This is a genomic window from Spirosoma harenae (assembly GCF_054776975.1).
On the sequence record NZ_BAAHBD010000011.1, the window covers coordinates 173,014 to 258,167 of the forward strand.

An 85,154-nucleotide genomic window follows, 5' to 3' on the forward strand; every position below is an offset into this window, starting at 1 on the left:
CAAACCAGCTTTTTCAAGTAGTTCGACGCTATAGCCCCGACGTTGACCTTCTCGCAGCAATACATCCCATTGATCGAGCGTGTATCCCAATTCAAAAGCGTCAATCGTTGGATTTGTGAAACCACGTTCACGGAAATAGCTGAGACCGATACTTTTCCCTTCGTCAGAAGTTAAGAGCGTTTCCTGAAAGAATGTTTTGGCGAAATTGAGTACGATCAGTAAGCTCTCGCGTTCGTTCTGACGTAATAAATCTTCAGGTGTTTGTTCCTGTTCCTGAATTTCAATACCATATTTTTTAGCCAGATAGCGCAGTGCTTCGCCATATCCGATATTCTCAATATCCATCACAAACCGAACGGAATCCCCGGCTTTACCACATCCGAAACATTTATAAATCTGTCGAACAGGATTTACATTAAATGATGGGGTTTTCTCATTATGAAATGGGCAGCAGGCAATGTAATTAGTACCTCGCTTTTTGAGCGAAACGAAGTCATTAATTACCTCCAGAATATCGGCAGACTGACGAATTCGTTCAACGGTTTCTTCGGGAATACGCATTGTATCGTTTTGGCTTTATTCGATGATCAAATTTACGTCGAAAGTCGACCTGTTCTCTCTAATTACGGGATCAAATACAAGGTAAAGGCATCTCTTTCTGGCAACGTTTTTGCTAAACTCCTCATCGACCGCTGGATATCTGGCAATTGCCACCCCACTCAATATGAATACACGTTTGCCTACTGATTGTCATAAGCATTCCGATCCAGGATCAGTATTAATACGCAACCACAGAGGTTTACTGCTTGCACTAATTTTGGTTGCTCTCTTTCAAGCCTGCCGAATCCAGCCTACCGATGATGTTACGCCAACACCTTCCGCAGGTGGAAAATCAGCCAATCAATATGCAAGTGATGTAGCAACTCAATGGGCAGCTTTACACTTAAAGTTAACGAAAACTACTCCTGGTTTTACTCCTCCCGTGGCTTCGCGAGCGTATGGATACGCTGGTTTGGCTATGTATGAAGCTGTTGTGCCTGGTATTGGCAATCGTAAATCATTAGCAGGTCAATTGCAAGGACTGACAACGTTGCCTCTGGCAGAATCGGCTAAAATTTACAACTGGGCGGTAAGTGCTAATGCGGCAGAAGCTTCTATCCTGAGAAGTTTGTTTCCCACAACCAGTGCAGCGAATAAAACACTTATTGATTCATTAGAAACGGCTTTATTGACAACATTTCAAGACACCGACGAAACAGTTAATCAGCGTTCCATTGAATTCGGAAAGAAAATCGCTGATGCGCTGTTCGAATGGTCGAAAACAGATGGCGGAGATGCTGGCTACACACGTAATTTTCCAGCAAGTTATGTAGTTCCTGTAGGCGCTGGACTATGGCAACCTACCGAAAACGGGCAAAAAATCCCAATGCAGCCTTATTGGGGAAAAGTCAGAACGTTTGTGAAAGCAAACGAAACATTACCCATGCCAAAGCCGCTTACTCACTCAACCGATGTCAAATCGGCTGTGTTTAATCAGTATCTAGACGTTTATAATAAGTCGAAAAGCTTAACCCAAACCGAAAAAGAAATTGCGGTTTGGTGGGCTGATAATCCAGTCGAAACGTTTACGCCACCCGGTCACTCCTATAGTTTAGCGCGAATTGCCGTAAATACATCCAAAGCCAATTTGGCCAAAGCTGCCGAAACTTTTGCTCGCACGGGCATTGCTGTTGCTGATGCTTTTACTCTCTGCTGGCGCTGTAAATACACATATAATAATCTTCGTCCTTTCACGTATGTGCGGCTCGCGATTGATCCGGCCTGGTTACCTTTCTGGCCGGCCCCACCTTTTCCAGGTTATCCATCCGGACATGCCACCCAATCCTCGTCAGCGGCTGAAGTCCTGACGGCTGTTTACGGTGAAAGTTTTGCGTTTACTGACGATTCACATGTAGGTCGGGCAAAAGATGCAGCTCGAAATATTGATTTTAAAGCCCGGTCGTTTACGTCGTTTCATCAAGCTGCTCAGGAATCTGCAGACTCCCGTTTCTATGGAAATATTCATACTCGGCAGGACAACGAAACCGGACTTGCTGAAGGCAAGAAAATAGGTGCTAACGTTAATGCACTCGCTTGGGAAAAATAATCAGACCTACTATAAATACAATAGGGAGCGTAACATCGTTACGCTCCCTATTGTATTTATGTAACTAGTAGCTTAATAAGCTCTTACTAGTTTACCTTCCATAAAATTGACGAAAGCTTTATTCACTACATTATTACCACCTGGTGTCGGATAATCGCCCGTAAAATACCAGTCGCCAGTATGATTGGGGCAGGCTTTATGTAAGTTTTCAACGGTTTGGTAAACGACCGCTACTTCAGCCTTCAAATCGTCTGGCGTGACAATATCAGATACTTTTTTCGAGATCTCGTCGTGCGTAAATGGCTCAAACAGGGCCTTTACATAATTCTGCTGGGTTGCATTACCGGATTCGATAGCTGCTACGCATTGGGCATATACTTCATCAAGCAGATATTCCTGCGCACGATCACGAAGCAACTCCATAACAGCCCGGAAAGCCACAAATTCTTTAAACTTCGACATATCAATGCCATAACAGTCCGGGAAACGAATTTGTGGAGCCGACGAAACAATAACTATTTTTTTAGGGCCAAGCCGGTCCAGCATCCGCAGAATACTCTTCTCAAGTGTGGTTCCCCGAACGATGGAATCATCAACAACCACGACGTTATCTTTCCCCTTCTTAATGACTTCAAACGTTGTATCGTACACATGCGACACCATGTCATCACGCTGAGAATCGTCGGTTATAAACGTTCGCAGTTTTACATCTTTAGCCACTAATTTCTCAATCCGTGGCCGGAAAGAGAGTACCCGATCCAGTTCTTCTTCGAAAAGAATTCCCTCCATAATTGCTTTTTTACGCTGTTTATAGAGGTATTCTTCCAAGCCTTCTACCATGCCAAAGAAAGCCGTTTCGGCCGTATTGGGAATGTACGAGAAGACCGTGTTTTCAAGATCGTAATCTACTTCTTTCAGGATTTGCGGAATAAGCAGTTTGCCTAAAGCCTTACGTTCATTATAAATGTCAGGATCAGTCGCTCGCGAGAAGTAAATTCGTTCGAAACTGCATGATTTCTTCTCGATTGGCTGAACAAACTGCTGCTCCATGTACTCGCCATACTTATCAATGATGAGCGCATGACCAGGCTGTACTTCCCGGATCTCACTATATTCAGCATTAAAAGCAGCTTTAATAGCAGGTTTCTCCGATGCGACAACAACAATTTCATCATCCGCATAGTAGTAAGCGGGACGGATACCAGCCGGATCGCGAGCCACGAAGGCAGCCCCATAGCCAGTCATACCGACCATTGCATAGCCGCCATCAAAATCACGGCAGGACCGGTGAAGAACGCGCTGAAGGTCCAGATTGTCTTCGATAATGTCCGAAAGATCCGGGTTTTCGTAGATTCCCTTAAATCGCTCGAATACGCGCTGATTTTCTTCATCCAGAAAGTGGCCGATTTTTTCCATTACGGTAACGGTATCGACCTTGTCTTTTGGGTGCTGCCCCAATGAGACAAGCTTGCCGAACAGTTCATCTACATTGGTCATGTTGAAGTTCCCCGCTACGACCAGATTCCGACTCCGCCAGTTACTTTGCCGAAGCATAGGATGGCAATTCTCGATTTCGTTAGATCCATGCGTACCGTAGCGCAGGTGCCCCATCCAGACTTCGCCCGTAAACGCAACATTTTCCTGGAGCCATTGAGCATCTTTGGACTTGTGTTTATTGCCTTTCAGCGCCTTCCGGAATTTCTTGTTAACTTTTTCGAAAATGTCCGTTACGGGTCGCTGATCAACAGAACGGTATCTACTGATGTATCGATGACCGGGGGGAACGTCCAGCTTAATGTTGGCGATTCCAGCTCCATCCTGGCCGCGATTGACCTGCTTTTCCATCAGCAGATAAAGCTTGTTGGCTGCGTACAGAGGAGTCCCGTACTTATCGATGTAATACTGATAAGGTTTGCGGAGCCTAATCAGGGCAATTCCGCATTCGTGTTTGATGGCGTCGCTCATGAAAGAGTTTGTCGAAGCACGTTGGTTGCTGTCAGTAATGAAGTATCAAAGGGGTAACGGCCCTACGCTGACAATGGTTCGATAGGGGTATAAACAAAGGTAGAGAAAAGCAGAGTTACTTGCTGTTCAATTCTTGATCTTTTGTGGCCCATTTAAACAGCAAAAGGTAAATAATTACTGATGAAACTGTCCCAACAATTGATCCGACGTAAACATCTTCCACAAAATGCTGAAATAAATAAACGCGGGAATAGCCTGCAAGAGCAGCTAGAACAAAGGGAACCCATCCCCATTTCTTGCCCTTATAAAGGAAGGCCAGCAAACCAAACATAGCGAAGGCGGTTGTAGTATGCCCCGACGGAAAACTATTATAACTGTGAATATCAAGCCCTTCTATAATATGGTATTGAAATGTAGAGTGCTCAAAAAATTTCAACGGGCGGGGCGAATCTGTAAAAACCACTTTCTTTAAAAACTCGGATGTGAGCGACGACAGCGCAAAACTGGCAAACCCCATCAAACCAATTCGCCAGTTGTAAATCAGGAGGATAAAGCATACAACAACGTAAAAAGCGCCGTCGCCCATGTACGTTATATACGGAAAGAGTTGGTCGCCCAGCCAACTATTCCGCGTATTCACCCATTGCATAAGTTGCTCCTGCGTGAAGATCAATTGCAGGGCACCCATAACCACTAGCGCCAAGGCATAAAGAACAAAAAAGAATCGATTTTTACGAAGTAATTCAGCTAGCATTCTACATAATTCATTGTTATCCAGATCGAGACAACAACTCTTTTAGTGGGCGGAAGCGGCTTTTTCAACCGTGATCCCAACACTCAAAATGTTTAGCAGTGGGTCTTGACGCATATACTGCCGGATTTGCATCGTGTATTTTCCGGGTTTCGGAAATTTATAATTTCGCTTCATCAGGAATTTATGATCGAATAAATCGCCTAAACCATCGCCATTGGGTTTACCCGTTTTAGGGTCCATCAAAATCAGCTCGTCTAGCCGCGATTCAATTTCTTTCCCGGTCGCATCACGCAGATACCGAGTCAGGTAGAGATTATAATATCCGTACGACAGGCTATTGCGGAGATTATAATAGATATTATACGGAATAGAGGTATCCGTGATCTCGAACGTAAACGAAGGTGCATTTTTGATATACCATTTTCCGTCGTCGATATCAGTATATTCTTTATAAACTGCATTTGTGTCGCAGCCAATCGCCAGCAACATTATAAACAGCCCTAATCCCAGTTGTTTCATGTTCAATAAATAGTTTACAAAGCTACAACGGTCAGACTGGCTTTTCAAATTGCAAAAAACTATGCACCTAGTTTGTAAACGATAAAAATAGTTTTAGCTTTGTTCTATGGAAAAGCTAACTGCCAAAGAAGAAGAGGTCATGCAGGTGCTCTGGAAAATGGAGCAAGGGTATGTAAAAGATATGGTTCCTCTGTTTACGGACCCTCCACTACACTATAATACTGTTTCGACAATCGTTCGCAACCTGGAAGAAAAGGGTTACGTTGGCCATAAGGCTTATGGAAACACGCATGAATACTATCCTATTATCACCAAAGAAGCTTACCAGAATCGGTTCGTATTAAAGAAAGTAGTGGATGAATATTTCGACAATTCGTACAAAAATCTGGTTAGCTACTTTGCTCAGAATGAGAAGATTTCAGCAGATGAGTTACGCGAAATTCTAGCGATGATTGAAAAAAAGTAATTACCAATCGTCAGGGATATCTATAAAGTACAATAGCTATGCATGACGATCTCCAACAATTCATAACGCTGTAAAACATGGAAACTCTGCGCTACGTTGTGTTAGTCAATGGTTTATTGGCCGTTGTGAGTCTTGCTTATTATGTTTTGCTCCGACATGAAACGTTTTTTAGCGCTAATAGACTAGCCCTCTGGCTGGGTTTTGCGGGTGCTATGGTACTTCCCCTGCTTGAATTACCCGATTGGCGCCCCCAACACGTACGTTCGGTTATGCACCGAACGGCGCAGATTATCGTACCGAAAGTACTTTCCAAACCATCGGCTATAGAAGCTGAGATAACGATTACCTTTCCAAATCAAAAAACCTATAAGGCCCTTCAAAACAGACCGAAACAATTTGTCTGGTCATGGCAAAAAGGCCTGATTGTCCTATATATAGTCGGTGTTATACTTTTGCTAAGTCGATTCGGTGTTCAATTGGCATCCCTTCGGAAACTGATTGGTCGGTCAAGGCAGGAATCCTACGATGATTTCATGTTGGTTGTTAATGAACAGGTTACATCGCCGTTTTCATTTTTTGATTGGGTCGTTTTAAACCCTAATCAGCATACAACTAATGAGTTAGACCAAATTCTAAGACATGAGCGCGTTCATGTTCGGGAGCGCCATAGCCTTGATATGATCGGTGCAGAATTGGTTTGTATCATTTTCTGGTTCAACCCAGCTGCTTATTTATTCCGTCATCTACTTCAGCAAACGCTCGAGTTCAGTGCCGACCGAAGCGTATTGGCCGAAGGCATAGATGCCAAAGCGTACCAGTACAACCTCTTGAAAGTCAGTATAGCATCAGGGAACCGAGCCTGACAAATCATTTCAACAAATCGAAACTTACAAGGTAATTCCTGAGCCCATTTAGCCTGCCATGTATACTTTCACAAACCAATTCAACGGCCCTAGCTTACGCCAACGCATAGGTATGATGAATAGCCATCGTTCTGGTATATCCGCCTGGTGGCGCTATGCAGTTTGGGTGATGATTATGGGCGCTATGGGATTGGCCTGTAAGCATGAAAGCCAAACTAACATTGACCTGATTAATAATTCGTTATCTCCAAAAATAAAAACTACTACTAATAGATTGCCCGCTACTAGTCCAACGAGAGCGTTGGTTGCCGATCTTGAAGAGCAGAAATCCTGGTACCGTCATATGGCTATATACGGTCGCCAATCGGACATAAAGCTCGTTGAAAGTAAACCCGTTGTAGTACAAATAAAAGGCAACCAATTTAACCTGCATGAAGATTATCAATATGATTCTGAAGTCTATATTGATGGTCAAGTAGTTGCGACTGAGAAACTATCAACCTTATCTCCGGAGTTTGTTAGTGAATTATTTGTAATGCACCAACCTGAGTATCTGGATAATAAAGAAGCTAAAACTTATAAAATCTTTATCCAAACTAGCCCAAAACCTATCCCTTTTGACGCAAAACGTAAGCAGTTTTTTACGTTACTTCAGGCAGCGGCTATCTCGAAATATCCACTTGGTGAGACGTTTTCATTCAACATGAATCAGTTGCTCGAAGCAACTTTTTTTCACAATAAAAACGCACTCGTTGAGCGTACGAAAAACGAGCACCTGCAAGTGTACGACGAATTCGCTAAAACTGTTGATGTATTTATCAATCATATACCTTCTACCATCGCCGATGTAAAGACAATTCACGTTCGCGAAGTAGCCCGACTTTATATAAGAGAACGGCCTTATAACCAATGGTTTCGGGCTGACAACCCTGAATCAAGGTTTGAATTACATATCCAAACAGCACCTACGCGTGCTAAACGGGATAGCAGTTACTATGTATTTAGCCCATTTTATAGTGGAGATTTCTGAAAGCTAAAAATCTATAAAACAAAAAAATCCCAGCATCAGCCGCTGGGATTTTTGTCAGGAAGTTTTACCATTTGGAGAAGGCTTAGGAGAATTTCCTTCTGTTCCTCTCGGTTTCTTCTTTTTCTTCTTGCCTGGCTTGGAGTTATACTTCGCGTCGAGCTTCTGAAGATCACTGTTGAGAGCGGCTACAGGTACCGTTTCTTTTTCGCCGATAGGCGTCAACACATCAAACGATTCGGGGACGACTCCATTTTTATTGAGCTCTACGATTTCAAGTACTCGACTGATCGGCAAGGCATGCCAAGTGCTTTCGGCACTATAGCCAAACCACATCAGCTTCCGGAAAATGTCTGTTTTCTGCAAAAAGGCTCTACCTTTTTGCGTTTCCAGTGGTTTTTCAATCGTTGGAATATCACGTAGGGCATCCATGTAAGTGTCCAACTCGTAGTTCAGACAACATTTCAATCGCCCACACTGACCCGATAATTTCGCTGGATTTAAGGACAGATTTTGGTATCGAGCAGCCGAAGTAGCAATGTTCTTGAAATCAGTCAGCCAGGTCGAACAACAAAGTTCGCGACCGCAGGAACCAATGCCGCCTAATCGCCCGGCTTCCTGCCGAAGGCTAATCTGACGCATCTCAATCCGAGCCTTAAATTCACTCGCCAGCATCTTGATTAATTCCCGAAAATCAACCCGCTCCTCCGACGAATAATAAAACGTCGCTTTTGTATTATCAGACTGAAACTCAACGTCTGACAATTTCATATTGAGCTTCAATTCGCGGATAATTTCGCGGGAACGATATAGCGATGGAAGGTCGCGCAGAACAGCCTGCTCATGCCGTTCCATATCTTTTGGAGTAGCAATTCGGTGAATGACTTTAGTATCGTCATTGATTTTGACGGCCCGCTTTTTCACCTGCAATCGCACCAGTTCTCCCTGAAGCGAAACGGCTCCAATGTGGTATCCCGATTGCATTTCAGCCACAACATAATCGCCAGTCGTTAAGTCAAGTTGGTGAACATTGCGATAATATTCTTTACGACCACCTTTAAACTTTACTTCTACAACATCATATCGGCTCTTGCCCGGCATGGCGATATCACTCAGCCAATCGAACGAATTTAATTTATTGCAACCTCCGGTGCTACACCCTCCGCTTCCGCATCCTGCTGTGGCCGTTTTTTGCCCGTCGGATGCGCCACGTTGGGTTCCACACCCACCCGTTGCACAGGACTTACAACTCATATATAGTAAAGTGATGAACGATGAGTAATGAACGATGAGTGTTTTCGGTAGCTGACCGTTTATCACTCATCGTTCATCACTCATCACTTATAGTTAATCAGCGTACCGAATCAGGTCGACCCCGATATCTTTTCGGTATTGCTTCCCATCAAATTGCACCATCCGGGCCGCTTCCTGCGACTTTCGGACGGCATTTTCGAGCGAGTTTGCCTGTGCTGTTATAGCCAGAACTCGCCCGCCATTGGTCACTACCTGACCGTTTTTGTCCAGCGTTCCGGCATGGAAAGCTGTTACATCTTCTAAACGTTCCAGTTCAGAAATGATTTTACCTGTCTCATAGTCACCCGGATAACCACCTGATACCAGCATGGTTGTTACAGCTGTTTGTGGCGAAACTTGCACAGAAATTTTGTCTAGTTCGCCATCAGCCGTAGCGACCATTAATTCAACAAAATCGCTTTGGATACGTGGCAAAACGACTTCGGTTTCCGGATCACCCATACGCGCATTGTATTCAATCACGTAAGGTTCGCCGTTCACTTTCATCAGCCCTACAAAAATAAAGCCCTGATAGCGTATATTCTCCTTTTGCAGACCCAACAATGTTGGCTTAACCACTTTATCTTCAACCTTTTGCAGGAAGTTCCGGTTTGCAAAAACGACGGGAGATACGGCTCCCATTCCACCCGTATTAGGCCCGGTATCTCCATCGCCAATGCGTTTGTAATCTTTCGCTTCAGGCAGAATTTTGTAGTTTTCACCATCAGTCAGAACAAATACCGATAGTTCAATCCCTCGCAAAAACTGCTCCACAACGACCTTGCTGCCAGCCTCGCCAAACTTCTGTCCGTCGAGCATATCCCGAAGGGCCGTTTGGGCATCCAATAAGGTTTCTGCTATGATTACGCCCTTACCGGCAGCCAAGCCGTCTGCCTTTAAAACAACAGGCAACGAATGGCTTTCTAAATAAACCAACCCTTCCTGTAAGGTCGACGCTGTAAATGATTTAGAAGCCGCCGTAGGAATACTGTGGCGTACCATAAACTGCTTGGAGAAATCCTTACTCCCCTCTAACTGCGCCCCTTCGGCATTGGGTCCAACAATCCGAAGATCTTTTAAATCAGGTTGCTGACGAAGAAAATCAACAATTCCTTTTACTAATGGTTCTTCTGGCCCAACAATCAGCAGATCAATTTTTTCATCACGAACCGCTTTCGCAACCGCTGGGAAATCATTGTATTTAACCGGCAGATTCGTGGCGACCTGCGCTGTTCCGGCATTACCTGGTGCTACAAATAATTTATCACACAAGGGGCTTTGCGCTAATTTCCAGGCGAAGGCATGTTCACGCCCACCCGACCCCAGTATAAGTATATTCATAAAGAGTGATAGGTGATGATAGTGATGAGCGATGAACGATGAATGATGAGTTTATTGACCCCAGCAATTACTGAGCGCGTCAGCAAACTCATCATTCATCGTTCATCGCTCATCACTATTATCACTTAGTTAGCTACTTCCGACAGGAATTTGATGCGCATTAGGCGCAGGTCTTGTTCTGTGAAATCGTCTCCCCCAAATTCACGCATAGCTATGGCGATGTTATCGCTTTCGGCATTCATGAAGTAGTGGTAAATTTCATCCTGTCGGTCTTCATCCATTACCTGATTAATGTAATAATCCAGATTAAGTCGTGTTCCTGAATAACAGATATGCTCGATTTCCTCCATCAAATCTTCCATCGATAATGATTTGGATTCGGCAATCTCATCCAAATCAATTTTCCGGTCAATCTGCTGGATAATAAATATTTTGACTTTTGATTTATTAACCGTTGATTTTACAACGACATCCTGAGCCGTTTCAATCTCATTTTCTTCGACATATTTGGCAATTAGCTCAATAAATGGTCGGCCAAATTTCTGTACTTTGCCCATCCCGACTCCATTGATCTGCGCCATTTCTTCGCGCGTAGTGGGGTAGGTAGTCGCCATTTCTTCCATCGAAGTTTCCTGGAAGATTACATAGGGTGGCAAATTCTTTTCTTTGGCAATTTTCTTCCGAAGTGCTTTCAGCAAGCCGAGCAGCTCTTCGTCGTACGATACGCCACCTGCCGATGGAGTCGAATCTTTATCGTCGTCATCTTTTGAATCAGTCTCTGATTCTTCGTAATTATGATCTTTCGCCAGCGTAATTGGATACGGATCTTCGATATAGTTCAGCCCTTTTTGCGTCAGTTTCAGCACACCATAATTATCGACATCCTTTTCCAGATAGCCATAAATAGTGATCTGCTTAATCAGTGAGCACCAATAATTACAGTCTTCACTAAAATCACGTCCTTTTCCGTAAACGTTTAGTTTATCATGTTCGTAGCTGGTAACATACTGATTATGAGTAGCGGTCAGTACATCGGCTAGGTGAGCTACGTCGAAACGTTGATCGGTCTGTAAGACGGTTTGCAATGCTAACACAACTTCATGCTGCGTCTTAAACTTCTCGGTTGCTTTTAGGCAGTTGTCGCAGAAGCCGCAGTCTTTATCCAGAAATTCGCCAAAATAGCCTAACAACTGACGCCGACGGCATACACCCAGATTGGCGTACGAAACCATTTCTGTCAGCAGATGCTTGGCGTTATCGCGTTCGGTAACCGGTTTGTCTTTGTTGAATTTCTCCAGCTTAACAATATCGTCGTAGCTGTAGAACATCAGGCAGTTACCTTCCAATCCATCGCGCCCGGCCCGACCCGTTTCCTGATAATATCCTTCGAGCGATTTTGGCGCATCGTAGTGAATCACAAACCGAACGTCGGGTTTGTCGATACCCATTCCGAACGCAATCGTTGCGCAAACCACGTCGACATCCTCATTGAGGAAAGCATCCTGGTTGTGCATGCGAGTCTGCGGGTCCAGACCAGCGTGATAAGGAAGTGCTTTTACATCATTAACGCTTAGCAATTCGGCAATTTCTTCGACCGTTTTGCGGCTTAAACAATAGACAATGCCTGACTTGCCTTTATTCTGCTTGATGTATTTAATCAGTTGCTTTTTGGAGTCAACCTTAGGCTTTATTTCGTAGTATAAATTCTTCCGATTGAATGACGTTTTAAACAGATTGGCGTCCTCCATCTGGAGGTTTTTCTGAATATCCTGCTGCACTTTCGGCGTAGCCGTAGCGGTAAGCGCGATAACTGGTAGATTACCGATGTTATCAACAATTCCCCGGATTTTCCGATACTCCGGACGGAAATCGTGCCCCCATTCCGAAATACAGTGTGCTTCATCAATTGCCACGAAAGAAATGTTGGCTTTCTTCAAAAAGTCCAAATTCTCTTCCTTTGTCAGGGACTCAGGCGCAATATAAAGTAGCTTAAGAGAACCGTTCAAGGTATCCTTTTTAACCTTATTCATCTCTGCTTTCGACAGCGTCGAATTCAGAAATTGTGCGTTAATTCCAAAGGCATTTAATTGATCAACCTGATTTTTCATCAGGGCAATAAGGGGCGAAATGACAACGGCAGTCCCGTCGCTAACAATGGCAGGCAGTTGGTAGCACAATGATTTACCAGCTCCGGTGGGCATAATCACAAACGTATTTCGCCCGGCCAGGATATTATAAATAATGGCTTCTTGTTCACCTCGGAATTGACTGTACCCAAATATTTCTTTTAGTCGTTCTTTTAGCGTAGCATGAACCGACTCATCAACTTGCATCATTCTACAAATCGTACAAAAGTTACTTTACTCTGTTTGCTTGCCGTATCTTTGTTTTATAAAGTTAGCGAATATACGCAGCAAACGATTCCTGATTACTACAACTACCATTGAAAGTAATAAAAAATCCTAAGAATATCGCCCAGCAAGTACTGCTGGCAGAAGCGGAAGCCATTCGTAACGTAGTTGATTTGCTTGACGATCAGTTTGATTCTATCGTCGAGACGTTGCTTCAATCTACAGGTCGATTGGTGGTAACGGGCGTGGGGAAAAGTGCACTAATCGGTCAAAAAATCGTCGCGACGATGAATTCGACTGGCACACCATCTTTATTTATGCACGCAGCCGACGCTATTCACGGCGACCTGGGTATGATTCAGGATAATGATGTTATCTTGATTATTTCCAAAAGTGGCAATACTGCTGAAATTAAGGTATTAGTTCCACTCCTGAAGCGGACAGGCGTTCAACTTATTGCCATGGTAAGCGCGCGCGATTCTTATTTAGCCCGACATGCTAATTACGTACTTCATGCTTATGCCGAGCAGGAAGCGGATTCGCTGAACTTAGCACCTACAACTAGTACAACAGTCGCTTTGGCGTTGGGTGATGCATTAGCCGTCAGCTTATTAGAGCTTCGCGGATTTACCCGACAGGATTTTGCACGATACCATCCCGGCGGTTCGCTGGGTAAAAAATTGTATCTAAAAGTCGCTGATATTTTTCCACACAATAAGTGCCCACAAGTATTACTCAATACACCTGTCAGAGACGTAATCTTCACAATTTCAGCCAATTTATTAGGTGCTACAGCCGTAGTTAGTGAAGACGGTTTGTTGACAGGGATTGTTACCGATGGCGATATCCGGCGAATGGCATACGACCACGAATCTTTTTGGCAACTCTGTGCACAGGACGTTATGACAGCAAATCCTGTTTGTGTTTCCCCAGATGAATATGCTGTTGCCGCCCTACAGGTGATGCAGGAGCGTGATATTACGCAGCTTATTGTCGCTGAAGAAGGTCATATTCAAGGCTTTATTCACTTACACGACTTACTAAAAGAGGGATTGGTCTGATAAATTCTCTCAGTGTTTCTGTTAAACAATTTTGTGGAAAGATTAAACAAAGTCCACACCCCACATTCCACACAATGGGGGAAATTTTCCACAGTCCACAAAAAAATCCTCGAAATGGCATACCATCACTCAATAAATTTACATTAGTACAAACTTCTGAATTTCAATAATTTACAACGAAAGCAAACGATATACATCAAGTTTCGAAAAGAATGGTTGTCTTTTTGTTTATCATTGAGCAGATGTGATTCAACAGAAAAACTTAAACAGCCATGACCGCTCTCGAATTTACTAATCATATTGGCAAAGTATCTAAGTCTCTACGCCCATTCGCGCTCCGTCTAACGAAAGATGTTGAAGATGCGAACGACCTTTTACAGGATACTCTTTTGAAAGCGTTTACCAATCGTGATAAGTATACGGATGGGACGAACCTGAAAGCCTGGTTGTACACCATCATGAAAAACACATTCATTACAAACTATCAGCGAATGGTTCGGAAGAATACGTTTATCGACACAACTGATAATTTACACTATATAAATTCAATCGAAAGCAGCACGGATAATTTAGCTTATTCGTCTTTCGCTCAGGATGATATCAATCGGGCCGTAAACGACCTCGACGATACTTACAAAACCCCATTCATGATGCATTTCCGCGGTTTTAAATACCACGAAATTGCAGCGAAACTAAACATCCCCATAGGCACAGTGAAAAACCGAATTCACATTGCCCGGAAAGAATTGAAGGACCAGTTAAAAGTTTATGCATATTTTAATTCATAAACGCGAGACTTTCTGACGGAACCTTCGTCTAAGACATATTGATTGAGTAGTTTTTGGTTAAAAAAGAGGAAGGTTCGAAAAAGTTGGGTGGCATCTGCCCAACTTTTTTTGTTTTATATACCCTGATTATCAGCGCATAGCATTAGCAATCTTATGTATTTGAACCAGAACTTCTCTACTGGTCAAATCGGAACGTATAGGGATAAATCCAGTATAGATTAGAATCAAACGGATTTCAGTTCACTATCTTTCCCAAAATTTTCGGGTAAGCCAACAACAAATTGCTTCAACTGGCTATTATCCGTACACTCAATCAATTTATTGCCTAATGCCTCAGCGCGTTCTTGTGATTGGAGCCGGGTTCGCCGGGCTTTCTGCCGCTACTAGTCTTGCCGATAAAGGATACGACGTTACCATCCTTGAAAAAAATTCGATGCCGGGAGGCCGAGCGCGAGTTTTTCAGGCCAAAGGTTTTACATTCGATATGGGGCCAAGCTGGTATTGGATGCCCGACGTTTTTGACGCGTATTTTGCCCGCTTCGGCAAAAAAACATCTGATTATTACCAACTTGTCCGATTAGATCCCTCCTATTCGGTTGTCTTTGGTCCGAATGAATCCGTCGATTTGCCTGCTGGCATCGAGCCACTTGAACATCTTTTCGAGAAAATAGACCCTGGCAGCGGCTCTAAATTGAAAAACTTTTTAAAGCAGGCATCTTATAAGTACGACGTTGGCATGAACAAATTTGTCTGGAAGCCAAGCCGGTCGATTACTGAATTTCTGAGTCTTAAATTGCTGTATGACGTTACGCGACTAGATGTTTTTCAGTCGTTTTCTACGCACGCTCGTAAGTTTTTCAAGCATCCTCGTTTGCTCGAAATCATTGAGTTTCCGGTATTGTTTTTGGGGGCTACTCCCGAAAATACACCTGCCATGTATAGTCTGATGAATTATGCTGAAATGGCGTTAGGGACCTGGTATCCAATGGGTGGTATGCACGAAATTGTGAAAGCAATGGTGAGCTTGGCCGAGGAAAAGGGCGTAAAAATTTTGATGAATCAGCCAGTCAAAAAAATTGAGGTAATCAATAAAAAAGCTCAGCGAGTCATTACAGAAGATGGCATTTTTGAGGCCGATGTAGTTATTGCAGGAGCCGATTATAATCATGTCGAAACGCAGTTGGTCGAGAGCAATTATCGCAATTATGACGATAGTTACTGGCAAAAGCGGGTTATGGCACCTTCGTCTCTGCTATTTTATTTGGGTGTAAATAAGCGAGTACCTCGTTTACAGCATCATAATCTATTCTTCGATGAAGATTTTACACTTCATGCCCAGGAAATTTATGAAACGCCCCGCTGGCCGACGAAACCTCTTTTTTACGCGTCGGCACCTTCCAAAACTGATCCTAGCGTAGCTCCCGAAGGTTGCGAGAATCTGTTTCTCTTAATTCCCGTAGCGCCCGATTTAGCTGATAATGAGACCACTAGACAACACTATTTCGATCTGATTATGGATCGGCTCGAAGCTTATGTTGGCGGAGATATCCGCAGTCATATTGTCTTCAAACGTAGTTATGCGCACAGCGATTTCAAAAGTGACTACAACGCTTTCCGTGGAAATGCGTATGGTTTGGCAAATACGCTTCGACAAACTGCAATTTTAAAACCATCCATCAAGAACAAACGGGTGAACAACTTGTTCTACACCGGTCAACTGACTGTGCCAGGCCCCGGAGTGCCCCCATCGCTAATCTCAGGATTAGTTGTGGCTGATGAGGTTGCCAAAGAATTTGTTTAGTTTTAGCGGAAAGCGTTAGCTAAGAAATACTGATTACGCAACAAAAGCTTAAATCTAGTTCTCTTTATACTCAGTTTCTGGTGCTTGTAGTTACCTATTAACCCTTCCTATTTTACGTTTATGATGGCATTGTTCAATAAAACGGCCCTGGAATGCAGTAAATTAATTACTGAGCGCTACAGTACGTCGTTTACATTAGGCATTAAAACCCTCGACCGTAAGTTTCACTCCCCCATCTACGCCATCTACGGATTTGTTCGCTATGCCGACGAAATTGTGGATACCTTTCACGATTACGACAAAAAGACCTTACTCGAACGTTTTAAACACGATACCTATCAGGCCATTGAAGAAGGCATCAGCCTAAACCCTGTTTTACAATCTTTTCAGCTGGTTGTCAGCCAATACCACATCGAAAACGAGCTGATTGATGCGTTCCTGAAAAGCATGGAGATGGATCTGTATTATCAGGATTATACGTCCGACAAATATCAGGAATACATTTATGGATCGGCAGAAGTCGTTGGGCTAATGTGCCTACGGGTATTTTGTGAGGGTAATCCGAAGGAATTTGATCGATTAGCCGAGCCTGCCCGGAAATTAGGGGCCGCTTTTCAAAAAGTAAATTTTCTGCGCGATATGAAAAGTGATTATGTTGAGCGCGGACGAACGTACTTTCCGGGCATCGATTTTAGTCACTTTGATCTGAATACAAAAAACAGCATCGAAACCGATATTCAACACGATTTCGACGCTGCTTATGAAGGTATCATCAATTTGCCTCGAGGAGCCAGAATGGGCGTTTACCTAGCCTATATTTATTACCAAACGCTGTTCAACAAAATCAAAAAGACCTCAGCTTCCTGTATTCAGAACGAGCGAATTCGAGTACCTAACTCGCAAAAATTTGCTTTGTTAGCGCAAACGTATGTGAAGTACCGGCTGAATGCGCTATGATTTGGATAGATAGGCTAATCCTTTTTTGTCATCCCTCCAATACTACATTAAGCTAACTTTTCAACAGTTCCCAAAACGCCACCCAGTACCGACAAATAAGCCTGAACTGCTTTGGCCAGTTTGGGTTTACGTTTTTGCATATTCATATCGACTTCGTTCATAAAGTTCTTCCAGTTCGACTCATTCAGCGCGTCAAGTGCAATCGAAATGGTTGGTGTTAAAGAACGAGCTGTGTGCCACCAGCCACAGGGAATAAATAAAGTTTCGCCAGGACCAACGACGAACGTAACAGGCGTTGTCTTGGCGAAGAGGGGGAATTTCTCTAAATCCGGCTTTTTAATATCCTTTACCTGCGATACCCAAATGTTTTCGGGATCTGGATAAACATAAGGCGTTTGGTCCGGCGGAATGACCGTAAACTCCTTATAGCCATACAGTTGTGTGATATACGCATGAAGACACATATAGTCGTAATGCACATACGGAAACTGTCCGCCGGGGCTACCAAAAAAGATCTCCAGCGTATTTGCTCCCGACAATAGTCGATTAGGCAACAATTTGCTCTTGATCCGATCAGGCAGGGCATATTTAAGGCGTGGCAAAACGTCGGGCAGTAATTCTGGATAATCCCGCTCAATTTGGAGAGTACACGGATAAGGTGCTGGATTATCTTCAGTGGCCGTCATCATCCAATCGAGAAAATAGCCGAAATTGTATTTTTTACCTGCTATTTCTACTTCCCGATCACTATAATGTTTCTTAAAAAACTCGGGCGTAAACTTATCCTTAGCCGACCAGGCAGCGCAGGCATCTCCAATTACGACCGGGTAATTACCAAATAGGTGCTTTTTCGAAAACTCTTCGTAACTCAGTCGGTATTTTTTCTCGACAACGATGGTTCCTTCTTTAACAAGTTCAACTGTTTGGGTATCCATTTTGTGGGTATATTTTTTTCAAAAGTGCCTGTTACGGTTTAGACTAAAAGTTTACTCTGCGGCCATATTTTATTCTAACTATTTATTGTTCGGTACTTTTTTGAAACACACTAAAGCCATTTACAAGCATAACCCCCTGTTTTATTTCTGCCTATCTTTGTCAAAATAATTCTTCTTACTAATGGTAGCCGAAGCGACCCTTTCGCCAGATGTCTTATCCCGCTACGAAGCCGTTGTCGGGCTGGAAGTACACTGCCAGTTGCTTACGCAAAGCAAAATTTTTGCGGCCGATGCCAATGCGTTTGGTGCCGAGCCGAATACAAATATTAGTGTGATTACGCTTGGTCACCCAGGCACGTTGCCCAAATTGAATCGAAAAGCCGTTGAATACGCTGTTCGGATGGGGATTGCCTGTGGCAGCGAGATTACACGCCGGAACATATTTGCCCGAAAAAATTACTTTTATCCCGATCTTCCGAAAGGCTATCAGCTATCGCAGGATAAGGGCCCTGTTTGCGTCGGTGGGGGCATTTCGGTGAAAGTAAAAGATCCGGTAACGGGGCAACCTTACCAAACAACCATTCAAATACATCATATTCATCTTGAAGAAGATGCTGGCAAAAGTATTCACGATGGCGACGAATGGGCCACTCAATTAGACTACAATCGCGCTGGAACACCACTCATTGAAATGGTCACAGACCCTTGTATCCATACGGCCGATGAAGCAGGGCAATATTTGACCGAAGTTCGTCGGCTGGTCCGGTATTTGGGTATTTGCGATGGCAACATGGAAGAAGGTTCGCTGCGTTGCGATGTAAACGTTTCCATTCGACTTAAAGGCGCGACAAATCTCGGCACGAAGGTTGAAGTGAAAAACCTGAACTCCATTCGAAATGTCATGCGGGCAGTCGATAGCGAATTTAAACGTCAGGTCGAACTTACCGAATCAGGTGGGCGCATTGTGCAGGAAACGCGCACATTCGATGCGAACACCGGCCTCAGTTATGCCATGCGGGAGAAAGAAACGATGAACGACTATCGCTATTTCCCCGATCCTGACCTAACGCCCGTCGTGATTTCTGATGAATGGTTGGCTGATATTCAGGCACAGATGCCGATGTTGCCAACTGCATTGTTCCAGAAATTCACAACGACTTATGGATTACCAGATTACGATGCCGCGTTGTTGACCGATGCGAAAGAATTAGCCGACTATTTTGAAACAGTTTGCCAGCATACAACGAATTATAAAGCTGCTTCGAACTGGATTATGGGTCCTGTGAAAGGCCAACTCAACGAGAAAACATTACGTGATCGGCAGTTTCCGGTTTCGGCTGAACAACTGGCTGCGTTGATTACACTAGTTGATAAGGGCACTATTAGCCAAACAGCTGCTCAGCAAGTATTTTCGCTGATGATCGATCAACCCGATGCGTTACCTGGTGATTTAGCACAAGCTAACGGTTTGCTGCAGAACCGCAATACCGATGCATTACAAACGTTGGTAGAAGAAGTACTGGGTGCCTGGCCCGATAAAGTTGAGCAATATCAAAAAGGCAAAAAGAATTTACTGGGCATGTTTGTCGGCGAAGTGATGAAAAAATCGAAAGGTTCGGCTGATCCCAAATTAGTGAATGAGTTATTAGCGAAGACTTTACAGAAAAAATGAGAAACGTAGTATTCAGCCTCGCAGGATTCATGGCCCTTAGCCTGATGGCCAATGCTCAAACCACCAAACCCTTTACTGTTAAGGGAAAAATCAACAAAGCAGCGCCAGGCAGTTATGTATTTCTGGAAACAAATTCACAACCCACCCGCAAAATCGACTCCACGAAAGTAGAAGCGGGGAACACCTTCACGCTCAATGGCAAAGTAGCCGATGGTGGTGAAGTGCTGATTCTCAATGTGGGAGGTGGCCAGAAAATGGCCCTCCTACTTGAAGGTGGTGAAACGCTCAATGTTATGGCCGATGGTTATGCCATGGATCAGAAGACAGGGCAAATTGGCAAAGCATCCATAACGGGTTCCAAAAACATGGAATATTACGATAAGCTAAATACGCTTCGTAAGGATATGGAAGCTAAGGTAACGATGTGGAATAAACAGGTAGCGGCTGCCACCGAAAAGAAAGATAACAAGAAAATCGCGCAGATTGAGCAGGAATATCAGGCTGCTGAGCAGGATGTTGTCAATAAGGTAAAGGCTATGCTCCCTGAAATGGGAACTTCACTGGTGTCGTTGTTTGCGCTAAATTTCATTAACATCGAGACGGATTTTGCCACTTACGACGCACTAGCGCAAAAATTTGAGAAAGAGAACCCCAATAGCCCTCATGCTAAATCGCTGATTGGCCGGGTAGCTCGGATCAAAGGCGTATCGATTGGCGCACAAGCTCCCGAAATTGCTCTGACCGATACCACAGGTACTCCTGTTCCACTTTCTTCTCTGCGAGGTAAATATGTACTGATCGATTTCTGGGCGTCGTGGTGTGGACCTTGCCGGGCCGAAAACCCAAACGTTGTCAGAATGTATAACAAGTTCAAAGACAAGGGATTTGCTATTTACAGCGTTTCGCTCGATCAGGCAAAAGCGAACTGGACGAAAGCCATTCGTAACGACAACCTAACCTGGACACACGTTTCGGATCTCAAATTCTGGCAATCGGCAGCTGCCCAGCAATATGGCGTTCAGGCAATCCCAGCTACGTTTTTACTAGATAAAGAGGGAAAAATTATTGCCAAAAACTTACGGGGCGAAGCACTGGAGCAAAAATTAGAAGAAGTACTGAAAGCTGGTCAATAAGCGACTGGTAAGTAGTAAATTTGCAGGGCCAGATTTAAAATCTGGCCTTTTTATTTGGCGACATGCCATTGCGACGCTTCATCAGCGCTAATTCTCTTATTGATTGATTCACCAATTAACGCATCAAAACGATGAAAATCGCTATTGTCGGCTGTGGTAACATGGGCATGGCTTTTGCCAAATCATTTTTACAATACGATCTGGTAAAAAAAGAAAACCTTCTCTTAATTGAAAAAAGCGCCGATCGGTCCGAAGCTTTAAAAGCCGAAAAAGCCGGTATTGTTGTCGATACGATCGGTCCCCATGTTGGCGAAACCGATTTAATCATTTTGTCGGTAAAACCTCAGGATTTTAATAGTGTATACGAAGCTCTACGAGGAGTTATTCAACCCCGGCAAGTGATTTTGTCTATCATGGCAGGCATTCCCATTTCGCAAATTCAAGAGAAGTTGGGGCATTTTTTAGTCGTCAGAGCCATGCCTAATACGCCCGCTATGCTGGGTATGGGCATCACAGGATTTACGGCGGCAAAAGAGGTTGATCTGGCAAATCTGCGCCGAGTCGAAAATCTGATCAATGCTACCGGGCGCTCTATTTTCCTGGAGGATGAATCGATGCTCGATGCCGTAACGGCTCTTAGTGGCAGTGGTCCGGCTTATTTCTATTATGTTGTAAAGGCAATGATTGAGGCCGGCAAACAAATGGGCTTCGACGATGCCGTTTCGGCTTTATTGGTAAAGCAAACCATGCTCGGCGCTTATCACCTGATTAATACCGCAGACAAATCGTTAGACGATCTCATTAAAGCAGTAGCTTCCAAAGGTGGTACAACTGAAGCCGCTTTACGCACATTTGAAAGCGGTGCTTTATCAGATACGCTCGTTGCGGGAATTAAAGCCGCTCAGGTGCGAGCAACAGAATTGTCGAAAGGGTGAAATCAGATAAGTTCATACTGTGTATTTAGGATTCTATACTGGTTCCTGAATACACAGCATCTGTTCTTTTAGTAAAAGATAGGTTAGGCTCTTTGTTAGAATCGAAGTAAATCGTTATTATATCTTTCCGATTGGTATATAGCCAAATCCATAAACCATAGATTAACATTTGTATTCTACAGATCAAGGGTATGGCTACATTTAACACTATTTGGAGAGCATTATTTCTCCTTTGTTTTATTCTACCACAAGCCAGCGAATTAGAAGCTCAATGCAAACAAAGTTATTCATGGACAACTTGGCGAGAATTTTTAGGTAATCAAGCCAAAGGAACTATAACTGTTGGGCAAAAAACAGTCAATGTTACAATGTCTGCTAATTATGCGTTCTCCTCGACAAATACCATATACAACTTTAGCGCATTCAGTAAATTCAGCGGTTTCTCTGCAGTTCCTAATTCAACTGTACCACAAACAGAATGGCTAGATTCAAATGGAGGGATAACAACTATGTGCTTCTCTGAACCTGTAACAAACCCTGTTCTTTTGATCTCCTCATTAGGTCAAGTAGATAAGATAGTTGGTAAAAATGTGAGTGTTACACTTAGTTTTTCCCAGCCCTATAATGTCGTATATGATGGTGGTGGAATGGATTTTATAGATTCCTATTCGTTAAGTGGCGTAGAAGGTTACACAATTATTTTATTTCCAGGAACTTTTACTTGCCTGACTATCAACTCTAAAACTCCTGAGTATTATACTAATATTACTTGGGGTCTACAAGATCCTTCATATCCTGTTATCATAGCAGATAGTCTGGCAGAGTGTGGTAGTGTGACCTTAACTGTAAGTGGAGGAGATTCGTACAAATGGAGCGGAGGAGAGAATCCAAATAGTTCTAAAAATAGAATCAAAATAAGTGGGCCTTATAGTGTTACAGCCACAGATCGAAATGGTTGCACTGCTATTGCCGTAAAAAATATAACTGAAATTCCTGAACAGCCTAGCATTAAATCAGATGAGAAATTATGCCTCAACTCAGCCTCAATTTCACTTGAGCCAGGAGCTACAGGCAAAGGATTGGTATATCAATGGGAACCTACAGGTGATATTGCTCCAATAATAGAAGTACAGCAGTCGGGTGTATACAAGGTAAAAGTTACCAACCAATTTAATTGCTCAGTAGAAAGAACGATAGTAGTAACTGGTCCCTGCTCTTCTACAGTTTTTGCACCAGATGTTTTCACACCTAATGACGATCAGTTGAATGATACCTTCAAACTAATAGTTACTGAAGGAATTCAAATTAAACTCTTGATTTACAATCGTTGGGGAGAAGTTATTTACTCTGAGGAAAACGCAAACCCACAATGGGATGGTAAGTATAAGGATGAAAAATGCCTAAATGGTATTTATCCTTATAAACTAACCTACACATCGCTCGTCAACAAAGAAACTCTTGAGCATCAAGGAGTCATAATGCTTTTAAGATAACATTTACGGCATACCATACACGCTGGGCCTGGCTTAAATGATCTATATACCTGTATAGCTAAACGGCGTAATTGCCCGAAGTTCAGTTTTAACTGCATCCGATACATTCAGCTCATCAATAAATTGTTGGATCGTCTCAGCCGTAATTTTTTGATTCGTACGTGTCAGCGCTTTTAGTGCTTCATAGGGTTCTGGATAGCCCTCACGACGGAGAATGGTTTGAATGCCTTCTGCTACAACGGCCCAATTGTCCTCGAGATCAGCCTGGATGGCGGCTGGATTCAATTCGAGTTTATTTAATCCTTTCAGTAGCGATTTTAGAGCAATTACTGAATGAGCAAACGGAACGCCGATACTTCGCAAAACTGTTGAATCGGTTAGGTCACGCTGTAATCGAGAGATAGGCAATTTCGCTGACAGATGTTCAAATAGCGCATTGGCAATCCCCAAATTACCTTCCGAATTCTCGAAATCGATAGGATTTACTTTATGCGGCATAGCCGACGAACCCACTTCGCCTGCCTTTAGCTTCTGCTTGAAATAATTCATGGATACGTACGTCCAGATATCTCGATCTAAATCAATTAGAATGGTATTCAGACGTTTATAGGCATCAAGTGTAGCTGCCAGCATGTCGTAATGCTCAATTTGAGTCGTAAACTGGCTACGTACCATGCCGAGACTCTCAACAAATTTATCGCCGAACTTTTTCCAATCCTCGTTAGGATAGGCAACGGCGTGGGCATTAAAATTACCTGTCGCTCCGCCAAATTTGGCAGCTGTTGGAATGTCAGATAACAGAAGTAATTGTTTCTCAATTCGTTCAACGAATACTAATAACTCCTTCCCCAAACGAGTTGGGGATGCCGGTTGGCCGTGCGTCCGCGCCAACATGGGAACACCTTTCCATTGCTCAGCCAACTCCTGCAAGCGCATAAAAACTTGCTCGTACAGTGGCTTTATTTCGGTATTACAGGCATCGCTCAGCGAAAGCGGAATAGCTGTGTTGTTAATATCCTGTGAGGTCAGACCAAAATGCACAAATTCCAGAAACGGCTCAACAGGTGATCCTTTTAGCTTTTCTTTAATAAAATACTCAACTGCTTTTACGTCGTGATTGGTCGTTTTTTCGATTTCCTTGATTCGCAACGCATCAGTTTCCGAAAAATTCTCATACAAGGCTCGAAGCGCCGGAAACTGTGACGGTTCAACACCAGATAATTGAGGAATTGGCCATTCGCAGAGCGCAATAAAATACTCGATCTCGATCCGGACCCGGTAGTGAATCAGGCCTAATTCTGAAAAATAAGGAGCCAGAGCCTCAACCTGTGTCCGGTACCGCCCGTCGACTGGCGAAATGGCCGTTAATGCTGATAAGTTCATTGTAGGGTATGCGATATATGATGAACCTGTTTAAACTTTCGAAAAAACGTTGCGAATGCGTGTCCTTGTCCTTCTGAGGTAGAAGTAATCTTGAGATATCATCACTCACAAGCAAGGATACGTTGAGATTTTTCCTGCGTCGGAAGGACAAAAACTACTCTCGAATAAAAGTTTAACCAGGTTCGATGTATGAAGTATAATAGTCAATCTTTCTATATCATACATCAAAATGGGTTCAGGTATAGGCCAAGTCCTATCCAGGATGTTTGCTGATCTTCATACTGGCTGTACGGACGGAAACCTGAATAGCCTTCTAGCAAAAAAGTCAGATTATTCTGCGTTCGACCTAACTCAATACCAACTCCTCCGTGAATACCTGGTCGGAAATCGGTTTGCTGCCAGAACTTAATATCGACACCACCCACTAATCGCGCTGCTCTAGTCGATGGTTTTTTATAGAAAGCCCCCAATTGAGCGCTGATCGGCTTTCGCTCTTCCGTTTTCCGTAAAACAATACCAGCTCCGCCGTACAAACGCCAATTTTCTACATTTCGACTATACGTAAAATCCAGCAGCTCGTAATTGACCGAATTAGGTGAAGGTGCTGTTATTTGGTTTCTGAAAATATAGTCGTCACCCAAGTGCGAGGATAGGTGATAGACCCGAATCCGGTAATTATTTTCTCCACGACGAATGTTATAAATAATACTGATTTTGTAATCGTTATTCATGATTCGTCTGCGCGCTTTATTAGCCACAGGGTCATGAAACGCTTCAAATTGCGTAAACGATGCTAAATCCAGTACCCATTCTTCAGCTCGGTCTGACGCGCTTGAATGGCGGTAAAAAGGCTTCGCAAAACCAAACGCAAACGGTACAATACTACCGGCATACTGCTTTCCTTCTGTCCAATAAGCCGGCAAAACACTACCATATGTCTGCGCTTCCAGAGGATCAAGCAATATAGGCTCGAACAAATGTCCTTTGGGTAGAAATTCCCGTTTCGCCCGAATAACGCTTGGCTCAGTACTTCCCGAAACCATAGCGGCTGAATCGACTGGTGGGGCAGCAGGCTTAGCCTTTTTTTCCCGCTTAGGCCGTTGCACTTTCTCAGCTTTCGTTTCAACGGGCGCGGGAGGTGACGAAACAGGTGCTACTGTTTGTGAAGCATCCGTAGCTGGTGGCGTTGGTTCAGGAGCTTTGGTTTTGGGCGGTTGCTCCGATGTTGGCTCTATCATCTGGCGAACAGGCGCTTCCTGAACTTTCTCCTTCTTACGTTTTTCCTTTTTCTCCTTTTTAGGTTCAACAACTACAGGAGCCGATTCGGCTGGCTGACTGACAGTTGGCGTCGGCGTTGGAGCAGCAGGTGCCGGTGTTGATGGGGTAGGCTGTTCTTTGGCTGCTTTTTTAGCTTGCTTTAATCGTTCTTTTTCAGCCTGTTTCGCTTCATACTCTCGCTGTTTTTGCGCCCACTCGGCCCGAATTTGTCGCTCTCGCTGAATTTCGCGCTCTATTTTTTCTTTCTGTTTTTGCTCAGCTGGGGTTAATACCCGAGCAGGTGGAGTTGTTGGTGTTTGCTGAGCTGAAGCCCACATTATTGTGAAACAGCTCAACAAAAGAATCAACAGCGTTTTTTTCATTGAAGAAAGGTGGATTAATGCAGTAGATACCACAAATTACGGACGTGCAATTACTGTTTAAGCTCAGTATAATGTTTATAGAAATAGGGAATCGTTTCAATTCCTTTGTAAAAATTGAACAAACCGTAACTTTCGTTAGGCGAATGCAACGCATCAGCATCTAGCCCAAATCCCATCAGAATCGACTTAATACCGAGTTCTTTTTCGAATAAAGCCGTAATAGGGATACTACCGCCCCCGCGCGTTGGAATGGGTTTCTTACCCCAGGCATCCTCAAAAGCCTTGCTAGCGGCTTCAAACTCGATAGAATCAACAGGTGTTACATACGGCATGCCGCCGTGATGCGGTGTTACGGTAACTGTTACACCGGCTGGCGCTATGGATTTAAAATGATTAGTGAACAGCTCCGTAATCTCATCCGGCGTCTGATTTGGCACTAACCGCATGCTGATTTTAGCCGATGCTTTAGAAGGCAACACCGTTTTAGCGCCTTCACCCGTATAGCCTCCCCAGATACCATTCACATCCAGTGTCGGACGAATCGAAGTGCGTTCGTTGGTCGAATAGCCAGTTTCACCCATTACCTCGTTGATGCCCAAATCACGTTTGTATTCTTCCAGGTCAAATGGCGCTTTGGCCAATTCAGCGCGTTCGCTATCGCTCAATTCCACTACTTTATCGTAAAAACCGGGGATGTTCACTTTCCCATCTTCATCGTGTAAAGAGGCAATCATTTGGGCCAACACGTTAATCGGGTTCGCGACTCCGCCCCCGTAAACACCTGAATGCAGATCGCGGTTAGCGCCCGTTACCTGAACTTCTACATACGAAAGTCCACGCAAACCCATTTCCAGCGAAGGCGTTTCGTTTGAAATGATGCTCGTATCCGAAATCAAAATGACATCGGCTTTGAGCATATCACGGTTTTCTACAACGAATGTTCCGAGATGATCCGAGCCAACTTCTTCTTCGCCTTCGATCATCACTTTCACGTTACAGGGAAGACCATCCGTTGCCACCATCGCTTCGATGGCTTTGATATGCATGTAGAATTGACCTTTATCGTCACAGGCTCCACGTGCGTAAATCCGTTCGTTGCGAATGGTTGGTTCAAAGGGAGGAGTGTGCCACAGTTCGTAAGGATCAGCAGGCTGGACATCGTAATGACCATATACTAATACCGTCGGCTTTGCCGGGTCAATTATTTTTTCCGCATAAACAACTGGATGGCCCGGCGTTTCAAATAAAGCAGCGTTATCTAATCCGGCAGCAGTCAGTTTATCTTTAATAAATTCTGCGGCTCGGCGAACATCGCCTTTGAAAGCAGAATCAGCAGACACCGAAGGAATACGTAGTAAGTCAAACAATTCATCCAGGAACCGCTGCTTGTTGGCTTCGAGGTAAGTCGTCATATCTGGGTGTATGATGCATGATGTATAATATAGATCAACTAAGCTTATCAGTACATCAAACTTCCTATATCATACATCATACATCCAAAAAGTTTGCCCCGAAGTTACGCACTTTTCGCGCACCGACGGGGCTTCAATTTATTCTATGAAAATGATTCTTATGGCTTTTTGCGGAATCGGATGAGTACCGTGCGGTTCTCCTCTCCTCTCAGAAGCCGACCAATATTCTTTTGGTGCGTGACGACAACCAGTAAAAAAATGACGAAACCAAAGACAATTAAAATCGGATTTTCTTTCTGGCCAAATATCTGAAGCAGCAAAAGTACCGGAAAAGCCAGGGCAGCTGTTATTGACCCAAGCGATACGTATTGAGAGGCAATAACCACCAGAAGGAAAACGCCGATGCAAACTAACGCCATTTCAGGATGCGTCGCCAGCATCATACCAAGCAACGTAGCGACGCCCTTCCCGCCTTTAAAATTGGCGAAAATTGGATAGAGGTGCCCAATTACGGCGATCAGACCAAAAACGATTTTAAACGTCAGGATTTCGTTGGCGGTAATCACATCAGCATACCAAAGCAAATTTGACATGATAGCCGCTGTATAGCCTTTTAATACGTCCACCAGCATCACAATAGTACCAGCCCTTTTCCCTAATACGCGAAAGGTATTTGTCGCCCCAGCGTTTCCACTTCCATACTTGCGAATATCTATTCCAAAAAATCCTTGTCCATACCAGACGGCAGTGGGAATGGAACCTAAAAAATAAGCGATTACGGCGGTGATGCTAATTAATAGGACGTTCATTAAGAAAAAAGGTATACAGTTTGAATAGAGAAATAATCGAACGAAACGACTAGCTCTACAAAGGAGTGTAACCCCAAAATTACGGGATTGTTACTAAACGGTCAATCTTTTTATCCTACAAAAATGGCTTGATAAGTTAATAAAGGCTATAAAAAGATATCATTTTCCACCGACAATGACTTCACTCAAACGATCAGATCCTAAATAACGTGTTACCATTTGCATAATATCAGTAGACGTAACCGCTCTGATCTTCTGAATGTAGGTCGTTAGGAAATCAGCAGGCATGCCATCCAGCAAAATAACTTTATACCGATCCGCAATTTCGAATGGAGTGTTGAGCGAACCAACAAATTCGCCAGCCATGTAATTTTTTACCGTTTCCAGTTCGTCATCTGATACGGGCTCCGTCTGGAGAATGTTGATTTCCTTATGGATTTCGTCTAAAGTTTGCTGCGTATTTTCTTTGTTTACATCCGTACCAATCAGGAAATAGCCATCATGACGGAAGGAAGGCATATTCGAGGATATGCCGTATGTAAAGCCTTTTTCTTCGCGAATATTCTTCATCAATCGCGATCCGAAATAACCGCCAAACACTTCATTCGCAACCAACACTGCAAAAAAGTCAGGATGCGAACGCGTAAATAATCGACGTCCTAGCCGTATTGATGATTGGATACTATCAGGCTTTTCGGAGAGCACAGAAAGGGTATTATTATCTGCTATATTCTCAGCAAACGAAGGAAGAATATCGGTCCGAATTGCTGATTGACCGAGCGCTCGATTGATGAGTAGGATTTCATTTTCGGCTGCCTGTCCAGCCAGAATGATCTGAAATGGCCGATTTCGGATAACTCGTTCATAAAAGCTCACGATATTGTCGCGGCTGATTGTCTCAACAAAAGCAGGTTTCTGACTACGGCCATACGGGTGTTCTGCGCCAAAAAGCGTCTCCCGAAACAGAACGCCCGCCAGATAAGCATTCTTCTCATAATTAACCCGCAGATTCTGAAGCGTAATATTGCGTAGGTCTTCCAGTTCTTTCTGCGGAAACGTTGGCTCCGTCAGAATTTCGGCCAGAAGAGGTAATATGTTCGGCAGGAATTTCGTCAGGCAATAAACAACGATGCTCGCTCGGTCTGGTCCTGTATTTAGCTCCAGAAAGGCTCCGTAGCTGTCCACATATTCGCTAATCTGCGCTGACGAACGCGACGTTGTCCCTTCCGATAGCATTTTCATGGCAAAGAACGCGCTTCCCGGAACTTGCTCATACCAGGTTCCAGCATCGAAAACACATTCTAATCGAAGGACCGGTTGATGCGCTACCGCAATCAGATGCAGTGGAATACCATTATCCAATCGATGTGATTGAACAGCCGGTAGCAGTATTTCATTTATGGCCTGAAAAGGCGGAGATTGGGTTCTATCGAGCGTCATATAAAGAGTGAAAGAGTAAAAGAGCGAAAGAGTGAAAGAACGCACTGACCAGCTAAGCCCTCGCTCTTTCACTCTTTCGCTCTTTTACTCTTTTAGTTAATTCGAATCGTCGTTTAGGGCTTCATCGTCATCGCCAATTCGATCACTTTTGGCGAAGTTTAAGATCAGCGAAATCCGGAATGTATCCGCCAAGGGGCTTCCCTGTTTAATTGGAATCAGGTATGAAAAATCAACACCAAATCGCTGCTGTAAGCGAAGTCCGATACCGGTCGTCACATATTTACGGCCGCCTTTCTCGTTGGACTCGTTGAAATAACCAACCCGGGCAGCAAACTGATCGTTATACCAATACTCTATACCTGTCGACAGAGTAATCTCTTTTAGTTCTTCGCTAAATCCACCGGGAGCATCGGCGAACGAACCAAATACTGATTCGAAATATCCTTTATTCGCATTCAAATTGACCCCGTTCACAACATTTGGGGTTGGTACCATTAGTTTATTGGCATCGACCAAAAAGTTGAATTTGTTGTATTGGTCAGCAAACAAGGTTATGCCTGTTCCTATCCGGAAGTTTGTTGGAATGAAATAGCTCTGGCTGCCACCATAATTAAGACGCCCACCTAAGTTTGAGATCATGGCTCCGAATCCCCAGCCTACCCCTTTGCCCGTAGCGTTGTCGCGTGCTTCATCATAATAATAGGCGCTAATATCAGCAGCTGCCGTTGCACCAGGTTTAAGCCCCGGACTACTGCTGCCCGCTGCCAGGTTTGAGTTCAGGTATTTAATACTGGCGGCCAGCGAAAACCGATCCGAAAGTCGTTGAGTAATCGACCCTGTAATAGCATATTCACGAGAATTGAATGTGCCCATGCTAACACCTTGCGCCGTTGTAAAGTCAACCGTACCTAAATCGAAATAAAGTAATGAACCGGATATAGCTGTGTTTTTACCTACTTTCGAGTATCCACTCAGATACGTATAATACATATCGCCAATCAGATTCCGTAGCCAGGGCGTATAGGAAAGCGTAGCACCTTTAGACTGCTTTGCGAAGACTAATTTTGCCGGATTCCAGAATACAGCACTAGCGTCTGCATCACCCAAAGCTACGCCAGCATCGCCGAGCGCACCAGAACGCGCATCAGGTGTAAAATTCAGAAACGGGACGGAGGAAGTGGGGACATTAAGAGTTGCGCCGTTAAGGGTGCCTTGGGCAGAAACAACGAACGGGAAAAGACTATAAACGCCGAGAAGAACACGGAAAAAATTGCGCTTCATAGAAAGAATGTTGGTCAACGACAGCAACTGATTATGGTGAGTATGGCAGCCCTGTGCGGTCAAAATTACAAGGAATCCTTGGATTAGAAAAAATGAGATTATTTTAAGTCCTGATAAATCATTTAGTTACTATTATTCGTCCGGTACCAAGTGCTGTTGTGCCATCAACTGCCGAACGAATGGTAAGGCGGACAACATAAAGTCCGTTAGGTGCTGGTTGCCCATTATCCATCATACCGCTCCAGGCGCCAACATTGACAATCGCATCGCAATTCGTACACTGGCCTACCTGCTGATGTAGTAATCGACTATTCAGGTCGTATACCCCTACTGTCCAGTCAAGCGGCTCGCCCGAACGATTCAGTTCAGCCATTAATGTTGTTTGATCAATTAGTGGGTTAGGGCTAGCTCGGAAGGTCCGCAATGCTAAACCGGGCCGTTCAGAAACTACTATGGTCAACGTGCCCTCAACCGAATTATTGTTAATATCCCATGCTTTGACCCGAATCGTATAAGTGCCTGGCGATACATCCCGAAAGGTGTATTTCACTTGCCCCTGACGTCCAGTTGATCCATTAGCAATATAGTATTCATTTAAAATAACAACAGATTGGCTTCCGAGCTGGGCCGTTAGCTCATGACCTAAGCCTGATCGGGCAATATTTATGCCCCGATTATCGGCTAAGTTAATTTGCAGCGTTACGTCCGGCCCTGCCACATGAACAATATCGCCTTCCACACGGCCCCCTACAACAGTAATTGCCACCGTAGGCGGGGTTGTATCAATACTATCAGCAAAAACGCTGCCACCTACGCGTAGGCTATCGTAATTACCCATTGCATCGAGCAAACTATCGGCGCGCACAGCATACAAATACAGTTTCCCCCAACCGACTGTGTAATCAATATCTTTAGGTATTGTAAAGCGTAAGGAGAATTTGCCTTGTTGCACTGGTACCTGACCAATAAAAATTGGATTTTTAAATACCTGATAGCTCATTTTCGGGCTATCCGATTCATTGCCAAGGGTGGTTTGAGTCACCGCTTTGTCATACAACGACACTCGAACGGTACCGGTGAAGTTGGTTACTGATTGGTTCTGCTGCCGAATTTCACCCGTTAACTCAACCGTCTGGAGCGCTTTGAGCGTATCGATACGTGTGGCTGAGATGGCTTTGCCATTCACCTGTGTAAGTACTGCCTTCGCCTTTGGATAGGCTAATTGCATCGATGGATCGCCCAGAAGAGTGAAATTCCGGTTTACGGAGCCTGTTAAACTATTATTTTTCGTCAAACGCATTATATCGCCCAGGCGTGGCATCTGACCATTGATTGGGGTGAAAACTGCATTATAAAATGCCTGATTCAGCAATAGATTGGTATTTGAATAAACAGGTCTTGTCGTTGTCAATAGCCCAATTCCTCCGCCTGTCCGGCTCAACAGTGTAAGCTCTGCACCCGATGTAATACCCGGATCATCGTACCGACCAAACTGACAGGTAGCTGTCACAAACAAAGGCAGACGACTATTTTTCCAGGAAAGAATATCCTGAAGCGTCACGATCTGCTCTTCGGCCAAACCCGCTATGCCACCATGTCCGCTATAATTGATAATTAGCCTACCATCCGCAATATCCTGGTTAATAGTCTGATTAACAGCGGGCGCTTTTTGGCCAGTGGCTGTATTTTCCTGCAAATAATCTCCTAAAAAAAGACGTTCGGGCCGATAGGCTGGATGCTGGCTCTCAATCATTTTAGCGAGTAATTCAGCGTGTTTCTGATGCTCGTTATAGTCTCCATCATCGGCAACAAACAGCGTTCGTGTCTGCCAATCACCGGTCAAGGCCGGATCAGAACTGTAACGAATAAGCTTGTCAACAACCGTTTGGGCTTCATCCAAAGATTTTACTGGCAATCGACCCACACCAATATCCATTAGATGATCGCCCTGTACAGTTTCCGCCCATTCGCCTTCATTAGCATCCATGAACCCAAAGTAATCATCGGATGAATAGCTATAAACAGGATGATAGGACTCGCGGCTCTCATAGGTAGGCACCATATTGGCCAGTTGAGTCGAACTGATTTGCCCACCAATATTGCGATAATCGTAGGTCGCATCCCCGAAAAGGAGTAGGTATCGAAGTTTAGAAGGTTGTTTCTGATAGAAGTAACGCGCCATATCTCGAATAGCTGTCAGATCGGCCTGACCAGAACCGAATTCATTATATACCTGCTGAGTCGTTACGACCAATACCGAAAGTTGATCATGATCGCGTCGAAATTGTGCTAACCGTTCGGCCTGCGCTCGCCAGGTAGCAGGTGTAACAATAAGTAAATCAGGTGTAGATTGAGTATGTAAATCCTGATTCGCGACAGACGCCGTTGATACAGGTGTTAATAGTTGCGAGTCTGTGAACAAAAAATAATCTCGAATTTGAGAAGATATCCAGCCTGCTTCCTGCCCCGAAATGGTATAAGCCTGTGAAATTGGAACAATTGGATTGGTAATATCCCAGGCACGTAAACTAGAACTGGCTTGTTTTACAGAATACTGGCCTGCCGCCAACCGACGTACCCACGTTGGCCGGTCGTATTGACGAAGTTCACGGCGGATCAGCAGGCCCAGCGAATTCAAATAACCCTGTGCGCTATATAGGCCATTTTTCTGAAACGTAATCGCGAATTGAATAGGATTGGTAGTTGTGGTTAGTTTTGCTAAAAGCGTGTCTAATCGCCCCTCAACGGCCTGATAATCATATTCATACCCTGATACAGAAGGTATTGACGATGTACCAATTAATTGATTATTAAGCCTAAATTGGAATCGAGTGGCTACCATGGCTCCAGCTGCTACCGATGCAGTTGCTCGTATTGGTGCATCTGCAACAGCGCCTGGTACATCAAACGATATCGTCTTTGTCGTGTCGGTTGTCAGGTATTCACCCAGCCATTCGCGCCCGGAACGTACCGAAGGAAGTTTGACCTGATCCAGCTCATGAAATTGATAATCATCAAAGGTCGTAACGGTTGGCGACGACAAAGTGCCTGCAGCACGATCAGCAATACGCAAACCAGGAGTAGCACCAATCGTTAAAAAATAAAACGTTGTATCGGAATAGAGATTCAGTTGATGGGTGAAACGCCGGGCTACTGAATCGTACCGAATGACGTGTGGACTTTGACCAAAAAACATGATCGCATCGTCCGTATCAAATCGACCGTCGGATTCACCCGTTACCTGGATCGCATTTTCAAGTAAATCAGTCGGTCGGGAAACAGCATTCGCCTGGGCTAACATAGCTCCTCCATTGCCATACAATCGCAATGTTCGGGGATCAGCCGTTGAAAAAGCGGGATTGATTTTTACTAGTTGCGCCTGACTTAGCCGATACACCCCCGACTGCGTAATACCAATTTTTACCCATGTTCCTTGCCGAAGCACTGATTGCGCTATAGCATTGGCATGAATAAATAAAAACGACAAGGGGAGAATGAAGCTTACCATCAGTTGCCATCGAACTGATTTTCGCTGATTCATAATACCTTGTCTATTTTTCATCAATTTCTACCCAGGCATGGGCCAGAATGGCGTATGATCTTCCCGAAACTACTTCCTTACAAACGACGCGAGTCCGGCGTAGCGTACCTCGCACATACGTCTTTTGTGCAAATCGAAATGCATCTCCTTCTAGCACGTCCTGAAGCATTACCCGATTCTGAGTAATTTCTTCCGATACCTGCACATCGAACTGTCGTAATGCAAGCATCAGAACTGGGTTTGCATAGGTTGTGGCCGCTGGTTTGGCCATATATTGCTTCAGTGGTGTTAGAACAGAAGCAGGAAAAATAGCTTCCGATAGCAAAGGCTGCATAAGTCGCTGAAACGCTACTTGCCAGGATTTTCCGTGCGGTTTTGCCCGCCGGGTTTTTCGTAGAAGTGTATACTGATAATGTACATCGGCGTGAGCCACTTCATGAATATAAGTAATTAGGAACGCGTAAGGATTCAGATTTTTATTAACCGTAATCTGAGTCTGATTGGCCGGCAAAACGCGGAAGTCGCCCAACCGGGTGCGACGTGGATTGGTGACTCTAAAGTTAAAGCGATAATACTGCCAAAGCTTCCGACAGTAGTCGGAAGCGCCCGATGGAATGTGTGTAGCGAATACGTCTGTCAAAGTCGGTAAAAACAAAAAAGCCTTATAAAAATAAGGCTTTTTTAAATGCTGGAAGGAAGAAGCTTATTTCTTCGTGGTATCAGCAGCAGCGGAATCACCTGCCATCGTAGAAGCCGAATCCGTAGCCATCGTGGTGGTGTCAGTCGACATAGTAGCTGTTGAATCAGCAGCAGCTTCTTCTGTTTTAGGTTTGCTTTGGCAAGCTGCGAAAGTCAACATGCTGCCCACGAATAATAAAGCGAATACTTTTTTCATTGTCCTGTTAGTGCTATTTTAGGTTTTAGAGAGCAAATATAGTTTTTTTCTATCGAATGCAATAAATACCTAAGTAAATATACAGAAAGAGAGTTTTTTATTTAAAAAATCCTAATCAGGATAGAACTATATAGGGAATTTCATTCATATCTGCTCCTGCTTCTCTTTCGAAGTTCTAGAAAGAATCCTATCGTAAAAACCTGTACTACGAAAGGTTAGGAGCTTATGACCAAAGTAATTGGCCAGGAAACTAAATCCCATTCCCACCACGTGGGACATTTTCTCCCGCCACCAGAGCGATACTTTTGAAAAAAAAGGATTTGCGATCCATTCAAGTGTAGCTACAGCAACTCCTACCTGAACTCCCCAGGCAACTAATGCAATAATGACAAACTTGACCATTTCACGGCCTGTATTGCCCGTTTGCTTAGCAGAAAAAGCGAAATTTTTGGTTGGCAGAAAACTAATAACAGTAGCAGTCAGATAACCGAGAAAAACGCTGGTCGAGTAGCCAAAATAGTTCCGGTAAAGAATCTGGCTAAAGAAATTAACAGAAGCACCTAGCAGAGCCGTCAGGAAGAACGAGAAAAAACTATTGTCGTTTTTAGACTTGGGCTGTTCGATTCTGCTCACGTTGACTAGTTGACCGGACAAGAAAAGTTGGATTTATTAAGGGTACGTATCTTGCAAATCCAAAAGTACAAACTCCGGACCAAATGTCTATGCTCTCAGTAAGGCTGACTTACCATATGGTCAGACAAGAGGAAGAAATATTCTGTGGACAACTAATTAACTATACGCAATAATTCATTAACTATCAATATGTTACAAGAAAATATCTTACAGATTCTAAACTTTTGTAAGCTTATTTAGAAAAGACCTTGTAAAAGACCTGGTGCAATACCCAGCCCCAAAGTGAGAATAGTAGCTGCTAATAATACGTAACGATAAAATGGAGCCACGCGAATGGCATCGTAGCCGCCATCCCGAAAATACATGGCGATAATAACCTTAAAGTAATAATAAATCCCTACAGCAGACATTAGTACAGCTACAACTAGCAGCCAGATTTGCCCACGCTCAACGGCCGTTGAGAACATATAAAATTTACCCCAGAAACCAGCCGTTAAGGGTATACCCGCTAAAGAAAGCATCGAAACAGTCATCGCGACGCCCAATAGCGGGTTTTGCCGAGCAAGACCGTTGAAGGAATCAAAGTTTTCAGTGATTACACCTTCGCTGGTAAGAGTCTGTGAACTACGCTGTTGCGCTACCAATAGCAATACGCCGAAAGCCGCAATAGTTGCTACTGAATAAGCGAGTGAATAAAAGACAATTGCCTGTTTTGTTTGTGTTCCTAGTGATGCTAAGCCAATCAGCAGATAACCCGCGTGCGAAATGCTGGAATATGCCATCATCCGCTTAAAACTGCTTTGATAAACGGCGGTAATATTACCAACAATCAGAGTTAGTGCTGTAATAATTGCCAGAATCGTCCACCAGAACGTATATACACCACCAAACGAAACAGAAAGCAGCCGAAATAAGGCCGCAAAACCAGCCGTTTTTACCACCGTCGACATGAAGGCGGTGAAAATGGTTGGTGCACCATCATAAACGTCCGGTGTCCAGAAATGGAAAGGAGCCGCTGAGACTTTAAATAGTAAGCCAATTAAAAGCATTAACAGACCAACGTACAGCAGGAGTGAAAGACCTGTTTCGGGATGAGCTGCGTAGCCGCCAATACCCGCAATCGTAAACGAACCTGTTGCGCCATAGAGCAAGGCCATACCGAACAGCATGATGCCCGTAGCAAAAGCGCCCATCAGAAAATACTTCAAGGCAGCTTCATTGGAACGAAGGTTACGCTTATCGCTTCCCGTCAATACGTACATGGCAACGGATAAAATTTCAACACCAACAAACAGCATAATCAAATTCTCGAAGCTGACCATCATAATGGCCCCTACTAATGAGAACAAAATAAGGGCGTAATATTCAGCGGGTTGAGCAGCTTCATCCTCCAGAAAATTACTCGATAACGCTACCACCATAAATGCCGATCCCAACATAATGGCCGTAAATACCATCGCCAGATTATTGGTTCGCAACATATCGTTGAAATATAGATACGTTTTGTTCCAATCGAGGAAATTGACAACCAATGAGATAAGCAAGAACAACAGTGCAGCGGGTAATAGCACACTCTTCGACTTCAAAAAGCCAAGGAACAAGAGTCCGATGCCAAAAACCGATAACAGGACGATGGGAAGCATTTCTTTTTGTTCAAAGTTTATTGTTTCAAGTTTCAGGTTGGTTTTTGTCAAACATGAAACTTGGAACCTGAAACATTATTTCATTGATACTGCCGTTGTGCCGATGTATTTCATCAGATTGGCTATAGCAGGTTCGGTTACTTTTAAAAATGTATGCGGGTAAACACCAATCCAGAATACCATTACAACCAGTGGGATAAATACCCAACTCTCTGAACTGGTCAGATCGGCAACGGATTCGGTCCGTGATGAAGTCGGCCCAAACATGCTTTTCTGGAACATCCGAAGCATATAAACGGCTCCGAAAATAATGGTGAAACCAGCGGCTAATCCTAGATAATTGTTATACGTAAAGACACCATGAAGCAATAGGAATTCGCCAACAAAACCGTTTGTCAGCGGAAGCGCTACACTGCCTAACAGCATGATCATGAAGAAGACAGTCAATTTTGGCGTTGACTGCGTAATGCCGCCCAATTGGTCAAGTTGCCGCGTATTGGTGCGGTTGAAAATAATATCAGCGACGAAAAACATGCCGACGACATTGATGCCGTGTGCCAGCATCTGAACGAGCGCTCCCTGCAATCCTGTTTCAGTTTGCGAGAATACGCCAGCCGCCATCAATCCAACGTGTGAAAACGACGAATAGGCAATCAGACGTTTCATATCGCGCTGACGAATGGCAATGACCGAACCGTAAATGATACCGATAACGGAAAGAATAACAGCCGTTTGCCCCCAGTTTTCAACGCCAACTGATGTAATGGGTAGGATAAACCGAATCAATCCGTAAACCCCCATTTTCAGCATGATACCGGCCAGCAGCATCGTAGCGGGCGTTGGCGATTCGACATAGGTATCTGGCTGCCAGGTATGGAATGGGAAAACAGGCATTTTAATGGCAAATGCAATAAAGAATGCCCAGAACAGCCAATTTTCGGCTTGCGGAGTTAGGTTAAGTTTGTAGAAATCAGCGATAGCGGCCGAATGAGGAGCTGTTACCGTGGCAGGTGTCTGGTAATACAGATAGACTAGTGCAAGCAGCATGAACAAGCTACCGAAAATGGTATAAACGAAGAATTTGAACGTAACCGGAATCCGATTTTCTCCGCCCCACATAGCAGCCAGGAAATAAATAGGAATCAGCGCAGCTTCGAAGAAGAGGTAAAACAAGAATCCGTCGCGAGCGGTAAAAACGCCCATCAGTGCCGCCTGCATATACAGCATCAGTGCGTAGAACGTAGATGGATTTTTATACGTCCGGTCAAATGTCGAGAGGACAATGAACGGAACCAGCAAGCCTGTCAGAAGAACTAACAGTAGGCTAATTCCATCGATCCCCGCACTAAACCGGATGCCTAATGAGCCAATCCAGGCATAATCAAAACCGAACTGCGATGTTGCATCGGGTTTGAAGGCGGAAAAAGCGTAGCCAGCAATTGCTAATTCAACCAGGGCAGCTATTAAGGCTACCTGTTTTATCCGTTCTCCCCCAATTATCAAAATCAGGGAGGCCGCTGCGACAGGAAAAAAAATCAGTAATAAGGTAAGCATATATCGATTTACGAATTACGATGGACGATGTAGTACGAATTCGCGTAGTTACTTAAAATCGAATAAAGAACCGGAAGGCAAAGATGAGCACAATGCTTACAACCATTGCCAGTACGTAAAAGCCGATTGAACCGCTTTGCAGCAATCGTAACTGCGCCGAAGCTTGGCGAACTAGCCAGGCAACACCGTTCACAACGCCATCAATTAACCCTTCCCCGAAGCTATAGAGCGCATCCCCCAATCCGCGAATTGGCCGAACGATAATGGTCTCATACAGCTCATCGACGTAGTATTTGTTGTAGATAACTTGTTCAGGTAGAGAACGCTCGGTAGTATCCGGCGCTGGTACGGCTCCACGATTTATGTACATGACAAAAGCAATACCGAACGACACTAAAGCAACTCCCGACGAGATAGCCATTAGCATATACTCTGTTCCATGATCAATTGCACCTTCGGCAAACGCTTCAGGATTTACCTGTCGCGAACCTTCGAAAAGCGGTTCCATAAAGTGAGTTAGCCAACCCCCTCCCGGCAGATTCAACGCTCCGCCAAGAACTGACAGAACGGCAAGAATCATCAAAGGCAACGTCATTGTTAGCGGTGATTCATGCAGGTGATGCTTTTGTTCTTCCGTTCCTCGGAACTCGCCGAAGAAGGTTAAGAATAATAACCGGAACATGTAAAAAGAGGTCAGACCAGAACCTAAAACGCCCAAGCCCCAAAGCAGTTTACTATGCTCATAGACGTGCGCTAAAATTTCGTCTTTTGAAAAGAAACCGGCTAAAGGAGGAATACCTGAAATAGCCCAGGTACCCAATAAAAAGGTTGTGAACGTAATCGGTAACGCTTTCCGCAAGCCACCCATTTTGCGAATGTCCTGCTCATCCGACATCGCGTGAATGACACTACCCGCTCCCAGAAACAGCAGCGCTTTAAAGAACGCGTGGGTCATTACGTGGAACATACCCGCGGTGTAAGCTGTGGCGCTCAAACCAAGGAACATGTAGCCCAACTGCGAAACGGTTGAATACGCAAGAACCTTTTTGATGTCATTCTGTAATAACCCAATCGAAGCGGCTAACAACGCTGTTGCAATCGCGATACCGCCAATAATCTGGATGGTCAATGGAGAGAGCGTATATAACACATTCGATCGAACGACCATGTAGATTCCGGCGGTAACCATCGTTGCTGCGTGAATCAGCGCCGATACAGGCGTTGGACCAGCCATAGCATCGGGTAACCAGGTATACAATGGAATCTGCGCCGATTTACCCATTGCGCCAACAAATAACAATAGTGTAATGGCCAAAACCGTTTTATCGCCCATTTCCAGGCTCGTTGCCTGTTTGAAAATATCGAGGTATTCGACGCTACCAAACGTGTTGATCAACATGAATATGCCCAACAGGAAGCCCAAATCTCCGATCCGGTTCATGACGAATGCTTTCCGGGCGGCATTGTTGTAACTGACATTCTTGTTCCAGAAACCGATGAGCAGGTACGAACAAAGCCCTACGCCTTCCCAGCCAATGAACATGATGACGTAGTTAGACCCCATCACCAGCAGCAACATGAAGAAAATAAACAGGTTCAGGAACGACATGAACTTGCCAAATCCTTCATCGTGATGCATATAGCCAATGCTATACAGGTGAATCAACGACCCAACGCCCGTTACGACCAGCAGCATCAACAATGATAACTGGTCGATCTGAAACGAGAAATTGATGTGTAGATCGCCAACGCTGATCCAGTCGAAGAGGGTAACGACTTGTGGACCAGCTTCAGCCTGGAAGCCAAGAAATAAGGAGATCGAAATCAGAAAGGAAGCGAGTACAGCTGCGGTAGCAACAACGCCAACCAAACCTGTTGGTACCCGACGAAAGCCCAGTCCGTTGATCAAAAAGCCAACAAGTGGGAACAGCGGGATTAAGGCACAGAGTAATTCTATTTTCATTGGTCGATAGTCGATAGTCGTCAGTCGATAGAATTCGTCAGTCACTATTGACTAACGACCGCTCCGGCGGCCCGGTATCGACTGAAAACTCGTTTTACCATTTCAGTTTGTTAAGCAGTCCGACGTCGATGGATCGGGTATTTCGATAAATCATCACAATAATAGCCAGCCCGACCGATACTTCAGCGGCCGCAACAGCCATAATGAAAAAGACGAATACTTGTCCGGCAGAATCCGATCGGTACGACGAAAAGGCGATGAGTAATAAGTTGACGGCGTTGAGCATCAACTCAATAGACATAAAAATAATGATCGCGTTCCGCCGGGTCAATACACCAATGATACCGATAACAAAGAGAGCTGTACTGAGAATCAGGTAATACGTGAGCGGTATTTGCTGAATAACTTCTGGAATGAGGACGTCCTGCGTGGGTTGCATGGCTTACCAGTTAATAAAAAGTATCGCAAATGTAAAGATTATTCGGGATTGGTGCATAGTTACACAGATGAAGTAGCCGTAATAAGTGGCAATAGGACCAGATTCGATACCTATTTTAATTTGATTTTTACCTCATTTCTTCCCGTTGACATGAGTCAACATACGTAGTCGGATTTCGGTAAGCCGACGTTTGGTATCCAATGAAAATTCGCCTTTTTGGACCCAGTCGAAAAAAGAGGGTTCTTTTTTTAGCACATCAAGAACGGGTACGCCTTTGTGTTTGCCGAAATTAAAGACTTCTTCTCCTTTATCGTTCAGAATGATTCGGCCAGCCAGATCAACGTTCGTATTGGCCGTCAGGCTGTGAAGCATATCCATGTCGTTCTCAAACACGACATCCTGCCCACCGTCGGTTCTGCCTACCATACCCAAATAGCGCTGTACCTGTGCATTCAGGACTTCCAGACTTGCCAGTGTATCCGCTTCGGCACCATGCGCGCCAATTAATTCTTTATTGCAGTAAAATTTATAGGCAGCCGAGAGGTTACGGGGCTCCATCAGGTGGAAAATGCGCTGTGCATCCACCATTCGACGATTTTTTACATCAAAATTCACATCAGCCCGCAGAAATTCTTCAACCAGCAGCGGAATGTCAAAGCGATTGGAGTTAAAACCAGCCAGATCGCAGCCATCCAGAAATTGAGCCAATGTCCGGGCAACCGATTTGAACGGAGGAGCATCCTTCACATCGTCGTCGTAAATGCCATGAATCAGGCTCGACTCCAGTGGAATGGGCATTCCCGGATTAACGCGCTGGGTTTTACTGACAATTTCACCGCCTGGTAGCGCCTTCATGATACAGATATCAATGATGCGATCTTTGGCGATATTTATGCCCGTGGTTTCGAGGTCGAAAAAAGCGAGTGGTTTTTTAAGTATAAATTGATGCGTCATAACCAAACCGAAGTTTCGTACGGTCAGGCGACAAAGGTAAACAGGTTTCGGCGGAATCAGGCTTTTTTCAATTCATCTACCCATTTTACGCCGTTTCGAGTCGCTTCTACAGATGGCAGTCGGCCTTCGTGCATCAGCTCACGAATGGCAATGATATCCTGATCGCGCTGGAATCCAGCAGCCGCTTTAATTTGCCCATCCTGAACATACAAGGCTAGAAAAGCATCGTCTTTTTCTGGATCGCCTTCGTAAATAATTTCGTCGATTTTCGTAGCGTGGCCTACGTAATTGATTTGATTTCCTTGCTGATTACTCCAGAAAAATGCCGGTAAATCATAAGACGTCTCTTGACCAGCCATCGTTAATCCAGAAACATGTCCTTGCTGGCAGGCAACTTTCCAGTGCTCAATTCGCTGAAAACCACCTTCTATTGGATAGTGAACTATGTCACCAGCAGCATACAGGTCGTCAGTAATTTTTAGATTACTATCGGTTTTAACCCCACCATCTTTCTCCAGCGAAATGCCTTTCAGGAAATCAGTACGCGGTTTTACGCCCAACCCCAGTAGGACAAAATCGGCCGGAATGCGTTCGCCATTATCCATTACGACGGCTTCGACAATCTCATTACCTTCCAGATGATCTACTTTACGACCGAGGTGAAATCGAATGCCTTCTTTCTCATGCCAACCCTGCACAACACGACCAATTTTTTCGCCCAGAATTTTCTCGAACGGCACATTTTCTGGGCCTACTATATCCACGTCGCTACCTAATTTGCGTAGACTCATAGCGCCTTCTAACCCGATAAACGAACTACCAACAATCACTACGCGCTTGCCCTGCTTTCCCAATTCGCGCAAATGCTGACTATCATGTAATGTTCGAAGCGCGTATACACCTTTAAGATCCGTTTTCAGATTTGGCAATGCATTCGGTTTTCCACCTGAACATACGAGCGCTTTCGTATACTCAATGATTTCGCCAGAGGCTAATTCGATCTGTTTTATAGCTGGATCAAGCGATTTTACCTGTTGTCCCGTCCGAATCTCAATGCCATAATCTTTATAAAATTCTTCAGTGCGAAGTGGCATCCATTCGTCAGGCGCTTCGTCGGATAAGTATTCTTTTGAACAATTCGGTCGGTCATAAGGGGATTGGCTACTTTCGGTAAGCATCAGAATTTTACCTGCAAAACCACCTTCACGCATGGCTTCAGCGGCAAACGCTGCGGCACCTCCGCTTCCAATAATTACGTACGTATCTGTGTTAGTTTCCTCAGGAGCCGACATTGGATTTTCCAGACTTTCCTTGTTCGTTGTCAGACGAACAAATACCTGCTCGTTTTCAACACGTACTTCATGCGTTGGCAACCCGTTTAATGCAGGCGCTTCGAGACGATGACCATCCCGAATATCAAAACAGGCGTTATGCCAGGGACAAATCAATCGATGCCCATGCAATACACCTTCGACCAAAGGACCATGATAATGCGAACAATGCGGATGAAGCGCGTGAAATTGCCCATCAACCTTAGCTAATAATACGTCGGTATCGCCCACGCGGACTTGTTTCATTTCGCCATCCGCCATATCATCCACACGGCAGACCGAGGCTTCGGTGTAATCAGCAATCATAGTGGTTCCGTTTGTGCTATAAACTACAAACTCGCCCACTTTGATTTACTCAGAAATTGTTCAACCTTTTTACAAACGATACTATCAAATCGCTTTTTTGTCATTCTGACCACAGGGAAGAATCTTGAGCGCTCCTCATAAGTGACTTTGAGATTCTTCACTACGTTCAGAATGACAAAAACACATCAAAAAAGAGAATCAACAAAAAGCCGATACAAAACTGTATCGGCTCAAAATCTTGGCAATCAATAAAATCAAATAAATCCTGCCGGGCCGACGAAGCGGTTTTACTTCGACGTCGCCATCACCATTTTGATGTTCAGCTTCGCACCTGTTTGCAGCACATCGACCAAATCCTGAACGGTTAAACTCTTATCAAAACGCACCACAACGGTTGGCTCGGCAATACCTGCCATAATCGTTTTCAATTCCAATTCCAGATTGGCCGGATCAACTGGCTTTTTGTCGATAAAATATTGCTTCTTATCATCAACCGACAGCGTTACCTGCTTCTTACTCAACTGCTGTGACGATGCTGCTTTCGGTAACATCAGTTTGATGACGTTCGGATTTGCTACGGTCGAAATAATTAAGAAGAACAACAGCAGAAAAAACATGATGTCGTTCAGCGATGAGGTCGCTACTTCGGCAGCAAACTTATTTTTTCGACGGAGTTTCATAGCGGAGTTATAAACGATGAGCGATGAACGATGAGTGTAAATAAGTACTCATCACTTATCACTAAAATTTATCTTACCCTTGCAGGTTCGTTGGTTGGTTTCTGGAGGACTTCGATGAATTCGAATACGTTGATTTCGAGGGCTAATGTAAAGCGCTCAATCATCATGTTTAACAGGTGATAACCTGTGTAAGCAATTACCCCGACGATCAGACCAGCTCCCGAAGTGATCATTTTTTCGTACAGACCTCCGGCAATAATCCCGACGCTAATGTTGTCAGATAACGAGATGTCGTAGAAGATACGGATGATACCGGAAATGGTTCCGATAAAACCCATCATCGGCGCAATACCGGCGATAATTCCAAGATAGCCCATATTACGCTCCAGTCGCGACAGTTCGATTTGCCCAACCGTTTCTACGGTGCTTTCGATTTCCCGAATGGGCGAACCAATCCGGCCAATCGCTTTCTCGAAAACCCGTCCCATAGCCGTACGCTGATTTTTAGCAAACGACTCTGCCGATCGAATGTTTCCCTGCGCAATCATATCGCGGATGTTATCGATAAAATTGGGGTCTGCTTTCGTTTGTGAACGAATCACAAAGAATCGTTCAAAGATCAGATAGAGCGCAGCAAAAAATAGAATTGCAATGGGAATCATGACCCAACCGCCTTTAGCTACCAGATCAAATAGTTGTAGCGATTGGGGTTGAGCAGCCGTTGTGGCTGACAGCGATGCAGCTGTAGTGTCAACAGCCGGAACCTGAAGCAAGAGCATACGAACGAGTCGGGTAAGTGGATGAGGTTAGACCAATGGATTCGTTACTAGGAACAAACGTGTTGGTTTCACCGGATATTGTTTCAAAGATAAGGAACCCTATGTTATTTACAGTTGACGATTTACAGTTTATGGTTTACAGTGGGCTAGCACGACATAAATCCATTGAATCAATCACCATAAAGCAAAAACCACAAATCTTGATCAAGGTTTAATCAGAATTTTTCCCCACCGGCCATGACGCTCTGCATGGTCAATCGCTTCAGTGATTTGATTGAGCGAATAAGAGGCCTCAACTGGCAATTGCATCGTACCAGAAGCCAATAAACTAATCACCTGTTGGGCTACTTCCTGCCGCGTTTGGCTATCAACTCGATACATCCATTCTGTAAGCCAGAAACCTCTGACAGTCAACCCTCTAAAAATCATTAATCCCGCATTAATTTCCGGGTCTTGCAAGCTTAGTACGCCATAAATCAGCATGGTTCCACCTTTGCCAAGACATTTTAAGGCTTCGGTAGCTGTATGCCCGCCCACTGCATCCAGGATGCAGGCAACGCCATTGCCGTCTGTAATTTGTTTTACGCGGGCCGTTAGGTTTTCAGTTTCAACATTAACGACTTCTGTCAGTCCTAGCGATTTTAATTCACTATTGAGATCGTCACGCCGAACCGTCCCGATGGTTTTGATCCCGCGCATTTTACACAATTGAATTACCAATTTACCAAATGCAGACCCAGCTGCTGTAAGCATCAGCCAACCTCCTTCTAGTACTTTCGAATCCTGAACCATAGCGTAGGCGGTAAACGGATTCACGAATAATTGCGCGGCTATATCGTCTGACATCGCATCTGGAACGGGAATCAGGCTGCGATGATGCGCGATGGCGTATTCCGACCAGGTGCCAATACTCGTAAAACTCACCCGCATCCCCGTACGCATCTGAACACCTTCGCCTACCGCATCGACAATACCCACACCCTCGAATCCCGCACCGGAAGGTAATTTTGGACGGATGCCATACAAGTTCTGTACGAACATGATATCCGACGGGTTAATCGGAGCAGCAATTACTTTTACACGAACTTCATTGGGGCCTGGTTCAGGAACTGGTATGTCAGCGACGCTAAGAATATGCTGTGGCTTCCCCGTTTCTTTAAAAACAATACTTTTCATTCGGTAAGGAATCAGATTTTGGCTGTAGTGATTTTGCAAATCAACAACTAATTCAACACGTCATAATCCAATGAGTTTCAGATTTTGTTTGGATTGGGATTAAAAATATCACTTAATTTGCATAAACTATTCCTAAACCTTGATTTTAGTCGTTAGCACATAGTCGGACAGTCAATAGTCGCCGTACCCACCAAACTCTATTGATTGTTGCCTATGGGCTAACGATTTTTTATTTTCGTCCCCTATGCAAACCTCTCCTTTTCTGGGCGAATTGATCGGCACCATGGTGCTTCTTCTGTTAGGCAACGGCGTCGTTGCGAATGTGGTTCTCAAGCAAACAAAGGGTGAATCGGGCGGCTGGATCGTTATTACAGCAGGCTGGGCGTTTGCCGTAACGATGGGTGTCTTTGTTTCTAAAGCCTTCGGAAGTACCGACGCGCACCTAAATCCAGCAGTAACAGTCGCTTTCGCTGTAGCCACCTCCGATTATAGTCATATTGTTCCGTACATCACTGCCCAGCTAATTGGTGCTTTTATAGGCTCTACGCTGGTTTGGTTGCATTATCTTCCCCATTGGGCTGCTACGCCTGATCCAGGCGCTAAATTAGCCTGCTTCGCCACTGGCCCAGCCATCCGCTCAACGGGTGCTAATTTCCTAAGTGAAGCACTGGGCACATTAGTCCTCATTCTTGGTTTAGCCGGAATCTCGTCCAAAAATCTGGGGGAATTAGCGATTGGCGTTGGACCTTATCTGGTCGGTATTTTAGTGTGGAGCATCGGCTTATCGCTTGGTGGTACTACGGGGTACGCCATTAATCCAGCTCGTGATTTTAGTCCTAGACTAGCTCATGCACTGCTGCCAGTTTCTGGCAAGGGTTCTTCGGATTGGAGCTATGCTTGGATTCCTGTGGTTGGGCCGCTGGTCGGTGCTGCTGTTGGCGGTGTACTGATTCAGTGGTTTGCGTTGTAGAGCAACATCCAAGGTCTGTGTCCTCACAGACCTATCACGCGCCAGCTGACGTCGGCATTCAAAAAATGCAGCCTGTGAGGACACAGACCGAGGAAAATTTAATGGCAAACTTATTACTTTACATAGACAGCTTCTAACTTCCGAAGATATTCGTATCTAAAAACGCGTTGCGGAATTTGCCTTGCGGATCATAGTCGGTAAGCATTTTTCGGAACTCCGGTAATTTTTCGTAGCGCGATTGCAATTCTTTAGGCGCAATTGTAAACAGTTTGCCCCAGTGCGGACGAGCCTTAAATGGCGCTAATTCTTTCTCAATCATAGGTAACACTTTTTTGACCGACGCCCAATCCTGTTTCCAGGTAAAGTGAATGGCTAAGCTCGGCTGTTTGTAGCAAGGGCTCATCCAGAAATTATCAGCATCAATAGTTCGTAATTCTGTAATCATCAGGTGAGGACTTACGAATTTATTGAGCCGCTCGACCGCTAAAATTGCTTCGACGGCGTTTTTGCGAGGAACGAAATATTCTGATTGTAATTCCTTCCCACTACTAGGTGTGAAACCCATTTTGAAGTGGGGCAACCGTTCGTACCAGGGGCCGGGCACACCCATTTGTTCGGTGCAATTGACCGCCGATAATTCGGCAATCGGGTGCAGATTTTTCGTAGCCCGTTTCGCGCCATAAAATTCGGGTTTAGCATCCAGCGTTTTTCCGGCTTCAATTCGGCGTTTTATCCAGACTTCATTCACTCGCTTTTTCTGCCAATCAGTAAACAAACTTACGCTATACCCTGCCGACATGATCGCTTCGAAATGCTCCTGAAGTTGCGTTAGCGGCAGATTCTCGTACACATCCTGCCGCATCATATAGGTTGGCTGAATATCGAGCGTAACTTTTGTCACGACGCCAAGTCCGCCTAAATGAACAACAGCCGCTTTGAATGCTTCGCCATCTTTTGCGCGCGAAAGTGTGCGAACTTCGCCTTTTGCCGTGATGATTTCCATAGCCGCTACTGCCGTTGACAGGTTGCCATTTTTTACCCCCGAACCATGTGTAGCCGTCGCGCAAGCACCTGCGATAGAGATATGCGGCAACGAAGCCAGGTTGTGCAGAGCAAAACCTTTTTTATCCAGATAAGGCGCTAATTGACCATACTTCATACTCGCATCGACTGTCACGGTATGCGCTTTGGTATCCAGCGATATCACATCGTCCATTTCGGTCAGTGATAGAAACTCGTTCTTACTATCGGCGATGCTATTAAAGCAGTGGCGTGTGCCTAGTACTTTGAATTTGGGATGCTTTTTTATGAAACCCTGAACATCCTGAATCGACTTGGCTTTCGTCAATTTGGTGGTACTGTATTCATAATTTCCAGCCCAGTTTTTAATCTTTTCGTCTGATACCCAGCCAACCAAAGGAGAAAATAAAGGAGTAGCCATTAATGTAGATGACAGCTTGAGAAAGGTTCTTTTTTGCATGGTTATAGGGTTTTTCGCTAAACTAATTGGATAATTTGACAATATTACGCCCGAAAAGAATCTTCTCTAAACCCTATGCCCTCTTACGTAGCCGCTATTGACCAGGGAACGACCAGTACGCGCTGTATCGTCTTCAATCGTCAAGGCCAGATTGTTTCGCTGGCGCAAAAAGAACATAAGCAAATTTATCCGCAGCCCGGCTGGGTCGAACATGACCCCGAAGAAATCTGGCGCAATACCCTCGAAGTCATCGCGTTGGCACGTATAAAAGGAAAGTTATCCGTACAGGATATTGCAGCTGTTGGTATTACGAACCAACGCGAAACAACGGTTGTCTGGAATCGTCGGACGGGCAAACCGTATTATAATGCCATCGTCTGGCAGGATATGCGAACGGCTGATTTAGTGAATCAATTTTCGACGGATGGCGGACAAGACCGTTTCCGACCTCAAACCGGCTTACCTCTAGCGACTTATTTCAGTGGCTTAAAGCTCAAATGGCTATTAGATAACGTAGAAGGCCTACGAGCCGATGCCGAACGGGGCGATGCGTTATTTGGCAATATGGATACGTTCGTGGTCTGGAACCTAACGGGTGGAACGCAAGGTGGATTGCATCTTACCGATGTCACAAATGCCAGTCGAACGCAATTGATGAATCTCCAGACACTTAACTGGGACGACACTTTGTTAGAAGCATTCACCGTTCCGCGCGCTATGTTACCCGAAATTCGCCCGAGTAGCGAGGTGTACGGAAAGGTGGTTTCGGAAGTTTTGCCAGGCGTTCCAGTAGCGGGTATTCTTGGTGATCAACAGGCAGCGCTCGTCGGGCAAACTTGTTACGAACCAGGGCAAGCAAAAAATACGTACGGAACGGGCTGTTTCCTGTTGATGAACACAGGAACCGAACTTCGGGAATCAACCTGCGGATTGCTGACCACCGTAGCTTATCAATTCCAGAATTCACCAGTTCATTATGCGTTGGAAGGAAGTGTTGCCATTACCGGTGCGCTTGTGCAATGGGTGCGTGATAATCTGGGAATCATCAAAAAAAGTACAGAAATTGAATCGTTAGCTCGTTCGGTTGATGATAACGGTGGCGCTTATTTTGTACCTGCTTTTTCAGGCTTATACGCCCCTCACTGGAAAGCCGATGCTCGTGGAGTTATCGCTGGATTAACTCGTTTTGTCAACAAAGGACACCTTGCCAGAGCCGTATTGGAAGCAACTGCTTATCAGACTGTTGACGTTGTACGAGCGATGGAACAAGATGCGGGTGTATCACTCAGTTCTTTACGAGTGGATGGCGGCATGGTCGTTAATTCATTGCTTATGCAATTTCAGGCCGATGTATTAAATGGCCCGGTTGTCTGCCCGCAAATGACCGAAACAACTGCCCTGGGAGCCGCTTATGCCGCCGGGTTAGCCGTCGGTTACTGGCAAAATCTGGATGATCTGCGTCAAAACTGGGGCATCGCCAAAACATACGAACCCCAAATGGAGGATTCTCAGCGCACAAAACTGATGCGCGGCTGGCAAAAAGCTATTGAGCGCTCATTCGGCTGGGAAGAGTAGGAAGATGTATGATATAGGATGTATGATGTATTCGGGAAACTTATCTCATATATCATACATCCTATATCATACATCTTTCTTCAGTTCTTCGGCTAACACTAGTCGTGTTTGGGGAAGGCTTTCGGGGTATTCGTCGCGAATGAACGTGATGAGTTGTTCGCGCATGTGGCACCGTAAATCAAAGGCAGATGGCGCATCCGGAGCAGAAACCAGTACCCGAACCTGAATGCATGTCGGCGTTGTATCTGTGACTTGTACAGCAAAACTTTCTCCCGTCCAGAGCGGGTCGTTCTCTGCAATTTCGCGCGCCTTTTTCCGAATTATGTCCACAGGAACGTTGTAATCCAGGTATAAAAATATGGCGCCAATAATGGAAGCGTCAGAACGAGTCCAGTTCTCAAAAGGGTTCTCGACAAAATAAGTGATTGGTAGAATCAGTCGGCGTCGATCCCATAAACGCACGATAACGCTGGTCAGGTTAATTTCTTCAATTCGCCCCCACTCCTTCTCGACGACAACGGCATCATCCAGACGAATTTGTTGGTTAAACGCAATCTGAATGCCCGCTAACAGATTCGCCAACGTTTTCTGTGCCGCAAACCCAATAACGACCGATACAACCCCAGCTGAAGTCAATACGCTCAATCCCACTTTCCGGCTTCCCTGAAATGAAATGAGTAGCAGCGAAGTCCCTATCATAAAGACAACTATAGCAATCAGTCGACGAAAGAAACGCACCTGCGTAACGAACTTTCTCTGAGCGAGATTAACGTCCTTAGACGTATCGTATTCATGAATCAACCGCTGTTCTCCTACTTTCAGCAACTGAATCAAAAACCAGGTAGTAGCAATCAAAAATAAAATTTCGGCCGTTTTATCAGCTACCGGATGTCGACGTAGAAAACGTGCCGACTGCATGTTTGTCGCCAGCAGAAAGAATAAAGAAGGAACAAAGGCCCAGAAAGCCCAGCGTGCGTATATTTTAAGCAGGGCTAACGTGCGAAACGGACGTCGACGGGCAATAAAGCGAATGATCTGTGTAACTACGAAATCAACGGCTATACCTAATACCAGAGCCGTAATGAGCAAAACCCAGCCCGATAAATCCCGATTGGGCACATATCCAAACCAACGAACGATAGCTCGTATCCATGCATCAAGTTGTTGCTGCATTTTTCATTAAATTGTCTGTAGAGTTAACTACAGAATGCGTAAATGATATATGGATACATTACGTTTCTGCATCCGTCAATGCCATGTCCAGAGAGGCTGAAAGCTAAAATTTGGTAATTCTCCCAGTAAAATAGTTCCGTTGCTCTCTACCCAGGCATGGGCTTCAAACTTATGAGTTTTCTGAATACCAACGACTAGTTTGATTCCTTTGTCTGTTTTCAACAAATAAGTTAATGCCAATGCCTGAGGTAGGCAACAAACGGCCAATGACTTGCTGATCAGTCTTATAGCCCAAATTTCGCGTTCAACCGATCGATTGGGAACGTCAATTTTTTTCTTCGTTCTGACCATCTTCCCATATGAACGCCTGAATTTCTGAAAAGAAAGCAATTTAAGTCCCAACTGGATTGCCACAATAATAACAAATACACGAATTAGTAATACCTGATCCTGGATTTGGATATGAAACCTCTTCTGTTTGTTTTTCTTACTCTGTTTCAATGAAAAAGTCAATTTGCAAATTTTCCTTTACTAGCTTGAAGACTACTGATAAGGCACAAATTTATATACTATTATAAAAAATAAAATTACAAACAAAACTATCATGATTAAAAAATAGTATATTTGAACTCATATAAGTCACAGTATTTACTCTATGCGAACACTTTTAACATCTATACTTCTTTTATTTACTTTACCATCTGTTGCGCAAATAGTCACGTACAATTTTGCTGGTGCGCCAGGGAGTCAAGTTTCGCAACCTGCGGCCTCAAATGATCCAAGTTTAACGGCTTCTGCAATTAGAAGAGGGAGTGGAATTGTTGAGATAGCTGGTACAGGGAGCATTAATTCCCGTAACTGGAATAGATTGTCGCAGGATGCCAGCGACTATTATGAGTTTACTCTGAATCCCACAAGTGGGCATCAGCTCAATATAACGCATCTTGATTTCTTTATAAATAAGTCTGCTACAGGGCCTAACAATTATTTAGTAGCTTATAGTATTGGGGGAGGACCAGAGACAACTGCTTCATCAGGAACTATACCAACGGCTAATGTCGATCAATCTGTTGGGATTACACTTTCTATCAATACGCCCCAACCCGTTCGATTCAGAATTTATGCGTGGGGAGCTACTAATGTATTGGGAACACTAAAGCTTACCAATACCTTGACTGTGACTGGAGCGGCCCCGCTGCCCGTTGGTCTTATCTCGTTCACAGCAATACCCACAGATCAAGCCATTGTCCTGAATTGGTCAACTTCCTGGGAAGATAAAAATGAAGGTTTCGATATTTTAAAAGGCCAAACCCCCAACAGTTTAGAGCGAATCGCTTTTGTCAGAGGCAATAATACGACACAAGCAACCTCTTTTTATTCATTTACAGACTCAGCCGTTCAAGCCGGTCAACTTTATTACTATCAATTAAAACAAAGAGATATAGGTGGCAGAAGCACGCCATCCAACCTGATTGGGGCTCGTGCTAACACAGGTGTTGACGAACGTAAACCTACCGTCTATCCGAACCCCAATCCGGGTAATTTCACACTTTCCGCTAACGATTTAGCTGTCTCAGATATCCGGCTCTATAATATCACCGGCACAGAAATCCCTTTACATATAGTTAAAAATCAAACTGCTAACTCATATTCAATTAAACTCCTGTCGAGCGTTTTACCAGGGCTATATTATTTAAAGCTGGGAGCAACGAGCGACAGGACATTTAAAACATTGGGCGTGGTCATCCACTAATTTTTCACTAAAAACACGTTAAAAGCGGTAGCATCATGAAGACAACAAAAGCCACAAATGCCGTTCAACCAAAAAGAGTATACACAACTCCCAATCTGATAAAGCATGGATCAGTCGCTCAAATTACGCTCAAAGGTGGAAGCGCTTTCGATGTAATGAATACTTCCAATGATTTCCAGCCCTAAACCAGTGGGCTGGCAAGTCGAAAGCAACAACAGTTCTGCGAACTGCTTTACAATTGGATTTTTCACCTTCTTCGCGAATAAGCCAACTAAGGGTTTTGCTACCAATGGTCAAGTATCGATTTGGGTCAATGGGCCGTCAGATCCGCTGGAGTTATTGAGTCTTTATAATCAGTTAGGAGACGAGTGTTTGCATCATACAAATGCAAGTACATCTTTTGTTCTGTATGATTCGGCTAATGAGTTTGTCCTTACAGCACGTGATTTATTTGGCGTTTATCCGCTCTATTATACCCAGATTGGCAATCAATTATTGGTGAGTTTCTCGGTAAAAGCGATTGTTGAATCGCCGTGGTTTACACCCATTGCTAATCCAGAGATGATTGCGGATTATTTGAGCTGGGATAACATTACAAAACCAATTACTAATCAAACCTTTTATCAAAATCTCTATTCGTTACTGCCGGGTCATAAGTTAGTCGGCGATAAGAACAACCTTTCCATTAGTGCTTTTGGCCAGATAGAGCTTGATAAATATGCGTCGCTCTCGGATCAGGAATACTTCGATAAATTCGAAGATTTATTTGTTGCGTCTGTTCAGAAAACAAGCACATCTCATCAAAGAATAGCCACTCATTTAAGTGGTGGTCTTGACTCGTCTTCAGTATGTAATGTAGCGCAGTCACTAGCTAATGAACCTGTTCACAGCTTTTACATTCAAACTGATACCCTTTCAGCGAATGAAGCGGAATACGTAGCGGCAACACTGGAACAATGGCAACACCATGGAGAGTCGTTGCTTCATAAACCTGTTCAGCCAGATCAAAATGTGTATGATTCTATAGAAAAGACTACTTCACAAATCGCTCAACCAAGTCAGTTGTTGCTACCAGTTAGCACTTTCTTACCTATTATCAGTCAGGCTCAGCAGGCAGGTTGTAGACTTATCTTATCTGGACATGCTGGTGATCAAGTAGTAGGTTACGGATTTGATTATCTAGATAATCTTTTCCAGAAACAGGATTGGAAGAATCTTCGGTTGGCCTTGAATAGCTATGCTGATAAACGCACTCTATACTCGTTAAATGCAGGAAAGGTATTTAGAACGGATGACCAAAAACGGAAAACGTATTCCATTCATTTTTTAGCCCAAAAGTTAAGCCGAACGAAAGAAATAAGAATCTGGCAATCAGCACTAAATGCCTTATTTACTGAGTTTCATTTCAGTCTGGTTGATATTGTTTATTTCTTGATCGATAAGCTAACGCGAACTGGAAAAAAGCATCCACCTCGTTTAACAAATTGGATTCGAGCCGACTGGCAGGCAGCAAAATCGACTTCTGATGTGCAGGCGATCGATAGTCAACAATTGGTTTCCGGAACACTTTCACCTTCTCAAAAAGAGCAGATTGATTTCATTTATGGTCGTCTGGGCATTCAATACAATGAAGAAATTGAGCAAATCCACACACAGTATGGTATGGAAACAGCTCATCCGTTTCTGGATAAGAATCTTCTGGAATTAACATTAAATACGTCTGATCGATTACGATTTGGCGATGGGCTAGGACGAAGTGTTCTACGTCAGGGACTTAAAGATTATTTGCCCGAAAAAATTGTCAATCGAGTCGATAAAGGAGAATTTTCTGACTACGCTCATCAGGCTTTTATCGCTCTTTACGACGAATTTATAAAACAGGATAAACCCGAAAATCCAGTTTGGCGAATCGTCCAGAGAGAAGCGTTTGTTGAGGCTGTTCGAATCATTTTCGATGAACGCTACACGATTCGACGGAGAAATCCTTATCGTTTTTTAGCCAGTCGAGTAATCTATTTATCTATATGGCTCGATTATCTCAAAACTATCTCGGCCTGATATTGCTTGGAGCGTTAGTCCTTTGTCAGTCGTGTCAGCCGGAAATACTAACTCAACAGGACGATGGTGCTTATTACCCAATCCAGCCGGGGCGTCACTGGATTTATGAAGTGAGTGAAGAGCGGTATTCGTTAACCGAAGAGCCTATTTTCAGCAGCTATTTTCTGAAGGAAGCCATTGGCGAATGGCTACCGTCTGTAGATGGAGCAAAAACCTATAAATTGATCCGATATAAACGAAATCTTCTCTCTGAGCCCTGGAAAGTAGATTCGGCCTGGGCTATACAGCAGTGGCCTGATAAACTGATTCGCACTGAAAATGGCATTGTTTATCAGAAACTTACGTTCCCCATCGCTACTAATTCGGTTTGGAATCAGAATGAATACAATTCCTTGCCTACCGATAAATACGAATATGAACAGATCGGGAAGTCGTATAATCAGGGAACAACGACTTATCCGAATACGATTCAGGTAGTAAATACACGAAACGATTCAACAGCCATTTCCCTGAGCAAGCAGGTGGCCGTATATGCTTATAAAACAGGGCTGATTTTTAGAGAGACAGCGGCATTATCATATTGCCAAAGCTCACCAGATTGCATTGGGAAAGAGCAGATTGCGTATGGATTCCGGCAGAAAATGGCTTTGCTGGAAGAGGGTAAAGATTGAAACTAACCCTTTGGTCTATCTAGGCTAAAATTTTTGTCATGTTGAGGCACGAAACATCTTAATGTATTCTTATCTCTGAGTCAGGAAAACTCAGGATGCTTCGTACCTCTGCATGACAAAGTAGAATTAGTTCTTAACTAGTTTGCCCTGCATAACTTCTTCACGACCATCTCCCCAAACTACTCGTAAATTGGCGTGATAAAGGCCCGCCGGTAATTGTCGCAGGTTTTCCCAGTAAAATGTGTTTTCGCCAACAAAGGGCGTTAGTGTGTGCGTTTCTACGGTCGTTCCAAGTTGATTAACAATCTGTAGAAAGGCTGATTTTGGGGCAATTTGCCCAATCAGTGTATAGCTGATTTGAACAATATCGGTGCTAGGATTAGGATAAATTCGCCAGGTTGTTGGAGTGGCTGAATCAGCTACATTAAATGTAATTGTATAGGGAGTTCCCGACGCATTTCCAGCTGCATCACTGCCTTTTACTACTAATTCATAGGTTCCGGCAGCGAGATTATTTAACTGATACGTAGCTTGTAGCGACACAGACGACAAAGCTGAGCCAGATTGAGGAGTTAAATCAATGAATGGACAGGTCCCGCACTGTTTAAGATACGTCTGAATATTTATCAGATTACTTCCTGATAGTTTGTTTTCATCCGTTAAATCGACCTGGATAATCGGATTCGCCGAAACGTAATCACCGTTTTTAAGCGTCCGCTGATCAACAGTAACCAATAAAACAGGATTTAAACGGTCGGGAAGGGCATTGATCGGATAGATACTATTTTGCTGGATGGCCTGCCAATCGGTTAATTCAAGGCTAATCTGATTGTTTGTCTCGACTAGTTCATCAATTTTAGCCTCACTGTCGACTAGAATTTCCAGCTTTTTTACCGACACATCTTTCTGTATAGGAATCTGAATCGTATCGCGAATGGAATTAAAACGAGCGGAAAAACGCTCTCGAACCACCTCATTCGTCGAATATGTTTTCGCTAATTCGACCGATATAGCCTGATTTGGAATATACTTTCCGACGCTGGCAACGACCAAATTAATTATAAGCGAATCATCTTCAGCGATAGATTTTCCCGGTTTTCGAGCTTGAATAAAAAGGCTCCGAGCAACATAATCTGGTTTTGTCAGCGGGAAAATCTTTAACGCCGGATCGCCCTGCAAAATGATCTGCTGCATATCGCTGCGGAGCGTCAGATCGCTCGATTGGGGAGACAGCGCTAAGTTAACCTGCTGCTGGGTTTGTCCCAGCGTTAAAGCGAGGCTAATTGTATCAGCAAAAAGTTTTTGATAAAGTTGCTTCGCATACATCTGCGTGCTGGCGGGGTAGCTCCAGAATGAACCGGCTAAAACGGCAATCGCACCTTTGTCGGGCGCGATCAGCCAATCGGTGCTTAGCGGATCGTATATGTGGAAAATGTTATTAATGCTATATCCATTAAAAAATAGGATTGGGTACTTTCCCTTATTAGCAATCTTGTTGGTGGGCGTTGAGCAATACCCAAAATTGAAATCGAGGGTATTGGATGAGCCGTGTCCCGTATAGCTGATCATCGAAACGCCCTCATTAACTTCCTTCGAAATATCAACCGTTTCGACTTCCTCAAACGTTCGTTTTGATAATGACTTCACCTGCGCGCCCATGTATGGATTTTCGGCAATCGGGCGCAGTTGCTCCATCAAGCTTTTTAGGTATGTAATTTCAGCTTTATCATGCCCCCCATTTAGATGCAAAATTCGTTTTTGCCAGTCGTCGGGTGCGGATTGCTCAGCCTCTTTCACTTTGGCCAAGTAGTTCAATACCTGTTGGTTCGTCGTTACATTAATTCGCCCGGTTGGTATGGCCTGTACGAATTCGGGATAGTCGCTAAGGCCCATCGTCAGTAACGCATCCGAACCCGGATAGCCAAACGTGGGTACCAAATCCTGGGTTTCCAGCTTTTTCAGAATATCAGGAAAGCTGATCCCCCTTCCTAGAAGAAATAGTTGCTGATCGCGTCGGCCGGATAGCATAAAATCAGCAAAACGGCGAATAGCGATTGGACTTCGTTCACCAAAATTAAACTGCTCATAGATCGATTTTGTATCGATAACCAACGGCTTGTAACTGCCTCCTGCCACCGACGAGCGATATTCTGCATATTGATTGGCAGACTCTGCTAATGAATTGTGTGTAACGATCAGATAATTATACGCTTTAGGATCGGGAATGGCATAGTTAACCCGAGTAATCTTAGCCGATTTCTTGAATTCGTTACTAATAAACAGTTGCTGTTTGCTTGCCGTATTGGGTATGATGAACTGATTTTTTTGGTGCTCAATTTTGGCCGAATTGTATTGATCTGTAATTGCATAAACTAAGTAATCTGCCCCTAGATCATCGAAGTGGACGACGGATTGATTCGTCACATTTGGGCGTAGATTAAAGTATTTATTTCGTTGTCCATCCATCAAAAAACGCTGTGGATACACAACTTTCAGATACGTCATCGAATACCAGTCGTAAGGGTTTCCTGGCAACGTCTGTGTATTCAACTGTATAGCACCATCCTGAATGTCGCTTTCATCCAGCTTTATAGTTATCTTCTTTGGATTAAAAGCTTCTACGAAAATTGTATCAATTGGCTGGTTATTATTCAGTGAATACCAAATTCGATGATTAGAAGGGGAACGACCATTTAGTTGAAATTCAAAAACTGGTGATACATCATTAACTGCCACTCTATTTTTGAATTTTACAGAGAATTTGGCCGTTGTATCGGGCACAATGTACTTTCCAGTCCAGCCTTCGCCTTCCTCGAAATAGCTCTGCTGAACGGCGGGTACCAAGCCAATAGAATTGTTAAAAGAATATTGGTCGGCGTATGCAATAACTTGCTCCTCAAGGTGATATGGCTCAGGATCTTGGTTGATGGTTTTGAAAGGATGCGTTTGTATTCGTTTTCCCAAACGACCGCCCACGGTCAGAAAATAGATTGTTTCATCCGAAAATAGGCTTTGATACGGATTGGCGCGAGAGGCATGATAATAGACTAGGCTATCCTGCCCACCCTGATTTTTTTCGGCGTAGAATTGAATAAAATCACCGGGATCGAACCGACCATCAGCCTCTCCTATCACCTCAATCGCCAATTCGCGACCGTGATGAAAAAGTTGTAATCGCTGCGGATTGATCGCATCAACCGTAAATCCTGCAGCGACTAACTCTGTATAGCTGACGCGATAAATACCGTTTTCGGAAACACTGATTTTCGCATAAGACTGCTCCGGAACAATCCACTCGTTCCCATAACGCAGCTGCGCTATACCCGAAGTGCTAAAAAGGACAAGAAAAGAAACTAAAAGTATCCGCAAGGGTTAAGTATGTATTTTTACCCTTGTAAGATACATAAAAGCGATTAGGCGAGCAACGGCTTCACCACTTTACCATGCACATCGGTCAGTCGATAACGTCGGCCTTGGCTTTTGAAGGTTAATTTTTCGTGATCGATACCAAGCAGATGCAAAATAGTAGCTTGGAAATCATGTACATGAACCGGCTCTTTAATGACATTGTAGCCAAAATCGTCCGTTTCGCCATACACTAGCCCTTTCTTAACGCCAGCACCCGCCATCCAGATTGAAAACGCACGCGGATGGTGATCGCGGCCATAATTGTCGCGGGTGAGTTTGCCCTGTGAGTAAGCTCCACGTCCAAATTCTCCGCCCCAAATCACCAATGTATCATCCAGCAAACCACGCTGTTTTAAATCCTGAATCAGAGCTGCCGAAGGTTGATCGACGCTCTTTGTCTGAATTTTGATATCGTTTGGCAAATTTCCGTGCTGGTCCCAACCTTGGTGATATAACTGAACGAATTTTACATCTTTTTCGACCAGCTTTCGGGCCAGCAAACAGTTCGCGGCAAACGTACCGGGCTTGCGACTATCGGGGCCGTACATATCAAAAATGTAGTCCGGCTCCTTGGATATATCAAGTGTTTCCGGAACCGACGTCTGCATCCGATACGCCATTTCGTACTGCTGCATCCGGTTATTAATTTCCGGGTCCAGTACATGCTTGAATTGCTCCTGATGCATTTTCCCGAGATAATCGAGCATGCGTCGGCGGCTGGTCTTGTCGATTCCCGGTGGGTTATTCAGGTAATAAACAGGATCGGGGCCGGACCGAAATACAACGCCCTGGTGTACAGAGGGCAGAAAACCATTGCTCCAGAGTTTGGCATAAAGTGGTTGATCCCCATCGCGACCTTTTGAGAGCAGGACGACAAACGCCGGTAAATTCTGATTATCAGAGCCTAAGCCATAACTAACCCAGGAACCAAACGAAGGTCGGCCCGCTTGCTGGCTTCCCGTTTGGAAAAACGTGACGGCCGGATCATGGTTAATGGCTTCAGTATGCAACGAGCGTACAAACGTTAGATCATCGGCAATGCGCGAAATATTGGGCAGCAGCTCACTGATCCACATTCGACCGGGGCCGTACTGAGCAAATTTGTACTTTGATGCAGCTAGTGGAAAGCGACTTTGTCCAGCTGTCATCCCCGTCAATCGTTGACCTTTCCGCACCGATTCTGGCAAATCCTGTCCCCACATCGCTTCGAGTTTCGGCTTGTAATCGTATAACTCCAATTGCGACGGAGCCCCACTCTGGAACAAATAAATGATCCGCTTCACTTTCGGCGAAAAATGTGGTTTCCCAACGGCAGGGTTCTCGCCGGGCGTTCCACCAAACAAATTCGTCGGATTTAGCAACGATGCCAACGCAATCGTGCCTAAACCTGCACTCGCCTGTCCCAGAAAATTCCGGCGACTTAATTGGTCATGTATTTGATCCTGAATATCCATTTTGTAGCAGGGGGCAGGGGGCAAAGGGCTTGGGGTAAATTTGATTACCCTCTGCCCCATGCCCTTTGCCCTTACCGTTTTATTATCGCTTCGTCGAAATTCATGATTGTACTAGTCACTACCGTCCAGGCAGCTAATTCTTTATCGTCCAGCTTCTTATCTGCTGGATATTCTCCTACTGACAATAACTCGATTGCTCGTTTCGGATTCTTTCTAAAATCAAGTAGCTCTTCCGCGTAGAGTTGCTTCATGAGTGACAGTTCTTCTGAACGGGCTGGCCGACTAACGACAGACTTGAACAGTTGATTGATCGTTTCCGTTTCGCCCTGCTTCCAGATTCCCCGTTCGCCCTCTTTTTGCGCCAGTACTCGTGCCGCTTCCACAAACTGCGGATCGTTAAGCGTAACCAGAGCCTGTAATGGTGTACTGGTTTTCTGCCGCTTTACAATACAGGTATGCCGTTCAGCCGCGTCGAAATTTAGCATCATCGGTGGTGGCGATGAGCGTTTCCAGATCGTGTACATCGACCGACGGTAGAGACTATCTTTATGATTTTGAACGTATTTCACGGCATTACGGGTAGCCAGCGCTTCCCAGATACCAGACGGTTGATACGGATGAACACTTGGCCCACCAATGCGCTGCGTCAATAGTCCGCTGGCGGCCAATGCATTGTCACGTACCTGTTCAGCTGACATTCGATAGCTAGCTCCTCGAGTCAGAAACGTATTGTCGGGATCGGCTTCGCGTGCTTTTTCCGGTACGCTCGACGACTGCCGATAGGTAGCCGACATCACGATCAGTTTGTGCATCGCTTTCGCATTCCAGCCCGATTCTCTAAATCGTACGGCCAGATAATCCAGCAATTCAGGGTGGCTCGGTAAAGCTCCCTGATTACCGAAATCATCACTATTTTTTGCTAACCCCTGCCCAAAATATTGCTGCCACATCCGGTTGACAATCACGCGGGCAAAGAGTGGGTTTTCTTCCGACAATAGCCATTTCGCCAAGCCAAGCCGATTCTTTGGCATCGTCTCGTCAAGCGGTTGCATACTATGTAGTACAGCGGGCGTAACTACCTCGCCGGGAGCATCATAAGCGCCCCGTTTCAGCAAGTGCGTTTCGCGCGCTGTTTTCCGCTCCTCCATCACCATCACCTGATCAGAGTTGGTATAAAGCGCAATTTGCTCACCACGCAATTTCATTGCTTTGGCAAAATCGGTACGATAAATCGGATCTTGCGTAGTTACGTAATAGGTGTACAAACCCGCGCGCTGGTTAGGTGTCCGATTAGCGGTAGCGGTACGTAATGCCGCTTGGAGTGCGTCAGGCTGACCAGCCAGGGCAGGCATTTCCAGCGAAGTCAGGCAACGATTGTAGATACGAAGTTCGTCGACGGCAAAATCTTTGTAGAAGTTGTCATGCATTCGTCCCACATAAAACGAATGTTGCGCCCAGTGCGTACGATCTTTGCCAAATACGGTACTGTGAATCAAATGGTCAGCAATGGTTTTCGTACGCATTGGCTTTCCATTCAAATACAGCGTAAGTCCCTTCGCCTGACCCATTCCATCGTACGTAAACGCAACCTGAAACCATTGATGAGCCGGCACTTTATCAATCGATTCAATATCAATGGCGTTCGATGGCCAGACATGGTTTAGGCTAAGTTTCAGTCGTCCATCTGCCAGAAGATCAAGCTGGTACCCACGCTGACCATCCATTGGCCCTGTCGTACGACCCAATAAAGTCAACGCCATATTTGGTTTCGCGAGGTTGAACCAACTGCTAATCGAAAAAGGCTCGTTTTGCTCGAAAGCAGCGAAGTTTCCCGGCAGTTGAATATAGCTATCACCAGGCAGGAAACGGGCTTTCCCAAATCGGCCAGGAACGGCATAAGGTACTTTATCTGGATCGCCACCAAGCCGTGCCGGAATCGTATCGTTGACCAGATTAGCAAATGCGTTTCGAGGATCTTGCCAGAGTTCTTCTTTGGTTTTCCGTTTCGGTGGCTCTTTTTTCTCTTCTTTCCTGGCAACTTCCTTTTTACCAGTCAGCGCTTCTTTTTTCTTAGCGGCTTCTTCCAGCTTCTTTTTCTGCTCGTCTTCTAGTTTTTTCTTCTCGGTCTGCGCTTTCACATACGCACTTATATCCGTCCGATCGGCTTCATCGAAAGTATAATGTGCCAGTAAACCTGAATCAACAGATACAATCGGGCGCTTTTCCGCCTGACTCAGCCATTGCCCAAATCGCTTCTGATAATCAGGCCGATTTAGATTTAATTGTTGCTGGATTGGCGTTAATTGCTTGCGGATGTAATTCAACTTAGCATCCGTTTCGGGCTTTGTCAGCGTAATGGTTGGAGCCGCTTCACCATTGTACGGAATCTGCCCTCGTTCGTTATTGCTGTTGAAAAAGGCAAACAGCGAATAATAATCTTTCTGGCTAATGGGATCGTATTTGTGATCATGACAACGGGCGCACTCAACCGTCAAGCCCAGCATTGCCTTTCCAAATGTATTCGTCCTGTCTGCCACATATTCAACCCGGTATTCTTCATCGACAATACCACCTTCCTGGCTTTGCTGATGATTTCGGTTGAAAGCGGTGGCAATCAGTTGGTCCCGATTCGGATTCGGAAGCAGATCGCCCGCTAATTGCCAGGTAATGAATCGATCAAACGAAAGATTCCGGTTGTACGCCCGAATGACCCAATCCCGATAAGGCCACATGGTTCGAAGGCCATCATCCTGATAGCCATGTGTATCGGCATAACGGGCCACATCAAGCCATTCAGCCGCCTGTCGTTCGCCATAGTGCGGACTATTGAGCAATCGATTGACGACTTTTTCGTACGCATTTGGGGAATTGTCCGCCAGAAACGCGTCCACTTCGGCAGGGGTTGGCGGTAAGCCGGTTAGATCAAGACTGGCGCGACGCAGCAAAGTAGTTTTGTCTGCCTGCGTATTATGCGATAGCTTTTTCTCCTGTTGTTTAGTCAACACAAATCGGTCGATGTCATTAACGACCCACTTATCGTCTTTTGCCTTGGGAACTTCAGGCATTGTGGGCGCAATCAGCGACCAATGCTGTTTGTATTCGGCTCCCTGCTCAATCCAACGCAGCAACATCGCCTTTTCCTCGATAGTTAATGCCAGGTTGGATTGTGGTGTAGGCATCATCTCATCAGGATCTGTGCTGAGGATACGATTGGCGAGTTCGCTTTTTGCCAGATCCCCTGGTACAATAGCGATATGACCACTTTTTGCCAAAGCTTCATATGCGCCTTCAGGCGTATCCAGCCGCAATCCTGCCTGTTGTTTAGCCTTGTCGGGACCATGACACGCAAAACAACGGTCAGACAGAATGGGTTTGACATGTAGGTTATAATCGACTTTTTCAGGGAGATTGGTTTCAGCGGCAACTATATCAGCCGGTTTTTCAATAGAACTACGACAGGCGGTCAGCCAAACCGACGTACTAAACAAACCTACTGTTGCAGCAAACAGCGCATAACGAAATCGTATGTCAGACCAGACAGGCATACAAACGTACAGATTGACCGGATAATAAGGCTACAAAATTAACAAAGAAAAGTACAAAAAAGGAATTAACTGAAGCTTAAAATTTGACTGATGAGGGGTTTTTTGTCTTTCTGACAAAGGAAGAATCTTACTGTTCCCGAATAGTCAAATAGGAATGCTTTAAGATTCTTCCTTCATCAGAAGGACAAAATCTGTCTTTTAAAGACTGTTTAAACTCCAATGAAAAGACGAATCGAGGAGATTTTGTCATTCCTCCTGCCGCACCGGCGGACCGGTCGGAATGACAAAAAATGCCACTAACAAATTTTTAGACAGTCTTTCATTCTCCAATGATTATTTTTTCGGCTCAGCCGTTTTCGCTAATTCGGCAACGGCTTGTTCGCTCAGACCGCCGATGATTTCAAGCTTCGGCATTGATTTTTTAAGAGTGGCAATACCTTGATCCGTTACTTTCGTCTGCCACAAGTATAACGTTTTCAGGTTTTTCAGGCTGATCAGTTCAGCTACACCCGCATCTGTTATCGCCGTTCCATACAGATTCAGGTATTCTAAATTGGTTAGATTTTTTAGCTGCTTCAAACCAGCGTCTGTTATTTTCGTTTGCTCCAAATGGAGTTTTTGAAGGTTTTTCAACTTGGCTACCTGCGTCAAAGCAGCATCCGTAACTTCTGTATCGCCCAACTTCAACCAGACAATTTGCGTACCTGCTTTAGGCAATAAAGCAGCTTGCGCGTCATTAAATGTTCGAGCATTTACTGCACTAACTTCCAACTGGTTTTGCTCTTTCGACAGTGGAAGCACGAGTAATCCCGCTTTTTTCAACTCATCAATAATAGCTGGATCAGCGGCTGGTACCTTCATCGTCAACACAGGCGATTCAGGTGCTGGACCTGTAGACGCTACATTAGCCCCTCCTGACTCAACCGGACTATCGCCAGTCAGAGAAGCTAATACGGGTCGGATTGCGTCGGTAACTGTCAGGTCAGCCACTTTTTTGTCGAATGGTGCGCCCTGATCAATCCACCAGGTTAATAAAGCTATTTGGCCTTCAGTTAATTGAGGTTTGCCTTTGGGGGGCATATGATGATCATCTTCGACGGGCCGTAAGCAGACTTTAACCAACTCACTATTTACGCCTTTTCCAGCTACGAAAACGGGACCATCCTCATAGCCTTTTTTAATCATCTCGGGCGAATCCAGACGCAGCTTTGCCTTCGATTTATCGGCATTATGGCATTGTACGCAGCGCGTTTGCAGAATCGGATTGACAATCTGCTGGTATACCATGGCCTTATTAACATCCGTAATCGGCTCAAATTTCATTTCCGGCTGCTTTGGTGGTAAACCAGCTAATGATCGGATAGGGCCGGGAGCATATTGCGTCAGGTAATCAGAGCCATGGGTTAAATTACCGCCGTTGTGCCCAGTGGCTAATAGAAGCACTAACGCACCACCTAATGCGGGTAGGTAAGCCAGCTGCGCAAATGGAATGATACGGCCCAGGTTCTCCGATTTCACCGCCCAGGCAAGCCAGGCAAATACGGCAACACCTATCCCCTGCCATTTGTGCGAATCCAGTGTTTCAACTTCGTAACCACCGCCTAATGAAAGCATGTAACCAAACAAACAAGCCATCGTTGCACTTACTGCCGACCAGAACAGAATAAGCGTAATGGTATGCTGGCTAACCGAATTACGCCGAGTTAATCGGTCCAGTTCGAGCAGGCCGGCAATGAGTAGGAAGCCAATCGGTAGGTGTACAATTAGCGGATGGAAATGCCCCCAGAACAGCACCCAATCCGATGGCGGAGTTGCTGCCTGTAAGAGAATCAAACTGGTCATAAGTAAGGAGTTACTCAAGCGACTCGCTCTAATTTAATGGGATATGTTTTTTTAGAAGCCCATTGCGCTACGTAAACACTTTCGTCGCTATCAACTAATACGTCGTGCGGATGCAGGAAAGGCGAATTAAGAAGTTCTTTCCGCTGTTCTGTAAGCTTATCACCCTGATAAACTGGAGCCGTACCACCCGGCGTCGAAACTACCCGGTCGTTTTTGTCCAGAATCTGAATATATCCTGATTCGGGATAGGCATCTGAGGTACTACGAAACACAGCACCATAAATATTTTCTCCGTGAATCACTGGTCGACAGATATAGGAACCGGGCAGAGCAATTGTTGATAAGTATTTTCCATCCAAACTAAAGCGTTTCAGCGCGTTATGTCGTCGATCCGTAATTAGTAAGGTTGGGTTGGATGCATTCCGACGATCGACGGCAATACCATGGCAGCAATCAAATGTTTCAGTTGTCTCTCCTTTGCCCCCCCAATAGCGGATGAGTTTGCCCGATTTATCGTACTGCATGACATAATTCAGTCCGTAGCCATCTACGATGTATATATCACCATTCGCTGGATTGATAGCCGTTTCGGTAGGCATAAACTGAGTTGGATAATCATACTTACCCGTTTCTTTCGGATATTCTATCTTCATCAGTTGCTTACCTTTCAGATCGGTTTTAATAACCTGATGGCGGCTAGTATCCGTAATCAGCAAATACTGGTCATTTCCCTCTCCCCCTAATGAAAGTCCATGTCCACCGGGATAATCGTGTCCCCAGGTTTCGAGCAGTTTACCGGATTTATCGTAAATAAGGATATTATTTTTCGTCTCGTTAGTCAACAGAATAATCCGTCCTTGCGAGTCCAGAACCATTTCGTGACAATCGTTGACCGGATTTTTACCGGCATCGAGCACACCCCATCCCGGAACAGCACGGTAGCGAAATCCATTATGACCAATTACAGCCGATTCTACACTTTTTTTGTAAGGATTAGCGGAAAGAATAGTTGGTGCGACAAGCGAAGTCGCTGTTGCCAATGCCGCCTGTTTGGCAAATAATCGGCGCGAAAGTAACGAGCACATAGTCAATCAAGATTTCCGGTAAAAGGAAGAGTTACGTAAACTTTACTGACCACACGGATACAGTTGGCTTATCTGTATAGTCAGCTTGGCGATTCACTTCATGAAATTACTCATTCTGGCAGTCAAGACAATAAAGAAAAAGCCAACTATCCAGATTAAATCAATCCGAATAGTTGGCCTGTACGTTGACAAACAGTTTGTTATCTGCGAGCCTATTTTCCGTTTTCCGGTCCGTCAGCCCCACGGCGTCCGTGTCGCATTTTGTCGTGCATCGACTCAAATTTGGCGAATTGATCGGGCTTCAGGATACTTTTCATCTTGGTTTTAAAATCATCAGCATTCGCTTTCAGTGCCTGTGCTTTCGCCTTACGATCATCGGCATTAGCCTGAATCGCATCTACTTTCTGCGCGCGGGCCAGCGTAACATCATACACTTTTTTTGACGTAGCCTCATCTAGTCCCAGTTGTTTCGTCATCCGATCCGTCATTTTATGGGCTCGTGTTTCAGGATCAGCCATTTGACGTTGCGCCATCGAATGATTACGCCCTGCTCGTGTAGTCGTTTGCGATTGCGCGTCGGGCGTTGTAGTCTGCTGGGCCAGCAACGGGAATGAACAGAGCGACAGCATCAGGCCGCTCAAAGCAAGTTTCTTAAACATGGTTTATCAATTGTTGATATACCCTAAGACATGTCAACGAGGCCACGGTTTAAGAAGGACATTGATTTTAACCAGAACTTAAGCTCGGATGCTTACTATCTCAAGTTAAGCCAGCGAAATTAAACGTACGATTTGTTCCAGTCCCTCTGCATCAACAGTACTGAAATCGTTTAGCTGATCGCTATCCACATCTAACACCATAGCCACATTTCCACTGCGGTCAAAAACGGGCACCACAATTTCCGATTTTGACGCTGAACTACAGGCAATGTGCCCAGGAAATTGCTCAACATCGGGCACAATGATCGTTTCTTGGCGGCTGTAGGCCGCTCCGCAAACACCTTTGTTAAATGCAATACGTGTGCAGGCAATCGGGCCTTGAAAAGGGCCAAGAACTAATTGGTTTTCTTTTTTGAGATAAAAACCCACCCAGAAAAAGTCGAAAGCTTCTTTTAAAGCTGCTGCCACATTAGCCAGATTAGCGATCAAATCAGTTTCACCTTCCAGCAGAGCAGCTATTTGCGGAATCAGGCTATCGTAAATAACTCGACGATCAGCCGTTTGAGGAATAATGAGTGTTTCGGCCACGATGTATGTTATGGTATGTATGATGTAAGCTATAACCGGGATATATCATACATCATTTAATTTCTTGTGAAGAATTGGATTAGTACAATGCTGACGGTTGTAAACAGCGTACTGGCAGCTACTCGGATCAGGGTCGGAATAATCAGCGCAAGGCTGCTGGCTTCAATGAAAAATAAGGCAGTATGATGAATCAGTGCTAGAATCAGTACATATCGAAAAAAGGCACCAGTGCCCAATTCATTCAATGAAAACTCAATCCGTGATGACTCCAGACCCGGCACGTCAATCTGCGAACGGACTATTAAAGGTCGGATATACGCCATTAGCACCGTAGCAGCTGCGTGCATGCCAAACGTATTGTAAAACGTGTCGACAACTATACCCGTTATGAAAGCGATAAGTAGCAGCCAGGTCATACTGGTTTCATTGGGTAGCAACAGAATGCAAGCAATGTAAATAAAGCAGAATGCATAATCGAACAGTACAATATTTCGTACTAATAGAATTTGCAATACCAGGTAGAGCAAAAACATAAGTACTGTCGATACGATTTCGCGAAGGGTCATTTTTTATAGTTGATAGTCAGGAGTCGGTAGCCGTCAGTTCTTATCGTTAAATTACTCTTTTCTGACCACTATCAACTATGACTTATTTTTCCGTTTCAATTTGTTTTTCCAGCTGTTCCTGAGCGCCTTGCAGATTGTTCTCAACTACATATACGAAGGATAGACTGCTAAAATTCGTAGCCAGATTGAGCGTAATGTCGTGAAACGTTCGATTAGGCTGAACCCCAATCGTTCGAACTCGACCGACCAGAATGCCGGGTGGGAATGTTGAATTCCGCTCCGATGTCACGACCGAATCGCCCTTACTTACTGGCTGCGTCAACGAAATATCGTTTAGCTTAATTAGGTGAGGATCAACACCATCCCATCGTGCCGTGCCAATCTCCCGGGATTTTACCAATTGAGATGAAACCAGATATTCCGAGTGGAGAATGGACGTAATAACCGAAAAATGGCGATTACAAATCTTCACCTTCCCAACAACGCCCGTTGGAGAAATAACACCCATACCCGGTCGAATACCATCGTCAGTTCCTTTATCGATGGTAATGTAGTTGTTGGCAAACTGCGTCGTGTTATTAACAACCTTGGCGACGGTAAACTTAAATCGATCGGCAAAAGCTGAATCAGCCAGATATTCGGTTGGGGCCGCTGGTTTACTTTGGAGTAATTTTGTCAGCCGTTGGTGAAGACGTTGATTTTCAAGCGCTAAATCAGCGTTTACCTGCCGTAAGTTGGCATATTGATTGGCAGCATTCGACCAGGCTAAGATCTGAGCCGCATACCGATTCGATGTGTTGAAGTACGTTACACCCCAATAATTACTGGTGTTGATGATGAAGTAAAAACAGGCTACTTCCAGCAACACAAATAGGATGAAGTTTCGACTTCGAAGAAAAAAATCAACTAACTCACTCATGGCTGGGTCACGACTTATGACCAAACAATTCCGGCTGGTTTGTTATTCCGACCGGTCCGCCGATGCGGCAGGAGGAATCTTGAAGTCTCTCATTGGGAAAGTTTAAGATTTCTCCTGCCGCATCGGCGGACCGGTCGGAATGACAAACCAGCCGGAGAATTATAAATGCTAGCTAATCAGAACAGATTTATATAAATCCAGATTCTTAATGACTTCACCCGTTCCTTTCACAACGGCCTTGAGCGGGTCGTCGGCTACGTGAATCGGTAATTTTGTTTTCGCACCCAGTCGTTTGTCGAGGCCGTGTAATAATGCTCCTCCGCCCGTCAGGTGAATACCGTTGGTGTAAATGTCAGCCGACAATTCCGGTGGCGAAATCTCGAGTGCCTTCATCGTAGCTTCCTCAATTTTTGAAATCGATTTATCGAGCGAATAGGCAATCTCGCTATACGTCACCTTGATTTCTTTCGGAATACCCGTCATCAAGTCACGTCCACGGATTTCATAATCAGCTGGTGGATTGTCGAGTTCGGGCAGCGCCGAACCCACTTCCATTTTGATTTGCTCCGCCGACCGCTCACCGATCAATAGGTTGTGCTCACGACGCATGTAATCCACAATATCGCGGGTAAACACATCGCCCGCAATCCGAATCGACTGTTCGCAAACAATGCCAGAAAGAGCAATGACCGCAATTTCGGTAGTACCTCCACCGATATCGACGATCATTGTACCGTTCGGCTGGGTAATATCGATACCGATACCGATTGCCGCGGCAATCGGTTCGTGTACCATGTATACCTCCTTCGCGCCAGCGTGTTCGGCCGAGTCTTTAACAGCCCGCTTCTCCACCTCCGTAATCCCCGACGGAATACAGATTACCATCCGGTGAGAGGGTGAAAAAAGTTTGCTGCCCGTATCTATCATCTTGATCATTCCCCGAATCATCAATTCGGCGGCCGTAAAGTCGGCGATAACCCCATCTTTGAGCGGGCGAATGGTCTTGATATTTTCGTTGGTCTTTTCATGCATCTGCATGGCCTTGTGGCCAATAGCCAGCACTTTTCCGCTGACCTTGTCCATTGCAATAATTGAAGGCTCATCCACCACAATCCGGTCCTTGTGAATAATCAAGGTATTCGCTGTGCCCAGGTCAATCGCAATGTCGCTGGTAAGAAAATTAAAAAGTCCCATTATAGGTTGACGCAGAACGTCTTATTACGAGTACTGATTTTTGAAAAGTGTGCAAAAATATAGATTATTAATCAGAATGATAAATGATACAAGATGTTCCTCTAATATTATTTACGGCCTCACTCATCATTTATCGTTCATCATTCATCACTCAAATTAGCTTACTTTTGCAGGACTATGGGAATTCGTTCGGTTTTGAGTAAGCCTTTGGCCAAATGGGTAGTGGAGCGGCAACAAGCCTGGATGTATCAGCCCATCGAAGCCCAGCAACGCTGGTTTGAGCGGCTGGTCGATACAGGACAGAATACTGTTTTTGGCCGGGATCATCACCTAAAAGACGTACGAACAATCGAGGAATTTCGGCAAGCTGTTCCCGTTCGCGACTACGAAGATTTAAAGCCATATATCGAACAAATTCTGCACGGTGATACCGATGTATTGTGGAAAGGCAAACCACTATATTTTGCCAAAACGTCAGGAACTACGTCAGGAACGAAATACATTCCGATTACGGAAGAGTCAATTCCTAACCACATCAATTCGGCCCGCGACGCTTTACTGAATTATGTGGCTGAGACGGGCAAAAGTGAGTTTCTAGATAAGAAATTGATTTTCCTATCAGGCAGTCCTGAACTCACGCAGAAAGTAGGGATCAACATTGGCCGATTGTCGGGAATTGTGAATCACCACGTACCAGCTTACCTGCGTACCAATCAATTACCCAGCTACGAAACCAACACGATCGAGGATTGGGAAACGAAATTAGAGCGGATCATCGACGAAACGTTACCGCAACCGATGTCGCTGATTTCGGGAATTCCGCCTTGGGTGCAGATGTATTTCGACCGGATTCAGGACCGAACAGGCAAATTAATCAAAGACGTATTTCCTGATTTTTCGCTGTTTGTATACGGCGGAGTAAACTTCGAACCCTACCGCGCCAAACTCTACGAAAGCATTGGCAAACGAATCGACTCCATTGAAACGTACCCAGCGTCAGAGGGCTTCATCGCGTTTCAGGATTCACAGACTGAGGAAGGTTTATTATTACTATTGAATAGCGGCATCTTCTTTGAATTCGTCCCTGCCGAAGAGTTTTTCACCGAAAACCCGCGTCGACTGACTATTGGCGAAGTGGAACTAGGAAAAAACTATGCCGTGATTATCAATAATAATGCGGGTTTATGGGGTTACTCGCTCGGCGACACCGTAAAGTTCGTGTCACGAGAACCCTATCGATTGGTGGTCACGGGACGTATTAAGCATTTCATTTCGGCTTTTGGCGAGCACGTCATTGGTGAAGAAGTAGAAAAAGCGCTCCAGGATGCCATGCAAAAGCACCCCGAAACCGAGGTAGTTGAATTTACCGTAGCGCCGATGGTTAGTCCAAAAGAGGGGTTACCCTATCATGAATGGCTGGTTGAGTTTGCAACGCCCCCACACGACGCAAACGCCTTTGCTCGCGATGTAGATACTCGCCTGACGGAATTGAACGTTTATTACGACGACCTCATCACCGGCTCTATTTTGCAACCGCTCAAGCTAACCAGTTTGCCGCGCGGAGCCTTTCAACGCTATATGAAGTCACAAGGAAAGTTAGGCGGCCAAAACAAAGTCCCCCGCCTAAGCAACGACCGAAAAATTGCAGAGGGATTATTAGAAGCAGAGAAAACGGTTTAACTATGAAAATAACCGGAATCGACATTGGCGAATACCGCCAGTTTAACAATATAAAGTTTGATTTTACCTATCCAGAAGGCCACCCAAAAGCAGGCCAACCTTTGGAAAAAGTGTGTTTTATTGGGCAAAGTGGAACGGGAAAAACGACTTTACTGAATATAATTTGGGATTATTTAAATATTATAGTACAAGCCAGTACATCTCTTTTTAATACAAAAGAGTTTAATAGTTTGATTGATAATACTTTTTTACCTGAAGCTTTATTAAATAGTAAACTTTCAATTGCAATAGATGGAAATAAAGTAAAGCTTGATCATGAAAGTTCAAATGAAAAATCAGATAAAGATTTTTTAAGCTATTGGTTTTTGGAAATATTAACAAAAACTCAGCAATATAAAATAGAGGATACCAATAAAATAGGAATATATATTAAAGATTCAATAGCTCGTGAAGCAGATGCTTTCTTAATAGCACAAAAATCTGATCCAGAAACCTTTTCTGATTATGTAAAAACCGATAGTCAATTCGCAGCTGAAAAAACAAATAGGGAAGAACTAATTAAAAATATTGATCGTAAGAAAACGGTCTCATTAGGAGACTTACGCTCATTAGCTACATGGGAGTTTCTATTGCAGCAGATTCATCAATACGACAATACGGGTCGAGACTTAATCAATAGTATTGTATTAAATCGCGAAAAAATTACAGCTGATCAATTAATAAAAAGACTTACATATTGGCGAGACAATACTCCAAATCCTAGAGTTGACTTAGCTAATAACTGTTTAAACCCTCTGCTGGATCGTTTCTTTTTAGAAATGGATACGGAAAGCAATGAAGTACCTATAAAAATTAAATTAAAAAAGGGGGAAGTAATTGATAGTTCTCATCTCAGTACTGGTACTCGTCAACTCTTAGCTACAGCCATTCCTATTTATAAATTCGATACTAAAGGCACAGTTATACTTTTCGACGAACCAGAACGATCACTATTTCCTGACATTCAGCGTGAATTAGTAAAGTATTATACGTCTCTTGCTCCTGAAGCGCAATTCTTTTTTGCTACTCATTCTCCAATTATAGCGTCGGCTTTTGAGCCGTGTGAACGCTTCATTTTATATTTTGATGGAAATGGTGAAGTGAAATTTCATAATGGTATCGCTCCTGAAGGTGATGATCCTAATGATATTTTACGGCAGGATTTTGATATGGCTGAATTGATGCTACAGAAAGGACTGGAAGAGTACGAACGTTATCGCCAGCTTGCGATGCAAATTCGGGTAGAAACAGATGAGAATAAGAAAAATCAACTCATTGCAGAGCGGCTTGAGTTAGGTAATCGCTACAATTTTGCTGGTCAGTATGCGTCGAGTAAGTAAACCGAGTAATTCTGCTGTTCTGCAAAAGCAATTATCCTATAAAGTAGGTGGCGACAATAAAAAGTTAGCGGATCAGCTTTGCCATGAGCAGCATAATATTTGCGCGTATACAGAAACGTACCTAGGTCGTTCAGACAAAAAAGATATTGAGCACTTTGATCCAACTTTAAAAGGTCAGACAGGTGATCATTATCAAAACTGGTTCCTAGTTAAAGCGCAATGGAATAGTGAAAAAGCTTCGAAATGGAAAAACTATCAACCTATTCTTCATCCAACAGCTAGTGATTTCGAAAAGCGAATCATCTATTTTGAAGGTGAATACATTGCCGCTTCGCCAGACGATCAGGAAGCGATTAATCTGATTCATCTTTTGAAACTAGATGACCATGAGTTAGCGACAGAGCGGCATTGCTATCTAGAAAATCTCAAAGAAACGTTTGTATTGTCTGGGAAATCCGCTCAGCAATATATTGATGATTTAGTTATGACAAGGCCTAGTTTGGTCTACTTTATCCGAGCTATTGAGGAAGAGTTACAGGTAAAAGTTAACTTTGACTTAGTAAAGAAATTAAATGACTGAACATAAAAAACGCCATATCGCCATTCTTGGCTCGACGGGTTCTATTGGTACACAGGCCGTCGAGGTGGTAAAAGCGCATCCTGACCAGTTTCAGGTGGAGTTGTTGACAACCAATAATAACGCTGAACTACTCATTCAGCAGGCAGTTGAGTTGCAACCTAATGTAGTGATTATTTGCAACGAAGACCGATACGATCAGGTTTTCTCGGCGCTTGATCCGATTGGGATTAAAGTCTACGCTGGAGCAAAAGCGATTGCGTCGGCGGTGCAGATGGATACTATTGATATAGTACTGACGGCTATGGTCGGTTATGCCGGTTTGCTTCCGACTATTAAAGCTATTGAAGCCGGAAAATCGATTGCGTTAGCCAATAAAGAAACGCTGGTCGTAGCGGGTGAACTCATTACACAGCTGGCCGCTCAGAAAGGCGTTAATATTTATCCCGTCGATTCGGAGCATTCGGCTATTTTTCAATGTCTGGTTGGTGAATTTCACAATCCGATTGAAAAAATTATCCTGACCGCTTCGGGTGGCCCATTTCGGGGAAAATCGCGGGAGTTCTTATCGACGGTTACGAAAGCGCAAGCGCTTAAGCATCCTAACTGGACAATGGGGGCGAAAATCACCATCGATTCGGCGACGCTGATGAATAAAGGGTTGGAAGTCATCGAAGCTAAATGGCTTTTTGGCCTTCGTCCTGATCAGATTGATGTAGTTGTTCACCCGCAAAGCATTATTCACTCGCTGGTGCAGTTTGAAGATGGAAGCCTCAAAGCGCAAATGGGCCTTCCGGATATGCGGCTCCCGATTCAGTTTGCCTTGGGCTATCCGAATCGCCTGAAATCAGATTTTCCACGCTTTAATTTTCTGGATTATCCGTCGCTGACATTCGAGCAACCCGACCTCGGCACGTTCCGCAATTTGCAGTTAGCCTTCGACGCACTAAGTCAGGGGGGTAATGCGCCTTGCATTATTAATGCTGCTAACGAAGTCGCCGTTGACGCGTTCCTGCATGATCAAATTGGCTTTCTGGAGATTTCGGAAATTATCGAGACTTGCCTTGCTAAAACTAGTTTCGTTAAAGCCCCCGTTTATGCAGATTATGTCAGTACAGACGAAGAGACGCGCCGACTGGCAACCGAGCGAATTAAAAGTTTGGTTTAGCTGTTCATATTATACCGCCTTTCTACAGCGTTTTAATCACCAAAATGCCCAGAGTTCTATTCGATGTGACTATCTTAGTTGGCTCTTTGGTATCAACCTTCGAAAACACAGTCGTTAAATAATCTTAAATTGATCTTATCAGAACGGTCCGCCGTAGCGGTTTTGACTACATGGAAATTTTAGTGATGGCTGGGCAGCTCATTTTGGGCTTGTCTATATTAGTTGGATTACACGAATTAGGACACTTGCTGGCGGCTAAGGCATTTGGCATGCGGGTCGAGCAATATTTTATTGGCTTTCCACCAAAAGTCTGGAGTATCAAACGGGGCGAAACCGAATATGGCGTAGGTGCTATTCCGCTCGGTGGCTTTGTCAAGATTTCAGGAATGATCGACGAATCGCTCGATACGGCTCATACCGATACCGAGCCACAACCGTATGAATTCCGCTCAAAACCAGCCTGGCAGCGTTTAATCGTTATGCTTGGCGGTATCATCGTCAACGTGATAGTCGGCATCATGATTTTTGTCATCATGGCCTATAAGAATGGCAATACGTATCTGGCGACCAAAGATGCTAAGTATGGCATTGTTGCCTATGAATTGGCACAAAGTATTGGCTTACGAACGGGCGATAAAATTGTGAAAGTCAATGGAAAAGAAATTACGGATTTTAACGAAGTCCGTAGCTCTGATGTCTTTTTAGGTAACAATAGCTCTTATACGGTTGAGCGAAATGGCAAATTAGAAGACATCTATATTCCAAATGACTTCGTCGATAAACTAGCCGATAAAAAAGCAGCTGGTCAATTCATCGAACCCATCGAACCGTTTAAAGTAGCCGAATTAGTTCCGGGCCAGCCCGCGACGAAAGCTGGGTTAAAAGCTGGTGACGTAATTACCAGCGCCAACGGCAAACCAATTCAATTCTATCATGAATTTACGGAGGTCGTAAAACCGCTTAAAAACAAGCCATTAACACTGACGGTTAATCGGGCTGGAAAAGTCGATACGCTAAAAATGACGACTACTGCCGATGGTACGATTGGTTTCTATCCTGAATTTTTACTGCCGCTTACCAAGCAGGATTACACCTTTGGCGAAGCGTTAGTAATTGGTACGAAAAAAGCCTTTCAGGTTGTTTTTGATAACATCAAAGGGTTTGGCAAGATCTTTCGAGGTGAAGTTTCTGCTTCGAAAGCACTAAGTGGACCAATCGGGATTGCACAAAACCTGTTCGGTGGCATCTGGGTTTGGGATCGCTTCTGGACGGTTACCGGCCTTCTCTCAATGGCACTTGCCTTTATGAATGCGCTGCCAATTCCAGCACTCGATGGTGGCCATGCGACGATTCTGGGTTACGAAATCATTTCGGGCCGTAAACCGTCTGATCGCTTTTTGGAAGGTGCCCAACGAGTGGGTATGGTTATTCTACTTGGCTTGATGGCTTTTGCTATTTTCAACGATGTTTTCAAGGCTGTTTTCTAAGATAATTTCAAGGAATAAAATCACAAAGAACGCAGGGTTTCGCTCTGCGTTCTTTGTGCCTTTGTGCCTCTGTGGTTTAGCTATTGGCCTGACCGCCAGTCGATCAGCGCATGATTTTCATGCCAGTGTCACGCAGATGCAATACAACGCGAAGGAGCATGCGTTTGAAATTAGCATCCGAATTTTCACCGATGACTTTGAAAAGACACTCACCGAAGCTACACACAGTCGTGTCAATCTGGATGCAGCGAATAAGAATGACGATATCATCGAGAAATATATTCTATCTCATATTCAATTCACTACGCCACAGAAACAGCCGAAGACGTTTAAATACTTAGGACACGAAACGGAAGCTGATGCCCAATGGATCTATCTGGAAATGCCCTATGCGGAGCCTTTTCGAGGTGGTTCGTTGAAACAAAGTGCGTTGATGGAGATGTTTGATGACCAGGTTAATATGGTAAATATTCACTATCAGGATCAGAAAAAAACGTTTGTTTTCCGTAAAAATCAGACCGTTCAGGATATTTCTCTCGGTAAATAAATTTAAGAATCACAACAAACTGATATTCATTATTATTGTAGATGTAACGATCGGCCCGTCAATTCGTCATAATACAGCGACTGGCACGGCTCTTGCCGGTACTACTTTCCCTGTTCTTCCGTAGAGTGCAGAAACCAACCCATTATGATGCTGCCAGACTGGCAGTGTGAATATGATTTCAGAAAAAGAACTTGCGTCTCGTTTATTAATGACTGATTTCGATTCGGATAATTTAGAGATTGTCCCGCTCGGATCGCCGGAAGGGTTAGATGAGGATTATGAATTACCGCCGAATCTCCCGATTCTGCCGGTTCGTAATACAGTTTTATTTCCGGGGATGGTGATTCCCGTAACGGTTGGGCGTGCTAAGTCAATTCGATTAGTAAAACGAGCGTACAAGGGCAACCGTATTATTGGAGTCGTAGCCCAACTCAATCAGCAGAAAGATGAACCAACGGCCGATGATCTGTATCGGTACGGTACGGTAGCTTATATCATCAAAATGATTACGTTGCCTGATGGCAATATTACGATCATTATTCAGGGTAAAAAACGCTTTGAAATTCAGCAGTTTTCGCAGGAAGAACCGTTCATGACGGCGCAGGTACGCCAGATTGATGATTCATTCCCGAACGTAAATAAAAAAGAAGGGAAAGCCCTTTTGCAGTCGGTGAAAGACGCAGCTTATAAAACCCTGCGTCTAAATCCTGAAATTCCTCAGGAAGCTCGAATTGCGCTGGATAATATCGAAAGTTCAACGTTTCTAATTCACTTCCTGTCATCCAATATCAACGCTGATGTTGCTGATAAACAGCGGCTTTTAGAGTTAACCGAAGGTAGTCAGCAAGCGAGTTTGTTACTCGAATACATGCTTCGCGAAGTACAATTGCTGGAATTGAAGCGTGAAATTCAGTCCAAAGCATCGTCGGACCTTGATCAGCAGCAACGCGATTACTACCTGCGTCAGCAGATGAAAGTGTTGCAGGACGAGCTGGGCATGGATAATCCCGACCGCGAAATTGACGAAATCCGCATGAAAGCCGACCGCAAAAAGTGGCCGACCGAAGTACGTGGGCATTTCGATAAAGAGCTCAATAAGTTACAACGTATCAACCCGATGGCTCCGGAATATCCGGTGACCATGAATTACGTTGAGCTGATGGTCGATCTTCCCTGGAATGAATATACCAAGGATAATTTTGATCTGAAGCGTGCTCAGAAAATTTTAGATGCGGACCATTTCGGCCTGGAAAAAGTGAAAGAGCGGATCATTGAGTATCTGGCCGTTCTGAAGCTGAAGAATGATATGAAAGCGCCGATTTTGTGCCTATACGGACCTCCAGGAGTGGGTAAAACCTCGCTGGGGAAATCGGTAGCCAAAGCGTTAGGGCGTAAATACAGCCGGATGGCGTTGGGCGGTGTCCACGATGAAGCCGAAATCCGTGGTCACCGGAAGACCTATATTGGGGCTATGCCGGGCAAAATCATCCAGAATATTCGCAAATGCGGAACGGCAAATCCTGTCTTTATTCTGGATGAAATCGACAAAGTAAGTTCAGATTTCCGGGGTGATCCTTCGTCTGCGCTGCTCGAAGTTCTTGATCCTGAGCAAAATTCAACGTTCATGGACAATTACCTCGAAACAGAGTTCGATCTCTCGCGAGTATTGTTCATAGCCACGGCCAACTCGCTCGATACCATTCACCCTGCCCTGCGCGATCGGATGGAGATTATCGACATTGCGGGCTATACAGTGGAAGAGAAAGTTCAGATCGCGAAAAAATACCTGATTCCGAAACAGCGTAAAGATCACGGCCTGAATCCCAAGGATTTAGTCATTGATGATAAAGCGATTCTGCGAATCATCGAAGGCTATACCCGCGAATCGGGCGTTCGGAATCTGGAGCAAAAGATTGGCGCGCTTGTCCGCAAGATTGCGAAATCGGTGGCGATGGAAGAGGAATATAATCACACGGTTAAAGCTGCCGACATTCCGAAACTGATTGGTCCAGAGGTATTCGATAAAGAACTTTACGCTGACGATGATATCGCTGGTGTTGTTACTGGGCTAGCCTGGACACAGGTTGGCGGTGAAATTCTCCTGATCGAATCCAGTTTAAGTCGTGGTAAAGGCGTTCTGACCTTATCTGGTCAATTGGGCGATGTGATGAAGGAATCAGCGATTACGGCTCTCTCTTATCTGAAAGCCCACGCTGACGAATTAGGGATCGATTATCGGATCTTCAATCACTACGATCTGCATATTCATATTCCTGCTGGTGCTGTCCCGAAAGATGGCCCCTCCGCTGGTATCACTATGCTGACGTCGATGACGTCGATTTATACGCAGCGTAAAGTGAAGCCATATATCGCGATGACCGGCGAGGTAACGCTTCGTGGTAAAGTATTGCCGGTGGGTGGTATAAAAGAAAAAATCCTGGCGGCTAACCGGGCGGGTGTTAAAGAAATTATCCTCTGCTCGAAAAATCGGAAAGACATCGGCGAAATCAACCAGACCTATATTAAAGATCTGACATTCCACTACGTCGACAATGTCGATCAGGTTCTGGATATCGCCTTATTGCCCGGTCAGGTCGGCAAGCCGATGAAGTTCATTCTACCCGAAGAAAAAGAGCATCGCGAAGTAGAAAAAGTGTATTAAATTGGTGTATGATGTATGATATAGGATGTATGATGTAAGCTGGATGTAACAAAATCTAGTCCACATCTTACATCTCCTATATCATACATCCTATATCATACATCCGTCCAGTGCTCGATTTTCAAAAACTCTCTGCTCAATATCAACAGGCGTTGTTGCGTCAGGTTGTGCCGTTTTGGCTAAAACATAGCCAGGATGAACTATGCGGGGGATATTTTGATATGCTCACGGCTACGGGCGATTCGATTGATGGCGACAAATTCGTTGCTTTACAGGCCCAGCAAACGTGGGCGTTTGCCTGGCTCTACAACGCCTTCGACGGTCAATCTACCTGGCTCCAGCACGCTCGTCATGGTGCCGATTTCCTGAGTCAATTTGTTCACGACGATACACTCAATTGCTACGCTCAAGTTGATCGGCGCGGCCGGTTGGTGGCTCCTTCCAATTCGGTAATACCCGATAGCTTTGTTACGATGGGGTATGCTCAATTTCATCGGGCGACAGGCGAGGATGAATGGGCGATGTTAGCCAAACAAACACTATCAAACATACTCGAACGACGAGAAACGATACGGATTGAGCAATCGTCAACAATAGGGGCTTTTCGAGAAATTCGGCATTTAAGTGAACCGCTGGCGGTTCTGAAAACTTTGCTGGAGATGCGTCTCTTATTGGATGAAGAAGATTGGAAGCAGTCGGTTGAGGTTGTTTTACAGGAGATCTTGAATGAATTTGTTGATCGTCGGATTGACGTTCTTCGTGAATATGTATTGCCGGAAGGCACATTTGTTAATACGCCCGAAGGCCGTCGAATAAATGTTGGCCTGGTATTTCAAACGGCTAACTATTTACTCGATCTATACTCGGAAATTACAGCTCAAAAAATTGTCTTTTCGGGGATAGTTAACCGAAAATTAATTACGCAGATTGTGAGCTGGTGCTTGTCGGTATGTGAGCAAGGCTGGGATGAAACAACAGCCGGTTTGAAATCCTATCTCGACCTGAAAGACCAGCCGACTATCTTTCCTGACTGGCAACAGAAATGGGCTTGGGTTCATACTGAAGCGCTATTGGCCTTGTTAAAATGTTATATCAATACGCAAAATAACGATTGCCTGAAATGGTTTAAGCGTATTCACGACTATACTTTCCAGCATTTCCCCGATGCAAAACACATCGGCTGGCATCTGGCTATCGACGCACAAGCACAACCCTTATTACCTGCCAAAGCCACTCCATCAGTTGGCTGTTACTCACAAATCCGCGGCCTGACCGAGATTGCCCAACTCTTGCCCAAGTGCGACCAGATAAAACCCGTTCGTCAAATTGGGCGGGCCGGAATCTCGCTTAATTCGTAAGTGTACGGACCGATTCATAGTGGTTTGGGCGATATTCACTACTTTTGCGGCAAGTTTTCGTATCGTTTTCAATCGTTTATATAACCAAGTCCAATGGAGAAAATTAAGGTAGCGAATCCGGTTGTCGAACTGGATGGCGACGAAATGACCCGTATCATCTGGAAATTCATTAAAGACAAACTGATTCTTCCCTACGTTGACGTTGATATTAAATATTACGACCTCGGCATCGAGTACCGCGACGAAACCAACGACCAGGTAACGATTGATGCGGCAAATGCCATCAAAGAATATGGTGTCGGTATCAAATGCGCTACCATTACACCCGACGAAGACCGCGTTAAAGAGTTCAATCTGAAGCAGATGTGGAAATCACCGAACGGTACAATCCGGAATATTCTGGATGGTACGGTGTTCCGCGAGCCGATTGTGATGAGCAACGTTCCTCGCCTGGTCGTAAACTGGAAAGCACCGATTATCGTGGGTCGTCACGCATTCGGTGATCAGTATCGGGCTACGGATTTCCTCGTTCCTGGCAAAGGAAAACTGACCATGAAATTCGAAGGCGAAGACGGTACTGTACAAGAGTATGAAGTATTCAACTTCAAAGGCCCAGGTGTAGCGATGGGTATGTACAACGTCGATGAGTCGATTCGTGGGTTTGCGCAGGCTTGCTTCAATATGGCGCTGCAAAAAGGCTGGCCATTATATCTCTCGACCAAAAACACGATCCTGAAAAAATACGACGGTCGGTTCAAAGATATCTTCCAGGAAATTTACGAAGCTGAATTCAAAGCCAAAGGCGTTCATTACGAGCACCGCCTGATCGACGATATGGTGGCTTCGGCGTTGAAATGGGAAGGTAACTTCGTATGGGCCTGCAAAAACTACGATGGTGACGTTCAGTCGGATACGGTTGCACAAGGCTTTGGTTCGCTGGGTCTGATGACCTCAGTGTTGGTTACACCTGATGGCAATACGATGGAAGCCGAAGCTGCTCATGGCACGGTAACGCGTCACTACCGCGAATATCAGAAAGGTAACAAAACCTCCACCAACCCTATCGCGTCGATTTACGCTTGGACGCGTGGTTTAGCATTCCGTGGTAAACTCGACGGTAATCAGCCTCTGATCGATTTCGCAAACGCTCTCGAAGCGGTTTGTGTAGAGACGGTTGAAAGCGGCAAAATGACGAAGGATTTAGCCTTGTCTGCTTATCCAGTTGGTACCAAGTTGACCGCTGGTGAGCATTACCTGAATACCGAAGATTTCCTCGAAGCTTTGGATGAAAATCTGAAAGCTAAACTTGACCGGGATTAAACTGATTTGTCGATTTTCAGGATTTTGCTTTTTAGGAAAGTAAAACAAAATCTGATTAATCCATCAATCCCTTCAATCCCGGTTCAGATAGTGCCGCTCATAGTAGGGCGGCACTCTTCTTTTCTTTGCCTTCAAACTCCTACATGTATTATGAAACAAATCCTGACGATTGTAGCGTTGACTTTGTTGTCAGTTGCAACATACGCACACACACTTAATGGCGATCCGCCCGTAAAAACCATGAAAAGTAATGCTGTTCAGCACATTGTGCTCTTCAAGTTTAAACCCGAAACAACAGCCGAAAAAGTAAAGGAAATCCTGACTGCTTTTGAAGCATTGCCGTCAAAAATTAAAGAAATCAAAGGCTTTCAATGGGGCACAAACAATAGTCCAGAAAACCACGCGCATGGCCTAACACATGCGTTTATTCTGACGTTTGATTCAGAAAAAGATCGAGATAATTACCTTCCTCATCCAGCGCACAAAGAGTTTGGCAAAATCGTTGGTCCTTGGCTTGCAGATGTAACAGTTGTCGATTTTACAAATCAGGCGAAGTAACAAACTAGTTGTTTTTAAACATGAGTCATCCCGAATTTTTGGTCTGACTAAAAAAGCGAAAACCTCCTGAACTTTGTGGTCGCCAAACTACAAAACAGGAGGTTTTCTAATGAATACTG

At 44.6% G+C, this 85,154-nt stretch carries 68 protein-coding genes (1 of these 68 running past the window's edge); 28 read left to right on the top strand and 40 right to left on the bottom strand.

Translation table 11 applies throughout. The annotated features are described in order from the left end of the window. Nucleotides 1-561 carry the 5' end (the start) of a DNA primase gene (dnaG, locus tag ACYVE4_RS17465; protein WP_461041463.1) on the bottom strand. The gene continues 1,524 nt to the left of window position 1, outside the view, so the window shows 561 of its 2,085 coding nt (coding positions 1-561); it begins with the start codon at nt 559-561; the stop codon falls past the left edge of the window. Nucleotides 562-817: 256 nt separating this feature from the next. Between dnaG and ACYVE4_RS17470 the strand changes: the two genes are divergently transcribed. Beyond that, nucleotides 818-2,146: a vanadium-dependent haloperoxidase gene (locus ACYVE4_RS17470; protein WP_461041464.1), complete on the top strand. Its 1,329-nt coding sequence runs from the start codon at nt 818-820 to the stop codon at nt 2,144-2,146. Between the two features lie 72 nt (nt 2,147-2,218). Here the strand turns inward: ACYVE4_RS17470 and ACYVE4_RS17475 are convergent, their stop codons facing one another. The 3 genes from ACYVE4_RS17475 to ACYVE4_RS17485 all read right to left on the bottom strand — a co-directional run bounded on the left by ACYVE4_RS17475 (nt 2,219) and on the right by ACYVE4_RS17485 (nt 5,384). Continuing rightward, a complete protein-coding gene (locus tag ACYVE4_RS17475) occupies nt 2,219-4,111 on the bottom strand; it encodes an amidophosphoribosyltransferase (RefSeq protein ID WP_461041465.1) in 1,893 nt (630 codons plus the stop codon). A 115-nt stretch (nt 4,112-4,226) separates the two neighbouring features. Then, nucleotides 4,227-4,865 carry a phosphatase PAP2 family protein gene (locus tag ACYVE4_RS17480; RefSeq protein WP_461041466.1) on the bottom strand — a complete coding sequence of 213 codons (639 nt, stop codon included), beginning with the start codon at nt 4,863-4,865 and terminating at the stop codon, nt 4,227-4,229. A gap of 42 nt (nt 4,866-4,907) precedes the next feature. Continuing rightward, nucleotides 4,908-5,384, bottom strand: a complete 477-nt coding sequence (locus ACYVE4_RS17485; protein ID WP_461041467.1) for a gliding motility lipoprotein GldH — start codon at nt 5,382-5,384, stop codon at nt 4,908-4,910. Between the two features lie 106 nt (nt 5,385-5,490). Between ACYVE4_RS17485 and ACYVE4_RS17490 the strand changes: the two genes are divergently transcribed. From ACYVE4_RS17490 to ACYVE4_RS17500, 3 genes are all read left to right on the top strand, one after another. Next, on the top strand, nt 5,491-5,850 hold the full coding sequence (locus ACYVE4_RS17490; protein WP_461041468.1) for a BlaI/MecI/CopY family transcriptional regulator: 360 nt from the start codon (nt 5,491-5,493) through the stop codon (nt 5,848-5,850). A gap of 77 nt (nt 5,851-5,927) precedes the next feature. Beyond that, nucleotides 5,928-6,713 (top strand): M56 family metallopeptidase, encoded by a 786-nt coding sequence (locus ACYVE4_RS17495; protein WP_461041469.1) that lies wholly within the window; start codon nt 5,928-5,930, stop codon nt 6,711-6,713. A gap of 58 nt (nt 6,714-6,771) precedes the next feature. Then, nucleotides 6,772-7,743 (top strand): hypothetical protein, encoded by a 972-nt coding sequence (locus tag ACYVE4_RS17500; RefSeq protein WP_461041470.1) that lies wholly within the window; start codon nt 6,772-6,774, stop codon nt 7,741-7,743. Between the two features lie 54 nt (nt 7,744-7,797). On the opposite strand, the gene ACYVE4_RS17505 is transcribed toward ACYVE4_RS17500, so the two are convergent. From ACYVE4_RS17505 to recQ, 3 genes are all read right to left on the bottom strand, one after another. Beyond that, entirely contained in the window at nt 7,798-8,994 is a 1,197-nt protein-coding gene (locus ACYVE4_RS17505; protein ID WP_461041471.1) for a PSP1 domain-containing protein, read from the bottom strand. Nucleotides 8,995-9,087: 93 nt separating this feature from the next. Continuing rightward, nucleotides 9,088-10,374: a phosphoribosylamine--glycine ligase gene (purD, locus tag ACYVE4_RS17510; protein WP_461041472.1), complete on the bottom strand. Its 1,287-nt coding sequence runs from the start codon at nt 10,372-10,374 to the stop codon at nt 9,088-9,090. Between the two features lie 125 nt (nt 10,375-10,499). Continuing rightward, complete coding sequence (gene recQ / locus ACYVE4_RS17515) at nt 10,500-12,710, bottom strand: DNA helicase RecQ (protein ID WP_461041473.1); 2,211 nt, start codon at nt 12,708-12,710, stop codon at nt 10,500-10,502. Nucleotides 12,711-12,817: 107 nt separating this feature from the next. Here recQ and ACYVE4_RS17520 point away from each other — a divergent pair, with 107 nt between their 5' ends. The 4 genes from ACYVE4_RS17520 (at nt 12,818) to ACYVE4_RS17535 (ending at nt 17,332) form a co-directional block, all read left to right on the top strand. Beyond that, complete coding sequence (locus ACYVE4_RS17520) at nt 12,818-13,786, top strand: KpsF/GutQ family sugar-phosphate isomerase (protein ID WP_461041474.1); 969 nt, start codon at nt 12,818-12,820, stop codon at nt 13,784-13,786. A 272-nt stretch (nt 13,787-14,058) separates the two neighbouring features. Next, on the top strand, nt 14,059-14,574 hold the full coding sequence (locus tag ACYVE4_RS17525; RefSeq protein ID WP_461041475.1) for an RNA polymerase sigma factor: 516 nt from the start codon (nt 14,059-14,061) through the stop codon (nt 14,572-14,574). A gap of 328 nt (nt 14,575-14,902) precedes the next feature. Continuing rightward, nucleotides 14,903-16,375, top strand: coding sequence for a phytoene desaturase family protein (locus ACYVE4_RS17530; RefSeq protein WP_461041476.1), 1,473 nt, complete (start codon nt 14,903-14,905; stop codon nt 16,373-16,375). 120 nt (nt 16,376-16,495) lie between these two features. Beyond that, complete coding sequence (locus ACYVE4_RS17535; protein ID WP_461041477.1) at nt 16,496-17,332, top strand: phytoene/squalene synthase family protein; 837 nt, start codon at nt 16,496-16,498, stop codon at nt 17,330-17,332. 47 nt (nt 17,333-17,379) lie between these two features. On the opposite strand, the gene ACYVE4_RS17540 is transcribed toward ACYVE4_RS17535, so the two are convergent. Next, complete coding sequence (locus tag ACYVE4_RS17540; protein ID WP_461041478.1) at nt 17,380-18,267, bottom strand: cupin-like domain-containing protein; 888 nt, start codon at nt 18,265-18,267, stop codon at nt 17,380-17,382. A 181-nt stretch (nt 18,268-18,448) separates the two neighbouring features. Here ACYVE4_RS17540 and gatB point away from each other — a divergent pair, with 181 nt between their 5' ends. The 4 genes from gatB (at nt 18,449) to ACYVE4_RS17560 (ending at nt 23,500) form a co-directional block, all read left to right on the top strand. Continuing rightward, the gene (gene gatB / locus ACYVE4_RS17545; protein ID WP_461041479.1) at nt 18,449-19,939 is read left to right on the top strand and encodes an Asp-tRNA(Asn)/Glu-tRNA(Gln) amidotransferase subunit GatB; all 1,491 of its coding nucleotides are present in this window, start codon (nt 18,449-18,451) and stop codon (nt 19,937-19,939) included. Then, nucleotides 19,936-21,072 (top strand): redoxin domain-containing protein, encoded by a 1,137-nt coding sequence (locus ACYVE4_RS17550; protein ID WP_461041480.1) that lies wholly within the window; start codon nt 19,936-19,938, stop codon nt 21,070-21,072. The genes gatB and ACYVE4_RS17550 overlap by 4 nt, the downstream gene beginning before the upstream one ends. 131 nt (nt 21,073-21,203) lie before the next feature. Next, the gene (proC, locus tag ACYVE4_RS17555; RefSeq protein WP_461041481.1) at nt 21,204-22,007 is read left to right on the top strand and encodes a pyrroline-5-carboxylate reductase; all 804 of its coding nucleotides are present in this window, start codon (nt 21,204-21,206) and stop codon (nt 22,005-22,007) included. Nucleotides 22,008-22,198: 191 nt separating this feature from the next. Next, entirely contained in the window at nt 22,199-23,500 is a 1,302-nt protein-coding gene (locus ACYVE4_RS17560; protein WP_461041482.1) for a T9SS type B sorting domain-containing protein, read from the top strand. 42 nt (nt 23,501-23,542) lie between these two features. Here the strand turns inward: ACYVE4_RS17560 and purB are convergent, their stop codons facing one another. The 19 genes from purB to ACYVE4_RS17655 all read right to left on the bottom strand — a co-directional run bounded on the left by purB (nt 23,543) and on the right by ACYVE4_RS17655 (nt 47,359). After that, nucleotides 23,543-24,883, bottom strand: a complete 1,341-nt coding sequence (purB, locus tag ACYVE4_RS17565) for an adenylosuccinate lyase (RefSeq protein ID WP_461041483.1) — start codon at nt 24,881-24,883, stop codon at nt 23,543-23,545. Nucleotides 24,884-25,107: 224 nt separating this feature from the next. Further along, on the bottom strand, nt 25,108-26,523 hold the full coding sequence (locus ACYVE4_RS17570) for a DUF1207 domain-containing protein (protein ID WP_461041484.1): 1,416 nt from the start codon (nt 26,521-26,523) through the stop codon (nt 25,108-25,110). Between the two features lie 50 nt (nt 26,524-26,573). Further along, entirely contained in the window at nt 26,574-27,935 is a 1,362-nt protein-coding gene (locus ACYVE4_RS17575; protein ID WP_461041485.1) for a dipeptidase, read from the bottom strand. 158 nt (nt 27,936-28,093) lie between these two features. Continuing rightward, nucleotides 28,094-28,744, bottom strand: coding sequence for a glycerol-3-phosphate 1-O-acyltransferase PlsY (gene plsY, locus ACYVE4_RS17580; RefSeq protein ID WP_461041487.1), 651 nt, complete (start codon nt 28,742-28,744; stop codon nt 28,094-28,096). A gap of 159 nt (nt 28,745-28,903) precedes the next feature. Then, nucleotides 28,904-30,184, bottom strand: coding sequence for a M16 family metallopeptidase (locus tag ACYVE4_RS17585; protein ID WP_461041488.1), 1,281 nt, complete (start codon nt 30,182-30,184; stop codon nt 28,904-28,906). 96 nt (nt 30,185-30,280) lie between these two features. After that, nucleotides 30,281-31,465 (bottom strand): type IX secretion system outer membrane channel protein PorV, encoded by a 1,185-nt coding sequence (gene porV, locus ACYVE4_RS17590; RefSeq protein ID WP_461041489.1) that lies wholly within the window; start codon nt 31,463-31,465, stop codon nt 30,281-30,283. A gap of 118 nt (nt 31,466-31,583) precedes the next feature. Next, nucleotides 31,584-35,006, bottom strand: a complete 3,423-nt coding sequence (gene porU, locus ACYVE4_RS17595; RefSeq protein ID WP_461041490.1) for a type IX secretion system sortase PorU — start codon at nt 35,004-35,006, stop codon at nt 31,584-31,586. Between the two features lie 10 nt (nt 35,007-35,016). Further along, entirely contained in the window at nt 35,017-35,646 is a 630-nt protein-coding gene (locus ACYVE4_RS17600) for a sprT domain-containing protein (RefSeq protein WP_461041491.1), read from the bottom strand. A 63-nt stretch (nt 35,647-35,709) separates the two neighbouring features. Then, a complete protein-coding gene (locus ACYVE4_RS17605; RefSeq protein ID WP_461041492.1) occupies nt 35,710-35,901 on the bottom strand; it encodes a hypothetical protein in 192 nt (63 codons plus the stop codon). Between the two features lie 144 nt (nt 35,902-36,045). After that, the gene (locus ACYVE4_RS17610; protein ID WP_461041493.1) at nt 36,046-36,534 is read right to left on the bottom strand and encodes a GtrA family protein; all 489 of its coding nucleotides are present in this window, start codon (nt 36,532-36,534) and stop codon (nt 36,046-36,048) included. A 236-nt stretch (nt 36,535-36,770) separates the two neighbouring features. Continuing rightward, on the bottom strand, nt 36,771-38,177 hold the full coding sequence (locus tag ACYVE4_RS17615; RefSeq protein ID WP_461041494.1) for an NADH-quinone oxidoreductase subunit N: 1,407 nt from the start codon (nt 38,175-38,177) through the stop codon (nt 36,771-36,773). A gap of 75 nt (nt 38,178-38,252) precedes the next feature. Further along, entirely contained in the window at nt 38,253-39,731 is a 1,479-nt protein-coding gene (locus ACYVE4_RS17620) for a complex I subunit 4 family protein (RefSeq protein ID WP_461041495.1), read from the bottom strand. A 52-nt stretch (nt 39,732-39,783) separates the two neighbouring features. Continuing rightward, nucleotides 39,784-41,694 carry an NADH-quinone oxidoreductase subunit L gene (gene nuoL, locus ACYVE4_RS17625; RefSeq protein ID WP_461041496.1) on the bottom strand — a complete coding sequence of 637 codons (1,911 nt, stop codon included), beginning with the start codon at nt 41,692-41,694 and terminating at the stop codon, nt 39,784-39,786. Between the two features lie 94 nt (nt 41,695-41,788). Then, on the bottom strand, nt 41,789-42,133 hold the full coding sequence (nuoK, locus tag ACYVE4_RS17630; protein WP_020597411.1) for an NADH-quinone oxidoreductase subunit NuoK: 345 nt from the start codon (nt 42,131-42,133) through the stop codon (nt 41,789-41,791). Between the two features lie 132 nt (nt 42,134-42,265). Further along, a complete protein-coding gene (locus tag ACYVE4_RS17635) occupies nt 42,266-43,087 on the bottom strand; it encodes an exonuclease domain-containing protein (RefSeq protein ID WP_461041497.1) in 822 nt (273 codons plus the stop codon). A gap of 56 nt (nt 43,088-43,143) precedes the next feature. Next, on the bottom strand, nt 43,144-44,724 hold the full coding sequence (locus ACYVE4_RS17640) for an FAD-dependent oxidoreductase (protein WP_461041498.1): 1,581 nt from the start codon (nt 44,722-44,724) through the stop codon (nt 43,144-43,146). Nucleotides 44,725-45,011: 287 nt separating this feature from the next. Continuing rightward, a complete protein-coding gene (locus tag ACYVE4_RS17645) occupies nt 45,012-45,404 on the bottom strand; it encodes an ExbD/TolR family protein (RefSeq protein WP_461041499.1) in 393 nt (130 codons plus the stop codon). A 68-nt stretch (nt 45,405-45,472) separates the two neighbouring features. Continuing rightward, the gene (locus tag ACYVE4_RS17650; RefSeq protein ID WP_461041500.1) at nt 45,473-46,183 is read right to left on the bottom strand and encodes a MotA/TolQ/ExbB proton channel family protein; all 711 of its coding nucleotides are present in this window, start codon (nt 46,181-46,183) and stop codon (nt 45,473-45,475) included. A 204-nt stretch (nt 46,184-46,387) separates the two neighbouring features. Beyond that, a complete protein-coding gene (locus ACYVE4_RS17655; protein WP_461041501.1) occupies nt 46,388-47,359 on the bottom strand; it encodes a zinc-dependent alcohol dehydrogenase family protein in 972 nt (323 codons plus the stop codon). A gap of 244 nt (nt 47,360-47,603) precedes the next feature. Between ACYVE4_RS17655 and ACYVE4_RS17660 the strand changes: the two genes are divergently transcribed. After that, nucleotides 47,604-48,329 (top strand): MIP/aquaporin family protein, encoded by a 726-nt coding sequence (locus tag ACYVE4_RS17660; protein ID WP_461041502.1) that lies wholly within the window; start codon nt 47,604-47,606, stop codon nt 48,327-48,329. Between the two features lie 133 nt (nt 48,330-48,462). On the opposite strand, the gene ACYVE4_RS17665 is transcribed toward ACYVE4_RS17660, so the two are convergent. Beyond that, nucleotides 48,463-49,809 carry a D-arabinono-1,4-lactone oxidase gene (locus tag ACYVE4_RS17665; protein ID WP_461041503.1) on the bottom strand — a complete coding sequence of 449 codons (1,347 nt, stop codon included), beginning with the start codon at nt 49,807-49,809 and terminating at the stop codon, nt 48,463-48,465. A gap of 75 nt (nt 49,810-49,884) precedes the next feature. Between ACYVE4_RS17665 and glpK the strand changes: the two genes are divergently transcribed. Then, the gene (glpK, locus tag ACYVE4_RS17670) at nt 49,885-51,384 is read left to right on the top strand and encodes a glycerol kinase GlpK (protein WP_461041504.1); all 1,500 of its coding nucleotides are present in this window, start codon (nt 49,885-49,887) and stop codon (nt 51,382-51,384) included. A 66-nt stretch (nt 51,385-51,450) separates the two neighbouring features. On the opposite strand, the gene ACYVE4_RS17675 is transcribed toward glpK, so the two are convergent. Both ACYVE4_RS17675 and ACYVE4_RS17680 read right to left on the bottom strand, forming a co-directional pair. Further along, the gene (locus ACYVE4_RS17675; protein ID WP_461041505.1) at nt 51,451-52,557 is read right to left on the bottom strand and encodes a mechanosensitive ion channel family protein; all 1,107 of its coding nucleotides are present in this window, start codon (nt 52,555-52,557) and stop codon (nt 51,451-51,453) included. Nucleotides 52,558-52,632: 75 nt separating this feature from the next. Next, nucleotides 52,633-53,070 (bottom strand): lasso peptide biosynthesis B2 protein, encoded by a 438-nt coding sequence (locus ACYVE4_RS17680; protein WP_461041506.1) that lies wholly within the window; start codon nt 53,068-53,070, stop codon nt 52,633-52,635. Between the two features lie 142 nt (nt 53,071-53,212). Here ACYVE4_RS17680 and ACYVE4_RS17685 point away from each other — a divergent pair, with 142 nt between their 5' ends. Genes ACYVE4_RS17685 through ACYVE4_RS17700 form a run of 4 tightly spaced genes read left to right on the top strand, consistent with a single transcriptional unit; the run spans nt 53,213 to nt 57,039 of the window. After that, the gene (locus ACYVE4_RS17685) at nt 53,213-54,310 is read left to right on the top strand and encodes a T9SS type A sorting domain-containing protein (RefSeq protein ID WP_461041507.1); all 1,098 of its coding nucleotides are present in this window, start codon (nt 53,213-53,215) and stop codon (nt 54,308-54,310) included. Nucleotides 54,311-54,345: 35 nt separating this feature from the next. Further along, a complete protein-coding gene (locus tag ACYVE4_RS17690) occupies nt 54,346-54,495 on the top strand; it encodes a hypothetical protein (RefSeq protein ID WP_461041508.1) in 150 nt (49 codons plus the stop codon). After that, nucleotides 54,479-56,368: an asparagine synthase-related protein gene (locus tag ACYVE4_RS17695; protein WP_461041509.1), complete on the top strand. Its 1,890-nt coding sequence runs from the start codon at nt 54,479-54,481 to the stop codon at nt 56,366-56,368. The genes ACYVE4_RS17690 and ACYVE4_RS17695 overlap by 17 nt, the downstream gene beginning before the upstream one ends. Further along, nucleotides 56,335-57,039, top strand: coding sequence for a hypothetical protein (locus ACYVE4_RS17700; RefSeq protein WP_461041510.1), 705 nt, complete (start codon nt 56,335-56,337; stop codon nt 57,037-57,039). Before ACYVE4_RS17695 ends, ACYVE4_RS17700 begins: the two co-directional genes overlap by 34 nt. Nucleotides 57,040-57,165: 126 nt before the next feature. Here ACYVE4_RS17700 and porU2 read toward each other — a convergent pair whose 3' ends face one another. From porU2 to ACYVE4_RS17750, 10 genes are all read right to left on the bottom strand, one after another. Beyond that, nucleotides 57,166-60,408, bottom strand: a complete 3,243-nt coding sequence (porU2, locus tag ACYVE4_RS17705) for a putative type IX secretion system sortase PorU2 (RefSeq protein ID WP_461041511.1) — start codon at nt 60,406-60,408, stop codon at nt 57,166-57,168. 44 nt (nt 60,409-60,452) lie between these two features. Then, nucleotides 60,453-61,901, bottom strand: coding sequence for a DUF1501 domain-containing protein (locus tag ACYVE4_RS17710; protein ID WP_461041512.1), 1,449 nt, complete (start codon nt 61,899-61,901; stop codon nt 60,453-60,455). Between the two features lie 71 nt (nt 61,902-61,972). Continuing rightward, a complete protein-coding gene (locus ACYVE4_RS17715; protein ID WP_461041513.1) occupies nt 61,973-65,446 on the bottom strand; it encodes a DUF1553 domain-containing protein in 3,474 nt (1,157 codons plus the stop codon). 333 nt (nt 65,447-65,779) lie between these two features. Beyond that, nucleotides 65,780-67,288, bottom strand: a complete 1,509-nt coding sequence (locus ACYVE4_RS17720) for a leucine-rich repeat domain-containing protein (protein WP_461041514.1) — start codon at nt 67,286-67,288, stop codon at nt 65,780-65,782. A 14-nt stretch (nt 67,289-67,302) separates the two neighbouring features. Next, entirely contained in the window at nt 67,303-68,373 is a 1,071-nt protein-coding gene (locus ACYVE4_RS17725) for a 6-bladed beta-propeller (protein ID WP_461041515.1), read from the bottom strand. 212 nt (nt 68,374-68,585) lie between these two features. Then, nucleotides 68,586-69,032: a DUF4890 domain-containing protein gene (locus ACYVE4_RS17730; RefSeq protein WP_461041516.1), complete on the bottom strand. Its 447-nt coding sequence runs from the start codon at nt 69,030-69,032 to the stop codon at nt 68,586-68,588. 105 nt (nt 69,033-69,137) lie between these two features. Next, nucleotides 69,138-69,620, bottom strand: coding sequence for a GAF domain-containing protein (locus ACYVE4_RS17735; RefSeq protein WP_461041518.1), 483 nt, complete (start codon nt 69,618-69,620; stop codon nt 69,138-69,140). Between the two features lie 56 nt (nt 69,621-69,676). Further along, nucleotides 69,677-70,186: a hypothetical protein gene (locus tag ACYVE4_RS17740; protein ID WP_461041519.1), complete on the bottom strand. Its 510-nt coding sequence runs from the start codon at nt 70,184-70,186 to the stop codon at nt 69,677-69,679. A gap of 82 nt (nt 70,187-70,268) precedes the next feature. Continuing rightward, nucleotides 70,269-71,105, bottom strand: a complete 837-nt coding sequence (gene mreC, locus ACYVE4_RS17745; RefSeq protein ID WP_461041520.1) for a rod shape-determining protein MreC — start codon at nt 71,103-71,105, stop codon at nt 70,269-70,271. Between the two features lie 168 nt (nt 71,106-71,273). Next, nucleotides 71,274-72,299: a rod shape-determining protein gene (locus ACYVE4_RS17750; protein ID WP_020597389.1), complete on the bottom strand. Its 1,026-nt coding sequence runs from the start codon at nt 72,297-72,299 to the stop codon at nt 71,274-71,276. A 177-nt stretch (nt 72,300-72,476) separates the two neighbouring features. On the opposite strand from ACYVE4_RS17750, the gene ACYVE4_RS17755 reads away from it, so the two are divergent. The 10 genes from ACYVE4_RS17755 to ACYVE4_RS17800 all read left to right on the top strand — a co-directional run bounded on the left by ACYVE4_RS17755 (nt 72,477) and on the right by ACYVE4_RS17800 (nt 85,035). Then, entirely contained in the window at nt 72,477-73,979 is a 1,503-nt protein-coding gene (locus ACYVE4_RS17755; RefSeq protein WP_461041521.1) for a GH3 auxin-responsive promoter family protein, read from the top strand. 2 nt (nt 73,980-73,981) lie between these two features. Next, a complete protein-coding gene (locus ACYVE4_RS17760; RefSeq protein ID WP_461041522.1) occupies nt 73,982-75,358 on the top strand; it encodes an AAA family ATPase in 1,377 nt (458 codons plus the stop codon). Then, complete coding sequence (locus ACYVE4_RS17765; protein ID WP_461041524.1) at nt 75,342-75,938, top strand: HNH endonuclease family protein; 597 nt, start codon at nt 75,342-75,344, stop codon at nt 75,936-75,938. The genes ACYVE4_RS17760 and ACYVE4_RS17765 overlap by 17 nt, the downstream gene beginning before the upstream one ends. Next, nucleotides 75,931-77,103, top strand: a complete 1,173-nt coding sequence (locus ACYVE4_RS17770) for a 1-deoxy-D-xylulose-5-phosphate reductoisomerase (RefSeq protein WP_461041525.1) — start codon at nt 75,931-75,933, stop codon at nt 77,101-77,103. Before ACYVE4_RS17765 ends, ACYVE4_RS17770 begins: the two co-directional genes overlap by 8 nt. 170 nt (nt 77,104-77,273) lie before the next feature. Beyond that, complete coding sequence (rseP, locus tag ACYVE4_RS17775; RefSeq protein WP_461041526.1) at nt 77,274-78,590, top strand: RIP metalloprotease RseP; 1,317 nt, start codon at nt 77,274-77,276, stop codon at nt 78,588-78,590. A 55-nt stretch (nt 78,591-78,645) separates the two neighbouring features. Further along, a complete protein-coding gene (locus ACYVE4_RS17780) occupies nt 78,646-79,137 on the top strand; it encodes a DUF6702 family protein (protein WP_461041527.1) in 492 nt (163 codons plus the stop codon). Between the two features lie 172 nt (nt 79,138-79,309). Continuing rightward, nucleotides 79,310-81,799 carry an endopeptidase La gene (gene lon / locus ACYVE4_RS17785; protein ID WP_461041528.1) on the top strand — a complete coding sequence of 830 codons (2,490 nt, stop codon included), beginning with the start codon at nt 79,310-79,312 and terminating at the stop codon, nt 81,797-81,799. Between the two features lie 110 nt (nt 81,800-81,909). Further along, the gene (locus ACYVE4_RS17790) at nt 81,910-83,157 is read left to right on the top strand and encodes an AGE family epimerase/isomerase (RefSeq protein WP_461041529.1); all 1,248 of its coding nucleotides are present in this window, start codon (nt 81,910-81,912) and stop codon (nt 83,155-83,157) included. A gap of 93 nt (nt 83,158-83,250) precedes the next feature. Continuing rightward, on the top strand, nt 83,251-84,477 hold the full coding sequence (locus tag ACYVE4_RS17795) for an NADP-dependent isocitrate dehydrogenase (protein ID WP_461041530.1): 1,227 nt from the start codon (nt 83,251-83,253) through the stop codon (nt 84,475-84,477). Between the two features lie 150 nt (nt 84,478-84,627). Further along, nucleotides 84,628-85,035: a Dabb family protein gene (locus ACYVE4_RS17800; RefSeq protein ID WP_461041531.1), complete on the top strand. Its 408-nt coding sequence runs from the start codon at nt 84,628-84,630 to the stop codon at nt 85,033-85,035. Nucleotides 85,036-85,154: the final 119 nt, after the last annotated feature.

Bases quoted from the DNA above. Each gene is read 5' to 3' on its own strand.
- nuoL (WP_461041496.1), bottom strand. From the start codon at position 41,694: ATGAAAATAGAATTACTCTGTGCCTTAATCCCGCTGTTCCCACTTGTT.
- ACYVE4_RS17535 (WP_461041477.1), top strand. From the start codon at position 16,496: ATGATGGCATTGTTCAATAAAACGGCCCTGGAATGCAGTAAATTAATT.
- ACYVE4_RS17495 (WP_461041469.1), top strand. From the start codon at position 5,928: ATGGAAACTCTGCGCTACGTTGTGTTAGTCAATGGTTTATTGGCCGTT.
- ACYVE4_RS17615 (WP_461041494.1), bottom strand. From the start codon at position 38,177: ATGCTTCCCATCGTCCTGTTATCGGTTTTTGGCATCGGACTCTTGTTC.
- ACYVE4_RS17690 (WP_461041508.1), top strand. From the start codon at position 54,346: ATGAAGACAACAAAAGCCACAAATGCCGTTCAACCAAAAAGAGTATAC.
- ACYVE4_RS17540 (WP_461041478.1), bottom strand. From the start codon at position 18,267: ATGGATACCCAAACAGTTGAACTTGTTAAAGAAGGAACCATCGTTGTC.
- ACYVE4_RS17575 (WP_461041485.1), bottom strand. From the start codon at position 27,935: ATGACGACTTACCTCGAAGCCAACAAGCAGCGGTTCCTGGATGAATTG.
- ACYVE4_RS17760 (WP_461041522.1), top strand. From the start codon at position 73,982: ATGAAAATAACCGGAATCGACATTGGCGAATACCGCCAGTTTAACAAT.
- ACYVE4_RS17550 (WP_461041480.1), top strand. From the start codon at position 19,936: ATGAGAAACGTAGTATTCAGCCTCGCAGGATTCATGGCCCTTAGCCTG.
- ACYVE4_RS17715 (WP_461041513.1), bottom strand. From the start codon at position 65,446: ATGCCTGTCTGGTCTGACATACGATTTCGTTATGCGCTGTTTGCTGCA.
- purB (WP_461041483.1), bottom strand. From the start codon at position 24,883: ATGAACTTATCAGCATTAACGGCCATTTCGCCAGTCGACGGGCGGTAC.
- ACYVE4_RS17755 (WP_461041521.1), top strand. From the start codon at position 72,477: ATGGGAATTCGTTCGGTTTTGAGTAAGCCTTTGGCCAAATGGGTAGTG.
- purD (WP_461041472.1), bottom strand. From the start codon at position 10,374: ATGAATATACTTATACTGGGGTCGGGTGGGCGTGAACATGCCTTCGCC.
- ACYVE4_RS17640 (WP_461041498.1), bottom strand. From the start codon at position 44,724: ATGATTGCTGATTACACCGAAGCCTCGGTCTGCCGTGTGGATGATATG.
- rseP (WP_461041526.1), top strand. From the start codon at position 77,274: ATGGAAATTTTAGTGATGGCTGGGCAGCTCATTTTGGGCTTGTCTATA.
- ACYVE4_RS17570 (WP_461041484.1), bottom strand. From the start codon at position 26,523: ATGAAAAAAACGCTGTTGATTCTTTTGTTGAGCTGTTTCACAATAATG.
- ACYVE4_RS17750 (WP_020597389.1), bottom strand. From the start codon at position 72,299: ATGGGACTTTTTAATTTTCTTACCAGCGACATTGCGATTGACCTGGGC.
- ACYVE4_RS17675 (WP_461041505.1), bottom strand. From the start codon at position 52,557: ATGCAGCAACAACTTGATGCATGGATACGAGCTATCGTTCGTTGGTTT.
- ACYVE4_RS17475 (WP_461041465.1), bottom strand. From the start codon at position 4,111: ATGAGCGACGCCATCAAACACGAATGCGGAATTGCCCTGATTAGGCTC.
- lon (WP_461041528.1), top strand. From the start codon at position 79,310: ATGATTTCAGAAAAAGAACTTGCGTCTCGTTTATTAATGACTGATTTC.
- ACYVE4_RS17700 (WP_461041510.1), top strand. From the start codon at position 56,335: ATGGCTCGATTATCTCAAAACTATCTCGGCCTGATATTGCTTGGAGCG.
- ACYVE4_RS17635 (WP_461041497.1), bottom strand. From the start codon at position 43,087: ATGACGCATCAATTTATACTTAAAAAACCACTCGCTTTTTTCGACCTC.
- ACYVE4_RS17560 (WP_461041482.1), top strand. From the start codon at position 22,199: ATGGCTACATTTAACACTATTTGGAGAGCATTATTTCTCCTTTGTTTT.
- ACYVE4_RS17765 (WP_461041524.1), top strand. From the start codon at position 75,342: ATGCGTCGAGTAAGTAAACCGAGTAATTCTGCTGTTCTGCAAAAGCAA.
- ACYVE4_RS17655 (WP_461041501.1), bottom strand. From the start codon at position 47,359: ATGAAAAGTATTGTTTTTAAAGAAACGGGGAAGCCACAGCATATTCTT.
- ACYVE4_RS17725 (WP_461041515.1), bottom strand. From the start codon at position 68,373: ATGTGCTCGTTACTTTCGCGCCGATTATTTGCCAAACAGGCGGCATTG.
- ACYVE4_RS17585 (WP_461041488.1), bottom strand. From the start codon at position 30,184: ATGACGCTCGATAGAACCCAATCTCCGCCTTTTCAGGCCATAAATGAA.
- ACYVE4_RS17695 (WP_461041509.1), top strand. From the start codon at position 54,479: ATGATTTCCAGCCCTAAACCAGTGGGCTGGCAAGTCGAAAGCAACAAC.
- mreC (WP_461041520.1), bottom strand. From the start codon at position 71,105: ATGAGTGAGTTAGTTGATTTTTTTCTTCGAAGTCGAAACTTCATCCTA.
- ACYVE4_RS17685 (WP_461041507.1), top strand. From the start codon at position 53,213: ATGCGAACACTTTTAACATCTATACTTCTTTTATTTACTTTACCATCT.
- ACYVE4_RS17730 (WP_461041516.1), bottom strand. From the start codon at position 69,032: ATGTTTAAGAAACTTGCTTTGAGCGGCCTGATGCTGTCGCTCTGTTCA.
- ACYVE4_RS17650 (WP_461041500.1), bottom strand. From the start codon at position 46,183: ATGCTCTTGCTTCAGGTTCCGGCTGTTGACACTACAGCTGCATCGCTG.
- ACYVE4_RS17620 (WP_461041495.1), bottom strand. From the start codon at position 39,731: ATGCTTACCTTATTACTGATTTTTTTTCCTGTCGCAGCGGCCTCCCTG.
- ACYVE4_RS17505 (WP_461041471.1), bottom strand. From the start codon at position 8,994: ATGAGTTGTAAGTCCTGTGCAACGGGTGGGTGTGGAACCCAACGTGGC.
- gatB (WP_461041479.1), top strand. From the start codon at position 18,449: ATGGTAGCCGAAGCGACCCTTTCGCCAGATGTCTTATCCCGCTACGAA.
- ACYVE4_RS17645 (WP_461041499.1), bottom strand. From the start codon at position 45,404: ATGAAACTCCGTCGAAAAAATAAGTTTGCTGCCGAAGTAGCGACCTCA.
- ACYVE4_RS17480 (WP_461041466.1), bottom strand. From the start codon at position 4,865: ATGCTAGCTGAATTACTTCGTAAAAATCGATTCTTTTTTGTTCTTTAT.
- nuoK (WP_020597411.1), bottom strand. From the start codon at position 42,133: ATGCAACCCACGCAGGACGTCCTCATTCCAGAAGTTATTCAGCAAATA.
- proC (WP_461041481.1), top strand. From the start codon at position 21,204: ATGAAAATCGCTATTGTCGGCTGTGGTAACATGGGCATGGCTTTTGCC.
- plsY (WP_461041487.1), bottom strand. From the start codon at position 28,744: ATGAACGTCCTATTAATTAGCATCACCGCCGTAATCGCTTATTTTTTA.
- porU (WP_461041490.1), bottom strand. From the start codon at position 35,006: ATGAATCAGCGAAAATCAGTTCGATGGCAACTGATGGTAAGCTTCATT.
- ACYVE4_RS17710 (WP_461041512.1), bottom strand. From the start codon at position 61,901: ATGGATATTCAGGATCAAATACATGACCAATTAAGTCGCCGGAATTTT.
- ACYVE4_RS17485 (WP_461041467.1), bottom strand. From the start codon at position 5,384: ATGAAACAACTGGGATTAGGGCTGTTTATAATGTTGCTGGCGATTGGC.
- ACYVE4_RS17800 (WP_461041531.1), top strand. From the start codon at position 84,628: ATGAAACAAATCCTGACGATTGTAGCGTTGACTTTGTTGTCAGTTGCA.
- ACYVE4_RS17720 (WP_461041514.1), bottom strand. From the start codon at position 67,288: ATGACCAGTTTGATTCTCTTACAGGCAGCAACTCCGCCATCGGATTGG.
- ACYVE4_RS17660 (WP_461041502.1), top strand. From the start codon at position 47,604: ATGCAAACCTCTCCTTTTCTGGGCGAATTGATCGGCACCATGGTGCTT.
- ACYVE4_RS17740 (WP_461041519.1), bottom strand. From the start codon at position 70,186: ATGACCCTTCGCGAAATCGTATCGACAGTACTTATGTTTTTGCTCTAC.
- ACYVE4_RS17490 (WP_461041468.1), top strand. From the start codon at position 5,491: ATGGAAAAGCTAACTGCCAAAGAAGAAGAGGTCATGCAGGTGCTCTGG.
- porV (WP_461041489.1), bottom strand. From the start codon at position 31,465: ATGAAGCGCAATTTTTTCCGTGTTCTTCTCGGCGTTTATAGTCTTTTC.
- ACYVE4_RS17795 (WP_461041530.1), top strand. From the start codon at position 83,251: ATGGAGAAAATTAAGGTAGCGAATCCGGTTGTCGAACTGGATGGCGAC.
- ACYVE4_RS17605 (WP_461041492.1), bottom strand. From the start codon at position 35,901: ATGAAAAAAGTATTCGCTTTATTATTCGTGGGCAGCATGTTGACTTTC.
- ACYVE4_RS17530 (WP_461041476.1), top strand. From the start codon at position 14,903: ATGCCTCAGCGCGTTCTTGTGATTGGAGCCGGGTTCGCCGGGCTTTCT.
- ACYVE4_RS17500 (WP_461041470.1), top strand. From the start codon at position 6,772: ATGTATACTTTCACAAACCAATTCAACGGCCCTAGCTTACGCCAACGC.
- recQ (WP_461041473.1), bottom strand. From the start codon at position 12,710: ATGATGCAAGTTGATGAGTCGGTTCATGCTACGCTAAAAGAACGACTA.
- ACYVE4_RS17525 (WP_461041475.1), top strand. From the start codon at position 14,059: ATGACCGCTCTCGAATTTACTAATCATATTGGCAAAGTATCTAAGTCT.
- glpK (WP_461041504.1), top strand. From the start codon at position 49,885: ATGCCCTCTTACGTAGCCGCTATTGACCAGGGAACGACCAGTACGCGC.
- ACYVE4_RS17770 (WP_461041525.1), top strand. From the start codon at position 75,931: ATGACTGAACATAAAAAACGCCATATCGCCATTCTTGGCTCGACGGGT.
- ACYVE4_RS17665 (WP_461041503.1), bottom strand. From the start codon at position 49,809: ATGCAAAAAAGAACCTTTCTCAAGCTGTCATCTACATTAATGGCTACT.